Annotated in this window: 71 protein-coding genes (2 of these 71 cut by a window edge); 38 read left to right on the plus strand and 33 right to left on the minus strand. The window is 61.0% G+C overall.

What is annotated here, in order from left to right:
* The 3 genes from AC5SEM_RS13110 to AC5SEM_RS13120 all read right to left on the minus strand — a co-directional run.
* A protein-coding gene (locus tag AC5SEM_RS13110) for an AraC family transcriptional regulator (protein WP_495473240.1) crosses the window boundary here: on the minus strand, positions 1 to 813 show its 5' portion. Its footprint begins 144 nt before the window's first position; only the first 813 of its 957 coding nucleotides appear in the window; its start codon is at positions 811 to 813; the stop codon falls past the left edge of the window.
* 879 nt (positions 814 to 1,692) lie between these two features.
* Complete coding sequence (locus tag AC5SEM_RS13115) at positions 1,693 to 2,616, minus strand: bifunctional helix-turn-helix transcriptional regulator/GNAT family N-acetyltransferase (RefSeq protein ID WP_495473241.1); 924 nt, start codon at positions 2,614 to 2,616, stop codon at positions 1,693 to 1,695.
* A 67-nt stretch (positions 2,617 to 2,683) separates the two neighbouring features.
* Complete coding sequence (locus AC5SEM_RS13120; protein WP_495473242.1) at positions 2,684 to 2,959, minus strand: hypothetical protein; 276 nt, start codon at positions 2,957 to 2,959, stop codon at positions 2,684 to 2,686.
* A gap of 137 nt (positions 2,960 to 3,096) precedes the next feature.
* Here AC5SEM_RS13120 and AC5SEM_RS13125 point away from each other — a divergent pair, with 137 nt between their 5' ends.
* Together AC5SEM_RS13125 and AC5SEM_RS13130 are read left to right on the plus strand one after the other, a co-directional pair.
* Positions 3,097 to 3,933 carry an AraC family transcriptional regulator gene (locus AC5SEM_RS13125; RefSeq protein WP_495473243.1) on the plus strand — a complete coding sequence of 279 codons (837 nt, stop codon included), beginning with the start codon at positions 3,097 to 3,099 and terminating at the stop codon, positions 3,931 to 3,933.
* Between the two features lie 54 nt (positions 3,934 to 3,987).
* Entirely contained in the window at positions 3,988 to 4,584 is a 597-nt protein-coding gene (locus AC5SEM_RS13130) for a LysE family translocator (protein WP_495473244.1), read from the plus strand.
* 112 nt (positions 4,585 to 4,696) lie between these two features.
* Here AC5SEM_RS13130 and AC5SEM_RS13135 read toward each other — a convergent pair whose 3' ends face one another.
* Positions 4,697 to 5,467 carry an AraC family transcriptional regulator gene (locus tag AC5SEM_RS13135; protein WP_123593317.1) on the minus strand — a complete coding sequence of 257 codons (771 nt, stop codon included), beginning with the start codon at positions 5,465 to 5,467 and terminating at the stop codon, positions 4,697 to 4,699.
* 231 nt (positions 5,468 to 5,698) lie between these two features.
* Between AC5SEM_RS13135 and AC5SEM_RS13140 the strand changes: the two genes are divergently transcribed.
* From AC5SEM_RS13140 to AC5SEM_RS13160, 5 genes are all read left to right on the plus strand, one after another.
* Entirely contained in the window at positions 5,699 to 7,324 is a 1,626-nt protein-coding gene (locus AC5SEM_RS13140) for an APC family permease (RefSeq protein WP_495473245.1), read from the plus strand.
* Positions 7,325 to 7,346: 22 nt separating this feature from the next.
* Complete coding sequence (locus tag AC5SEM_RS13145; protein ID WP_495473246.1) at positions 7,347 to 8,273, plus strand: 4-hydroxyproline epimerase; 927 nt, start codon at positions 7,347 to 7,349, stop codon at positions 8,271 to 8,273.
* A gap of 55 nt (positions 8,274 to 8,328) precedes the next feature.
* Positions 8,329 to 9,276: a dihydrodipicolinate synthase family protein gene (locus tag AC5SEM_RS13150; RefSeq protein ID WP_495473247.1), complete on the plus strand. Its 948-nt coding sequence runs from the start codon at positions 8,329 to 8,331 to the stop codon at positions 9,274 to 9,276.
* A gap of 72 nt (positions 9,277 to 9,348) precedes the next feature.
* The gene (locus AC5SEM_RS13155; RefSeq protein WP_495473248.1) at positions 9,349 to 10,941 is read left to right on the plus strand and encodes an aldehyde dehydrogenase (NADP(+)); all 1,593 of its coding nucleotides are present in this window, start codon (positions 9,349 to 9,351) and stop codon (positions 10,939 to 10,941) included.
* Positions 10,931 to 12,196, plus strand: coding sequence for an NAD(P)/FAD-dependent oxidoreductase (locus AC5SEM_RS13160; RefSeq protein WP_495473249.1), 1,266 nt, complete (start codon positions 10,931 to 10,933; stop codon positions 12,194 to 12,196). Before AC5SEM_RS13155 ends, AC5SEM_RS13160 begins: the two co-directional genes overlap by 11 nt.
* Positions 12,197 to 12,313: 117 nt before the next feature.
* Here the strand turns inward: AC5SEM_RS13160 and AC5SEM_RS13165 are convergent, their stop codons facing one another.
* A complete protein-coding gene (locus AC5SEM_RS13165; RefSeq protein ID WP_077572477.1) occupies positions 12,314 to 13,252 on the minus strand; it encodes a LysR family transcriptional regulator in 939 nt (312 codons plus the stop codon).
* 120 nt (positions 13,253 to 13,372) lie between these two features.
* On the opposite strand from AC5SEM_RS13165, the gene AC5SEM_RS13170 reads away from it, so the two are divergent.
* The gene (locus tag AC5SEM_RS13170; protein WP_495473250.1) at positions 13,373 to 14,299 is read left to right on the plus strand and encodes an alpha/beta hydrolase; all 927 of its coding nucleotides are present in this window, start codon (positions 13,373 to 13,375) and stop codon (positions 14,297 to 14,299) included.
* Between the two features lie 110 nt (positions 14,300 to 14,409).
* Here the strand turns inward: AC5SEM_RS13170 and AC5SEM_RS13175 are convergent, their stop codons facing one another.
* Complete coding sequence (locus tag AC5SEM_RS13175) at positions 14,410 to 15,336, minus strand: Gfo/Idh/MocA family protein (RefSeq protein ID WP_495473251.1); 927 nt, start codon at positions 15,334 to 15,336, stop codon at positions 14,410 to 14,412.
* A gap of 188 nt (positions 15,337 to 15,524) precedes the next feature.
* Between AC5SEM_RS13175 and AC5SEM_RS13180 the strand changes: the two genes are divergently transcribed.
* From AC5SEM_RS13180 to AC5SEM_RS13205, 6 genes are all read left to right on the plus strand, one after another.
* Positions 15,525 to 16,574: an NAD(P)-dependent alcohol dehydrogenase gene (locus AC5SEM_RS13180; RefSeq protein ID WP_495473252.1), complete on the plus strand. Its 1,050-nt coding sequence runs from the start codon at positions 15,525 to 15,527 to the stop codon at positions 16,572 to 16,574.
* Positions 16,575 to 16,697: 123 nt separating this feature from the next.
* On the plus strand, positions 16,698 to 17,393 hold the full coding sequence (locus AC5SEM_RS13185) for a tRNA (adenine(22)-N(1))-methyltransferase (RefSeq protein ID WP_495473467.1): 696 nt from the start codon (positions 16,698 to 16,700) through the stop codon (positions 17,391 to 17,393).
* A gap of 182 nt (positions 17,394 to 17,575) precedes the next feature.
* Positions 17,576 to 17,791, plus strand: coding sequence for a tautomerase family protein (locus tag AC5SEM_RS13190; protein ID WP_016987787.1), 216 nt, complete (start codon positions 17,576 to 17,578; stop codon positions 17,789 to 17,791).
* Entirely contained in the window at positions 17,788 to 18,444 is a 657-nt protein-coding gene (locus AC5SEM_RS13195) for a DsbA family oxidoreductase (protein WP_077572473.1), read from the plus strand. Before AC5SEM_RS13190 ends, AC5SEM_RS13195 begins: the two co-directional genes overlap by 4 nt.
* A gap of 49 nt (positions 18,445 to 18,493) precedes the next feature.
* Positions 18,494 to 19,204: an SDR family NAD(P)-dependent oxidoreductase gene (locus AC5SEM_RS13200; protein ID WP_150652777.1), complete on the plus strand. Its 711-nt coding sequence runs from the start codon at positions 18,494 to 18,496 to the stop codon at positions 19,202 to 19,204.
* Between the two features lie 93 nt (positions 19,205 to 19,297).
* Positions 19,298 to 20,218, plus strand: a complete 921-nt coding sequence (locus AC5SEM_RS13205; protein WP_495473253.1) for a LysR family transcriptional regulator — start codon at positions 19,298 to 19,300, stop codon at positions 20,216 to 20,218.
* Positions 20,219 to 20,285: 67 nt separating this feature from the next.
* Here the strand turns inward: AC5SEM_RS13205 and ycaC (AC5SEM_RS13210) are convergent, their stop codons facing one another.
* Together ycaC (AC5SEM_RS13210) and AC5SEM_RS13215 are read right to left on the minus strand one after the other, a co-directional pair.
* Complete coding sequence (gene ycaC, locus AC5SEM_RS13210) at positions 20,286 to 20,918, minus strand: isochorismate family cysteine hydrolase YcaC (RefSeq protein ID WP_007915995.1); 633 nt, start codon at positions 20,916 to 20,918, stop codon at positions 20,286 to 20,288.
* A gap of 128 nt (positions 20,919 to 21,046) precedes the next feature.
* Positions 21,047 to 21,643 carry a TetR/AcrR family transcriptional regulator gene (locus AC5SEM_RS13215; protein WP_495473254.1) on the minus strand — a complete coding sequence of 199 codons (597 nt, stop codon included), beginning with the start codon at positions 21,641 to 21,643 and terminating at the stop codon, positions 21,047 to 21,049.
* A 141-nt stretch (positions 21,644 to 21,784) separates the two neighbouring features.
* On the opposite strand from AC5SEM_RS13215, the gene AC5SEM_RS13220 reads away from it, so the two are divergent.
* The 4 genes from AC5SEM_RS13220 to AC5SEM_RS13235 are packed head-to-tail and all read left to right on the plus strand — an operon-like array spanning position 21,785 to position 25,628.
* Positions 21,785 to 22,885, plus strand: coding sequence for an alkene reductase (locus tag AC5SEM_RS13220; RefSeq protein WP_495473255.1), 1,101 nt, complete (start codon positions 21,785 to 21,787; stop codon positions 22,883 to 22,885).
* 60 nt (positions 22,886 to 22,945) lie between these two features.
* Positions 22,946 to 23,728 carry an SDR family NAD(P)-dependent oxidoreductase gene (locus tag AC5SEM_RS13225; protein WP_495473256.1) on the plus strand — a complete coding sequence of 261 codons (783 nt, stop codon included), beginning with the start codon at positions 22,946 to 22,948 and terminating at the stop codon, positions 23,726 to 23,728.
* A gap of 5 nt (positions 23,729 to 23,733) precedes the next feature.
* Entirely contained in the window at positions 23,734 to 24,573 is an 840-nt protein-coding gene (locus AC5SEM_RS13230) for an alpha/beta fold hydrolase (protein ID WP_495473257.1), read from the plus strand.
* Between the two features lie 56 nt (positions 24,574 to 24,629).
* Positions 24,630 to 25,628, plus strand: a complete 999-nt coding sequence (locus tag AC5SEM_RS13235) for an NADP-dependent oxidoreductase (RefSeq protein ID WP_495473258.1) — start codon at positions 24,630 to 24,632, stop codon at positions 25,626 to 25,628.
* Positions 25,629 to 26,397: 769 nt separating this feature from the next.
* Here the strand turns inward: AC5SEM_RS13235 and AC5SEM_RS13240 are convergent.
* Positions 26,398 to 28,524, minus strand: coding sequence for a TonB-dependent siderophore receptor (locus tag AC5SEM_RS13240; RefSeq protein ID WP_495473259.1), 2,127 nt, complete (start codon positions 28,522 to 28,524; stop codon positions 26,398 to 26,400).
* Between the two features lie 267 nt (positions 28,525 to 28,791).
* Between AC5SEM_RS13240 and paoC the strand changes: the two genes are divergently transcribed.
* Complete coding sequence (gene paoC / locus AC5SEM_RS13245; protein WP_495473260.1) at positions 28,792 to 31,002, plus strand: aldehyde oxidoreductase molybdenum-binding subunit PaoC; 2,211 nt, start codon at positions 28,792 to 28,794, stop codon at positions 31,000 to 31,002.
* A 12-nt stretch (positions 31,003 to 31,014) separates the two neighbouring features.
* Here paoC and AC5SEM_RS13250 read toward each other — a convergent pair whose 3' ends face one another.
* Positions 31,015 to 31,833 carry a carboxymuconolactone decarboxylase family protein gene (locus AC5SEM_RS13250; protein WP_495473261.1) on the minus strand — a complete coding sequence of 273 codons (819 nt, stop codon included), beginning with the start codon at positions 31,831 to 31,833 and terminating at the stop codon, positions 31,015 to 31,017.
* 198 nt (positions 31,834 to 32,031) lie between these two features.
* On the opposite strand from AC5SEM_RS13250, the gene AC5SEM_RS13255 reads away from it, so the two are divergent.
* The gene (locus AC5SEM_RS13255; protein WP_495473262.1) at positions 32,032 to 32,979 is read left to right on the plus strand and encodes an NAD(P)-dependent alcohol dehydrogenase; all 948 of its coding nucleotides are present in this window, start codon (positions 32,032 to 32,034) and stop codon (positions 32,977 to 32,979) included.
* Positions 32,979 to 33,683 (plus strand): helix-turn-helix transcriptional regulator, encoded by a 705-nt coding sequence (locus AC5SEM_RS13260; RefSeq protein WP_102899148.1) that lies wholly within the window; start codon positions 32,979 to 32,981, stop codon positions 33,681 to 33,683. Before AC5SEM_RS13255 ends, AC5SEM_RS13260 begins: the two co-directional genes overlap by 1 nt.
* A gap of 33 nt (positions 33,684 to 33,716) precedes the next feature.
* Here AC5SEM_RS13260 and curR read toward each other — a convergent pair whose 3' ends face one another.
* Positions 33,717 to 34,301: a TetR family transcriptional repressor CurR gene (gene curR, locus AC5SEM_RS13265; protein WP_160057495.1), complete on the minus strand. Its 585-nt coding sequence runs from the start codon at positions 34,299 to 34,301 to the stop codon at positions 33,717 to 33,719.
* 212 nt (positions 34,302 to 34,513) lie between these two features.
* On the opposite strand from curR, the gene AC5SEM_RS13270 reads away from it, so the two are divergent.
* The 4 genes from AC5SEM_RS13270 (at position 34,514) to AC5SEM_RS13285 (ending at position 40,832) form a co-directional block, all read left to right on the plus strand.
* Positions 34,514 to 35,191 carry a type 1 glutamine amidotransferase domain-containing protein gene (locus AC5SEM_RS13270; RefSeq protein WP_495473263.1) on the plus strand — a complete coding sequence of 226 codons (678 nt, stop codon included), beginning with the start codon at positions 34,514 to 34,516 and terminating at the stop codon, positions 35,189 to 35,191.
* Positions 35,192 to 35,294: 103 nt separating this feature from the next.
* Positions 35,295 to 36,419, plus strand: a complete 1,125-nt coding sequence (locus tag AC5SEM_RS13275) for an alkene reductase (protein ID WP_495473264.1) — start codon at positions 35,295 to 35,297, stop codon at positions 36,417 to 36,419.
* A 283-nt stretch (positions 36,420 to 36,702) separates the two neighbouring features.
* Positions 36,703 to 38,241: a cryptochrome/photolyase family protein gene (locus tag AC5SEM_RS13280; protein ID WP_495473265.1), complete on the plus strand. Its 1,539-nt coding sequence runs from the start codon at positions 36,703 to 36,705 to the stop codon at positions 38,239 to 38,241.
* A 128-nt stretch (positions 38,242 to 38,369) separates the two neighbouring features.
* A complete protein-coding gene (locus AC5SEM_RS13285; RefSeq protein WP_495473266.1) occupies positions 38,370 to 40,832 on the plus strand; it encodes a PAS domain-containing protein in 2,463 nt (820 codons plus the stop codon).
* Here AC5SEM_RS13285 and AC5SEM_RS13290 read toward each other — a convergent pair.
* Positions 40,794 to 42,341: a sensor domain-containing diguanylate cyclase gene (locus AC5SEM_RS13290; RefSeq protein ID WP_495473267.1), complete on the minus strand. Its 1,548-nt coding sequence runs from the start codon at positions 42,339 to 42,341 to the stop codon at positions 40,794 to 40,796. The two genes, AC5SEM_RS13285 and AC5SEM_RS13290, sit on opposite strands and share 39 nt — an antisense overlap.
* Before the next feature lie 265 nt (positions 42,342 to 42,606).
* Between AC5SEM_RS13290 and AC5SEM_RS13295 the strand changes: the two genes are divergently transcribed.
* Both AC5SEM_RS13295 and AC5SEM_RS13300 read left to right on the plus strand, forming a co-directional pair.
* A complete protein-coding gene (locus tag AC5SEM_RS13295) occupies positions 42,607 to 43,863 on the plus strand; it encodes an MFS transporter (protein ID WP_495473268.1) in 1,257 nt (418 codons plus the stop codon).
* A 181-nt stretch (positions 43,864 to 44,044) separates the two neighbouring features.
* On the plus strand, positions 44,045 to 45,067 hold the full coding sequence (locus tag AC5SEM_RS13300) for an alpha/beta hydrolase (RefSeq protein WP_495473269.1): 1,023 nt from the start codon (positions 44,045 to 44,047) through the stop codon (positions 45,065 to 45,067).
* Positions 45,068 to 45,152: 85 nt separating this feature from the next.
* Here the strand turns inward: AC5SEM_RS13300 and ycaC (AC5SEM_RS13305) are convergent, their stop codons facing one another.
* Entirely contained in the window at positions 45,153 to 45,785 is a 633-nt protein-coding gene (ycaC, locus tag AC5SEM_RS13305; protein ID WP_007916011.1) for an isochorismate family cysteine hydrolase YcaC, read from the minus strand.
* A 211-nt stretch (positions 45,786 to 45,996) separates the two neighbouring features.
* Here ycaC (AC5SEM_RS13305) and AC5SEM_RS13310 point away from each other — a divergent pair, with 211 nt between their 5' ends.
* Together AC5SEM_RS13310 and AC5SEM_RS13315 are read left to right on the plus strand one after the other, a co-directional pair.
* Positions 45,997 to 47,583, plus strand: coding sequence for a sensor domain-containing diguanylate cyclase (locus tag AC5SEM_RS13310; protein ID WP_137216541.1), 1,587 nt, complete (start codon positions 45,997 to 45,999; stop codon positions 47,581 to 47,583).
* 135 nt (positions 47,584 to 47,718) lie between these two features.
* Positions 47,719 to 48,465, plus strand: a complete 747-nt coding sequence (locus AC5SEM_RS13315) for a response regulator transcription factor (protein ID WP_495473270.1) — start codon at positions 47,719 to 47,721, stop codon at positions 48,463 to 48,465.
* A 241-nt stretch (positions 48,466 to 48,706) separates the two neighbouring features.
* Here the strand turns inward: AC5SEM_RS13315 and AC5SEM_RS13320 are convergent, their stop codons facing one another.
* The 7 genes from AC5SEM_RS13320 to AC5SEM_RS13350 form a co-directional block, all read right to left on the minus strand.
* Positions 48,707 to 49,048 carry a DUF6124 family protein gene (locus tag AC5SEM_RS13320; protein ID WP_495473468.1) on the minus strand — a complete coding sequence of 114 codons (342 nt, stop codon included), beginning with the start codon at positions 49,046 to 49,048 and terminating at the stop codon, positions 48,707 to 48,709.
* Positions 49,048 to 49,413 (minus strand): DUF6124 family protein, encoded by a 366-nt coding sequence (locus tag AC5SEM_RS13325; protein WP_495473271.1) that lies wholly within the window; start codon positions 49,411 to 49,413, stop codon positions 49,048 to 49,050. Before AC5SEM_RS13325 ends, AC5SEM_RS13320 begins: the two co-directional genes overlap by 1 nt.
* Positions 49,414 to 50,047: 634 nt before the next feature.
* Complete coding sequence (locus AC5SEM_RS13330; RefSeq protein ID WP_495473272.1) at positions 50,048 to 52,006, minus strand: MacB family efflux pump subunit; 1,959 nt, start codon at positions 52,004 to 52,006, stop codon at positions 50,048 to 50,050.
* A 2-nt stretch (positions 52,007 to 52,008) separates the two neighbouring features.
* The gene (macA, locus tag AC5SEM_RS13335) at positions 52,009 to 53,157 is read right to left on the minus strand and encodes a macrolide transporter subunit MacA (RefSeq protein WP_495473273.1); all 1,149 of its coding nucleotides are present in this window, start codon (positions 53,155 to 53,157) and stop codon (positions 52,009 to 52,011) included.
* A gap of 66 nt (positions 53,158 to 53,223) precedes the next feature.
* Positions 53,224 to 71,052, minus strand: coding sequence for a non-ribosomal peptide synthase/polyketide synthase (locus AC5SEM_RS13340; protein ID WP_495473274.1), 17,829 nt, complete (start codon positions 71,050 to 71,052; stop codon positions 53,224 to 53,226).
* Positions 71,049 to 84,077 carry an amino acid adenylation domain-containing protein gene (locus AC5SEM_RS13345; protein ID WP_495473275.1) on the minus strand — a complete coding sequence of 4,343 codons (13,029 nt, stop codon included), beginning with the start codon at positions 84,075 to 84,077 and terminating at the stop codon, positions 71,049 to 71,051. The genes AC5SEM_RS13340 and AC5SEM_RS13345 overlap by 4 nt, the downstream gene beginning before the upstream one ends.
* Positions 84,078 to 84,334: 257 nt before the next feature.
* Positions 84,335 to 90,745, minus strand: a complete 6,411-nt coding sequence (locus AC5SEM_RS13350; RefSeq protein ID WP_495473276.1) for an amino acid adenylation domain-containing protein — start codon at positions 90,743 to 90,745, stop codon at positions 84,335 to 84,337.
* Between the two features lie 477 nt (positions 90,746 to 91,222).
* Between AC5SEM_RS13350 and AC5SEM_RS13355 the strand changes: the two genes are divergently transcribed.
* The 4 genes from AC5SEM_RS13355 (at position 91,223) to AC5SEM_RS13370 (ending at position 94,687) form a co-directional block, all read left to right on the plus strand.
* Positions 91,223 to 92,017, plus strand: a complete 795-nt coding sequence (locus AC5SEM_RS13355; RefSeq protein ID WP_077572420.1) for a helix-turn-helix transcriptional regulator — start codon at positions 91,223 to 91,225, stop codon at positions 92,015 to 92,017.
* Positions 92,018 to 92,050: 33 nt separating this feature from the next.
* Positions 92,051 to 93,445, plus strand: coding sequence for an efflux transporter outer membrane subunit (locus AC5SEM_RS13360; protein WP_495473277.1), 1,395 nt, complete (start codon positions 92,051 to 92,053; stop codon positions 93,443 to 93,445).
* A gap of 157 nt (positions 93,446 to 93,602) precedes the next feature.
* Positions 93,603 to 94,208, plus strand: coding sequence for an SCO family protein (locus AC5SEM_RS13365; protein WP_008079652.1), 606 nt, complete (start codon positions 93,603 to 93,605; stop codon positions 94,206 to 94,208).
* A complete protein-coding gene (locus tag AC5SEM_RS13370; protein ID WP_077572416.1) occupies positions 94,208 to 94,687 on the plus strand; it encodes a copper chaperone PCu(A)C in 480 nt (159 codons plus the stop codon). The genes AC5SEM_RS13365 and AC5SEM_RS13370 overlap by 1 nt, the downstream gene beginning before the upstream one ends.
* 73 nt (positions 94,688 to 94,760) lie before the next feature.
* On the opposite strand, the gene AC5SEM_RS13375 is transcribed toward AC5SEM_RS13370, so the two are convergent.
* A complete protein-coding gene (locus AC5SEM_RS13375) occupies positions 94,761 to 95,261 on the minus strand; it encodes a hypothetical protein (protein WP_495473278.1) in 501 nt (166 codons plus the stop codon).
* A gap of 126 nt (positions 95,262 to 95,387) precedes the next feature.
* Positions 95,388 to 96,404 (minus strand): ABC transporter substrate-binding protein, encoded by a 1,017-nt coding sequence (locus AC5SEM_RS13380; RefSeq protein ID WP_123594334.1) that lies wholly within the window; start codon positions 96,402 to 96,404, stop codon positions 95,388 to 95,390.
* Between the two features lie 419 nt (positions 96,405 to 96,823).
* Between AC5SEM_RS13380 and AC5SEM_RS13385 the strand changes: the two genes are divergently transcribed.
* On the plus strand, positions 96,824 to 99,034 hold the full coding sequence (locus AC5SEM_RS13385) for an LTA synthase family protein (protein WP_495473279.1): 2,211 nt from the start codon (positions 96,824 to 96,826) through the stop codon (positions 99,032 to 99,034).
* Positions 99,035 to 99,106: 72 nt separating this feature from the next.
* On the opposite strand, the gene AC5SEM_RS13390 is transcribed toward AC5SEM_RS13385, so the two are convergent.
* Positions 99,107 to 99,508, minus strand: coding sequence for a hypothetical protein (locus tag AC5SEM_RS13390; protein WP_495473280.1), 402 nt, complete (start codon positions 99,506 to 99,508; stop codon positions 99,107 to 99,109).
* A 275-nt stretch (positions 99,509 to 99,783) separates the two neighbouring features.
* On the opposite strand from AC5SEM_RS13390, the gene katG reads away from it, so the two are divergent.
* Positions 99,784 to 102,051 carry a catalase/peroxidase HPI gene (katG, locus tag AC5SEM_RS13395; protein ID WP_495473281.1) on the plus strand — a complete coding sequence of 756 codons (2,268 nt, stop codon included), beginning with the start codon at positions 99,784 to 99,786 and terminating at the stop codon, positions 102,049 to 102,051.
* Between the two features lie 282 nt (positions 102,052 to 102,333).
* Here katG and pepN read toward each other — a convergent pair whose 3' ends face one another.
* From pepN to AC5SEM_RS13425, 6 genes are read right to left on the minus strand one after another with little or no spacing between them, the layout of a single operon-like run.
* Positions 102,334 to 104,991, minus strand: coding sequence for an aminopeptidase N (gene pepN / locus AC5SEM_RS13400; protein ID WP_495473282.1), 2,658 nt, complete (start codon positions 104,989 to 104,991; stop codon positions 102,334 to 102,336).
* Between the two features lie 10 nt (positions 104,992 to 105,001).
* The gene (locus tag AC5SEM_RS13405; RefSeq protein ID WP_495473283.1) at positions 105,002 to 105,832 is read right to left on the minus strand and encodes a DUF2797 domain-containing protein; all 831 of its coding nucleotides are present in this window, start codon (positions 105,830 to 105,832) and stop codon (positions 105,002 to 105,004) included.
* Positions 105,829 to 106,089 carry a YeaC family protein gene (locus tag AC5SEM_RS13410; protein ID WP_007919229.1) on the minus strand — a complete coding sequence of 87 codons (261 nt, stop codon included), beginning with the start codon at positions 106,087 to 106,089 and terminating at the stop codon, positions 105,829 to 105,831. The genes AC5SEM_RS13405 and AC5SEM_RS13410 overlap by 4 nt, the downstream gene beginning before the upstream one ends.
* 33 nt (positions 106,090 to 106,122) lie before the next feature.
* Positions 106,123 to 106,992, minus strand: a complete 870-nt coding sequence (locus tag AC5SEM_RS13415; RefSeq protein ID WP_095047900.1) for a rhomboid family intramembrane serine protease — start codon at positions 106,990 to 106,992, stop codon at positions 106,123 to 106,125.
* Entirely contained in the window at positions 106,989 to 107,960 is a 972-nt protein-coding gene (locus AC5SEM_RS13420) for a metallophosphoesterase (protein ID WP_495473284.1), read from the minus strand. The genes AC5SEM_RS13415 and AC5SEM_RS13420 overlap by 4 nt, the downstream gene beginning before the upstream one ends.
* Positions 107,960 to 108,850 carry an NAD(+) kinase gene (locus AC5SEM_RS13425; RefSeq protein WP_003224174.1) on the minus strand — a complete coding sequence of 297 codons (891 nt, stop codon included), beginning with the start codon at positions 108,848 to 108,850 and terminating at the stop codon, positions 107,960 to 107,962. The genes AC5SEM_RS13420 and AC5SEM_RS13425 overlap by 1 nt, the downstream gene beginning before the upstream one ends.
* Positions 108,851 to 108,965: 115 nt before the next feature.
* Here AC5SEM_RS13425 and AC5SEM_RS13430 point away from each other — a divergent pair, with 115 nt between their 5' ends.
* Positions 108,966 to 109,916 (plus strand): DUF1853 family protein, encoded by a 951-nt coding sequence (locus tag AC5SEM_RS13430; RefSeq protein WP_495473285.1) that lies wholly within the window; start codon positions 108,966 to 108,968, stop codon positions 109,914 to 109,916.
* A 131-nt stretch (positions 109,917 to 110,047) separates the two neighbouring features.
* Here AC5SEM_RS13430 and AC5SEM_RS13435 read toward each other — a convergent pair whose 3' ends face one another.
* Both AC5SEM_RS13435 and AC5SEM_RS13440 read right to left on the minus strand, forming a co-directional pair.
* Complete coding sequence (locus AC5SEM_RS13435) at positions 110,048 to 111,331, minus strand: arsenic transporter (protein ID WP_016987132.1); 1,284 nt, start codon at positions 111,329 to 111,331, stop codon at positions 110,048 to 110,050.
* Positions 111,332 to 111,500: 169 nt separating this feature from the next.
* Positions 111,501 to 112,058, minus strand: a complete 558-nt coding sequence (locus tag AC5SEM_RS13440) for an NADPH-dependent FMN reductase (protein ID WP_077572393.1) — start codon at positions 112,056 to 112,058, stop codon at positions 111,501 to 111,503.
* Positions 112,059 to 112,242: 184 nt separating this feature from the next.
* On the opposite strand from AC5SEM_RS13440, the gene AC5SEM_RS13445 reads away from it, so the two are divergent.
* Positions 112,243 to 112,479, plus strand: coding sequence for a hypothetical protein (locus AC5SEM_RS13445; RefSeq protein WP_495473286.1), 237 nt, complete (start codon positions 112,243 to 112,245; stop codon positions 112,477 to 112,479).
* Positions 112,480 to 112,564: 85 nt separating this feature from the next.
* Positions 112,565 to 113,458: a LysR family transcriptional regulator gene (locus AC5SEM_RS13450; RefSeq protein ID WP_495473287.1), complete on the plus strand. Its 894-nt coding sequence runs from the start codon at positions 112,565 to 112,567 to the stop codon at positions 113,456 to 113,458.
* Here the strand turns inward: AC5SEM_RS13450 and AC5SEM_RS13455 are convergent.
* Both AC5SEM_RS13455 and AC5SEM_RS13460 read right to left on the minus strand, forming a co-directional pair.
* On the minus strand, positions 113,424 to 114,038 hold the full coding sequence (locus AC5SEM_RS13455) for a GNAT family N-acetyltransferase (RefSeq protein ID WP_077572390.1): 615 nt from the start codon (positions 114,036 to 114,038) through the stop codon (positions 113,424 to 113,426). The genes AC5SEM_RS13450 and AC5SEM_RS13455 overlap by 35 nt on opposite strands.
* Before the next feature lie 14 nt (positions 114,039 to 114,052).
* Positions 114,053 to 115,343, minus strand: partial view of an Orn/Lys/Arg family decarboxylase gene (locus AC5SEM_RS13460; RefSeq protein ID WP_371044064.1) — the 3' portion only. The gene runs 965 nt beyond the window's last position; the window shows 1,291 of its 2,256 coding nt (coding positions 966-2,256); its start codon lies beyond the right edge, outside the window; its stop codon occupies positions 114,053 to 114,055.

A 115,343-nucleotide genomic window follows, 5' to 3' on the forward strand; every position in this document is an offset into this window, starting at 1 on the left:
GGCGTGGATGCGCGCAAGCTTGCGTTGGCGGATGTATTGCATCGGCGTAACGCCCAGTTGGCGTTCAAACAAGGTGTACAGCGAGCGCGGGCTCATGCTCGCCTGTGCGGCCAGATGTTCGGCGGGCAAATCCAGTTTAAGGTTGCGTTCGATGTAATCGAGAATGCGCTCGAAGCTGACGCTCGGCGCATTCAGGCACTCACGGCTGACGTTGGTGCTCATCAGCGAGATCAGTTTGCTGCCGATGATCTGCGCGTAATGCTCCTGCACGCGTAGCAACGGATCGCTGGCCTCGGCTTCCTGACAGATCATCGCCAGCAGATTGGTGAAGCCTTCCAGCTCTTCCAGCCGATAGTGATTGCGCAGGAACCGGATACCGCTTGCCGGACGCTGCCAGCGCTGCTCGTCGCACACCGATTCGAGCACGCTGACCGGTACCTTGAGGATGAATTTCTCGCAGTCTTCCGAGTACGTCAGATCGACCGGGTCATCCGGGTTGATCAACAGCAACTCGCCAGGCACGAGATGCTGTTCGTGCTTGTGCCCGCGCCACAGGCAATTGCCTTGCAAGAGCACTTGCAGGTGGTAAACGGTCTCCAGCGCCACTGAGGTCACGCGCACGCTGCCGCCATAGCTGATGCGGGCCAGATCGAGATCGGCGAGTTTGCGATGGTTGAGGCTGGCTTGCGGGTGGGTGGTTCTGGACAGGCCGATGAAGTGCTGGCCGACGTGCTGATTGACGTAGTCGGAGACGGCATAAGGGTCAGCGTGACGGAACACGCTGCTGCGATCGCTCAGCAGATGGCTGTCCATGGGGCATTGCTCGTTGTTGTCGTTATTTTCGGATCACGGGGTTTCAGGCATCACGAGTCACAGTACGCCGGAGTGTCACGGTGGGCAATTGGACGAAGGTTTGGGTATTCGATAATCGAACACTTCCTGTGGATTACGGAGTGGTTTATCCATCGCCTACACTTGCCGAAGAAATGCCCTACACGCAAAAAAAACCGACACAGAAAAATCCTACTTATGACAGTTTTATAAAACAAAAAAAGCCCGTTTCAGTCGAAACTGAAACGGGCTTCTCCCACCTCAACGGCCGTTACTTCAGGTCGTCAAAGTGGTCTCGCAGGAACTCGTAAAAGCGAAATGCTTTAAACAATCTCCATACAAGGCTCAGCGTACGCAGCAAAAGCTTCATACGTTTTGGCCTCCAGGGCTGGGGGCCAAACCTCCGGCAAACTTACCGGATCATGCTTGCCTTCAGCCTGCACGTTAAAGCAGCTAGTGAGGCGGCCGGTTGAAACCCCTCCGAAACATCATTCCGGCACGGGTGCAAAACCGTGTCAAAGGGCATGAAACCGTTGAGTCACCAGCCTGGCCTCACCGTTGCTTGAACAAGTGAGCGCCCGCATCATAACCTTCATTCAAAGGCTTTCAGGAAAAGTAATTTTCTGTTTTGTTATGCATTATTTCTGCCAGCTTTTTCTGGAAATTAAATAGCGCAAACAACCAGTTCCATACGAACTTTAACCTTGCAAGGGGGCACAAAGACTCCTACCATGAGCGAACGTTAAAGCAGCTAGTGAAGCAACAAACCTCGGTCGCAAACCAAGGTTTACAAAAGAACCGCCCCGCAAAGGCGGTTTTTTTTCGTCTGTCCTTTCACTGCATCCGCCGATGAAAATCAGATCACAACACCCGTGCCCACGTCTGACTCAGCAGATCCTTGCCAAAGCTGTGAACCGCTTCTTCCTCCACCAGTTCAAACCCGGCCTGCTGATAAATCTTGCGTGCAGCCGTCAGGTTGCTGGTCGTCCACAGGGTCATTTTCTGGTAGCCAATCTGCCGGGCAAAGCGCAGGCACTCCTCGACCAGACGACTGCCAATGCCCAAGCCCCGCGCGCTGGCGTCGACGTAGAGCATGCGCAGTTTGGCGGTCGTTTCATCCTGGCGGACGATGAACACGGAGCCGATGACCTTGCCGTCCTTTTCCGCAATCCAGCAGCGCTCACAGGTGGGGTCGTAGTCGCGCAGGTACTTGGCGACCACCTCCGCCACCAACGCCTCGAACTCCGCGTTCCAACCGTATTCACGGGAATACAGAGCCGCTTGTTGCTGCATCACCGTGCCCATGTCGCCGGGCTGCGGATCGCGTAACACGTAGTTCGAATCCTTGTTGCCTTGCAGCAGTGTCTGGATCAACGTCATGGCGCCGATCAATTGTTTCTGCTGCGGTTCAGACAACCGCTCGAGCATGGCGACGATCTGTTCGCGGGAAGCCTTTTCCAGCGGGATCAGGATTTCACGGCCCAGGTCAGTAAGGTGTAATTGCGCAGCGCGAGCATCCGTGGGTGACGGCACTTTCTGGATCAGGCCGCGCTTCTCGAAACCGCTGATGATGCGGCTCATATAACCGGCGTCGAGGCCGAGCATCTGGCGCAGATCCGCGCTGGTCAGATCACCGCGCGAGGCCAATTCATACAAGATGCGCAGCTCGGTCAGCGAGTAGTCGCTTTGCAGCAAATGCTCCTGCAATACGCCGATCTGATGGGTGTAGAAGCGGTTGAAGCCGCGCACAACGTCGGCTTGCTCGAGGAGATGGCTGCTGGACATGGCAAACACTCAGATAATTGCTTACGGCAACTATATATTTGCCTAACGCAACCATGTCAACAGAAAGCTATTTGCATTTGGCCAAGACCACCTGACAGGTGTTCGGCGTGCCCCCGGAGCGCCCGGCATAACGGATGCAGTTGTTCAGCGACTTCTGCCGGGCCATGTTCAGACTGGAACCCCAGGCCAGACCGCCCTCACCGACCGACGGCAAGGCTTTGGCGTAGCAGGCATCGCCAACACCGGATGGTGGATAGTGTTTTCGGCTGGAGCAGCCTGCGCCAAGCGTCAGGCTAAGACCGATCAGGGTGAGCATGCCCCAGAACGAGCATCGGTTAATCATCGCATTCCACCTGCCGGCAAAGGGGTCGAGACCTACAGAGTCTAGCCCCCTCACCTGCACAAATCTTCTAAACGCCCTTCACCATTGCGCGGTATTTTATGGGGCCGCACCTTTCAATGGCGAACACTGGAGCCTTCGTGGATAAACGCAACTGGATCGAGCTGTCCCAGGATGTCGACACCGGGATTGAATCGATTCGCGCTCACTTTGAGGGCCATGCCTACGATCCGCACTGGCATGACAGCTTCCTCGTCGGCGTCACCGAGCAAGGTGTGCAGCAGTTCAATTGTCGCCGTGTGCGCCATCGCAGTACGCCGGGCAACGTGTTCTTGCTGGAGCCGGGAGAAATCCACGATGGCCAGGCGCCGACCGAGGACGGTTTCACTTATTCGATGCTCTACCTCGACCCACATTGGCTTGAGCGTGAAATGCACGCGCTGTTCGAAGATGCACCGTCCGACAGCCAGCCCGGTTTTGCCGACACGCTGAGCCAGGACCCGCGTCTGGCCACAGCGATCAGTCAAGCCTTCCATGCGTTGCATGACGGTGATCTGCGTATCGTCCGGCAAACCGCCATCGACGGATTGCTGAGCTCGCTCACGCGCCATCTCGACTGGCGCAAGCGCCTGGACTTCGATCCGCGCCTGCCGTTGGTGGCGCAACTGGCGCGGGATTATCTGCACGCGCATACCTATGAAGATATCGGTCTCGACGATCTGGCGCAGGTCTGCGGCGTGGACCGTTTTCGTCTCAGCCGCGCCTTCAAGTCGGCTTTTGGCCTGGCGCCGCACGCGTACCTGATCCAGTTGCGCCTGGCAAAGGCGCGGCAGTTACTGGCCCGGGGTGAAACGCCGGCGCAGGTCGCCAGCGTGCTCGGTTTTTCTGACCAGAGTCACATGGGGCGGTGGTTCCGCCGAGCCTATCAACTCACCCCCGCCGACTACCGCAAGCGCTGCTCAAACCTTCCAGACTGACCCACAACGACTGGCGATCATGGCTTCCTGTGTTTACTTCCAAGGAATCCGCCCATGGCGTCGTTATTGCCCTTCCTGCTGTTTGCTTTCGTTGCTTCGATCACGCCGGGGCCGACCAATATTCTGGTGCTGAGCCACAGTTCGCGCCAAGGCTTGCTCGCCACGCTGCCGATCATTTTTGGCGCCTGCGCGGCGGCGGCACTGATAGTGCTGGTGGTTGGCCTCGGTGCCGGCGAAACCTTGCTGCGCTACCCGCGTGTGCAGCAAGCCATGGCCTGGGTCGGTGTGCTCTGGTTGAGCTGGCTGGCGTGGCAGATCTTCCGCAGCACGCCGCCATCGCTGGACCCGACGGATACGCAGGAAGAAGGTTTCAGCGTGCTGGGCGCCGCCATGCTGCAACTGGTCAATCCCAAGGTGTGGATGATGGCCGTGGCGGTGGTCAGCGTGTTTGTCGGCGGTGGCGACAAGACCTTGCGACTGCTGGTGCTGTCGCTGGCGTTCTTGCTGGTGTCGTTGCCGTGCATGACGTTGTGGGCGTTACTGGGTGTGGGCAGCGCGCGGTTGATGGGATCGCCAAAGGCGTTCAAGCGGATGAATGCGGCACTGGCGCTGTTGTTACTGCTCTCGGCATGGCTGACTGTCCTGAAATAACTCCACTGTAGGAGCTGCCGAAGGCTGCGATCTGTTGATCTTGATCTTAAAAAACAGAATCAAAAGATCGCAGCCTTCGGCAGCTCCTACATAGCGCTTCAATACCATTTCATCAGGGTGAGGTGGCCTGTCGATACTCGCGCGGCGTAAACCCGGTCGAGGCCTTGAACTGCCGAGTGAAGGCGCTGTGATCGGTATAGCCGCATTGCAGCGCCACATCGGTAATCGGCAGGTCGGTGTGCAGCAAGCGGTGCGCGTGTTCGAGCCGCACTTTCTGGATCATCTGCCGTGGCGTCAGGTGGAACACGCGTTTGCAGTAGCGCTCCAGTTGCGCGACTGAAATACCGGCGATGCGCGTCAGTTCACCGAGGGTGACGCGGCGATTGAAATTCGCGCGGATGTGCTCATCGACTGCCGCCAGCCGCTCGAATGCCGGGTGGGTTTCACTGGCAGATTGCAGGTCCACCGAAATGCCCGCCAGACCAATGATCACCCCGTCACGGTTGTACAGCGGCTGCTTGTGCGTCAGGCACCAACCCGGTTCGCGACTGCCGTACAGATGCAGTTCGAGCTGGTCCTCCAGCACAAAGCCCTCCTCCAGCACCTTGCGGTCCTGCTCGGTATAGCCCGGCCCGAGTTGCGCCGGGAATACCTGCGCGCTGGTCTTGCCCAGTAACGGACGCAAATCTTTCAAGCCACAGCGCTGCACCAGCGTGCGATTCGCGAGCACGTAACGGGCCTGCACATCCTTGATGAAAATCGCCGCGTTAGGGATCACATCGAGCATCGGCAACAACAGCGCCGCACCGGCCAACAACTCCTCCAGTGTCTGCGGACGATGCCCATCGATGCCTTGAGACAGGATCGAAAACGCCTGTTGCATCAAAGATTCCTCTCGTAACGTGGATGGACGAAGCGCCCGCCATGCGGCCTTCGCGTGCAGATTGCAGCATCGTTCAAGACCTGTCGAGGGCCACGTTTCGCCAGTGCGATTGTGCTGATTTCGTCATCGAAGCCGCCGCAAAACATCAATCGCCACACCATCGATGAGTTCAAAGTCTGGCCGTCCCAGTGACACAACTGCCTATCCAATAACTCACAAGAAGGCGATGCCATGTCAGGCCAAGGCAAGTTCAAAAAACAGCTTTCACTGATCGACCTCACATTTATCGGGCTCGGTGCGATTTTCGGTTCAGGCTGGTTGTTCGCGGCCAGTCATGTGTCCGCCATTGCCGGGCCGGCGGGGATTTTTTCCTGGCTGCTGGGCGGTTTTGCCGTGTTGTTGCTGGGCATCGTCTATTGCGAGCTGGGCGCTGCATTGCCGCGAGCCGGCGGCGTGGTGCGTTATCCGGTTTACTCCCACGGGCCGCTGCTCGGCTACCTGATGGGCTTCATCACCCTGATTGCGTTTTCCAGTCTGGTGGCGATTGAGGTGGTTGCCTCGCGCCAATACGCGGCAGCGTGGTTTCCCGAGCTGACCAAGGCTGGCAGCGGCGATCCGACGATCCTCGGCTGGATGGTGCAGTTCGGCCTGCTCTGTGTGTTCTTCCTGCTCAACTACCGCAGCGTAAAGACCTTCGCCAAGGCCAACAATCTGGTCAGCGTGTTCAAGTTCATCGTGCCGTTGCTGGTGATCGGCGTGCTGTTCAGCTTCTTCAAACCGGCGAATTTCCAAGTACAAGGTTTCGCCCCGTTCGGCTTGTCCGGTATCGAAATGGCGGTGTCGGCGGGCGGTGTGATTTTCGCTTACCTGGGGCTGACGCCGATCATCTCGGTGGCCAGTGAAGTGAAGAATCCACAGCGCACCATTCCCATCGCACTGATCCTCTCGGTGCTGCTGTCGACGTTGATTTATGTGCTGCTGCAAATGGCCTTTCTCGGCAGCATCCCGACCGAAATGCTCGCCAATGGCTGGGCCGGGATCAGCAAGGAATTTTCCCTGCCGTACCGCGACATCGCACTGGCACTGGGTGTGGGCTGGCTGGCCTATCTGGTGGTCGCCGATGCGGTGATCTCGCCGAGTGGCTGCGGCAACATCTACATGAACGCCACCCCGCGAGTGATCTATGGCTGGGCGCAGACCGGGACCTTCTTCAAAGTCTTCACCCACATCGATGAAAAGTCCGGCATCCCGCGTCCGGCGCTGTGGCTGACCTTTGCCCTGTCGGTGTTCTGGACCCTGCCGTTCCCGTCCTGGGAAGCGCTGATCAACGTGGTCTCCGCCGCGCTGGTGCTGAGCTACGCCGTGGCACCTGTGTCAGTCGCCGCGCTGCGCCGCAATGCGCCGGACATGCCACGCCCGTTCCGGGTCAAATGCATGGGCGTGCTCGGGCCAGTGTCGTTCATCATCGCCGCGCTGATCGTCTACTGGTCGGGCTGGAACACCGTGTCGTGGCTGCTCGGCCTGCAAATCCTGATGTTCGTTGTGTATCTGCTGTGCGGTCGTTTTGTGCCGACCGCTCACCTCAATCTGGCCAGCCAAGTGCGTTCCTCGGCGTGGCTGATCGCCTTCTACGCGGTGACCATCGTGCTGTCGAAACTCGGCACCTTTGGTGGCCTGGGCATCCTCGCCCATCCGTTCGACACCATTGTCGTCGCTGCTTGCGCCACCGGCATTTATTACTGGGGCGCGGCGACTGGTGTGCCGGCGCATCTGCTGCGTCTGGAAGAGGACGATGAAGAAAGCGAAGCCCCCGCCCCCGCATCGACCGTGGCTGCGCGCCCTGCCGGCGCCTACTGAAATCACCTAAAGGAATCTATCCATGAAAGAACTACACGTCATTGATTCCCACACCGGCGGTGAACCCACGCGTCTGGTGATGACAGGCTTCCCCGATCTGCCCGGCAACAGCATGGTCGAGAAACGCGATGCGCTGCGCACTCAGCATGATCAATGGCGCCGCGCCTGCCTGCTGGAACCGCGCGGCAACGATGTGCTGGTCGGCGCGTTGTATTGCGCGCCGGTCTCGCCGGACGCCACGTGCGGGGTGATTTTCTTCAACAACGCCGGTTATCTGGGTATGTGCGGCCACGGCACCATCGGCCTGATCAACTCGTTGCAGTATCTGGGAAAAATCCAACCGGGCATCCACAAGATCGATACGCCTGTCGGCCCGGTCAGCGCCACGTTGCATGAGGACGGGACCGTCACCTTGGGCAACGTCCCCGCTTATCGCCACCGCAGACAGGTGCCGGTGGATGTTCCGGGTTACGGCCGCGTGTTGGGCGATATCGCCTATGGCGGCAACTGGTTCTTCCTCGTGTCCGAGCACGGTCAGACGCTGACGATGGACAACGTCGAACACCTCACCGCTTACACCTGGGCGATGCTCAAAGCCCTCGAAGACCAAGGCATTTACGGCGAAGACGGTGCCGTCATCGACCACATCGAACTGTTCGCCGATGACGATCAGGCCGACAGCCGCAACTTCGTCATGTGCCCCGGCAAAGCCTACGACCGCTCCCCGTGCGGCACCGGCACCAGCGCCAAACTCGCCTGTCTGGCCGCCGACGACAAGCTGCAACCCGGCGCAACCTGGGTGCAGGCGAGCATCACCGGCAGCCAGTTCGAAGGCCGCTTCGAATGGCAAGGCGAACGCATTCGTCCGTACATCACCGGACGCGCGTACATGACCGCCGACAGCACCTTGCTGATCGATGAAGCAGACCCGTTCGCGTGGGGCATCTGAGCCACCGCGCAGACTTTTCACCTTACTTTGAATGATGTGCCAAGGAGTTAAAACAATGAGCGACAACATCTTCACCGGTTGCATGCCGGCCCTGATGACCCCGTGCACCGCCCAGCGCAAACCGGACTTCGACGCGTTGGTGGCCAAGGGTCGCGAACTGATCGATATCGGCATGAGCGCCGTGGTTTATTGCGGTTCGATGGGCGACTGGCCGTTGCTCACCGAGGCTGAACGGCAGGAAGGCGTGGCGCGTCTGGTCGCTGCCGGGATTCCAACCATCGTCGGCACCGGCGCGGTGAATTCCCGTGAAGCGGTTTCCCATGCAGCCCACGCGGCGAAAGTCGGCGCGCAGGGTTTGATGGTGATTCCGCGCGTACTGTCCCGTGGTGCTTCGCCGGCCGCGCAAAAAGCCCACTTCGCCGCGATTCTGCAAGCCGCACCGAACCTTCCAGCAGTGATCTACAACAGCCCTTACTACGGCTTCGCCACCCGCGCCGACCTGTTCTTCGAACTGCGCCGCGAGCACCCGAACCTGATTGGCTTCAAGGAGTTTGGCGGTGGCGCCGACCTGCGTTACGCCGCCGAAAACATCACCTCCAAAGATGAAGACGTGACGCTGATGGTCGGCGTCGATACCCAAGTGGTGCACGGTTTCGTCAACTGCAACGCCACCGGCGCGATCACCGGTATCGGCAACGCCCTGCCCCGCGAGGTGCTGCAATTGGTCGCGCTGAGCAAGCAAGCGGCCAAGGGTGATGCCAAGGCCCGTCGTCAGGCGCGGGAGCTGGAATCGGCGCTGGCAGTGCTGTCGTCGTTCGATGAAGGCTGCGATCTGGTGCTGTATTACAAGCACCTGATGGTGCTCAACGGCGACAAGGAATACACCCTGCACTTCAACGAAACCGATGCGTTGAGCGATTCGCAGCGGCGTTATGCCGAGAAGCAGTACTCGCTGTTCCGTCACTGGTACGAGAACTGGTCGGCGGAACAGAACTTCGCCTGATCAACACCTCCTCACCTGCCGTTATGCGTTGCGCTAAGCGGCAGGCATTTCCCTTTTTCTCAGGAAGACACCATGACTCTGACGGGCCACATGCTGATCGGGCAGCACTCGGTTGCGGGCAATCGCGCCGCCATTCACGGGATCAATCCGGCCACCGATGAAGCGCTGCAACCGGCGTATGCCGGTGGATCGGCCGAGCATGTCGAACAGGCCTGTGCTCTGGCGTGGGCAGCGTTCGATGTTTATCGCGAGACCACCCTGAATGTCCGCGCCGAATTTATTGAAAGCATTGCCAAGGAAATCGAAGCCCTCGGCGATGAACTGATCGACCGGGCTCACGCGGAAACCGGCCTGCCGCGACCACGACTGCTAGGTGAACGCGGGCGTACTTGCCAGCAATTAAGAATGTTCGCCCGCACGGTTCGCGCCGGTGAATGGCTGGACGTACGCGTCGATAGCGCGCAGCCGCAGCGTCAACCGCTGCCGCGTGCGGATCTGCGTCAACGGCAGATTGCACTGGGGCCGGTCGCGGTATTCGGCGCGAGCAATTTTCCACTGGCGTTTTCCGTGGCCGGTGGTGACACCGCGTCAGCATTGGCCGCCGGTTGCCCGGTGATCGTCAAGGCGCACAGCGCGCATCCCGGCACCAGCGAACTGGTCGGTCGCGCAGTGGCGCGGGCAGTGAAAGCCTGTGGTTTGCCGGAAGGCGTGTTCTCGTTGCTGTACGGTTCCGGCCGCGAGGTGGGCATTGCGCTGGTCACTGATCCACGGATCAAAGCAGTGGGTTTCACCGGTTCGCGCAGCGGCGGTCTGGCATTGATTCAAGCGGCGCAAGCACGGCCCGAGCCGATTCCGGTATACGCGGAAATGAGTTCGATCAATCCGGTGCTGCTGTTTCCGGCGGCGCTGGAGAATCGCACGCAGGCGTTGGCTGAAGGGTTTGTGGCGTCGCTGATGCTGGGCGCGGGCCAGTTCTGCACCAATCCGGGCTTGGTGATTGCCTTGAAAGGACCGGCGCTGGACAGATTCATTGGCGCCACCACCAAAATTATTCAACGCAGTCCGGCGCAAACGATGCTGACACCGGGCATCTTCAGTGCTTACGAATCTGCCGTGAATGCGCTGGCCGAGAATGCCAGTGCGAACATCGCCGGTGTTGGTCAGACCGGCAACGGCCCGAACCAATGTCAGGCCCATGTATTCGTGACCGAAGCCGCCGACTTTCTCGCCGATCACCGCCTGCAAGCCGAAGCCTTCGGTGCAGCTGCGTTGATTGTGCAATGCGAAAGTGAAGCTGAAATCCGTCAGGTCAGCGAACATCTGGAAGGCCAGTTGACCGCCACGTTGCACCTTGATGACCAAGACCTGGAACAGGCACGCGCCCTGCTGCCAACACTGGAACGCAAGGCCGGTCGCTTGCTGATCAATGGCTGGCCCACCGGGGTCGAGGTGTGTGACGCAATGGTGCACGGCGGGCCGTTCCCGGCCACCTCCGACTCGCGCACGACATCCGTCGGTACAGCGGCGATCCTGCGTTTTCTGCGCCCGGTCTGCTATCAGGACTTCCCGGACAGCCTGTTGCCGACCGCACTGAAGCAGGCCAATCCGCTGCAATTGCGGCGTCTGCTCGATGGGCAAAGGGAAGCTCTGCACCATGGCGAATAACGTCTCCCACGACATCGCCGTGGTCGGCGCCGGCATCATCGGCGTCGCCTGCGCACTACGTCTGGCTCGCCAGGGATTGCGCGTAGCGGTCATCGATCAGCAGCAACCCGGCCACGGTGCTTCGTTCGGAAACGCCGGGCATCTGGCGACCGAGCAGGTGTTTCCGATTGCCGACGCGTCCATCCTCAAGCGCCTGCCGGCCATGCTGATGGACCCGATGGGGCCATTGCGACTGGACTGGAAGTACCTGCCGCGCGCCTTGCCGTGGTTCACCCGCCTGCTGCTGAACCTGCGCCCGGCGCCGTTTCAGAATACTGTGGCAGGCTTGCGCGCCCTGAATGAAAGCAGTCTGGAGGCCTGGCAGCGCTTGCTCGCCGACATCCAGCGGCCGGACCTGCTGAAGATCGATGGTTCGTTACTGGTGTTCGAACGTCCCGAATCGCGTCAGGCAATCCAGGCATTACAGGCTCGACTGCATCAGCAGCAGGTGCCGGTCGATTACTGGCAGGCCGGCGCCATCCGCGAAACCGCGCCGCAACTCAGCGAACAGATTCAGGGTGGGTTGTTCTTCCCCCGCACCGGGCACTTCATCGACCCGTATCGCGTGGTGTGTGAATTGGTCGAAGCGGCCAAGACCAGCGGCGTGAGCTTCGTACAGCAGCAGGTTCAGGGTGGCTATGTGCAAGAGCACGGGGTGACGCTGACCACCGGCAATGGCGGTCTGACTGCACGCCGCGTGCTGATCGCCTGTGGCGCACATTCGGCGAAACTCACCGCCGCCCTCACCGGCAAAAAAGTACCGCTGGACACCGAGCGCGGGTATCACCTGATGCTGCCTCAGGAACACGACCGACTGCCCTTCCCCGTCACCTCACTGGAACGCAAGTTCATCATGACGCCGATGTCCGAGGGGTTGCGGTTGGCGGGCACCGTCGAGTTCGCCGGTCTGGAAAAACCACCGAGCATGGAACGCGCGTGGCAGTTGCATCGGTTGAGTCAGGGCTTGTTTCGCAAGGATCTGAGCGCTGAAGCGGCGACGCCGTGGATGGGCTTTCGACCGTCGTTGCCGGATTCGTTGCCGGTGATTGATCGGGTCTGTGGAGGTAAGGTGTTGCTTGCTTTTGGCCATCAGCATCTGGGGCTGACGCAGGCGGCGGTGACAGCGGAGATGGTGGTGCGGATGGCTTTGCCGGCAACGACGCATCAGGTGACTGATCTGACGGCAGATGAACGCTTCAGACTCGATCGTTTCTGAACGGCGGGTGCCGATGCGATTGAGCGTCTGCCCTCAAGTGATCGGTTGTAACGCTTCTTTCAGCGCTCCTGGCGACATTGCAGCTAGCCGTTCCGCCGGGAGCATCAGCTCCCCTTTTCATACAGCGCCAATATCATCAACCAGACATTGTTCCCACGGCGGACAAGGTGACCACGCGTCTAAGAGCTTGTCGATGAACAGGCGGATCTTGGGCGAAAGGTGTCGTTTGCTGGGATAGATGATCCGGATGGGTTCTGCGGCCTCAGCGTATTCTTCGAGCAGTTGAACAAGCTTGCCGCTGCGTAGTTGGTGGCTCACTACGTACGACGGCAGTGTCGCAATACCCAAGCCCGCCATCGCGCACTCATGCAGCGCTTCCGCGCTGTCCATCTGTAGCCGCCCACCTTGAGTAAAGGCAACCGCTTGGCCGTCTACTCGAAAATTCCATGGAAGTAATCGTCCCCCGCTGACGAAATGCAGACATTCGTGCGTGGACAGTTCTTCGGGCGTTTGCGGCCGTGGATGCTCAGCCAGATAGTGGGGTGAAGCACAGGTGATCATCTGCTGGTACGCCACGGTGCGTGTCAGCAATCGAGAATCCTCTTTGGGCGGGCCAATTCGCATGGCCAGATCAAACCCCTCATCAATGAGGTCTACCAGTCGGTCGGAAAACGTAACGTCGACACTTAGCGAAGGCCAGTCCTTCAGACAGCATTCGATATGCGGGAGAACGTGAAGCCTACCCAGTGCGACCGGCAGACTCATACGCAATCGCCCACTGGGTGTCGAGCGACGAAACGCCAGTGCATCTTCGACATCGTCAAGATCTTGAAGGATGCCAACGCAGCGCTCGTAGAGAACCTGACCGTCGTCCGTCAGGCTCAGACTGCGGGTTGTGCGGTTGAGTAACCGCACTTGCAATCGAGCTTCCAGCCTGACAATCGATTTACCCACTGCCGAACGAGTGAGACCTAATTGCTTGGCAGCTGCGGTAAAGCTTCCGGCATTTACAGAACTCACAAAAGCCGCGATGTCGTTCAGGTTATGAATTTCCATACTTCCTCACTCGATCAACGTTCGGGCGCCCCGGCACTCGCTATGGGGAACCCTATTCCCCAATCAAGAGAATAGTATCTCAATTAGCTAATCCAACGCCCTCCTTCAATCGAGATCACTATGAATACGAAAGTAAAAGCAGCCGTTCAAACCTGGGCCAACAGCCTGAGCGATTTGGTACCTGTCCTCAAAGGCATTGATACCACCACGAAAATGAGCGATATCCGCGACGCCTACGCAGGAATGCTCGCGCAAAATCCAGCGCCCACCGGCGTCAGGTTCGAAGCAGTCGACATGGGCGGTGTTCCAGGGACCCTGGTGACACCCGATGAAGTCAAGACCGACGCAGTTGTGATGTACATCCATGGCGGGGCGTATATTGTCGGCCGTCCAGATGGCTACCACGGCATTGGTGGCAACTACGCGAAAATGCTGGGTGCTCGTGTATACATGCCTGACTACCGCCTGGCCCCGGAGCACAAATTCCCCGCATCCATCGACGACACACTGCGCGCCTACGAGTGGTTGCTTGAGCAGAAAATCCCGGCTGAAAAAATCGCGTTTTCCGGCGAGTCGGCTGGCGGCGCAATGGTTGTAAGCGTGATGGTGGCGGCCAAATCCAAAGGGCTTGCGTTACCTGCGGTGGGTTCTTCGATCTCGCCTTGGGCAAATCTCGAACACACCGGCGCCTCTATGAGCAACCGTGAGGGCCTGGATCCGCTGAATTCCAAGCCTGTTCTGGATATTCTTGCCAGAACATTCCTTGGCGAGACACTGGCCAACCATCCTCTGGCATCGCCGGTTTTCGCGGACGTCACTGGACTCCCACCCATTCTGATTCAGATTGGCGAGAACGAGCTGATGCTGAGTGACGCGATGCGGCTTGCCAGCCATCTGGCGGACAACCGTGTCCGAGTCAATCTCGAGGTATGGCCTGCCATGTTCCACGCCTGGCACTTCTACTCTGCCATGCTGCCAGAAGGTCAACAGGCAATGGAGAGCTCAGTACGTTTCATTGAGGCGGGTCTGGCCAAAGCCAGTCGCTGAATAGAAATTCAGACGGCGGGAGCTGTTCAGTTCCCGCCGTTCTGCCTTCAATAGAGCGTCGGCAAGGAAAACAAGTAAAGAGCGATTGACCGGTTACGTTGCCCGTCGCACTAATCGTAAAACGCTTCAACCGACACCCGACTGCCGACAAAGAAACTGTCCGCCACCAAGCGCAACGGCTGCACATCCAGGTCACTGGCCTTGTCGCCGATCAACTGTTGAAAATGTCTGTACACCGCAGCGTACTCACCCTCCTCCGACACGGCCTGACGCACGCCATCGATGCTCAACAACGCACCACCGTTATCCAGGCGCAACACGCCTTCAGCGCAACGCACCTCGATACTCCACAGCTCATCATGGCCATGGTCGAAGTCGAACTCCGCACGCACATCGAGTTGATGCGCATCAGCCATTTTGATCGAAGCGGCAATCGGCGATTGGCAGTTGTTCGGTACGCGCAGCTCAGCCGATTCGACAAACAGCGGCAGCTTCAACAGATGGGTGACGATCGACAAGGCATTGATGCCCGGATCAAATACGCCGAGACCGCCGGGTTGCCAGATCCAGGTCTGACCGGGGTGCCATTTGCGCACGTCTTCTTTCCAGTCGATCTGCACGCTTTGCAAAGTGCGCGAGGCGAGCCAGTCGCGAGCGGCTTCGATACCGGGCGCGTAGCGTGAATGCCAGGCAAACAATGCGCTGACGCCCTGCTCTGCGGCCTGATCGACCAAGGCCAGCGCTTCGCCCAACGTGGCGCACGGGGGCTTCTCAACCAGCACGTGTTTGCCGACGGCCAAGGCTTGCTGTACGAGTGCGAAACGCCCTTGCGGCGGGGTGCAGAAGGCAATCGCGTCCACCGACGGGCCGTTTTCCAGCAACTCACTCAACGATTGGAAGTTTTCCACGCCAGCACAAGGCTTGCCTTGGGTGGCGACGGAGACCAACTGGAAAGCCGGATTGGCGTTGATTGCCGGGACGTGTTGATCCTGGGCGATCTTGCCGTAGCCCACCAGACCGAGACGGATTGGTTGCATCAATGACTCCTGTTTTGATTTTGTTGTCGTCAGTGAATCGGGAGATTACCTGCAAACAGCGCAAGCGTCTGTCCGCGCAATGTCACAACAACGCACAGGATCAGGCAAGGATTGCACAGGAATGCACTAGTGCCCGCAGCGCGGGAAAAGAAACAATGCCTTACGACAAACCGATCGAGGATGTTCCCATGCTTGTACAAGCCTACGGCGCCCACGCGGGCGATAAACCCCTTGAACCGATGCAGATCAACCGCCGCGCGCCGGCCGCCCATGATGTGCAGATCGACATTGCGTTCTGTGGCATCTGCCATTCCGACCTGCATCAGGTACGGGCGGAGTGGGCCGGCACGCAATTCCCTTGCGTCCCGGGCCACGAAATCGTCGGCCGCGTTTCCGCCGTCGGTGCACATGTTTCGGACTACAAGGTCGGTGATCTGGTCGGCGTCGGTTGCATCGTCGACAGCTGCAAACATTGCGATGACTGCGAAAGCGGGCTGGAAAACTATTGCGACGGCATGATCGGCACTTACAACTTCCCGACCGCTGATGCACCGGGCTGGACGCTGGGCGGCTACTCGCAAAACATCGTCGTGCATGAACGCTACGTGCTGCGCATCCGTCATCCCGAGGCACAACTGGCCGCTGTCGCACCGCTGCTGTGCGCGGGCATCACCACCTACTCGCCGCTGCGTCACTGGAATGCGGGACCGGGCAAGAAAGTCGGCGTGGTCGGCATCGGTGGCCTCGGCCACATGGGCATCAAACTGGCTCACGCTCTGGGTGCGCACGTTGTCGCGTTCACTACCTCTGAATCGAAACGCGAAGCGGCCAAAGCGCTGGGCGCCGATGAAGTGGTGGTGTCGCGCAACGCGGAAGAAATGGCCGCCCACGCCAAGAGTTTCGACTTGATCCTCAACACCGTCGCGGCGCCGCACGATCTCGACGCATTTCTGGTGCTGCTCAAGCGTGACGGTGCGTTGACGCTGGTCGGTGCGCCGGCCACCTCGCATCCGTCGCCGAACGTGTTCAACCTGATCATGAAGCGCCGCACGATTGCCGGTTCGATGATCGGCGGCATTCCGGAAACTCAGGAGATGCTGGATTTCTGCGCCGAGCACGGCATCGTTTCCGACATCGAACTGATCCGCGCCGACCAGATCAACGATGCCTACGAACGCATGCTCAAGGGTGACGTGAAGTATCGTTTCGTGATCAACAACGCAACGTTGGCCGGCTAAGCCTCAGCGCCCATTGGCCGTTCAGCGCGGCCAATGGGCCATTGAATTCCGTCGCCGGGATTTGACAGGCCCGGCGTTGCTCGCCAGAGTCGCACCCCTTTGCCTGCCATCAAGGGGTTGCCGTTGAACGAACAGACATTGTCCATGCGCCTTGAGCGCGTGGCTGCCCACGTACCTGCCGGAGCACGGCTGGCCGATATCGGCTCGGACCACGGCTATCTGCCGGTGGCGCTGATGCGTCGTGGTTTGATCACTGCGGCCGTGGCTGGCGAAGTCGCGTTGACGCCGTTCCACGCGGCTGAACGCACTGTGCGCGAAAACGATTTGCAGCAGCACATCTGTGTGCGCAGGGCCGATGGTCTGGCAGCAATCAAACCTGACGACGGCATCACCGCCATCACGATCTGCGGCATGGGCGGTGAAACCATCCGCGACATCCTCGACAACGGCGAGGCTCACCTCAGCGGCCAGGAACGTCTGATCCTGCAACCCAACGGCGGCGAACAACCCTTGCGCCAGTGGCTGATGGAAAACGGCTACCGCATCCTCAGCGAAGAGCTGCTGCGGGAAAACCGCTTCCACTATGAAATCATCGTTGCCGAGCGCGCCGAACCGGTGACTTATACCGACCAGGAGCTGTACTTCGGCCCCTTGCAGATGCAGGCCCGCAGCCCCGAGTTTCTGCGCAAATGGCAGCACAAACTTCACCACAAGCAGAAGACGCTGAGCAAGCTCGCCCATGCGCAGCAAAGCCTGCCAGAGCAAAAGCTGCAAGACCTCAAACAACAGACACGCTGGATTACCGAACTGCTGGCCTGAGCGCCGGCGTTTTCGCACTGAGACAGCGCGTGCACAAGATGACTGCTCGCGCGCCCTCATTTGATACACGACATCACAAATGATGTACCTCAAGCCCCATTTATCAATTCTTCCCTGCCTCTTAAAGTCCTCTCCAACAGCCGCCCATCACTCCGACGGGCCAGCGACTGGAGATACCCCAAATGCCTTTTATCAGCGTACGTATCACCCGTGACGGCGTGACCCGGGAACAGAAAGCCCAGGTCATCAAGGAAATCACCGAAACGATGCAGCGGGTGCTGCACAAGGATCCGAAACTCACCCACATCGTGATCGAAGAAGTCGACACCGATAACTGGGGTTATGCCGGCATCACCACCACCGAATATCGCCAACAGTTGGCGGACTCGCAGTCATGAGCCGGGCAGTGAAAATCGATTTCGTCTCGGATGTCGTTTGCCCCTGGTGCGCGTTGGGCGCTACCGCTCTGGAGCAAGCGATCAAGAATCTGGCGGGCGAAGTCGATGTGGAACTGACCTACAAACCGTTCGAACTGAACCCTGACATGCCCGCCGAAGGTGAACACGCCATCGAGCACATGATGCGCAAATACGGGCGCAGTGCCGAGCAAGTGGCGGATCGCAACGCGATGATCATCGAGCGCGGCGAGCAGATCGGCTTTCACTTCGACCTGGAAAAACGCAGCCATTTCCACAACACCTTCGATGCCCATCGATTGCTGTTCTGGGCCGCCACACAAGGACGTCAGCGTGAGTTGAAGCAAGCCTTGCTCAAGGCCTACTTCACTGACGGCATGAACCCGAATGACCACGCCACGCTGGTGACACTGGCAGAAGCAGTCGGGCTCGATGGCCCGCGTGCGCAAGAGGTGCTGGCCAACGCAGAGTTCAGCCAGGCCGTGCGCGAACTTGAACGGTTTTATCAGCAGCGCGGCATCGATTCGGTTCCGGCCATGGTGATCGACGACAAACAGGTCATCCCCGGTTCCCAGTCCGTCGCTTATTACCAGCAAGCGTTACGTCAAGCTGCGCAGATTGCGGCTCACGCCTGACACCCGAACTTCGTTTTTTCAAACCATTCAGATTGCATGAGGAAACATCATGAGCACGTCCAACAAAGTTGTAGTGATTACCGGCGCTTCGCAAGGCATTGGCGCAGGTCTGGTCAAGGGTTTCCGTGAGCGCGGCTATCAGGTTGTCGCAACCTCGCGTTCGATCAAGCCATCCACTGACCCGGACATTCTCGCCGTCGCCGGTGACATCGCCGACCCGCAGACCGCCGAGCGCGTGATCCGCGAAGCCGTTGCTCGCTTCGGGCGCATCGACACGCTGGTCAATAACGCCGGGATATTCGTCGCCAAGCCTTTCACCGAGTACAGCCAGGCAGACTACGCACAAGTGGTAGCGACCAACATGAGCGGCTTCTTCCACATCTCGCAATTGGCGATTGCCGAAATGGAGAAAAACGCCAGCGGCCATATCGTCAGCGTCACCACCAGTCTGGTCGACCACGCAATTGATGGCGTGCCGTCGGTGCTCGCTTCGCTCACCAAGGGCGGCATCAACGCGGCGACCAAATCCTTGGCCATCGAGTACGCCAAGCGCGGCATTCGGGTCAACGCGGTGTCGCCGGGCATCATCAAAACGCCGATGCACGGCGAAGAGACGCACGCCGCCCTCGGCAGCCTGCACCCGGTCGGGCATATGGGTGAGATCGATGACATCGTGCAAGCGATCCTCTATCTGGACGGCGCTAACTTCGTGACCGGCGAAATCCTCCATGTCGACGGTGGTCAAAGCGCTGGCCATTGATACCTCCCCACAGCACTGCCGGTGTGTACCGGCGGTGCCGCTTCATGAGATAAGCCTGAGAATGAACCGTCAGTTGATCCTCGGTGTACTCACATGAAGCGCCACTTTGAAGACTTGCAGTTAGGCAGCATCGAGCTCTTTTGCCTCGCCGCTGAAGCCGGCAGTTTCACCGCCGCCGCGCAGCTCGCGGGTGTGACGCCGGCCGCGGTGAGCCGGTCGATTCTGCGTCTGGAACAGCGCTTGGGTTCGCGCCTGTTTGCCCGCACCACGCGCAGCATTCGTTTGACCGAGGCCGGTAGAAATTTTTTCGTCCAGTGCAGCCAGGCCCTGACCCAACTGGTCGAAGCGCAACAGGAAGTCATGGGCGCACAAACCTCACCGTCCGGTCAGTTGCGCATCAGCCTGCCCACCACTTACGGCCATCACCGCATCCTGCCGCTGCTGCCGAAATTTCGCGCGCTCTATCCCGATGTCACCGTCGACATCCACTTGGGCAACCGCAATATCGACTTCGTCGGCGAAGGCTACGATCTGGCGATCCGCGTGCGCGCGCAACCGGATTCGACCATGGTCGCGCGGCTGCTGGAGGATGCAAAACTGGTGGTAGTCGCCTCGCCCGATTATTTGAAAAAGGCTGGCACACCGCAGACGCTTGAGGATCTGGTGCAACACGAGTGCATTCAGTTCGAACTGCCGAGCAGCGGGCGGCGGATCTCTTGGCTGTTTCAGGAACACGGGCAGGATCGTGAAGTGTTTTCCGACGGCGGTTACTCGTGCTCCGACGATGTACTTGGCGGAGTCACCTTGGCCAAACATGGTGCCGGGGTCTTCCAGACTTACAAGTTCATCGTCGAAAAGGAGCTGGCCGACGGCAGCCTCGTCGAGGTTCTACAGCCGTACGCCGGGCGCTCGCGACCTTACACCTTGCTCTACCCGCACGGCCGGTATGTGCCGCAACGGGTGCGAGCGTTTGTCGAGTTTCTGTTGCAGTTTCGTGATGAGTGGGCCGGTTGACGCTGATTGAATCGGCGCGACACAAAAGCCTGCTTTTCAGGGCAGGCTTTTGTTTGCTCGCGCAGGCTTACTTCTGCTGAGCGGTCAGCGCCGAGTAGCTGTTCATCAGGTTGCGGTAGTTGGGAATCCGCTGCGACAGCAAATTACCCAGCCCTTCAATGTCGTTGCGCCAGTCGCGGTGCAGCTCACACGCCACCGAGAACCAGTTCATCATCTGCGCACCGGCCTGAGTCATGCGGCTCCACGCAGCCTGTTGCACGGTGGTGTTGAAGGTGCCGGACGCATCAGTCACCACAAACACCTCAAACCCCTCCGCCAGCGCCGACAAGGTCGGGAACGCTACGCAGACATCCGTCACTACACCGGCAATGATGATCTGCTTGCGGCCGGTAGCCTTGATCGCCTTCACAAAATCTTCGTTGTCCCAGGCGTTGATCTGACCTGGGCGAGCAATGTACGGCGCGTCCGGGAACATCTCTTTCAGTTCCGGTACCAGCGGGCCGTTCGGGCCTTGTTCGAAACTGGTGGTGAGGATGGTCGGCAGTTCGAAGAACTTCGCCAGATCAGCCAGGGCCAGCACGTTGTTCTTGAATTCGTTTGGCGAGAAGTCCTGCACCAGAGAAATCAGGCCGGTCTGGTGGTCGACCAGCAGCACGATGGCGTCGTCTTTGTTCAGGCGGTTGTAGGTTGGAGTGGTCATGGTCTGCTTCCCTTTTGAGTTTTTGAATTTGTTGTTGCGTTCAAGTTGGGTACAGATTACTGACGCACAGGGACGGGATAAATCGGCTGAAAAGCGTTTCACCGTCAACTCAAAAAGGACAATACCAATCAACCAGTCACTTCTGCACTGTCGGCAGATATCAGCAATGACGCGGTCATTTCAGCGTGACACACCGCAAGTATTTCATCGGCCAGCACTGAGTCATCCGGGCAGGCACGCGACAGAATAATCGCGCCCACCGCCCGCGCCAGCATGTCGATCATTTTCACTCTTCCCGCATCAGGCGCCGCGTCGGGCCCTGTCGGGTACTTGTCGCCAAGCGTCTGCAGCGTACGCTCGATGCCGTCGGCAAAAGCCGTTTTCACTTCGTCAGACTGACGCGCGGCGTCGCCGCACAAAGCGGCCATGGTGCAACCGCTACCTCGTCCATCCCGATGTTCTTTCGACACATAAGCGTCGATGAAGCCTTGAACATCGACCATTTCGGCACCGGCCAACGAGCGCGCAAGGCTGTTGGCCGAGGCTTCGGACATCAGGTCGGCCTTCGAGCCGAAGTGTTTGTAGAAACCGCCATGGGTAAATCCGGCCGCCGCCATCAGGTCCGCAACGCCGACACCGTCAAAACCTCGCTCACGAAACAGCACCGAAGCGGTCTCGACGATGTGCTCGCGGTTTGCCTGCGCCTGGGCTTTGGTCACTCTCACGTGCAATACCTCCGCTGAAAAATCATGCGCAGATGATACATAGATGTCAGCCATAATCAAAACCGTTGACAGTTTAGATTTCGATCATCATCCTAATTGCAGAAGTTATCGCTGCTCACTCACAGGCACGGATCACCCCCCATGACCGATCAAAATCTGTTCACGCCGTACACGCTTGGCTCCCTGACGCTGGCGAATCGAATCGTTCTCGCGCCGCTGACCCGCAATCGAGCGGGCGAAGGCTTCGTGCCCAGTGAATTCGCGGCCACCTATTACAGTCAGCGCGCCTCCGCTGGCCTGCTGATCTCCGAGGCCACGCAGATCTCCCGACAGGGCCAGGGCTATCAGGACACCCCGGGGATTTACACCCAGGCGCAGATCGATGGCTGGCGCAAGGTCACCGCTGCCGTGCACGAACAAGGCGCGAAGATCTTTCTGCAACTGTGGCATGTCGGCCGCGTTTCACACGTTGATCTTCAAGAAAACGGCGCCGCACCCGTAGCACCCTCGGCAATACGCCCGGCGACCAAAGTGTTCGTCAACAACCGCTTTGAAGACGTTTCCGCGCCGCGAGCACTGGACATCAGCGAACTTCCGGGGATCGTCAACGATTTCCGCCAGGCAGCGGTCAACGCGATCGCCGCTGGGTTCGATGGTGTGGAAATCCACGGTGCCAACGGCTATTTGCTCGATCAATTCATCAAGGATGGCGCCAACGTGCGCACCGATGCCTACGGCGGCTCGATTGAAAATCGTGCGCGCTTGTTGCTGGAAGTGACGGCCGCGGTCGTCGCCGAGATTGGCGCAGATCGCACCGGCATTCGCCTCTCGCCGGTGTCGCCGGCCAACGGGGTGTCGAGCAGCGACCCGCAAGGGCAATTCGATTACATCGTCGAGCAACTCGATGCGCTGGGCATCGTTTATCTGCATGTGGTCGAAGGCGCAACCGGCGGGCCGCGCGATGTCGCGCCGTTCGATTTCGGCGCTCTGCGCCAGCGATTCAAAAACACCTACATCGCCAACAACGGCTACGACCTCGACCTGGCGAACGCGCGGATTGCCGAGGACCACGCCGATCTGATCGCCTTCGGTCGCCCGTTCATTGGCAATCCCGATCTGGTCGAACGCCTAGCGGCCGGTGCGCCGTTGGCCGGATTCAACCCCGCCACCCTGTATGGCGGCGGCGCGGAAGGCTACATCGACTACCCGACCCTGGCGGAATGGAGCGCTTCTGCCCAGTAAGCCGAGCCCCAGCGCATTTACTGCCTCTCCTTAATCGTTTTTTTGAAAAGAGATGACCCTATGAACGCCCACCCTACTGTTCTTATCACTGGCGCCTCTACCGGCATCGGCGCGGTTTACGCCGAACGTTTCGCTCAACGCGGGCATGATCTGGTGCTGGTCGCCCGCGATCTTCAGCGCCTGGAAACACTCGCCGCGAAACTGCGCAGCGAACACAGCGTTGCCGTCGATGTGCTGCAGGCAGACCTGACCCAACTCAAAGACCTGACCACCGTCGAAACGCGCCTGCGCGACGATGCGCGCATTGGCATCCTCGTCAATAACGCGGGTGCCGCGCAGTCGGGCAACTTCATCGAGCAGAGCACCGACAAAGTGGCCAATCTGGTCGCCCTCAACACCACGGCACTGGTGCGGCTCGCCAGCGCCATCGCTCCCCGTCTGGCGAAGGCCGGTGACGGCGCGATTATCAACATCGGCTCGGTGGTCGGTCTGGCGCCGGAGTTCGGCATGTCGGTGTACGGCGCAACCAAGGCGTTTGTCCTGTTTCTGTCTCAGGGGTTGAGCCTGGAACTGTCGCCACTGGGCGTTTACGTGCAAGCCGTGCTGCCGGCCGCTACCCGCACGGAAATCTGGGATCGCGCGGGCATCGACATCAACACCTTGAGCGAGATCATGGAAGTCAGCGACCTGGTCGATGCGGCGCTGGTCGGTTTCGATCGCCGCGAACCGGTGACCATTCCGCCGCTGCATGAAGGTGAGCGCTGGGATACCTTGCAGACCGCGCGGCAGGGCCTGCTGGCACAGATCCGCCAGTCGGCAGTCGCGCAGCGCTATCTGGCGTGAAACCAATGGAACACATGCCGTTCATCAACGCCGCCAACCAATCGATTTTGGTTGGCGGCACGGCCTTCGCCTATCGAGACCTCGGCCCCAAATCGGCGGTGCCGCTGATCCTGCTCAATCATTGGGGCGCGGCACTTGACGACTTCGACCCGCGAATCGTCGATGGTCTGGCGCGGAACCGGCGCGTGCTCGCCATCGACTATCGCGGTGTCGGTGGCTCAGGCGGCACCGCGCCCCTGACCGTCGCGCAGATGGCCGACGACGTCATCAGCCTGATCGCTACGCTGGAATTCACCAGCGTCGATCTGCTGGGTTTTTCCCTCGGCGGATTCGTTGCTCAGGACATCGCACTCAAAAAACCTGCCTTGGTGCGACGCCTGATTCTGACCGGCACCGGACCGGCTGGCGGAGTCGGTATCGCCAAGGTCGGTGCGGTTTCCTGGCCACTGATGTTCAAGGGTTTGCTGACCCTGCGCGATCCCAAGTTCCATCTGTTTTTCACCACAACCGCCAACGGACGGCGGGCCGCGACAGATTTTCTGCAACGCCTGAAAGAACGCCGCAAAGTTCGCGACAAGCGCCCGACACCGAGCGCTTTTCTACGGCAGTTGAGAGCCATCAAGGCATGGGGAAAACAGACGCCGCAGAACCTCGGCGGCCTGCAAATCCCGACGCTGGTGGTCAACGGTGACAACGACATCATGGTGCCCACCGTCAACTCGATTGATCTGGCGAAGCGGATTCCCGACGCGCAACTGATCATTTATGAAGACGCCGGACACGGCGCGATTTTCCAGAACTACGCTGACTTTGTCAGCAAGGCACAGGCGTTTCTCGATAGCTGAACCAATCTGCTCAGGCAACCCTGCCCTCCCCCAGAACCGTGAGAGCCGTCCCCACCATGAAAGCTTATTTTATCGATCGCTATGGCAAGCAGAACGGGCGTATTGGCGATGTCTCCGAGCCTGTACCCGGCGCCCATGACGTGCTGATTGAAGTCCACGCGGCCAGCGTCAACGTGCTCGATTCAAAGATTCGCAGCGGCGAATTCAAACTGATTTTGCCGTACTCATTCCCCTTGGTGCTGGGCAACGATTGTGCCGGTGTGGTGATTGCGGTTGGCGCAGCGGTCAAGGGTTTCAGGCCCGGCGATGCGGTGTATGCGCGCGTGCCCGAACAACGAATCGGCACGTTCGCCGAGCGAATCGCCGTCGAGCAAAACGCCGTGGCGTTGAAGCCAGCCAACCTCAGCATGGAGCAAGCCGCCGGCATTCCCTTGGTTGCCCTGACAGCCTGGCAAGCGCTGGTCGACATCGCCCGTTTGCAAAAGGGTCAGAAGGTCTTGATTCACGCCGGTTCCGGCGGTGTCGGAACCATCGCCATTCAACTGGCCAAGCACCTCGGCGCTGTTGTCGCGACCACCACCAGCACCACGAATATCGAGTGGGTGAAGGCGCTGGGCGCAGACGTGGTGATTGATTACAAACAGCAGCACTTCGAACAGGAACTGCGCGACTACGACGTGGTGCTGAACAGCCTCGGCACCGACGTCCTGGAAAACTCGCTAAAGGTACTCAAGCCGGGTGGTCAGCTGATTTCCATATCAGGCCCGCCAACTGCCGAGTTCGCCAAAGCGCAGGGCCTGGCCTGGCCGCTGCGGCAAGTCATGCGCTTATTGAGCCTGAGCATTCGGCGCAAGGCGCGCAAGCAGGATGTCCGTTACAGCTTCCTGTTTATGCGGGCGAGCGGTGCGCAACTGCAGGGAATCACCACCCTGATTGAAGCCGGTGTAATAAGGCCCGTTCTGGATCGCACCTTCGCCTTCGAGTCAGCGGGCCAAGCCCTGACTTACGTCGAACAGGGCCGTGCGAAAGGCAAGGTAATCGTGCAGATCAAATAGTTGCCTGCCTGTAATCATCTGGCGAAAGACCCATGGATAACGTTGCCTGCGACACCGAAAAGCCCCCCGCCGACGAACCGCAAGACACGGAGAACAAACACTCACCTGAACCCGCGAGCCACGAAACGCCCGACCCTAAGCAGCACAAGGCAATACTTGGTGTTGCTCCGATCGTCTGGCGGCCCTTGATGCTTGAGCCCTAGGCGTTCAACGCGCATGAGTTTGCTGGAAAAACACCGGAAGGTAGTGTCACTGGCTAAGTGGCGGGTGCCGAAACAGCTGCCCTCACCCTAGCCCTCTCCCCCAGGAGAGGGAACCGATTGGGGGATATTGGCGATGGACGCCGACGTGCAATAGCGGCAGTGAATCCATGACAGCCAAGCGTTGCGGATCGACGCGATCCGTCAGGTCGATGCATAAGGTTCCCTCTCCCGCAGGGAAAGGAACCGATTGGGGGATATTGGCGATGAGCGCCGACGTGCAATAGCGCCTGTGAATCCATGACCGCCAAGCATTGCGGATGAACCCGTAATCGACGCGATGCATAGGCTCCCTCTCCCCCAGGGAGAGGGAACCGATTGGGGGATATTGGCGATGAGCGCCAACGTGCAATAAAGGCTGTGAATCCAATACCGCCGAGTACTGCGGATGGACCCGTCATCGACGCGATCTGTCAGGTCGCTGTATAACGCCAGACACCTCGGTCGGCCCCCTCTCCCTCAGGGAGAGGGCTGGGGTGAGGGGCCGCCGTTGCAGCGTCGAGCGCGGCTTACAAGGTGTAGGAAATCCCCACCTGCACCGTTCTCGGCGCGCCCGGATAGGCGTAGACATTACCAAACGCGCCCTCTTCATAATCCCGGTCAAACAGATTCTTCACGTCAAGATTGAGCCGCACCTTCTCGTTGACCTTGTAGAAGCCGAGCAAATCGACAACGGTGTAGCTGTCCATCGAGAACGCGGTATTGGCGGTTTGCCCGGCGCGTTCGTCGACGTACTTGAGTCCGGTGCCCAGGCCGAGACCTTTGAGCGTGCCGTCCTGAAACTCATAGACGTTGAGCAGGCTGAAGCTGTTTTGCGGAATGTTCATCAGCCGTGTGCCCGAGCGGATCACGTTGTCCTTGGTCACTTCGGCATCCACGTAGGCGTAGCCGCCGATGACGCGCCATTCAGGTGTCAGGTTGCCGGCGACGTTCAGGTCGAAACCACGGCTGCGCACTTCACCGGCCGCCACACTGAAGGTCGAGTCCACCGGGTCGGTGGTCAGCACGTTGCGTTTTTCGATCTGATAGATCGCAGCGTCAACGCTTAACTGATGATCCAGCGCCTCCCACTTGATGCCCATTTCATAAGACTTGCCTTTCTCCGGTGCAAAGCCTCCGCCCACGCGGCTCGCGCCGGTGTTGGGCTTGAAAGAGCGCGCGGTGTCGGCATAAACCGCCAGCGTCTCGGTCAGGTCGTAGGTCACGCCGAGGCGTGGAGTCACCGCGTTGTCGCTGGCCTGCCAGTTTTTGCCGCCCGGCACATAGGTTTCATAGTCGTGTTCGAATCGCTCGAAACGTGCCCCGGCCAGCACCTTCAGACGCTCGGTCAACGCCACCTGATCCTGGACGAATGCGGCGTAGGTCTTGAGGTTTTCCTTGTCGTGAGTCGGTGTGCGGGTCAATGCCGGACGCGGCTGGCCGTAGACCGGATCGAAGATGTCGATCGGGTAGGCGCCGACCGCGCCGCTGGAGCGTTGAATGATCGACTTGTAGTCGTAATCTTCGTATTCGATGCCGGTCAGCAAGGTGTGCTGCAAGCCACCGGTGCTGAAATGACCGGTGAGATTGAGTTGAGTGTCCTTGTCGGTCCATTCCAGTTTGCGGTAGTTGAAATTGCGGCCCAGGGTTCGACCGTCATCGGCAATCCCGTTAGCTTCAATGGCATTGCCCTCAAGCGAGCCGTCGAGCCACTGGAAACCACCGCCCAGCGTCCAGTCATCATTGAGCAGATGTTCGAAACGCAGTTGCGCCATGTTGTTGTCGTTGTGCAATTTGCCGGCGTCTTTCTCGCCGAAGAACGTGTCGCGCGAGGCGGTGCCGATCTGTTTGGCGTAACGCGTCACGCCGCGATCCAGTGGATGATTGTTGCGCATGAAATCACCCTCGAAGATCACTCGGGTGGTATCGCTGGCCTGCCAGGTCAGCACTGGCGTGATGCCGTAGCGCTCGGTCTCGACGTGATCGCGGAAGGTGTCGCCGCCCTCGCCCACCACGTTCAATCGATAGGCCAGACGACCCTCTTCGTCCAGAGGGCCGGAGGCGTCCAGCGTGCCGCGTTTCATGCCTTGATCATTCAACTGACTGCCCAGCGTGACCGTGCGCTCGGGCAACGGCTGCTTGGACACAACGTTGAAGGTGCCGCCGGGATCGCCACGGCCGTAGAGCATGGTTGCCGGTCCGCGCAGCACTTCCAGACGCTCGATGGTGTTGGCATCAGGCATGTTCGGGTAGCCGCGATTGATCGGGAAACCGTTGCGGTAGAACTCGCCGGTAGTAAAGCCGCGCACGGTGAATGTGGTCAGCCCCTGCCCGCCGAAATTGTTTGCGCGGCCGACGCCGCCGGCATAGTCCAGTGCATCTTGCAGACGCGTGGCGCCGAGGTCTTCGACTGCATCCTTGGTCACTACGCTGATCGATTGTGGGGTTTCATGGATCGAGGTGTCGGTACGGGTAGCACTGGCGGAACGTGTCGCGCGGTAACCCTGCACCGGGCCGTCGGCCCGTTCGTAATCCGCTGTACCGACCACGTCGGTTGCGTCCAGCTCTAGCGCTGAGGATGTTGAATCGGCCTGTTCGGCCCACGAGGAAGAAGACAACGCCTGCAGCACGCAAATGGAAAGCAGAGTACGACGCATGAAATGAAAACCTTGTGAATAGGCCAGAACGAAGGGTGAAACCGCCAGAGCAGCGGCGCGGATGGTATACCAGAGATCGTGTAATTGAAACTTATTCTTATTTGTCATGTTGGTCAGGATTCGTGAGCCGGACTCATGACTCCATCCTGGCAAGGCGCATTATCAGATGCGGTTCAATGGCCTAGGCTCGTAGGCGATATGGCCTGCAAACGCTGGCGCTGAGGCGCCCGGCGGTGGCCGACAGCCCGCCCGAAGAGGAACTCAGCGATGAAATTCGACACACCGGCCGGCACTAATCCGATCGATCAATTGAACGTCATCGGCAAGCCCGCCGACCGCATCGATGGCAAGTTGAAAACCACCGGGACCGCGCCCTACGCGTATGAACAACATGCCGCAGTGCCCAATCCGGCCTATGGGTATATCGTCGGCGCCGGGATCGGCAAGGGACGAATTGCCTCGATCGACTCGACGCAGGCGAGCAACAGTTCCGGGGTGATCGCGATCGTCACCTACGAGAATGCCGGGCCTTTGGCCAAGGGCGAGTTCTATGTCGCGCGCGCCTTGGCCGGCCCGCAGGTGGACCACTATCACCAGGCTGTCGCGATCGTCGTCGCGCAGACATTTGAAGAGGCCCGCAGCGCCGCCCACCTGCTGGAAATCACCTATGTGGCCGAACCCGGCGCGTTCGATCTGGCGGCCGCCAAGGATTCGGCCACACCGCCCCCACCCGCCGGTTTCGGCCCACCGCCGCAGACGCAGACCGGAGATTTCGAAGGCGCCTTCAACGCCGCACCGATCCAGATCGACCAGCACTACAGCACGCCGGATCAGGCGCACGCGATGATGGAACCCCACGCCACCATCGCCCAGTGGAACGGCAATTCGCTGACGTTGTGGACGTCGATACAGCAGATCAACTGGGGCGTGCGCGATCTGGCCAGGACACTCGGTATACGCAAAGAAGATATTCGTTTGATATCGCCCTACATCGGCGGCGGTTTCGGCGGCAAAGGTACGATCTTGTGTGACGCGGTGCTGGCGTCGCTGGCGGCACGCCACGCCGGGCGCCCGGTGAAAGTCGCGCTGCCACGTCCGCTGATGTTCAACAATTTGACCCATCGCCCCGCGACGCTTCAACGCATTCGCATCGGTGCCAGCCGCGAGGGTTTGATCACTGCCATCGGCCATGAGAGTTGGTCAGGCAACCTGCCCGGGGGCCGGGCCGAAGCCGCGACGGCCTCGACGCGTTTGCTCTACGCTGGCGCCAACCGCATGACCCGCTTGAATCTTGCCGTGCTGGACCTGGCCGAAGGCTCGGCCATGCGCGCGCCGGGGGAAGCACCGGGGATGATGGCGCTGGAAATTGCCATGGATGAACTGGCGGAAAAACTCAGCATCGACCCACTGCAGTTGCGCCTGCTCAACGACACCCAGGTCGACCCCGAACAGCCATCACGACCGTTCTCGACACGGCAACTCGTCGAGTGCTTAGAAACCGGCGCCGAGCACTTCGGCTGGCACCAGCGCAACGCAAGCGCCGGCCAACGCCTGGAGAATGGCTGGCTGATTGGCATCGGTCTGGCGTCTGCCATACGTGGCGCGCCAACCACCGCCTCGGCGGCCCGTGTGCGCCTTGACCGGCACGGCACAATCACCGTCGAAACCGACATGACTGATATCGGCACCGGCAGCTACACGATCATTGCGCAGACCGCCGCCGAGATGATGGGTGTGGAACTGGACCGGGTCGAAGTGCGCCTTGGCGACTCGCGCTTTCCGGAGTCGTCGGGATCGGGCGGGCAATGGGGTGCAGCGTCGTCTACCGCCGGGGTCTATGCCGCTTGCGTCAAGTTGCGCGAAGCAGTTGCCCGCGCCGTCGGACTTGATCCGCAAACGGCCGAATTTGCCCACGGCGAGGTGCACGATGGCACGCGGCATTTTCCTTTGGCTCACGCGGCGGCCGCAGGCGATCTCGTTGGCGAAGACCGCATGGAATTCGGCGATCTGGCCCAGCGCTTTGCCCAGCAGACCTTTGGCGCACATTTCGCCGAAGTCGCGGTCAACGCGGCGACCGGCGAGATTCGTCTGCGTCGCCAATTGGCGGTCTGCGCAGCAGGGCGGATTCTCAATCCGAAGACCGCGCGCAGCCAAATCATCGGCGGCATGACCATGGGCGCCGGGGCGGCACTGATGGAAGAACTGCAGGTCGACAAGCGCCGTGGTTTTTTCGTCAACCATGACCTCGCCGGTTACGAAGTGCCGGTGCACGCCGACATTCCCCATCAGCAGGTGATTTTCCTCGATGAGGTCGACCCCTACGCCACGCCGCTCAAGGCCAAAGGTGTCGGCGAGTTGGGCATCAGTGGCGCCGCAGCGGCCATTGCCAATGCGATTTACAACGCCACCGGCGTGCGCGTGCGCGATTATCCGATCACGCTGGACAAACTTATCGCGCACTTGCCGGAGCAGATTTGACGCCCTGTTCAGTCAGCCCGGCGCGCGCTGGCTGAACACTTCCTTGAACACCGGCACGGCGGAAAACGCATTCGGCCATCCGGCATAGAACGCCAGTTGGGTAATCATTTCCGCCGCTTCGGTCTGGCTCAAACCGTTGTCCATCGCCCGACCCAAGTGATAGCCGACCTGGCCGGTCTGCCCGTTGGCCACCAACGAACTGACCGTGATCAGGCTGCGATCGCGGGGCGCCAGACCTGGCCGCAACCACAGATCGCGGAACAGCGCTTTGGTGGTGAACTCGACCAGCCCCGGCGCCACTGATCCCACCGCCGCATTCACGCGCTCCACGCGGTCAGCTTCGCGAACCTGGTCCAGCGGCAGCAACGACGGCGCAACCGGTGCCAGTTGCTCAGCATCGAAGTTGCGCGCGGAGAACACCTCGCCGGCGATAGGCAGAGCCGCTGACGCATTGCCCCAACCGGAATAAAACGCCAGGTGATTGAGCGTTTCGGACAGCTCAAGCGGCGTGACACCGTTGTCCAGCGCAAGGTTGAATTGCGCGGCCATCTCGGCGGTTTGCCCGCGTGCAATCAACACCGCAACCGTCACCAGACTGCGGTCACGCGGTGACAATCCCGGGCGTTTCCATACTTCGCCGAACAACATGGCATCGGTGTTATGAGCCAGTGCCGGGGACACGGCAGCCGCGGCATCGGAGGTCATTGCAGGTGAACGTTTCATGGAGGTCGAACCTTTTTCAGTTGAAGCACAGGCTGTCAGCAACAGTGCGATGGCCGTTAACAGAAGTCGGCTGGAGTGGGTCACGCTACGAACCGGGAGTGCTGCCATCGTTAAGCTCCTGCTGACGGGATAATCAGCCGCTACGGTAAACCGACGAGGATCTTGCGACTATCTGCGCTCAGCTTCATGAAGTCATGAACACCGCTCATCAATCTGCCTCCTCCATAGAAAGCGAATGGTGCCAAAAACTGGCACTGCCCCGTTATAGAGTCGGTGTCATGTCCACTCTCGGAAGGCGAACCCAACATGTCAGCAGGCTATAAACGTATTCAGTACTCGTGCTACGGCGGTCCGGAAGTGATGCGCATCGAAGCATTCCAGTTGCCAGCACCCGGCAAGGATGAAGTGCTCGTGCAGGTCAGATTTGCAGCGATCAACCCCATTGACTGGAAGTTGCGTCAGGGCCGGATGAAGCTGATCACCGGCAGAACATTTCCGCGCGCGATGGGTATGGATTTCTCTGGCGTGGTTCTTGCGGTTGGGGCAAGCGTCAGCCGCTTCCAGGTCGGCGACGCGGTTTTCGGGCTATCCCGCTTCAAAGAAAGTGGCGCATTGGGCGAAGCCGTCGTGACCAGGGAGGACTTTCTGGCGAGCAAGCCGGATACTCTTTCCTTCGCCGATGCGGCGTGCCTCGGCACACCGGGCATTACCGCGTGGAACGGGCTGATCGACAAAGCCAGGCTGCAAGCCGGTCAGCAGGTTTTCATCAATGGTTGCGCGGGGGCAGTCGGCGAAGCGGCGGTGCAGATCGCCCTGATGTCAGGGGCCACGGTATCGGGCAGTTGCAGCGCGTCGGACGTTGCCTGGGCACAGGCGCTGGGGGTATCGACCGTCTACGACTACCGGTTAACGGACCTGACAAGACTGCCGGCGCGCTTCGATGTGGTGTATGACACGGCCGCGACGATGACGGTCTCGACCGGTATCGGATTGCTGCGTCCGGGCGGCTGTTTGCTTGATCTCAATCCGGGTCCGGGTAAATTCCTGCGCGGCCTGATTGATCGGCGACTGAAACTGGTCATCGGCACACCGCGACACGAAATCCTCGAAACACTGGCCAGTGCCGCCAGTGAGGCACGCTTGAAGATTCGGCTAGGAGAAGTGGTGCCGCTGGACGGCGCCATACAACTGATCCGCGAGCTCGAACAGGGCCGCAAACTCGGCGGCAAAGGTGTCGTCGCCATGGAGCGTTAATGGCCAGAAGTCATCGTCTGTTTGAGCTGATGCAAGCGCTGCGGCGTCATCGTCGTACGGTGTCCGGCAAGGCCTTGGCGGCTGAATTGGGCGTGTCGTTGCGCACCATTCGCCGCGACATCGTCACGCTGCAAGGCATGGGGGCCGAGATCGACGGCGAGCCGGGCCTTGGGTATGTGCTCAAGCCCGGTTTTGTCCTGCCGCCGCTATCGTTCAGCGCCGAGGAAATACAAGCCTTGGTCATCGGCGCGCAATGGGTCAGCCGGCAGACCGACAGCCAACTCGCGGGCGCCGTCAACAATGCCCTGGCGAAAATCAGTGCCGTGCTGCCCGCGCAGATGCGGCCGATCTTCGAAGACGAAACCTTTTACGTGGCCAAGCCGCACAAGCCCGGCACAACCATCGACCTCAGCGAGATTCGTCGGGCGCTGCGCGAGCAGAACAAGCTGCGCATCGCGCTAGCGCTCGAACATGCGGAGGCCGCCGAACACATCATCTGGCCGATCATGTTGGGCTTTATCGAAGGCAAGCGCTGCATCGCGGCGTGGTGCGAAGGCGACAGCCGGTTTCGCGTGATCGATATGGCTGACCTTGCGACGGTGCAGGTGCTCGTCGAACACTACGCGCCTGACCGCCGGCGCTTGATCAAACAATGGCGTGCCGAGGATGTGCGGCCCTGCAACAGTCAGGGCGAGGTGTGTTGAGCCATGTAACCTGGGCCACAACGGCCCCGCCGCTCACACCGCCAGCAGTTGTCGGGTCATCGCCATCGAGGTCTGCAGCGACTGCCCGGTACGCTGCAATTTGTTCAGCAAACTGGCGCCCAACCACAGCTGATACAAGGTTTCCGCCAGATGCCGGGCATCGCCCTGGGGCAGGCTGTTTTCGGCTTGACCCTGTTCTATACACAAGGAAATACGCGCCACCACTTGCTCGGCGCCATCGCGCAAGGTCAGGCGCATCGACTCCGACAGGTCGGCGACTTCGGCGCTGAGCTTCACCACCAGACATTCGTCGCCATGCCCTTCGAGGGTGCAGCGGTTCTGCCAGCCCTGCCAGTAATCCATCAACCGCTCATAGGCGCTCAGCCCCGGCAGCGTCAGGCGCCGCTCCATGTCGGCGAGGTAGCCGACGAAGTAATCCGCGAGCAGCGCCTGGCCGTACAACTCTTTGGATTTGAAGTAGTGATAGAACGAACCCTTGGGCACACCGGCGGTTTGCAGGATTTCGTTGAGGCCGACACTGGTGAAGCCCTTCTCGGCCATCATCCGGTGGCCGGTGTCGAGCAAATGTTGGCGGGTGTCGTCGTAGGTCGGTTTCATCGGGCGCACATTACCAGGCAATAGACCAGTCGTATATTTCGAGGAACGGAAGTTTGCCATACCTGTCGATGAAAAACCGCAGGATAAAAAATTACTAGACGACTGGTCTAATTGGAATCTATGCTGCGCCCCGACAAACGTTTTCTGACCGGTGTGGCCGATGGGCGAATCCTTCGCTCAATCGAAGACACCTGATCGACTCAAGGTGCTCTATGAAAATCCTGATGGTTTTGACTTCCCACGATCAACTCGGCAACACCGGCAAGAAAACCGGCTTCTGGCTGGAAGAGTTCGCCGCGCCCTACTACGCCTTCAAGGACGCCGGCGCCGACGTCACCCTGGTCTCGCCGGCTGGCGGCCAGCCGCCGCTGGACCCGAAAAGCGATGAGCCAGACGCGCAGACCGCCGAGACTGATCGCTTCCGCAAAGACTCCGCCGCGCAACAGGCGCTGGCCAATACCGGTCGCTTGGCCGACGTCAACGCCGATGATTTCGATGCGGTGTTTTACCCGGGCGGCCACGGCCCGCTGTGGGATCTGGCCGAAGACAAGCAGTCGATCGCGTTGATCGAAGCGTTTGACCGCGCCAACAAACCCCACGGTTTTGTCTGCCATGCGCCGGGGGTATTGCGTCACGCCCTCACCGCTGACGGCAAACCGCTGGTCCAGCATCGCCAGGTCACCGGTTTCACCAATGCCGAAGAAGAGGCCGTTGGCCTGACGGACGTGGTGCCGTTCCTGATCGAGGACGAGTTCCAGCGCCTCGGCGGTCATTACTCGAAAGTCGCTGACTGGCAGGTTCATGTGGTCGCCGATGGGCAACTGGTCACTGGCCAGAACCCTGCCAGCTCCGCCGCCGTCGCGAAAAAACTGCTGGAGATGCTGGGCTAAACCCTCGCTTCCAACCTTCCTAACGCCGGGTGCGTCTTGCCCGGCGTTATTTTTTCACCTAATCAATAGACGACTGGTCTAATAAGTCGCCAAAAGGTCACCCATGAACAACAGCCGTTTCTTTACCCCCGCCACTCTCGGCCATCACACCTTGAAAAACCGTATCGTCCTGCCGCCCCTCACCCGCCAGCGCAGCACTCAACCGGGCAACATCGCCAATGAACTGATGGCCGAGTATTACCAACAGCGCGCCGGCGCCGGTTTGCTGGTCACCGAAGGCACGCAGATCGAACCCCGAGGTCAGGGCTATGCGTGGACGCCAGGGATTCATACGCCTGAGCAAATCGCCGGTTGGCGCAAAGTTACCGAGGCGGTGCATGCCGTGGACGGGGTTATTTTCGCCCAGTTGTGGCACGTAGGTCGGGTCTCCCACACCGCGTTGCAACCCGACGGTGCTGCCCCAGTTTCCGCCTCCGCCGTGGCTACCGACCGGGTCAGCGTGTTTATCGAAACCGCGCCTGGCGCCGGTGAACTGGTGCCGCCATCGGCACCGCGCGCACTGAGCACGGAAGAAGTTCAGGAGTTGGTTCAGCTGTACATTCAGGCGGCGCGCAACGCCATGGACGCCGGCTTCGACGGCATCGAATTGCACTGCGCCAACGGTTATCTGGTGAACCAGTTCATCTCCGCCCACAGCAACTTGCGCGACGATCAGTACGGCGGTTCGCTGCACAACCGCCTGCGCTTTCTCAAGGAAGTGGTCGCCGGCGTCGCCGAGTGCATCGGCAAGGAAAAAGTCGGCGTGCGCTTCGCCCCACTGTTTACCACCACCGATGAAGCGCGCACTTATCTGGGCATGGTCGAGGAAGATCCACACACCACTTACATCGAAGCGATCAAAGTGCTGCAGGACGTGGGCATTGCCTATTTGTCCATTGCCGAAGCCGACTGGAACAACGCCCCGGCGATGCCACAAACGTTCCGCCAGGCCGTGCGCGAGACCTTCAGCGGCGCGATCATTTATGCCGGGCGCTACACCGCAGAATCCGGGGCGCAACTGCTCGATTCTGGCCTGGCAGACTTCGTCGCTTTTGGCCGTCCGTTCATGGCCAACCCCGATCTGCCGGCGCGCATTGCCAATGACTGGCCGTTGAATGCGTTGAACCCGGCGACGGTGTATGGCGGTAACGCCGAAGGCTATGTGGATTACCCCGTTTATCCCGGCTAAGCCTTTCCACGCGGCATCAAGCGCTCCCGCAACAGCGGGAACGTTCATCCGAGTCGGAGTGCAAACCCTTGTGGGAGCGAGCCTGCTCGCGAAAGCGGCATGTCAGTCAGCCAACATGTTGAATGTGACGAAGCCTTCGCGAGCAGGCTCGCTCCCACAGGGGGGGGATGTAAATATTCACCGCACAAAAACCTATACACAGACTACAATCTGTACAACTATCTGGACTTAACGCTTAAACGTCCACTCGGCAGCCTGCTGCTCACTACGCTGAATCCGTGAAATGAACAAAACCCATCGGCTGTGCCTCGTTCTGGGTGACCAGTTATCGTTTGATCTGGCTTCATTGGCAGGTCTGGATCGCGAACAGGATCGTTTGCTGCTGGTCGAGGTCATGGAGGAAGCCAGCCATGTTGCCCATCACCCGCAGAAGATTGCCCTGATCTTCAGCGCCATGCGTCACTTCGCTAAGGCGTTGGAAAACCAAGGCTTCCAAGTGCATTACGTGACCCTCGACGACCCGCACAACAGCGGCTCGGTGCCCGGCGAGTTAAAGCGCTGGCAGGCGCTGCTGCGAGCCAACGAATTGCACATGACCGAATGCGGCGACTGGCGTCTGGAGCAATCGCTGAAAGATTGTGGTTTACCGATCCACTGGCATGCCGATAACCGTTTCCTCTGCAGCCGCGACGAATTCCGCACGTGGGCCGCTGGCAAAAAGCAGTTGCGCATGGAGTTCTTCTACCGCGAGATGCGCCGCAAAAGTCGTCTGCTGCTCAACGGCGATGGCACGCCAGTCGGCGGCGCCTGGAACTTTGATGCTGACAATCGCAAAGCCCTTCCCAAATCCGTCAAGGCGCCCTACCCGGCGGGTTTTACCAACGATGCAATCACCCTCGAAGTGCTAGCACTGGTCAAGGATCGCTTCGCCAGTCACTACGGCAGCCTGGATGATTTCAACTATCCGGTGACGCATACCGATGCCCAGGCACTGTGGGACTGGTTTCTCGATTACGGCCTGGCCGGGTTCGGCGATTATCAGGACGCCATGGCCAGCGACGAACCGTTTCTGTTCCATGCCCGCATCAGCGCTGCACTGAACATTGGCTTGCTCGATCTGCGCCATCTCTGCGCCGATGTGGAGTCGGCCTATTGGTCCGGCAGCATCGCGCTGAATGCCGCCGAAGGCTTCATCCGCCAACTGATCGGCTGGCGCGAATATGTCCGAGGCGTTTACTGGCTGCACATGCCCGAGTACGCCGAGGGCAATGCCTTCGGTAACACGCGGCGCTTGCCAGAGTTCTACTGGACCGGCGACACGCAAATGAAATGCATGCGCCAGGCCATCGGCCAGAGTCTGAAACACGCCTACGCCCATCACATTCAGCGCCTGATGGTCACCGGCAATTTCGCCCTGCTCGCCGGCATCGCGCCGAGCCAGATCTGTGAATGGTATCTGGCCATTTACATGGACGCTTTCGATTGGGTCGAGCTGCCCAATACCCTCGGCATGGTCATGCACGCCGACGGCGGTTACCTGGGTTCCAAGCCTTATTGCGCCAGCGGCCAGTACATCAACCGGATGTCCGACTACTGTCGCGACTGTGCGTACTCGGTGCGTGAAACCACAGCCGACAACGCCTGCCCGTTCAATGCCTTGTACTGGCATTTCCTGATGCGCCACGGCGACCTTCTGCGCAGCAATCAGCGCATGGGCATGATGTACAAAAACCTTGATCGCATGCCGTTGGAAAAACAGCAGGCTTTGTGGCAACGCGGGCAGAGTCTGCTCGACAGACTGGATCGCGGCGAATCGCTATGAAAACGCGTGTGCCTTTGGCCCGTGTGCAACTTAAACATGGGGCCCTGGGTCAATGGCTGACAAAGCTTGTGAGGCCGATGGTTTGAAAGACGCCAATTGAACGCAAGCCAACCATCAACGCATGAAGGGTGAACATCCTGAAACAGCTTACTCGCGAGGAGCTTGAGTCCGAAGTCACGCGCCTGCGTCTGGCCGTCAAGGCGACCTGCGACGCCGTCTGGGACTGGGATCTGAAAACCAATCAGGTCATCTGGAACGACTCGCTGCAACAGGCGTATGGCTACGCGTCAGCAGCCATCGAGCCGACGTGTGATTGGCGGTTTGCGCAGATTCACACGCAGGATCGCGCGCGCGTGACAACCTCGATTCGCTCGGCGATTGACGGCTCCGGGACGACCTGGAGCGCCGAGTACCGCTTCCTCTGCCACGATGGTTCATACGCCGAAGTGCTTGATCGCGGACATCTGATCCGCAATGCCGATGGCCAGGCCGAACGCATGATCGGTGCGATGCTCGACCTGACCCGTTCGCGCAGTGCCGAAACGGCACTGCGCCAGAGTGAAGAGCGCTTCAGCACCATTCTGGAGACCATCGAGGCGGCGTTCGCCATCGTCAAAGTCAAATTCGACGCCGACGACCACCCCATCGACTATTACTTCGTCGAGGCCAACCCGGCGTTCGAGCGTCAGGCCGGGGTCAACCTGCGGGGCAAGTGGGTCACCGAGTTTGCGCCCAACCTGGAGAAATTCTGGTTCGAGACTTACGGCCATGTGGCCAAGACCGGCGAGCCGGCCAACTTCGAGAACTACGCCAATACCTTCGAACGCTGGTTCGATGTGCGCGCCGTCCGCGTCGGCGACCCGGCCGATCGGCAGATTGCGATCTTCTTCAGCGATGTCACCGAACGCCGCGACGCGCAAGAACGCTTGCGCATCAGCGAAGCGGTCGCTCGGGAAAACGTCGAACGTGTCCAGCTCGCCCTCGCCGCCGGCGCCATTATCGGTACCTGGCACTGGCACCTGCCCAGCGATCGTTTCAGCGTCGATGAAGCCTTCGCGCGGGTGTTCGACCTCGACCCGGCCTGGGGTCTTGACGGCCTGAGCCTGGAGCAAGTGGTGATGACCGTTCACCCGGACGACAGGGAAGGACTCACCACCGCGATCAACGAAGTCATTGCCCGTGGAGGTGCCTATTCCCACCAATACCGAGTTCGCGGCGCGGATGGCCAATACACCTGGATTGAAGCGAACGGCCGCGTCGAGTGCGCCGAAGACGGCACGCCTTTGCGCTTTCCCGGCGTGCTGATCGATGTCGAAGACCGGCGCAACGTCGAAGCCGAGCGCGACCGGGTCACCGCCGCATTGAAAGCCCTCAACGACACACTGGAACAACGGGTCTCGGCGCGCACCGCCGACCTGATGCAGGCCGAAGAAAAGTTGCGCCAATCGCAGAAGATGGAAGCGGTCGGGCAGCTCACCGGCGGTCTGGCCCATGACTTCAACAACCTGCTGGCAGGCATCTGCGCCTCCCTTGAGCTGATGGACAAACGCATCGCCCAGGGTCGCCTGAACGACATCGACAAATACATGCAGATCGCCCAGGACGCCGCCAAACGCGCCACCGCCCTGACCCATCGTCTGCTGGCCTTCTCTCGACGTCAGACCCTCGATCCACGGCCGACTGAAGTCAACGCACTGATTGCCGGCATGAGCGAACTGATCCAGCGCACCGTCGGCCCGAGCATTCGCCTGAAGACGGTCGCCGCCGCCGATCTGTGGCCAGCACTGGTCGATGCCAGTCAACTGGAAAACGCCCTGCTCAACCTGTGCATCAACGCTCGCGACGCGATGCCCGATGGCGGCAGCATCATCGTCGAGACCGCCAATCGAACCCTGGATGCTGAATCAGCGCGCGTACGGGAAATGCCCGAAGGCCAATACCTGTGCCTGTCGGTCGCCGACACCGGTACCGGCATGAGTGCGGAAGTGATCGCCAAGGCCTTCGACCCGTTTTTCACCACCAAACCGCTGGGCCAGGGCACCGGGCTCGGGCTGTCGATGATCTACGGTTTCACCAAGCAATCCGGCGGGCAGGTACGGGTGCAATCGACCGTGGGTCAAGGCACGACCATGTGCGTTTACCTGCCGCGCTACGTCGGCGAAACGCAGCGCAATCAGGATGACGCGCAAAGCTCAGCGACGCCTCATGCCAAGGCCGGCGAGACCATCCTGATTGTCGACGACGAACCCACCGTCCGCATGCTGCTCAAGGATGTGCTGAACGATCTCGGCTACAACCTGCTCGAAGCGGCCGACAGCGTTGAGGGACTGGAAGTATTGCGTTCCAGCGCGCACATCGACCTGCTCATTACCGATGTCGGTTTGCCCGGCGGCATGAACGGCCGGCAGATGGCCGATGCGGGCAGGCAAATCAGGCCGAAGCTGAAGACCTTGTTCATTACCGGGTACGCGGAAAACTCGGTGATCGGTAACGGTCAACTCGGCCCGGGCATGCAGGTGCTGACCAAACCGTTCGCCGTCGACACGTTGGTATCACGGGTCAGTGGCCTGCTGACCATCGACTTCGATTGAAGGTTGCGCAGCGAACCTCATGAATCTGTTGCGCCCTGCCGTTTTCGCTTGATACAGCGCTTGATCGGCGCACTCGATCAGAGCGCTCACCGGATCCAGGCGCGGACCGCGCGCAGCGGCAATGCCGATGCTCAGGCTCACGCGGGCCACGGGACTGTCAGGGTGGGCAATGTTGGCGTACTGCAAGCGCTCGATTATCAGCTGCGCCACCACCTCGGCACCGTCAATATCGGTGTCGGGCATGATCACCGCGAACTCTTCACCACCATAGCGCGCTACCAGATCCGACGGCCGCCGCACACACGCATCCAGCACGCTACCGACGGTTTGCAGACAGGCGTCGCCGGCAACGTGCCCGAGCGCATCATTGAACCGCTTGAAATAATCGATATCGATCATCAGCAACGCCAGCGACGAGTTGTTGCGCTGTGCCCGCCGCGCCTCTGTGGCCAGGGTCTGGTCAAAGCAGCGCCGATTCGCCAGACCGGTCAGCGCATCCTTCATGGCCAGCAGTTCCAGCTGTCGATTGGAACCGAGCAACTGCTGCTGAGCGATGCGCAGTTCGCCTTCAATCTGGGTCCGGCGACGGATGTCGAGGATCAAGAACCAGCCGATCAGGCCGGTAAGCCCCAACAGCCCCGCCACCACCACCGCCGACAGCAGCGCTTCCGTTCGCCACGCGGTGAGCGCTTCACGCTTGCCGATGGCGACCGTGGTGATCAGCGGCAACTTCTCGCTTTTGCGAAAGGCGTAGAGGCGTTCGACGCCATCCAGGCTGGAGGTATACGACGCGGTACCGACCGATTGATCGACCAGGTACTTGGCGTAGATCGGCGACTTGGAAAAGTTGCGGCCCATGTCCTGCTCGCGGAACGGATAGCGCACCAGCAACGTGCCGTCGGTGTACGACAAACCGATAGCACCTTCCTGCCCGACGTCGAGTTTGCCGAACAGGCGCAGGAAGTTTTCCACGCCCAAGGTCACGGCCACCACCCCGGCAAACTCGCCACGATCATCGTTGAAACGGCGGCTGACGGTGATCACCCACTCCTGATTGGAGCGGCTGCGGATGGGTGGCCCGATAAAGGGTTCGCGGCTCGGGTCGTCGCGATGATGAATGAAATAGGCCCGATCACTGCTGTTGGCCCCCGCCGGGATCGGCCGATTCGACGACATCAGCCAATGGCCCTGACGATCATAGATGGTGATCCCACTCATTTGTGGCATCAACGGCTGCTGGCGGTTGATCAGCGCACCCAAGCGCTGGATCTGCGCGGGGCCACTGCCTTCGGTTTCCAGGCGCTCGACCAGCCCGAGCAACAGCAGCGAACTTTGCCGGACAATGCCCTCGGAATAGGTCTCTAGTGCCTGGGTCAGGTTCAACCCGTGCACGTTGACTTCCTCCAGCGCGCGATCGCGCGAGGACAGCACTTTCCAGATGGTCAGCGACGCCAGAGAGCAGCCGATGACCAGCAGCAAGAGGATGACGAGGTGGGTATCACGCTTCACGAAAGTACCTAATGGAAAGTCCGGTTTCCGGTTCCGGCCGTTACTGATTCAAGGCAATAACAGCGGTCGTATGTCCTCGACCGGCGCAAGGATACAAGCAGCGCGTCGAACGTGCAGCAACCGTATGACGGAACGTCGTTTTCAGCCCCTTGACGTTGTTTCGCAACGACACGGCGACGGCCTGCAACTTATATTCGTGGCCGCAGGTCATTAGGCTTGCTGAGGTTGAATCCATCCGCAAACCTCGAACATTGAAGATACCGCCGTGGCCGCTGACCTCGATCGCCGCAATAACCTGTCACTGGACAGCCTGAACTTCTTCCTCGCCGACGTGCGCGACGGTCTCGGCCCCTACCTGGCCATTTACCTGTTGGCGGTGCATCACTGGGAACCGGCGAGCATTGGCCTGGTGATGACCATCGCCGGGGTCGCCGCGCTGATCACCCAGACACCCGCCGGCGCCTGGGTCGACAACAGCCGGCGCAAACGTGCGCTGATTGCGATCGCCGCGCTGCTGGTGACCGGCAGTTGTCTGCTGCTGCCGTTCGTGACGTCGTTCACGTGGGTGGCGTTGACGCAAACCCTGAGTGCAATGGCCGCTTCGATATTCGCCCCGGCCATCTGCGCGATTACCCTAGGCATGACCGGGCCACGGGCGTTCACCCGGCGAACCGGGCGCAATGAAACCTTCAATCATGCCGGCAACGCCTGCGCCGCCCTCCTCGCCGGCGTATTCGCCTATCTGTTCGGCCCGGTGGCGGTGTTCTATCTGATGGCGGCCATGGCCCTGGCCAGTGTCATCGCCATCGCCTGCGTATCGCCAGAAGCGATCGACCATGATCAGGCCCGCGGACTCGATCCCGCCGACACTGGCCATCACCAGCCTTCCGGTTTATCGGTGCTGCTGGGCAACCGGTCGCTGTTGCTGTTCGCCATTTGCTGTGCGCTGTTCCACCTCGCCAACGCAGCGATGTTGCCGTTGGTGAGCCAAAAACTGGCGCAAGCGAATTTGCAGATGGCCACCCCGCTGACCTCCGCCTGCATCGTCGCCGCGCAACTGGTGATGGTGCCGGCGGCATTACTGGTCGGGGCGAAAGCCGATGTGTGGGGACGCAAGCCGCTGCTGCTGGCCGGATTTCTGATCCTGCCATTGCGCGGTGTGCTCTATACGCTGTCGGACGATGCTTACTGGCTGGTCGCGGTGCAGCTGCTCGACGGCGTCGGCGCCGGTCTGTTCGGCGCCTTGTTTCCGATCATGGTCAAAGACCTCACCCAGGGCACCGGCCACTTCAATATCAGCCTTGGCGCGTTGACGACTGTGTTCGGGCTGGGCGCGGCACTGAGCAATGGCCTCGCCGGGTTCGTTGTTCAGGAAGCTGGTTACAGCGCGGCGTTTCTGACCCTGGCCGCTATTGCGGCGGTGGCGGTTGTGTTGCTTGGGATCGGTGTTCCGGAAACCCAGCGCAGTGGCCGGCAGGCTGAAAGCGGATTGGTCGAGGCCAGCACTGAATCCTCAGCGTAATCCATATCCCATCCCTGCCCTCTCATCGCCGCCAAATCGTGTTTGCGCGGCATTAAAAATCCAGGACTCAGTGGATCAGGCAAGCAATCCAGAGGAATGCACTTCGGCGCTGAGGCGCTGATCGAGAGAATGTTCGTGCACAGGCTCAGACGAATAAACCCTCAATCGCAAGGACATTCCAGTGAAAGGTTTTTGCTTGGCCTTCGGGCTGCTCTTCAGTACTTTTTCAGCCATGGGAGCCGATATGTCGAACGGCGCAGACAACTTCTACACCAGCGATAAAGTGACCGTGGAAAAGGTCACCTTCAAGAACCAGTACGGGATGAAGGTCGCAGGCAATCTGTTCAGCCTGAAGAACCTCGACCCACAGTCAAAAAATGCCGCGATCATCGTCGGCCACCCGATGGGCGCGGTGAAAGAGCAAAGCGCCAATCTCTACGCGACCAAAATGGCCGAACAAGGCTTCGTCACGCTGTCGTTCGACTTGTCCTTCTGGGGCGAGAGCGAGGGCCTGCCACGCCAGTCAGTTGCGCCGGACATTTATGCCGAAGACTTCAGCGCGGCGGTGGACTTTCTCGGTACTCGTCCACTGGTCGATCGCGAGCGTATCGGCGTCATCGGTATTTGCGGCAGCGGCAGCTTTGCCATCAGTGCCGCCAAGATCGACCCACGTTTGAAGGCGATTGCTACTGTCAGCATGTACGACATGGGCGCCGCCAACCGTAACGGCCTCAAACATTCGCTCACGCCAGCGCAACGCCAATCCATCGTTGAACAGGCGGCGCAGCAGCGTAACGCGCAGTTCTGGGGCGGCCCGATCCGCTACACCGGCGGCACACCGCTCAAACTCACCGGCAACGCGGTGGGTGACGAGTTCTACGACTTCTACCGCACACCGCGTGGTCAGGTCACGCCAGCCGGCGCTTCACCGCAGACCACGACCATGCCGACGTTGATCAGCAATGTGAAGTTCATGAACTTCTACCCGTTCAATGACATCGAGAGCATCTCCCCGCGTCCGCTGCTGTTCATTGCCGGTGCTCAGGCGCACTCCCGCGAATTCAGTGAAGACGCGTATCAGCGCGCGGCCGAACCCAAAGAGCTGCTGATCATTCCAGGGGCCGGCCATGTCGACTTGTACGACCGGGTCAATCTGATTCCCTTCGCCAAATTGACCGAGTTCTTCAGCCATAACCTGAAGTAACACCATCGCGGCGCTGCCAGCGCTTTAAAGCGCAGACACGACAAAAGCCTGCTTTCAAGGCAGGCTTTTGTTCGGTCGCGCAGGCTTACTTCTGCTGAGCAGTCAGCGCCGAGTAGCTGTTCATCAGGTTGCGGTAGTTCGGGATCCGCTGCGACAGCAAGTTACCCAAGCCTTCAATGTCGTTGCGCCAGTCGCGGTGCAGCTCACACGCCACCGAGAACCAGTTCATCATCTGCGCACCGGCCTGAGTCATGCGGCTCCACGCGGCTTGTTGCACGGTGGTGTTGAAGGTGCCGGAGGCGTCAGTCACCACAAAAACATCAAACCCTTCCGCCAGCGCCGACAAGGTCGGGAACGCTACGCAGACATCCGTCACTACACCGGCAATGATGATCTGCTTGCGCCCGGTAGCTTTGATCGCTTTCACAAAATCTTCGTTGTCCCAAGCGTTGATCTGACCTGGGCGAGCAATGTACGGCGCATCCGGGAACATCTCTTTCAATTCCGGTACCAGCGGGCCGTTCGGGCCTTGTTCGAAACTGGTGGTGAGGATGGTCGGCAATTCGAAGAACTTGGCCAGATCAGCCAGGGCCAGCACGTTGTTCTTGAATTCGTTTGGCGAGAAGTCCTGCACCAGGGAAATCAGGCCAGTCTGATGGTCGACCAGCAACACGATGGCGTCATCTTTGTTCAGGCGGTTGTAGGTTGGAGTGGTCATGGTGTGCGTCCCTTTTGAGTTTTTGAAGTTGTTGTTGCGTTCAAGTTGGGTACAGATTACTGACGCACAGGGACGGGATAAATCGGCTGAAAAGCGTTTCACCGTCAACTCAAAAAGGACAATTCAACGACGGCGCGCGCTCTGTTCCGAACTTTTTGGCGATCCTTGTCATACTGTTGTGATGCATTACGTATGAGAAAAGGAGAGGTTCATGCTCGGACGCCGCCCGCCAGAGCCGAACACCGAAGACCCTGGCAGAGCCGCCTCTGCCCGCAACGCCGTGCGCGCCGGCTCGACATTCCGCCTTACGGTCAGCTTTATGCTGGTGGTGGTATTGGCCTTTCTGACGGTCGAGAGCTGGCGCACCTGGCGCGACTATCGCGCTGCATTCGCCTCCGCGCGCGATTCGGTGACCAACCTAGCCCGCGCCACTGCACAGCATGCCGAAGACACCATTCGGCAAATGGATGTGCTGACCGCCGCCCTGAGTGAACGTATCGAAGGCGATGGCCTGCAGAACCTCGATGTGCCGCGCATTCACAAATTGCTGGTGCAGCAATCGAAAATCATGCCGCAGTTGCATGGCTTGTTCATCTACGGCGCGGATGGGCAGTGGCTCGTCACCGACAAGGAAGTCACGCCCGAGACCGCCAACAACGCCGATCGCGATTACTTTCAATACCACCGCAGCCATGATGATCGGCAGGTGCGCATCGGTGATGTGGTGGAAAGCCGATCGACCCATGACCTGATCATTCCCGTCTCCCGTCGTCTGAACAATCCCGACGGCTCGTTCGCCGGGGTGCTGCTGGGCACGGTCAAGGTCAGCTACTTTGTCGACTATTACGGCGACTTCAGAATCGATGACAAAGGCGCACTGGTGCTGGCCAGGCGCGACGGCACCATCCTCGTACGCCGGCCGTTCATCGCCTCGGTGATCGGCAAAAGCCTGGCCAACAGCGAGATCTTCAAGGTCTACCTGCCCAACGCCAACGCCGGCATTGCGCAAGTCCGCGCGGTGGTCGACGACACTGAGCGGTTGTATGGCTATCGCGCGCTCACCACCTATCCGCTGGTGGTCGAGGCCGGGCTTTCACGGGATTCGATCATCGAACCGTGGCAGCAGGATTTGCTGAAAAACGGCTTCGTGCTGGTGTTTCTGATTTTGGTGCTCAGCGGTTTCGGCCTGGTGGTGCTGCACCAGTTGCGCCAGCGCATGGCCATGGAGCGGGAAATTCGCTACGCGCACCAGACCATGCGTGACATGGCGCTGACTGACAGCCTCACCGGACTGGGCAACCGCCGACGTCTGGACAACGCGCTGGTGGACGAAATCCGTCTGGCGCGGCGACAAGGTTCGGCGCTGTCATTGATCATGCTCGATGTCGACCACTTCAAACGCTACAACGACCAGTATGGCCATGCGGCGGGCGATGATTGCCTGAGCGCTGTCGGGCAGGCGATCCAGCAAGCGGTCAAACGACCGAGCGACCTCGCGGTGCGCTACGGCGGCGAAGAGTTCACCGTGCTGCTGCCCAACACCGACAATGCCGGCGCCATTCAGGTTACCGAAGACATACTGCAGGCCATCCGTGCACTGAAACTGGAGCACGCCGGGCATCCATTGGGCTATGTCACCGCCAGCGCCGGGATTACCACTTGGCATCCAGTCGATGACACGGTAACCCCAGCGACCCTGTTGAAAGCAGCCGATACCTGCCTGTATCAAGCCAAGCAGCAAGGCCGCAACCGCTGGTGCTCACAGGGCAAGCAACCCGACATCGCGGTTATGAGCTAATAACACCTTCATTAAACCGTCGCTCAAACGTTGTACTAGGATAGGATCCAAGTCTGCGGTATTTCGTCGACCAAGGAGATCGTCGACAGTGCTGCAGACGTTTTTGAATTAACGCTTCTCAGGGATGACACGCATATGAACTCACACTTGTTCCCCCACATCGGCAAGGTCATTGCCAGCACAGGCAGCCGGCACTTTCCGCGCATGCTGCATGACCTGATCCTGACGCAACTGGCGGTAGACGCCACGCACATCCGGCAGATGCGTGTCGAACCGCTGGGCCGCGCGTCGAGCCGCAGCGAGCGTGAGCCGCTGAAAGAGCCGGCCCTGCTCGCCGAAACGGTGTTTTCCGAACACAGTGCGGCGGCCCACCATTTACAGAATCCGCCGGCCGCGACCAGCGCGGACGCCTCGCAACTGCACCTGACCCGGCGCAAGGACGGCTACCGCTACGTGATTTCGGTGTATCGCAACGACGAGTCGCAGCGCTTTTCCGCGCAGGAACGCAGCCTGTTGCAGGACATCTCCCCGGTGCTGCTGCCGATGGTGGAAAAACACATCAACGCCCTGCAACCGACCACTCCTGATCCGCAGACCACGTCCGAAGCAGCCGAAGGCAACGGCCTGGAAACCTTGCGCCTGCGCTTTGACGAGCGTCTGGAGCAACTGGGGCTGAGTCTGTCGAACCGCGAAACCGAAGTGTGTGTCGGCCTGCTCGCCGGCCGCACGGCGCCGGAATTGGCGGAACAATTGGCGTTGAAGGTCAACACCGTCGAGAGCTATCTGAAACGCGCGGCGATCAAGTTGGGGATCAGCGGGCGGCATTCGTTGATGCGCTGGATGTATTCGCCGCTAGAGGGATCGGCGTCGAGTGCGGCGTGATACGCAGGAATTAGCGAAGGCTTGGTTTTTTTGGTCGTGTCAGTGAGATTCCCCCCTCACCCCAGCCCTCTCCCCCCAAAGGGGCGAGGGGGAAAGGGAGCCGATCTCGGTTGAATTCGAAACTGAGTTCGACTTTTGAGCCGAACTTTGTGCTGTTCAAACCCTGAGTTCGACTCGGTATCTCACGTCGGTGCATCTCGAAAGAACACCTCGGTCAGTCCCCTCTCCCCCTGGGAGAGGGTTAGGGTGAGGGCACTCCCGCGACGTGCTCCAATGCCTGATTCACCGCCAATTCTCCCAACATCACCACTTGCGCAATACCCAGCAAGGTCTGGCGATGCGGCCCCTCCAGCATCCCGGCAAAATCACATAACATGACCGAGGCCGAGGCCAGCGATTCACAGGCGTTTGCCAGCAGGGATTCGGTATCGGTTTGCGGGTTGACCTGGAACATAGCGTTGGGCGTGTAGGGCGTGGCCATGATGTTGGCTGCAGTAACCGGCGGATCGGATGTCTTGGACATAAGCTCAAACTCCTTCTGCGCAGCGAGGGAGCAGGCTCCCTCGCGCGACAGTTTCGCAATTAGTTGGGCAAGCGCTGGTTGTCGAGGACGCGACTCACCACCAATTCACTCAACATGATCACCTGCTGCAGGATCAGCATCTTTTTGCGGTGAGGACTGTCGATCGAGTCGGCAAGGTCGCGGGCCATGTCACTGGCCGATGACAACGATTCGTAGGCTTCAACGAGCAGGGTTTCGTTGTCGATGGTGGGGTCGATCAGGTAGATCTTGCCGGTTTTGCGGGTGGGTTTTGAGGTTTTGAGCGCGGAAGGGTTTAAGTAGAAATTGATCGCCCGTTCTGTGGCCTCTTTGATGTTTTGAGGTTCGAGCGCGGCGTCGTAGGGGATCGGATCGGTATCTGGTGGGTTGGGTGTGGCTTTGAACATAGATAAAGTCTCGTATCGAAATTAACCGGAGCCATCACTTTCGCTACCAAACGAAGGTGGCGGCCATGCGCGGGTTGGTAGACCGGTCGATACGGAAACCCGGCGCTCATGAATGAGCCCCACGCATGTCCACCATATAAAACGCAGCCGCAAAAAGAGACTGCATAAGGTGGCGCCATACGGCGGTACCGAAGCGGGCTACCAAACCCGATCACTGATTTGCAGTGACAGGCAAACGATATATCCCGACCCATAGCCGCGTAAGCCGGCGGATTCTGGCGTACGCGTAGGTAACGACGCAAGGTGTTGTAGGCGGTATGACGTAACGGGTCGTGTAATTTAAACGGGCAATCGACGTTGTGTTTATTGATGGAAAAACCGGATGGTGGTGGTTTCAGGTTTTGCGGTGTGTCAGTGGGATTCCCCCCTCACCCCAGCCCTCTCCCCCCAAGGGGGGGCGAGGGGGAAAGGGAGCCGATCTTGGTTGGGTTCGAGCCTGGGTTTGGCTTGGGAGCCGATCTTTGTGCTTTTCAAAACCAGAGTTCGACGTGGTATTTCAGGTCGGCGTACCTCGAAAGAACACCGCGGTCAGTCCCCTCTCCCTCTGGGAGAGGGTTAGGGTGAGGGTCAGCTTTTAATCCCGCGCCAACGCCTCAATCGGATCCAGCCGCGAGGCATTCCGCGCCGGTACAAAGCCAAACACAATCCCGATCAACGTCGAACACACCACCGCTGTCAGCACCGACGCCAGCGAAAACACCATCTCCCATTCCTTGATGAACACCGAAAACAAATGCCCGATGGCATACGACAGGGAAATCCCGATCGCCCCGCCCAACAAACACACCATCACCGCCTCCACCAGAAACTGCTGACGAATGTCCGACTGCCGCGCGCCCACTGCCATGCGAATGCCAATCTCGCGGGTTCGCTCGGTCACCGACACCAGCATGATGTTCATCACGCCGATACCGCCCACCACCAAAGAAATCACCGCAATCAGCGACAGCAGCAGCGCCAGCGAGCGGCTGGTTTTCTGCACGGTCTGCAAGACGCTGTCGAGGTTGTTGGTGAAAAAGTCCTTGGTGCCGTGGCGTTGCAGCAGCAGTTGGGTGACGTGCTCTTCCACCACTTTGCTCGGCTGGCCGTCCTTCATGCGCACACTGATGCTGTCCAGATAACGCTGGCCCAACACCCGCCCGGCGGCGGTTTCGTAGGGCACCCAGACGTTGAGGGTTTTGCCCGAAGCGAAGAGGCTTTTATCCTGCGCGGCCACGCCGATCACTGTGCACGGCAGGTTGCCAATCAGGATCACCTGCCCCAACGGGTCGACATCCTGGCCAAACAGGCGCTGCCGGGTGTTGTGATCGATGACCACCACCTGCGCCTGGCGTCGCGCATCGCTTTCGCTGAACGGAATACCGGCGGCCATCTTGATCCCGCGCACCTTGAAGTACTGATCGCTGACGCCGTTGACCTGCGCATCCAGATCGATATTGCGATAGCGCAGCAACAGGCTGCGGCCAATCATCGGCGTGGCGCTGTCGACGTAGTACAGCTGATTCAGCGCGGTGACATCGGCCGGTGTCAGGGTTTCGATGGCGGCGGCACGTTTGTCGCCGTAACTGCTGCCGGGATAGACATCGATGGTGTTGCTGCCAATCGCGGCGATGTCTTTGAGCACGTAGTTCTTGGCGCCCTCGCCGACCGCCGAAATCGACACCACAGAAGTAATGCCGATGACAATGCCGAGCATGGTCAGCAAGGTGCGCATGCGATGGGATATCAACGCCACCCACGCCATGGCGAACGCCTCTTTGAATAGCCCGAGGCTAGCGACCAAACGCCGCGACGCATTGGCTTTCGGGGTCACTGGTTCATCGCTGAGCAGGTGCGTGGTGTCGCGCTCGTTGGCGCGGTCGCTGAGGATTTCGCCGTCGCTGACTTCAATGATGCGCTCGGCGTTGGCCGCGACTTTCGGGTCATGGGTGACCAGAATCACCGTATGCCCCGCCGCGTGCAACTCCAGGAGGATGCGCATCACCTCCTTGCCGCTGGCCGTGTCGAGGGCGCCCGTCGGCTCGTCGGCGAGAATCACCTCGCCGCCGTTCATCAGGGCCCGGGCGATACTCACCCGCTGCTGCTGACCACCGGAAAGCTGGCTCGGCCGATGTGTCAGGTGCCCTTCCAGGCCCAGTCGCGCCAACAGTTCACGGGCGCGGGCGTGGCGCTGAAGCTGCGGCGTGCCGGCGTAAATCGCCGGCATCTCGACGTTGTGCATCGCGCTCAAATGCGGCAGCAAGTGGTAACGCTGGAAGATGAAACCGAAGTAGTCACGGCGCAGTTCGGCCAGGGCCTGATTGTCCAGATCACGGGTTTCCTGGCCGTTGATCTTGTAGCTGCCGGCGGTAGCGTAATCGAGGCAACCGAGGATGTTCATCAGCGTCGATTTACCGGAACCCGAGGCGCCAATGATCGCGACCATTTCCCCGGCATTGATCGTCAGGTTAATGTTTTTCAGCGCGAGAAATTCGCGGTCGCCAGCGGTGAAACTGCGGGTGATACCGGTGAGCTGCAGCAGTGGCTCAGTCATGCTCACGCCCCCGCCACACTGGTCAGCGGATCACCGATGACCACGCGATCACCTTCAGCCAGACCGCTATTGATCTGCACTTTGACGTTGTTGTTGATCCCGGTCTGCACATTGCGCGACTGCGCGTGGCCCTTGGCGTCGAGCACGCGCACGGGGAAGCTGCCATCGGCATTGCGCGGGCCGAGCGCCGCCACCGGCACGGTCAGCACTGCCTTGGCGGTGTCGAGGATAATGCGCACCTGCGCGGTCATCGAAATGCGCAAACGATGGTCGGGATTCGGCACCTCGAACAAGGCGTTATAGAACACCGCGCTGCTTTGCTTCGGCGTGCCGGCGGGTGGCGTTTCGAGAAAGTTCTGCGGCGCCGGGTCGGTGCCGCGCAATTTCGCGTAGTAGCGTTTGTCCTCGCCAAGAATGGTGAAATACACCTCTTGCCCCGGCGCGATATGAATCACATCCGCTTCGGATACCTGCGCCTTGACCGTCATGGTGTCCAGATCCGCCAGTTTCAGCAGGACCGGCGCCAGTTGGCTGGCGATCACCGTCTGACCTTCCTGAGTGACCACGCCGACCACGTCGCCATCAATCGGCGCAACAATCCGCGTGTACGCCAGATTGACCTTGGCCGTGTCGATCTGGATGTGCGCGCTTTTGATCTGCGCATCCAGCGACATCAGATTGGCCTGTTGCACCTGATAATCCGACTCGGCGGTTTCGAAGTCCTGGCGCGAGATCGACGCGTCGTCCTGCAAGTTCTTGTAGCGCTCGTAAATCGCTTTGGTCTGCCTCAGTTGAGCCTGAGTGGCGCGTTTTTGCGCTTGCAGGTTTTCCTCATCGACCTGGGCCTGACGCAGGGTGTTCTGCAATACCAACGGGTCGATTTCCGCCAGCCACTGGCCCTTCTTCACCTTGTCGCCGACCTTGACCTTGAGCGACTTCAATTGCCCGGACACTTGCGCGCCGACGTCCACTTGCTTGATGCCTTCGAGCAACCCGGTGGCCAGCACTGCGTTTTCGATGTCACTGCGTTCAACCGGCGCGGTCAGGTATTGCGGCGCCTCGGCCGGGGCCTGCACCGCGTAGAACGCCAATCCCGCTACTGCCACCAACGCCAAACCCATACCGACTTTGCGCAACTTCGACTTTTCCATAAATAACCACAAGTCCGTTCAGGGGTGAGCCCGGCCAGCGGCCGGGCTCTGGTAGATAAACAACAATCAGGACAGCACTTGCCCGGCCGGCACTTTCAGACCGTCATGCCACCACGCCGCGAGACTGAAGACATTGGGCGCCTTGAGAATCGTGAAGTGGTTGCCCGGCCCGTACCACACCGCCAGATCCGCAACCTGGCGCTGCCAACCCTCGACCATCGCCGCTTGCTCGCGCTGATTGCCCCACGCATCCAGCGTCGGGTCATCGACCAGCGCCAGCCGCACCGGTCCGGTGTAGGCCAGTTGTGGTTGATAGACCGTGCGCAAGGCTGTGGCGAAGGTGCGGACCGGGCCGTGCATCGCATCGGGCGCGGCGCGCTCCGACAGCACACCGGCGTGCACCATCCCGGCATGCAGCAAGCGCATTTGCGTGGCGTCATCAGCGTCGGCAAATACCTGCGGATCGATCTCCAGCGACTTGCCGCTGGACAGTTGCAGGGTGTCGATCAAGCGTTCCAGCGCCGCTGTACCGGTGTACGGTTTGCCTGCCGTGCCGTTGCCGCCCGGCGCTTCGCTGTCGATCAACGTCAACGATGCCACCACGCGCCCGGTCGCTTGCAGCTGCGCCGCCATGGCATGCGCCACCCAACCGCCGAAGGAATGGCCGATCAAATGCACCGGGCCTTTTGGGTAAGCCTGCGCGATCGCCTGCAGATAAAACGCGGCAGCGGCCTCGACCTGACTGTGCGGCACACTGCTGCCGTCCAGCCCGCGCGGTTGCAGGCCGATGATCGGCCACTCCGGGCCGATCGCTTCGGTCAGATGAATGAACCCGGTGACGCTGTCACCTGCCCCCGGCACGCAGAAAATCGGTGCATGCCCCAGGTGCCCGCTCTGGATCGTCAGCAGCGGCTGATACACCGCCGTGGCGGGCGCGATTACCGCCTCAAGTGCCCGAGTGATGGCCTGTCCCAACGCCTGAATATGTGGGTTTTTCATCATGCTGCGGTGATCCCCGGGAATATCGATGCACTGCAACAGACGACTGTCGAAGCGCTCCTCCCAACCGCGTGTCGGGCTTGGCACAGACTGCCCGTCCATCAACGCCTGCGCGCGGAACAGATGAATCGTCTGGCTCGCCGGGCTGACCCGGTAATGCGCCAAGGCCAGGCGATGCGCCGCCTCGCGATCGAAGTAATGCCAGGCATCGGCCGCGCTGACCGTGGCCAGTTCCGGATCGGTCAGTTGCTGCACCTGGCAACGCTGGAACAGCGCGTGGAAATCCAACTGCTCCATTTCGGCTTCCAGAGCCTCGACCGACGCCAACGCGGCGGCGCCATCGGCACCGAGCATCAGCGCACGCCCCCGGCAATGCCCGAGCAACTGGCGCTTGTCGAGATCCTTGCCGCTCCACATCGCCTTGTCCTGGGCCAGTGAGTTGGGCGCGTAACTGTCGAGCATGCCGATGAAGTCCACCGGTTGATCCTGACCCAGCAATTGCTGGGCAACCTCATGGGCCAGCACCCCGCCGAACGACCAGCCCGCCAGACGATACGGCCCGTGTGGCTGCACCGAACGGATGATCCCCGCCATCCGCGTGGCCATGCATTCGATTGTGCGCAACTGTGGCTGACCCAGCGGCACGCCGGGCAGGCCATAAATCGCAAACTCGCCGCCAATGTGCTGCGCCAGCGTCGGGAAATACACGTCGCGGCCGCTGAATTCATGCACCAGGAACAGCGGCGTACCGGTATTCCCGGCTCGCACCACGACCAGCCCTTCCGGCAGTCCGGCCATTTCATCCTGAGCGAGCAACGCTGCCGCCGACTCGATGCTCGGGTGCTGGAACAATTCGGCCAGTGACACCTGCAATCCGCCGCGTTGCAGCAGATTGACCAGCCGCACCGCGAGCAACGAATGCCCGCCCAACTCGAAGAAGTTGTCGTGACGACCGACCTGCTCGACGTTGAGCACTTCGGCCCAGATCCGCGCCATCGCGGTTTCCACTTCGCCTTGCGGCGCCACATATGGACGGTTGATTACCGCGTCTGCGCCCGGCTCCGGCAAGGCCTTGCGATCGACCTTGTCGTTGGGGGTCAGCGGCAATGCGTCGAGTAGCACATAGGCGCCGGGCACCATGTATTCCGGCAAGCGTTCCAGCACATGGGCGCGCAAGACGTCCAGGCCTGGCGCCTGCAGCCCCGCGCGCAGGGTGTACCAAGCCACCAGACGTTCATCGCGCACCATCACCACCGCTTCGCGAATGGCCGGATGTTCGATCAGCCGCGCTTCGATTTCACCCGGCTCCAGACGCAAGCCGCGCAGCTTGATCTGGAAGTCGTTGCGCCCGAGGAATTCCAGATCACCGTCGTTGTTGTAGCGCGCCAGATCGCCGGTGCGGTACAGCCGATCACCGGCCACGAACGGGCTGTCGATGAAACGCTCAGCCTGCATCTCCGGCAATCGGTGATAACCGCGCGCCACACCCACGCCGCCAATGTGCAACTGGCCGCTGACACCCTGCGGCACCGGTTGATCGTAAGCATCGAGCACGTACAAGCGTGTGTTGCTCAGCGCCTGGCCGATCGGCACCGTGTTGTGTGGCACCGGCTGATCCGGTTCAAGCGTCCAGCCAGTGCTGTCGACCGTGGTTTCGGTCGGGCCGTAAACGTTGTGCAAACGCACCCACGGCAGGCGATCGCGCACCTGCCGCGCCAGCGCCGCGCTGAGTTCACCGCCACCGTTGAGCACATCGGTGAGGCTGGTGCACTGGCTGACATCGGCCTGCTCAATGAAGTCCTGCAGCAGCGCCGGCACGAACTTGACCACCGTCACTTGCTGCTCGCGAATCGCCTGCACCACATAAGCCGAATCGCGGTTGCCATCCGGCCGTGCCAGCACCAGACGCAGGCCGGAACACAGCGGCCAGAAGATCTCCCACACCGAACTGTCGAAGCTGAACGGGGCCTTTTGCAGCAACGCACCATGCTCGGTCGGCGCACTGATCTGCGAGCCCCAATGCACCATGTTGCAGGCGCTGCGATGCTCGATCATCACGCCTTTCGGCAGACCGGTGGAGCCGGAGGTGTAGATCATGTAAGCCAGGTTCGACGCGCCCAGGCCGGGCACCTGCGGATCGTGATCGGGCTGCTGTTGCCAATGACCTTGATCGAGGTCGATCAAGGTCGTTGCAGGCGCGGCGAACAGCGAACGCGTCGCCGCTTGCACCAGCACCGCAACCGGCGCGCTGTCCTTGAGCATGTAGGCCAGACGTTCCGCCGGATATCCCGGATCCAGCGGCACATAGGCCCCGCCCGCTTTGAGAATGCCGAGCAGACCGACCACCAGATCCAGCCCGCGCTCGACGCAGATCGCCACGCGTGAATCCGGCTGCACGCCCTGTTCGCGCAAGTGATGAGCCAGTTGGTTGGCCCGCGCATTGAGTTGGCGATAGGTGAGGCACCCGGCTTCGGACTGCACGGCGATGGCCTCGGGCTTAATCCGCACCTGCGCTTCAAACAAGCAGTGCAACGGCTGTTCCAGCGGGCAATCGACTTCGCTGGCGTTGAAGTCGTGCAACAGGCGCTGACGTTCGTCCTGCGCCAGCAACGGCACCTGCTCCAGCAGCGTTTGCTCATCGCTGACCAACGCCGCCAGCAAGCGCTGGAAGTAACCGACAAAACGCCGTACCGTCGACTCATCGAACAACGCCGTGGCGTAACGCAGCGAGCCGCGAACGCCGTCGGCGCTATCGCCGAGACTCAGCGACAGGTCGAACTTCACAAAGTGGCTTTCCCCCGCCACGCCTTCCAGCGTCAGGTCGCCCAGTTGCAGGCTCGGGCCGTCATTGTTGTCCCAGCTCAGCAGAGTCTGGAACAACGCACTGTGAGCCAGACTGCGCAGCGGTTTGCTGATGTCCACCACGTGCTCGAACGGCAGATCCTGATGCGCCTGCGCCGCCAGGGTTTGCGCCTTGACCCGCGCCAGCAACGCTTCGCCGCTGAGTGCGCCCGAGGTGTCGATGCGCAGGGCCAGGGTGTTGACGAACATGCCGATCAAACCTTCGATCTCGGCGCGGGTACGGTTGGCCACCGGCGAGCCGACGACCACGTCGGTCTGCCCGGACAAGCGACTGAGCAACATCGCCCAGGCGCTGAGGATCACCATGTACGGCGTCACCGCGCGACGTTGGCACAGCGCTTTCAGTCCGCGACTCAGCGGCGCGCCCAGCACTACGTCGACATGGCTGCCGGCGAAGTCCTGTTGCGCCGGACGCGGGCGATCGGTCGGCAGCGTCAGTAACGCCGGAGCACCGGCCAGGGTTTGCTGCCAGTAATCGCTCTGCCGTTGCAGCACCTCACCACTGAGCCAGCGGCGTTGCCATACCGCGTAATCGCTGTACTGCAGCGCCAGCGCGGGCAGCGGGTCTTGCTGGTCATGGCTGAAGGCTTGATACAGCGCCGCCAGCTCACGGGTCAGCACACCCATCGACCAGCCATCGGAGATGATGTGGTGCAGCGTCAGCAATAGCACATGGTGATCGTCGGCCAAACGCACCAGACGTCCGCGAATCAGCGCATCGCGAGCAAGATTGAACGGTGCACCGGCTTGCTCTTCGATCAGCCCACGCAAAGCATTATCGGCCTGCGGGTGCTGGCGCAAATCTTCAACCTGCAGCAACAGCGCGGCCGCGGCCGGCACGATCAGCACCTGCGCTTGATCGTCGATCTGGGTGAAGCGGCTGCGCAGGGTTTCGTGGCGCTCGACAATGCGCGCCAGTGCCCGTTGCAGCGCGTCTTCATCCAGCCGCCCGCGCAGACGCAAGCCCAGCGGAATGTTGTACGCCGTGTTGCCGCCGTCCATTTGCGCCAGGAACCACAGGCGCTGTTGCGCAAACGACAGCGGCAGCACTTGCTCACGCGCTGCCGGCACAATCTCCGGCAACGTGCTGCGCGCGGCCCGGCTCAACACCTGCGCCACGGCCGCCAACTCAGGATTGGCGAACAGCTCGGCCAGTGTCAGTTCCATATCCAGTTGTTGGCGAACCTGCGACAGCATGCGCATCGCCAGCAACGAATGACCGCCCAACTCGAAGAAATTATCGTGTCGTCCCACCTGCTCGACCTGCAACAACCCGGCCCAGATGCGCGCCAGGTTTTCCTCCAGCGCCGTGATCGGCGCCACATAGACCCGGCTGAGCATGGCGGCCGGGGTCGGTGCCGGCAACGCCTTGCGGTCGATCTTGCCGTTGTTGTTCAGCGGCAACGCTTCCAGTTGCACCCAGGCCGTCGGCAGCATGTACTCCGGCAAGCGCGTCGACAGTTGGGCGTGCAGCTCAACGCTGTCGAGTTGTCCCTCGTGCGCGGTGAAATAGGCGACCAGACGCGGGGTCTCCTGAGCGTCACGGCGCGCCAACACCACGGCCTCCTTGATCCCCGCGCAGTTGAGCAAACGGCTTTCGATCTCACCCAGCTCGATGCGGAAGCCACGGATTTTTACCTGATCGTCGTTGCGCCCGACGCAATCGAGTTGCCCCGGCGCCAGCCAGCGCGCGAGGTCGCCGGTACGATAGAGCAACGCGCCGGGTTTATCGCTGAATGGATCACGGATGAATTTCTCGGCGGTCAGATCGGCTCGGTTCAGATAACCCAGCGCCACGCCCTGGCCGCCGATATACAGCTCACCGGTCACGCCCATCGGCACGGGTTGCTGATGCGCATCGAGCACATAGACCTGGGTGTTGGAAATCGGTCCACCGATCGACACGCTCTCGGCATTTTCCGCCACCTCCCGCACTTCGAACGTCGTGGCGTAGGTGGTGGTTTCGGTCGGGCCATAGCAATGCACGATGCGCAGCTCCGGCGCCTCGGCCAGCAGCGTACGGAACGCCGCCGGATCACCGCGCTCGCCACCACAAAGCAGAATGCGCAGGCCTTTGAGCGCTTGCGGGATGAGTTGCACGTACTGGTTGAACAGCGCCGTGGTGACGAACAGGATCGTCGCGCCACTGGCGCTTAACTCACGACCGAAGGCCTGCGGATCCAGCAGGGTCTGATGATCGATGATCACCACGCGACCACCGTTGAGCAGCGGCCCCCAGATGTCCATGGTGCTGGCGTCGAATGCCGGGTTCGAGGCGAACACCACGCGATCCTGCGCATTGAAATCGGCATAACCGTTATTGAGCAGCAAGCGGCCGATGCCACGGTGCGGCACCATCACCCCCTTCGGCGTGCCAGTGGAGCCGGAGGTGTACATGATGTACGCCAGCGACTCGGAAGACTGCGCCAGGTTAGGGTTGTGTGTCGGTTGCCCGCTGAGGGTCAGCCTGTCCAGATCGATACGCGGCACGGCGTAATCGATGACTTCGCCGCTCAGGGTCAGCAGCGCGGCCGCGCGACAGTCCTCGACCATGAACGCCTGACGCTCGCTCGGCGCGTGGATGTCCAGTGGCACATAGGCCGCCGCGCACTTGGCAATCGCCAGTTGCGCCACCAGCAGTTCCAGCGAGCGTGGCAGCAGGATCGCCACGTGATCACCCGGTTGCACGCCTTGGCCGATCAGGTGATGAGCCAGACGATTGGCCTGCGCGTTCAGTTCGAAATAACTCAGCGATTGCGCGCCATGCACCGCCGCCACAGCCTTTGGATGCGCCGCCGCTTGTTGCTGGAAAATCCCGTGCACGGTCAGGGTCTGCGGGTAATCGCGCGCGGTGGCGTTGAACTCGACGAGCAAGCGCTGACGTTCCTCCGCCGCCAGTAACGGCACATGTTCGAGCACCGCGCGATCATCGCCGACCATCGCCTCCAACAGCCGCTGGAAATAGCCGACAAAGCGGCGGATGGTCGATTCGTCGAACAGCGCCGTGGCGTAGTTCAGCGAACCGCGAATCACACCGTTGACCTCGCCCAGGGTCAGCGTCAGGTCGAACTTGGCGACCTCGTCCGCGCCGGCCACCGCTTCCAGTGTCAGCTCGCCCAGCGCCAGTTGCGGCCCGCCGTGACTGTCCCAGCTCAGCGTGGTCTGGAACAGCGGGCTGTGCGCCAGGCTGCGCGACGGTCGGGTGATTTCCACCACTTGCTCGAACGGCAAGTCCTGATGCGCCTGCGCCTCCAGTGTCCGTGCCTTGACCCGTGCCAGCAGTGTTTCGACACTCGGCTCGCCCGAGGTATCGATGCGCAGCGCCAGGGTGTTGACGAACATGCCGATCAAGCCTTCGACTTCAGCGCGGGTGCGGTTGGCCACCGGCGAGCCGATCACCACATCGGCCTGCCCGGACAGACGACTCATCAGCAATGCCCAGGCACTCGTCAGGGTCATGAACAGGGTCACGCCATGCCGCTGGCTCAGGGCTTTGAGTGCGGCGCTCAGGTGTTGCTCCAGCACCACTTCGAGGTTGCTGCCAGCATAATCCTGATGCGCCGGACGCGGACGATCGGTGGGCAGCGTCAACAGCGCTGGAGCACCGTCGAGGGTTTGTTGCCAATAATCACTTTGCCGTTGCAGCACGTCACCGCTGAGCCAGCGTCGTTGCCACACCGCGTAATCGCCGTATTGCAGCGTCAGCGCTGGCAGCGGATCGGGCTGGCCCTGGCTGAATGCCTGATACAACGCCATCAATTCGCGGGTCAGCACGCCCATCGACCAACCGTCGGCGACGATGTGATGCACGGTCAACAGCAGCACATTGTGGTCCTCGGCCAAATGCAGCAACTGTCCGCGAATCAGCGGGTCGTTCTGCAGATCAAACGCCGTCGAGGCTTCCTGCGTCATCAACCTCTGCAAGGTGTCCTCGGCCTGTGGCTGTTGGCACAGATCTTCAACACGCAGCAGCAAGCCGCTGTCGACCGGCGCAATCGTCACCTGCGCAGTGTCATCGCGACTGATGAAGCGGCTGCGCAGGGTTTCGTGGCGGGCCACGATACGCGCCAGCGCCGCTTGCAACGCATCGATGTCGAGTCGACCGCGCAGGCGCAGGGCCATGGGGATGTTGTACGCCGAGTTGCCGCCCGCCATTTGCGCGAGGAACCACAGGCGTTGCTGGGCGAAGGACAAGGTGCCGTCACGCGTTACCGGCACAATCGACGGTTGGGTGCTGCGCTCGGCACCCGCCAGGCACTCAGCGACCGCCGCCAGTTCGGCATTGGCGAACAGATCCGCCAACGCCAGCTCCAGCCCCAACCGTTGCCGGACCTGCGCAACCATGCGCATCGCCAGCAACGAATGCCCGCCGAGTTCGAAGAAATGATCATGGCGCCCTACCCGTTCGACCTGCAGCACCTCGGCCCAGATCTGCGCCAGGGTGGTTTCGGTCTCGCCCTGCGGCGCGGCGTAGTCGCGGGTGAACAACGCGGCCAGATCCGGTTTCGGCAACGCCTTGCGGTCGACTTTGCCGTTGGCCGTCAGCGGTAAAGCGTTGAGCCGGACAAAAGCCGCCGGCAGCATGTATTCCGGCAGTTGCCCCAGCAGATGCGCACGCAGCTCGCCGACGTTCAGCGCTTCGCCTTGCGCGGTTTCGGTGAAATACGCCACCAGTCGCGGCTGGCCGGGCTGATCTTCACGGGCCAGCAGCACGGCGTCCTGAATCCCCGGCAACCGATTGAGGCAGGTCTCGATTTCGCCGAGTTCGATGCGCACGCCACGGATTTTCACCTGATCGTCATTGCGCCCCAGGTATTCCAGCGTGCCGTCCTCGCGCCAGCGCGCAAGGTCACCGGTGCGGTACATCCGCGCGTTTGGCAAAGGGCTGAACGGGTCGCGCAGAAAGCGCTCGGCGGTCATTTGCGGGCGGTTCAAATAGCCACGGGCGACGCCGGCACCGCCAACGTACAGCTCGCCCATCACCCCCAGTGGCACCGGACGCTGCTGTTCATCGAGCAGGTAAACACTGGCATTGCTCAGCGGTTTGCCGATGTGCAGCACTTGCCCTGCCTCGATCAACCCGGACGTGGCAACCACCGTGGCCTCGGTCGGGCCGTAGTTGTTGATCACCTTGAAGGACTGGTTGCGGTTGAACTGGCGCAGCCGGTCACCGCCGATCAACAGGGTTTTCAGGGTTGGATGCGCCGGCTCCTGGCTGAAGGCGTACTCGGCCACCGGGGTCGGCAGGAAGCTTACGTCCAGCGGCTGCGCACGCCACCAATCGAGTAGTGCATCGATGTCTTCGTTGCCGTCGTGGGCCGGCGCCAGATGCAGGGTCGCGCCAACGCACAACGCCGGCCAGACTTCCCAGGCCATGGCGTCGAAACCGAAGCCGGCCAGGCTTGAGGTGTGGCTGCCGGCGTGCAGATCGAACGCCGCACAATGCCAATCGACCAGATTGCTCAGGGTGCGGTGCTCAACCATCACGCCTTTGGGCAGCCCGGTGGAACCAGAGGTATAGATCACATACGCCAAGTGTTGCGGTGTCAGCGCGGGCACTGACGGAGTTTCGATTCTGGCGCTCGGCCACTGATGCAAATCGAGATCGATCAGCGGCACTTGCAGCTCGGGCAGACGTGCGCGCAGTGCGCTTTGGGTCAACACCGCAACCGGTGCACTGTCCTCCAGCAGATAGTTCAGACGCTCCGCTGGATGCGCCGGGTCCACCGGCACATAACCGGCGCCCGCCTTGAGAATCGCCACCAGCCCGACCAGCGTATCGAGCCCGCGACGGGCAACGATGGCCACACGATCATCAGGCCGCACACCCGCTTCGATCAGGTGATGCGCCAAGGCGTTGGCCTGATGGTCGAGTTCGGCGTAACTCAGGCTCGCGCCAGCAAAAATCGCCGCCGGCGCGTGCGGTCGCGCAGCCACTTGCTGCTCGAAACGCTGGCCGATCGTCAGCCCCTGAGGGAAATCGGCGTGGGTGGCATTAAAACCGATCAATAGCTGTTCGCGCTCAGCGGCCGGCAGGATCGACAAGCGCTCGAAGCCTTGATGCGGTGCCTGTTCCAGCGCTTGTACAAGGCTGTGCAAGGCACATTGCAGATAGTCGCAAGTACGCCGCGCGTCGATGCCGGCACCGGCCAATGCACTGAGACTGAAGCCTTCGCCGAGGTCGTCGACGCTAAGGGTCAGGCGATAATTGCTGTGTTCCTCGGCTTCCAGCAATTGCATGCCCTGCCAGGCCACTGCGGCCTCGGTAGAACTCGCTGGCGCCGCAGCCCCGTGACGATAATTGAACAAAGTGCTGAACAGCGGCGTGGTCGGCGCCATCGCGCTGCAATGCTGGATGCGCGCCAGTTGCGCGTGTTCGTGCTGGAGCAATTGGCTCAGCCGTTGATGGGTAGCCAGGGCCGCGCCTTTGACGCTGTGCGCGGTCAGATCGATGCGCAGCGGCAAGGTATTGATAAACACCCCGAGCGCACGCTCGGCACCCTCGCCGGCGTGCAAGCGCCCGAGCAATACCGTGCCGAACACCACGTCGTCGCGGCCCGACAACTGCCCGAGCACCTGCGCCCAGGCCAGGTGCATCAGGCTCGCGGCGCTGACGCCCAGACGCCGCGCCTGCTGGCGGATGTCGCGGCTCAGACCGAGGTCGAGGGTCAACCGCGCCTGCTCAGCCAGCCCTTCCTGTGCCTGGGCCTGGCCGTAAGGCAAGGTTGGCGCGTCGACATCGCCGAGCATGTTGCGGAAGAAGCTTTCATGCTGCTCATCGCTCATCCCGGTCAAGGTCTGCGCCACGTAATTGCGATACGGCACCGGCTCGGCGAGACGTTGTGGCTGGCCGCTGAGGAAGGCCTGCATTTCCTGTTGCAGCACTTCGAGCGCGACGTGGTCCATCACCAGATGGTGGAACAGCAGCAACGCGACAACCCGCTGATTGACCGCGTCCCACGCGTGAACCACGCGCATCAGCGGCGCCTGATTGACGGCCATGCGGTAATGACCGGCATCGAAGCGAGCGCGCAACTGCGCCAATGCGTCGCCGCTCGCGTCCTCCAGCGCAATACCTTCGCAGGCCAGCGACGCCTGGCGCCAAACCACTTGCACCGGGTCTTCGAGGCCTTCCCAGAACAGTGAGGTGCGCAGAATGTCGTGGCGTTGGATGACCTTCTGCAGAGCTTCAGTGAAGGTGTTCAGGCGCTGCTCATCGGCAAACGCAAACTGTGCCTGCAACACGTAGGGGTCACCCTGAGCGGCCGAAAGGTGATGGAACAGAATTCCGGTCTGCAACGGCGCCAGCGGATAAATGTCCTGCACATTGGTCACGCCGCCGGGGACGCTGGCAACGATACGGTCAAGGGTCGCTTGATCGAGCGTCAGCAGTGGCAGCAGTTCCGGGGTGATGCGCGTGCAGTCCGGCGTAATGCGGTTGGCCGGGACCTCGGCTTGCGGCTCGCCACCAACGGCCGCCGCCAGTGCGGCGAGTGTCGGCTGGTTGAACAGCACGCGGATGTCGGCGCTCAGACCGGCACGACGCATTTTCGCCAGCAGATTCACCGCCATCAGTGAGTGACCACCCAGCTCGAAGAAGTGGTCGTGGCGCCCTACCCGCTCGACATTGAGCAATTCGGCCCAGAGCGCGGCGAGGAGCGTTTCCACTTCGCCGACCGGCGCCTCGTATTCACGTGCAGCCAATGCCGCCAGATCCGGCGCCGGCAATGCCTTGCGGTCGAGTTTGCCGTTCGGGCTCAGTGGCAGCGCATCGAGGTGCAGAAACAGCGCAGGCACCATGTAGTCCGGTAGATGCTCCAGCAGATCATTGCGCAGCGCTTCGATGTCCAGCCGTTCCCCGGTGTAATACGCAACCAGCCGCTTGTCGCCGGGCACGTCTTCGCGGGCCAGCACCACCGCTTCCTGCACCCTCTCGATCTGGGTCAGGCGCGCCTGGATTTCGCCCAGTTCGATACGCAAGCCGCGAATTTTCACCTGATCGTCGTTGCGGCCCAGGTATTCGATATTGCCGTCGGCCAGATAGCGGGCGACGTCGCCGGTGCGGTACATACGGCCATTGGCCTGGAACGGATCATCGAGGAAGCGTTCCGCGCTCAGTTCAGATCGATTGAGGTAACCACGGGCCACCTGCACGCCGCCGATGTACAACTCACCGACCACACCTTGCGGCACCGGTTGTTGCTGGCCATCGAGGATGTACATGCGGGTGTTGGCGATCGGTTTGCCGATCGGCGTGTTGTCCGGGGTTTGCTCCAGCGGCCCGGCGCAATTCCACGCGGTCACGTCGACAGCGGCTTCGGTCGGGCCGTAAAGGTTGTGCAACGCAGTGCCCGGCAATTGCCGTTTGAAGCGCCGCACCAGACTGCCCGGCAACGCTTCGCCGCTGCACATCACCTGACGCAGTTCCGAGCAGCGCTGGGTGTCGCCATGGGCAAGGAACACGTCGAGCATCGACGGCACGAAGTGCAGCGTGGTAATCCGTTCTTGCTCGATGATTTCGCTGAGATACATCGGATCCTTATGGCCACCGGGCTGCGCCATGACCAGACGTGCGCCGGTCATCAACGGCCAGAAAAACTCCCACACCGACACATCAAAACTGAACGGCGTCTTCTGCAACACCGTGTCCGCCGCTGTCAGTGGATAGGCGTCCTGCATCCACAGCAAGCGGTTGACCACCGCAGTGTGTTCGTTGATCACGCCTTTTGGCTGGCCGGTCGAACCGGAGGTGTAGATCACGTACGCCATGTGTTGCGGGGTCAACTCGGCGGTGGGCAGAGGGTCGCTCGGCAGCGACTGCCAGTGCGCTTGATCGAGATCGATCAGCGGCACGGCGACGTCACCCAGCAGCCCGCGAGTGGAGCCTTGTACCAGCACCGCCAGCGGCGCGCTGTCGTCCAGCATGTAGGCCAGACGTTCCAGCGGATACGCCGGGTCCAGCGGCACATAACCACCGCCAGCCTTGAGGATCGCCAGCAGACCGACAACCATGTCCAGACCGCGCTCGACACAGATCGCCACCCGCGAATCCGCCTGCACACCCAAGCCACGCAGGTGGCGCGCCAGTTGGTTGGCCTTGGCGTCCAGCTCGGCATAGCTCAAGCGCTGTTCACCAGCGAGCACCGCCGGCGCCTGTGGCGTGCGCGCCACTTGCGCCTCGAACAGACCGTGGAGGGTCTGCTCTAGGTCGTAATCCACTGCCGTGGCATTGAACTCATTCAGCAGCCGCTGTTGTTCGTCCTCTGCCAGTAGCGGTGCGTGTTCCAGCACCGTTTGATCATTGGCGACCATCGCCTGCAACAGACGCTGGAAATAGCCGGCAAAACGCAGCACCGTCGCCTCGTCGAACAGCGCCGTGGCGTACTCCAGCGAACCACGAATCACACCGTTGGACTCGGCCAGGTTCAGCGACACATCAAACTTGGCGAAGTGGCTCGGCTCCGCCACGCCTTCCAGGGTCAAATCACCGAGGGCCAGCGCCGGGCCTTGCAGACCGTCCCAACTGAGCAACGTCTGGAACACCGGGCTGTGCGCCAGGCTGCGCAATGGTCGGGTGATTTCCACCACTTGCTCGAACGGCAGATCCTGATGCGCCTGCGCCGCCAGCGTCAGCGCCTTGACTCGGGCCAGCAGCGCTTCGACGCTGAGTTCGCCCGAGGTGTCGATGCGCAAGGCCAGGGTGTTGACGAACATGCCGATCAAACCTTCGATCTCGGCGCGGGTGCGGTTGGCCACGGGCGAGCCGATCACCACCTCAGACTGACCGGACAAACGACTGAGCAGCATGGCCCAGGCGCTCATCAGCGTCATGTACAGCGTCACGCCATGGCGCTGGCCCAGCGCCCTGAGGCCGGCACTCAAACGTTCATCGAGCACCACGTCGACGCTGCTGCCGGCGTAATCCTGCTGCGCCGGTCGTGCACGATCGGTCGGCAACAGCAACAGCGCCGGCGCGCCCGCCAGCGTCTGCTGCCAGTATTCGCTCTGGCGCTGCAACACCTCACCGCTAAGCCAGCGCCGCTGCCACACGGCGTAATCGGTGTATTGCAGCGTCAGCGGCGGCAGCGGATCCGGTTGCCCCTGGCTGAACGCCTGATACAGCGCCATCAGTTCGCGGGTCAAAACGCCCATCGACCAACCATCAGAAATGATGTGGTGCATCGTCAGCAACAGCACGTGATGATCGTTGGCCAGACGCACCAGCCGTCCGCGAATCAGCGCATCGTCCTGCAAATCGAACGGCCCTGAGGCTTCGCCCTGAATCAGCGCCTGCAAGGCTTGCTCGGGTTGCGGGTGTTGGCGCAAGTCTTCGACGCGCAGCAACAGGCCGCTGTCGACTGGAGCGATCAGCACCTGTGCCTGGTCATTGAACTGGGCGAAACGGCTGCGCAGGGTTTCATGGCGGGCAACGATCCGCGCCAGTGCTCGCTGGAGCGCAGCGTCGTCGAGGCGGCCACGCAAACGCAGGGCCACAGGAATGTTGTACGCGGTGTTGGCACCTTCCATTTGCGCCAGAAACCACAGACGTTGCTGGGCGAACGACAGCGGCAAGGCGCCGTCACGCGGCACTGGCACAATCTCTGGCTGCGTGCAGCGCCCCGCTTCGCTCAGTACCGCAGCGACCGCCGCCAGTTCGGCGTTGGCAAACAGCTCAGCCAGTGCCAGTTCGACGCCGAGCCGTTGGCGCACTTGCGAGACCATGCGCATCGCCAGCAGCGAATGACCGCCGAGTTCGAAAAAGTGATCCTGACGACCGACCCGTTCGACCTGCAGCACGTCGGCCCAGATCTGCGCCAGCGCGGTTTCCACCTCGCCTTCGGGCGCCGCGTATTCGCGGGTGAACAGCGCCGACAGCTCCGGCGCCGGCAAGGCTTTGCGGTCGACCTTGCCATTGGCGGTCAACGGCAACGCGGCGAGTTTGACGAACGCCACCGGCACCATGTACTCCGGCAAGCGGCTCAGCAGTTGCGCGCGCAACTCGCCGACCGGCAGCGCTTCGACCTGTGCTTGTTCAGTGAAATACGCCACCAGTCGTGGCTGGCCGGGCTGATCTTCGCGGGCCAGCAGCACAGCTTCCTGAATCCCCGGCAACTGGTTGAGGCAGGTTTCGATTTCCCCCAGCTCGATGCGCACGCCACGGATTTTCACCTGATCGTCATTGCGCCCCAGGTATTCGAGGGTGCCGTCCTCGCGCCAGCGCGCAAGGTCACCGGTGCGGTACATGCGCGCGTTCGGCAAGCGGCTGAACGGGTCACGCAGAAAACGCTCGGCGGTCATTTCCGCTCGATTGAGGTAACCACGAGCGACACCGGCACCGCCGACGTACAGCTCGCCCGCCACGCCCATCGGCACCGGGCGTTGCTGCTCATCAAGCAGGTACACCGTGGCGTTGCTCACCGGTTGACCGATGTGCAACGCGTCGCCGCTGTCGACCCGGCCTGATGTCGCGACCACCGTGGCCTCGGTCGGGCCATAGTTGTTGATCACGTCGAAATGCTGGTTGCGATTGAACTGGCGCAAGCGGTCACCGCCGATCAACAGCGTGCGCAGGGTCGGGTGTTCGAGGTTCTGGCTGAAGGCGTATTCGGCCACTGGCGTCGGCAGAAAGCTCACGTCCAGCGGCTGCGCCCGCCACCACTCAAGCAGCGCGTCGATGTCTTCATTGCCATTGTGGGTCGGCGCCAAGTGCAGCGTCGCACCTGCGCACAGCGCCGGCCAGACTTCCCAGGCCATCGCGTCGAAACCGAAACCGGCGAGGCTCGAGGTGTGGCGACCGGCGCACAGGTCGAAGGCCGTGCAGTGCCAATCGACCAGGTTGTTCAAGGTGTGATGCTCGACCATCACACCCTTGGGCAGGCCGGTGGAGCCGGAGGTGTAGATCACATACGCGAGATGTGAAGCGGTCAGGCCCGGCACGTGCGGGTCGAGCGTGCAGGTCAATGGCCAAGTGCAGCGGTCGAGGTCGATCACCGGCACATCCAGCGCCGGCAAGCGCTCACGCAGATCGGTTTGGGTGAGGACGACCACCGGCGCGCTGTCGCCGAGCAGATAGTTCAAGCGCTCGGCCGGGTGCGCCGGATCGACCGGCACGTAACCGGCGCCGGCCTTGAGAATCGCGACCAGCCCGATCAGCGTATCGAGCCCCCGGCGGGCGACGATGGCCACGCGGTCGTCGGGTTTTACCCCGCGTTCGATCAGGTGATGCGCCAGGGCATTGGCGTGGCGGTTCAACTCGGCGTAGGTCAACTGTGCGTCGGCAAACACTGCGGCCAGCGCTTCCGGCCGCTCGGCAACCTGCGCTTCAAAGCGTTGCTGTAGGGTTTGGGCCGGCGGGAAACTCATTTGCGTAGCGTTGAAGCCGACCAGCAGTTGCTCAAGCTCCGCTGCCGGCAGAACCGGCAGTTGATTGATCGGTGTTTGCGGCGCCTGCTCGAGTGCCCGCAGCAGATTTTCCAGCGCGCAGTGCATGTAGGCGCAGATCCGCTGCGGGTCGATTTGCGTGCTTGCCAGCAACGTCAGACTGAACGCGTCGCCGAGGTCATCGACGCTCAGGGTCAGCGGATAGTTGGTGCGTTCCTCGGAGTGCAGGGTGGCAATGCCCTCCCACGCCGCGAGCGTTTCAGCGCTGGCCGTGCTGACGTTGTGGCTGTGGCGGTAATTGAGCAGCGTGCTGAACAGCGGCGTCGGTGCGACCACGTTGCTGCAGCGCTGGGCCAAGGCCAGCGGCGCGTATTCATGGCGCATCAGCGAGGTCAGCCGCGCATGGGTCGCGTTGACGGCGGCACGCACGTCGGCGCTGTCGACATTTACCCGCAACGGCAAGGTGTTGATGAAGATCCCCAGCGCCCGGTCAATGGCTTCGGCGCCCTGCATGCGCCCCATCAGCACCGTGCCGAACACCACCTGCTGCTTGCCGGTCAACGCTGCCAGCACCTGCGCCCAACCGAGGTGAAACAGGCTCGCGGCACTCACCCCGAGCTGGCGTGCCTGGGCGCGCAAGCGCTGGCCCAGCAGCGCTTCGATCGGCTGGCTCAATTCAACAATCTCGCTGCCGTCACCCTGCACGTCCTGTAAACCGTACGGCAACGTCGGCTCGTCGATGTCGCTGAGCATGCCGCGGAAAAACGCCTCATGCTCGGCTTCGCTGACACCCAGACGCGCCTGCGCCACGTAATTGCGGAACGGCACCGGCCGCCCCAACAGCTCGCGCTGCCCGCTGAGGCAGGCGCGCATTTCATGCCGCACCACGTCGAGGGCCGAGTGGTCGAGGGCCATGTGATGGAACAGCAAGGTGGCGATCACTCGCTGTCCAGCTTCGTCCCAGGCATGGGCCAGACGCATGAGCGGCGCGCGGCTGACGTCGAGGCGAAAGTGTCGGGCGTCGAAACGCTCGTGCAGGTACGCCAGCACATCGCTGTCAGCGTCAGGCACCACGACTTCTTCCACGGGCAGATCGGCGCGGCGCCAGACCACTTGCACCGGTGCGTGCAGGCCTTGCCAGTGCACCGAAGTGCGCAGAATGTCATGGCGATCGATCACCGTTTGCAACGCTTGCGCGAACGCCTGAAAACGTTCGCGACTGGCGAAGGCGAATTGCGACTGCATGACATACGGATCGCCTTCACCAGCACTGACGTGGTGGTAAAGAATGCCTTCCTGCAAGGGTGCCAACGGGTAGATGTCCTGCACATTCGCCGCGCCGCCGGGCACTTGCGCCACGATGTGGTCGATGCTGGCCTGATCCAGCTCGACCAAGGTCAGCATCGACGGGGTGATCTGCGTGGCGTCGGCCGCGATGCCGTTGGCCGGCACTTCGACCTGACCAGCCTTGGTGGCCGAGTATTGCCCGGCCTTGATCAGTTCGATCAGCGCCGTTTTGTGTTCGCGCAACAGCGCCAGCAATGCCGGATCGCTCAAGGCCTGTTTGTTGCCGTTCACCCGCAGCTGATCATCGGTGACCGCCAGTTGGATGTCTTTAGCCTTCAATGTGGCCAACAGTTCGATCACGTTCACAGGACGATCTCCATTCTTTCGGTAATTGCGGCGTAGCCGGCCAGGGTCGGCTGTTCGAACAGCGACCTGACATCGGCTTCCATGCCTTCCTGACGCAACCGGCCGATCAGACTGACCGCCAGTAATGAGTGACCACCCAGTTCAAAGAAGTGGTCGTGGCGCCCTACCCGTTCGACGTTGAGCAGCTCGGCCCAGAGCCGTGCGAGGGTGATTTCGACGTCGCCGACCGGGGCTTCGTATTCGCGGGTTTTCAGTGATTGCTGATCCGGCGCCGGCAGCGCCTTGCGGTCGAGTTTGCCGTTGGGGCTCAGCGGCAAAGCGTCGAGATACACGAACACGGCGGGCACCATGTAGTCCGGCAAATGCTCGATCAAATGACTGCGCAGCAGGTCGATATCCAACCGTTCGCCGGTGTAATAGGCGACCAGACGTTTGTCGCCCGGCACGTCTTCGCGGGCCAGCACCGCCGCTTCTTGCACGCCGTGGACCTGGGTCAGGCGTGCCTGAATTTCGCCCAGTTCAATACGCAGACCGCGAATCTTCACCTGATCATCGTTACGCCCCAGGTATTCGATATTGCCGTCCGGCCGATACCGCGCGACGTCGCCGGTGCGGTACATGCGCCCCCCAGGCTGGAACGGATCGTTGAGGAAGCGCTCGGCACTCAGCTCAGGTCGGTTCAGATAACCGCGCGCCACCTGCACGCCAGCGATGTACAACTCGCCGACCACGCCTTGCGGCACCGGCTGCTGTTGCGCATTGAGGATGTACATTCGGGTGTTGGCGATCGGCTTGCCGATCGGCGTGTTGTCCGGGGTCTGCTCGATGGATCCGGCGCAATCCCACGCGGTCACGTCGACGGCCGCTTCCGTCGGGCCGTAGAGGTTATGCAACTCGCTGCCCGTTAACTGAAGTTTGAAACGTCGCACCAGACTGCCCGGCAACGCCTCACCGCTGCACATCACCTGCCGGAGGCTATCGCAGCGTGTGGTGTCGCTGTTGGCGAGGAACACATCGAGCATCGACGGCACAAAGTGCAGCGTGGTGATGTTTTCGGTTTCGATCACTTCGGTGAGGTATTGCGGATCCTTGTGTCCGTCGGGCCGCGCCATGACCAGTCGCGCACCGGTCATCAGCGGCCAGAAGAACTCCCACACCGACACGTCAAAACTGAATGGGGTTTTCTGCAACACCGAATCGGCAGCGCTCAGGCAATAGGCGTCCTGCATCCACAGCAAGCGGTTGACCACACCGGCATGTTCGTTGACCACGCCCTTTGGCTGACCGGTCGAGCCGGAGGTGTAGATCACGTAGGCGCTGTGTTGGGGTGTCAGCGCCGGGATTTGCGGATTGTCGGCAGACAGGGATTGCCAAGTGTTCTGATCGAGGTCGATTACCGGTGCCGAGAGCTCTCCCAACAGCGCGCGGGTCGCCCCGTGCACCAGCACCACGGCCGGCGCGCTGTCCTCGAGCATGTAGGCCAGGCGCTCCGGCGGATAAGCCGGATCGAGCGGCACATAAGCGGCGCCGGCCTTATTGATCGCCAGCAGGCCGATGACCATTTCCAGGCTGCGTTCGACACAGATCGCCACCCGCGAATCCACCTGCACGCCGAGGCTGATCAAATGCCCGGCCAAACGGTTGGCGCGTTCGTTCAACTGCGTGTAGCTCAATGCCTGATCGCCGGCGACGACGGCCACAGCCTGTGGCGTACGCTGCACTTGCGCTTCGAACAAGCCGTGCAGCGTCTGCTGCAAATCGTAATCGACGGCGGTGTCGTTGAGGCCGAACAGCAACGCCTGCCGCTCCTCGTCCGCCAACACCGTCAGGCGGTTCAACGGTTGCTGTGGTGTGTGCTCCAAGGCTTCAACCAGTGCGATCAGCGCGTTGTGCATGTACTGACCAACGCGTGCCGCACCAATGCGCGACGGCGTCATCACTGTCAGTTGGAAGCCGTTGCCGAGATCGTCGACGTTGAGGGTCAACGGGTAATTGGTGCGCTCCTCGCCGGCAAGGGATTCGATGCCCTGCCAGGATTCACGCTTGGCGTTCTGACGGGCCTCACTGTCGCTATGCCGGTAGTTGAGCATCGCGCTGAACAGTGGCGACGGCGCCGCGATACCGCTGCAACGCTGGGCCAGCGCCAGCGAAGCATGTTCGTGAGCCAGCAGCGCACTGAGCCGCGCATGGGTCGCCTTGACCCCGGCGCGCACGTCGGTTTCGTCAACATCCACGCGCAATGGCAAGGTGTTGATGAACATGCCCAGTCCGCGATCCGCACCTGCGCCGCCCTGCATGCGGCCAAGCAGCACCGTGCCGAACACCACGCGCTCCTGAGCGGACGTTGCCGCCAGAACCTGTGCCCAAGCGAGATGGAACAGGCTGGCGACGCTGACGCCGAGCAAGCGTGCCTGACTGCGCAGACGCTGCGCCACCACGGCGGGTAGCGCCTGGCAGACTTCCTCGATGTCATTACCGTCGCCATGCACATCCTGCAAGCCAAACGGTAGCGTCGGTTCGTCGATGTCACCGAGCATCTCGCGGAAGAACACTTCGTGCTCTTGCTCGCTGACGCCAAGACGGGTCTGCGCGACATAATTGCGGTACGGCACTGCGGGCACAGGCAATCGTTCATCGCCGCGCAAAATCGCCTGCATTTCTTCGCTGACCACCGCCAGCGCGGTGTGGTCCATGGCAATGTGATGGAACAACAGCATGGCGACGACACGCTGATTGTCCGGATCGAGGGCATACACCAGACGCAGCAGCGGTGCCTGATCCAGGTCCAGACGCCAGTGCCGCGCATCGAAGCGCGCCCGCAACTGATCGATGGCTTCGCCCTGCGCAGGCTCCAGCGCCACGGCTTGGACCGGTAGCTCCGCCTGCCGCCAGACCACTTGCACCGGCGCCGTCAGGCCTTGCCAGACTATCGAAGTGCGCAGGATGTCGTGGCGCGTCATGACTTGACGCAGCGCCGCAGCGAACCCTTGAAAACGTTCGATACTGTCGAATGCCAGACACGATTGCAGCAGGTACGGATCGCCTTTCACGGCGCTGAGGTGGTGATACAGAATCCCCTCCTGCAACGGCGCCAGCGGATAAATATCCTGCACGTTGGCAGCGCCACCCGGCACCGTAGCAACGATGCGCTCGAGGCTGGCCTGATCCAGTTGCACTAGTGGCAGCATGTCCGGGGTGATCTGTGTGCAATCGGCGGGAATCAGATTGTCCGGTACTGCAACCTCGCGCCCACTGCCCACCGCGGCCGCCAGCGCGGCCAATGTCGGTTGGCTGAACAGCACGCGCACATCGGTGCTCAGATCGACCTGACGCATGCGTTCAATCAGCGTCACCGCCAGCAATGAATGCCCGCCCAGTTCGAAGAAGTTGTCGTGGCGGCCGACCTGTTCAACGTTCAAGACGTCCGACCAGATCTGCGCCAGGGCGATTTCCACCGAGCCTTGCGGTGCGGCATATTCGCGGGTCAGCCACGCCATTTGATCCGGCTCCGGCAACGCCTTGCGATCAAGTTTGCCGTTGGCGGTCAGCGGCAGGGATTGCAGGCGCACGTAAGCGGCGGGCACCAGGGCCTGCGGCAACTGCGCTTGCAGATGACTGCGCAAATCCTCGATCTCGACGTTCAAACGTTCGGTAAACCACGCCAGCAACTGGCCGTCGCGCACCAGCACCACGCAATCCTGCACGGCCGCGTGAGCGCTCAACGCCGCTTCGATTTCACCCAACTCGATGCGCACACCACGCAGTTTGACCTGATCATCGTTGCGTCCCAGATACTCGATTGTGCCGTCAGCCAGCCAGCGTGCGAGGTCGCCGCTGCGGTACATGCGCGCCTGCGGTTCGTCGCTGAACGGGTCGTCGAGGAAGCGTTCGGCAGTCAGCTCGGGGCGATGCAGATAACCGCGCGCCACGCCGGCACCGCCAACATACAACTCGCCAGCGACGCCGATTGGTACCGGGCGCTGCTGGTCGTCGAGCAAATAAATCTTCGCGTTGGCCATCGGCTGACCGATATGCAGCACCTGCCCGGCCTCGACCGCGCCAGAAGTGGCAACCACCGTGGCTTCGGTCGGGCCGTAGTTATTGATCACTGCGAAGGTCTGCTCGCGGGGGAACTGGCGCAGTTTGTCGCCACCGATCAACAGCGTGCGCAAAGTCGGGTGCCCGAGGTCGCGACTGAACGCATATTCGGCGACCGGCGTCGGCAGGAAACTCACCTGCAATGGCTGCGCACGCCACCATTCCAGCAACTCATCGAGGTGCTCGTTGCTCACCGTTTGCGGCGGCAGGTGCAGGGTCGCGCCGACACACAGCGCCGGCCAGACCTCCCACGCCATGGCATCGAAACCGAAACCGGCGACGCTCGACGTGTGGCTGCCTGCACGCAGGTCAAAGGCCTCGCAGTGCCAGTGCACCAGGTTCTCCAGCGTCGCGTGTTCGACCATCACGCCTTTCGGCTGGCCGGTGGAGCCGGAGGTGTAGATCACATAGGCCAGATGCGCCGGGGTCAGCGTCGGCAAATGCGGATTGCGGTCGGACAACTGCTGCCAGGTGGGATTGTCCAGATCAATCAGCGGCACGCTTCCGAGCAAGTCAGCCGTCGCAGCCTGGGCCAGTACCGCCATCGGCGCGCTGTCCTGCAACAGATAGGCGATGCGTTCCGCCGGGTACGCCGGATCGACCGGTACATAACCGGCCCCAGCCTTGAGGATCGCCAGCAACGCGACGAGCATGTCCGGGCTGCGGCGCAGGCACACGGCGACGCGGTCATCGGGCTGCACGCCGAGCCCGAGCAAGTGATGGGCCAGGCGATTGGCGCGCTGATTGAGCTGCGCGTAGGTCAGGTGCTGCGTGCCCTGCACCACCGCCAGTGCCTCCGGCTGCTGTTCGGCCTGAGCCTCGACCATCCGCTGAATCGTCGCGCCACGCGGATAGGCTGCTGAGTGCTGGTTGAAGCCGACCAGCAAGTGTTCGTATTCCGCCACCGAGAGTACCGGCAAACGGTTGAGCGGACGTTGCGGCGCCTCTTCCAGTGCGGTCACCAGATGTTCCAGTGCGGTATGCATGTAACTGCAGATCCGCTGTGCACCAATCTCGGCGACTGCCAGCACGTCGAGGGCAAACCCCTCGCCCAGATCATCCACCGACAGGGTCAGCGGATAATTGCTGCGCTCCTCGCCGCCAAGCATGCGTACGCCCTGCCAGATACCCTGGCCGTCGCGCGGCTGTTGTGCGGCGGCGCTGTGCCGGTAGTTGAGCAAGGCGCTGAACAGCGGCGCGGAACCGGCCATGCCAGTGCATCGTTGAGCCAGCGCCAACGAGGCGTGTTCATGACCCAAAAGCGCTGTCAGCCGCGCATGAGTCGTTTTCACCCCGACGCGCACGCCTTCAGCGAGATCAACGCGCAGTGGCAGGGTATTGATGAATACCCCCAGCGTGCGGTCGGCGCCCTCGCCACCCTGCATCCGCCCCATCAACACCGTGCCGAAGACCACGTCGCGGCGGCCGGAGACTACGCCCAGCACCTGCGCCCAGGCCATGTGCATCAGGCTCGCCGGGCTGACGCCCAACTGTCGCGCCTGTTCACGCAGGCGCAGATTGAGCGCGGCATCGACCGGTTGCAGCGCTTCTTCGATGCCACGCCCGTCGCCTTGGACATCCTGCAGACCGAAGGGCAAGGTCGGCTCGTCGATATCGCCGAGCATCTCGCGGAAGAACGCTTCGTGCGCCTGCTCATCGGCGCCCAGGCGAGCCTGCGCCACGTAGTTGCGGTACGGCATCGGCGGCGTCAGCGTGTCGAGCTGATCGAACATCAATGCGTGCATTTCCCGACCGATCACGTCCATGGCGGTGTGGTCGAGAATCGAATGATGGAAGAGCACGATGGCGACGACTTGCTGGTGCAACGGATCTTCGGCGTAAACCATGCGGATCAACGGTGCCTGATTCAGGTCGAGGCGGAAATGCCGGGCATCGAAACGCGCGTGCAACTGCTCGAGGATGTCACCGTCCTGCGCATCCAGCAGCACTGGCTGGACGACCATCTGCGCCTGACGCCAGACCACTTGCTGCGGGCTCGGCAAACCTTCCCAGACCACGCTGGTGCGCAGAATGTCGTGACGGGCGATGACCTGCTGCAAATGCGTGGCGAAGGTTTGTAAACGCTCGAGGCTGTCGAAGGCCAGACGTGATTGCAGCAGGTACGGATCACCCTGCTCGGCGCTCAGATGGTGATAAAGAATGCCTTCCTGCAACGGTGCCAGCGGATAGATATCCTGCACATTCGCAGCACCGCCCGGCACCGTCGCAACAATACGATCAATGCTGACCTGATCCAGCGAGGTCAGGGTCAGCACGTCCGGGGTGATGTGCGTGCAATCGGCCGCAATCAGATTGGCCGGCACTGCGATTTCCCGGCCACTGCCCAAGGCCCGCGCCAGCGCGGCCAGACTCGGCTGGTTGAACAGCACCCGCACATCGGCGTTCAGACCGGCCTGACGCATGCGTTCGATCAGGCTCACCGCCAACAGCGAATGACCGCCGAGTTCGAAGAAGTTGTCGTGGCGGCCGATCTGTTCGATGTTGAGTACGTCGGCCCAGATCTGTGCCAGCGCCATTTCGACCGGGCCTTGTGGCGCTTCATATTCGCGGCTGAGCCAGGCGTCCTGATCCGGTTCGGGCAGGGCCTTGCGGTCGAGTTTGCCGTGAGCCGTGAGCGGCAGGCTGTGCAGGCGCACGTAAGCCGCCGGCACCAACGTGTCCGGCAGTCGCGCTTGCAGGTGGCGGTGCAAGTCGCCGGTTTCGACAGTCTCGATTTCGGTGAACCATGCAACCAGACGCCCATCACGCACCAGCACCACGCATTCGCGGACCGCGTGATGAGTGCCTAACGCAGCTTCGATTTCACCCAACTCAATACGCACACCGCGCAATTTCACCTGATCATCGTTACGCCCCAGGTATTCGATGTTGCCATCGTCCAGCCAGCGCGCGAGGTCACCGGTGCGGTACATGCGTGCGTGCGGCTCGTCACTGAACGGGTCGTCGAGGAACTGTGCAGCGGTCAGTTGCGGACGATTCAGATAACCGCGCGCAACCCCGGCGCCACCGACATACAACTCGCCTTGCACACCGGTCGGCACCGGCTGCTGCTGGCGATCCAGCAGATAGACCTTGGCATTGGCAATCGGCCGGCCAATGTGCAGAACCCGGCCGGGCTCGATGCGCCCGGACGTCGCCACCACCGTGGCTTCGGTCGGGCCGTAGTTATTGATTACATCGAACGTCTGATCACGCGGGAACTGGCGCAACTTGTCGCCACCGATCAGCAGCGTGCGCAAGGTCGGATGGCCCAGTTCACGGCTGAATGCGTATTCGGCGACCGGGGTCGGCAGAAAGCTCACCTGCAACGGCTGCGCGCGCCACCACTCGAGCAATTCATCCAAGTGTTCATTGCCAATCGTGGGCGGTGGCAGGTGCAAAGTCGCGCCGACGCACAGCGCTGGCCAGACTTCCCAGGCCATGGCATCGAAACCGCAACCGGCGACGCTGGCGGTGTGACTGCCGGCGTGCAGATCGAAGGCTTCGGCGTGCCAGTGCACAAGGTTTTCCAGAGTGCTGTGCTCGACCATCACGCCTTTTGGTTGCCCGGTAGAGCCCGAGGTGTAGATCACGTAGGCCAGATTCGCCGGGGTCAACTTCGGCAGTTGCGGATTGTGCTCAGGCAAGTGCCGCCAGTCGTTGGTGCCCAGATCGATCACGGGGACAGCGCCAAGCAGGTCGCGCGTCGAGGCCTGCGCCAGCACCGCGATCGGATCGCTGTCCTGCAACAGGTAGGCGATGCGTTCTGCCGGGTAATCAGGATCAATCGGCACATAACCGGCGCCGGCCTTGAGAATCGCCAGCATTGCAACAAGCATGTTCGGGCCGCGACGCAGGCACAGCGCAACACGATCGTCGACTTGCACGCCGAGGCCGATCAGGTGATGGGCGAGGCGATTGGCGCGCTGATTCAGTTCGCGGTAGCTGAACTGTTGCTCACCCTGCACCACCGCCAATGCTTCGGGATGCGCCAAGACTTGCGCTTCAAAGAGCCGCGGCACTGTCTGCGCGGGCGGGTATTCACGACCGCTGATGTTGAAGCCGACCAGCACACGCTGCCGCTCGCCCGGCGACACGATCGATAGCTGCTGCAACGGCGTCGTCGGCGTGTACTCCAGCGCCGTGACCAGACTGTGCAACGCAGTTTGCAAGAAGTCGCAGACCCGCGCGCCATCCACCTGCGGCACGGCTTGCACGCTCAAGCGGAAACCTTCGCCGAGGTCGTCGACGCTGACGACCAGCGGATAATTGCTGCGCTCGCGCGAGCTGAGAATCTGCACGCCATCCCACGTTACAGCGGCCGAATCCGGCGCACTGTGGCGGAAGTTGAGCAAGGTGCTGAACAGCGCCTGCGACCCGGCGACACCACTGCAACGCTGGGCCAACGCCAACAAAGCCTGCTCATGGCCGAGCAACTGTGCCAGACGTGCATGGGTGGCACGCACGCCGCTTTCTAGCGAATCTGCCCGGACACTGACGCGCAGCGGCAAGGTGTTGATAAACATGCCCAGCGCCCGATCAGCGCCCTCCCCACCCTGCATGCGCCCGAGCAAAACGGTGCCGAACACCACGTCCTGCTGGCCGGACACCTGAGCCAACACTTGAGCCCAAGCCTGGTGCACCAGACTGGCCACGCTGACACCCAGCCGCCGCGCCTGCTCGCGTAGACGTTGGCCGAGGTTGACGTCCAGCTCCGCATGACTGTCGAGGATATCGCTGCCGTCGCCGTGCACGTCCTGCAAACCGAAGGCCACGGTCGGCTCGTCAATGTCGGCGAGCATCTCGCGGAAGAACGCCTCATGGGCCTGATCATCGGCGCCGAGCCGCGCCTGTGCGACAAAGTTACGATACTGCACCGGCGGCGGCAGATCGACGCTATGGCCGAGCATGACGTCGTTCATTTCCGCCACCAGCACGTCCAGCGCCGTGTGATCGAGGACGATATGGTGCAGCAGGAGAATGCCGATCCAGCGGTTGTGCGGCTGATCTTCGGTGTAGACAAAGCGCACCAGCGGCGCGCGGTTAAGGTCCAGACGATAGTGGCGGGGATCGAAACGCGCCTGCATCTGCTCGAGTACATCGCCGTCGAGTTCATCGGCATCGACGCGTTCCAGCGCCAGTGTTGCATCGCGGCAGACCACTTGCACCGCCTCTTCAAGACCCTCCCAGAAGATGCCAGTGCGCAGAATGTCATGGCGCGCAATCACGCCGTTCAAGGCGCGGACGAAGGTTTTGATCTGCGCCAGACCGTCGAAGGCAAATTGCGCCTGCAACACATACGGATCGCCAGCGCTGGTGGCCAGATGGTGATAGAGAATCCCTGCCTGCAACGGCGCCAGCGCATAGATGTCCTGCACATTGGCGATGCCGCCCGGCACGCTGGCAACCACGCGGTCGATAGCGGCTTGGTCGAGATTGGCCAGCGGCAACATGGCTGGGGTAATGCGCGTGCAACCCGGTTCGATCAGGTTGTCTGGAACGACAATGCCGCGTTCGCTGCTCAAGGTCGCCGCCAGCGCTGCCACGCTCGGCTGACCGAACAACACGCGTACGTCACAGTGCAGATCCTGTTGGCGCATGCGTTCGATCAGCTTCACTGCCAACAGCGAATGACCACCGAGTTCGAAGAAATTGTCATGACGACCGACCTGTTCGACACCGAGTAACGTCTGCCAGAGTTCGGCAATCAGGTTTTCCACGGCACCAACCGGCGCTTCGAAACCACGGTGGGCGAAGGCCTCGCTGTCCGGTTGCGGCAAGGCTTTGCGGTCGAGCTTGCCGTTGGTGGTCAGCGGGAAGGCTTCCAGGCGAACGAACGCGCTCGGCACCATGTAGTCGGCCAACGTGGCCAGCAAATGATCACGCAACTGCGCCACGTCAGGCGCGGCACCGGCGTCGGCGTCGGCGTCGGCCAGCCAGTAGGCAACCAGCCGCTGGTCACCGGGGCTGTCCTCACGGGCGATCACCACGGCTTCGCGCACGCCTTCGCAGGTAGACAGACGCGCCTCAATCTCACCCAGCTCAATGCGGAAACCGCGAATTTTCACCTGATCGTCGTTGCGCCCCAGATATTCGAGGCTGCCATCAGCGGCCCAGCGCGCAAGGTCGCCGGTTTTATACAACCGCGCCTCGGCGTTTGCGCCAAACGGATCATTGATAAAACGCTCGGCCGTCAGCGCTTCGCGATTCAGATAGCCGCGCGCCACCCCGGCCCCGCCGACGTACAACTCGCCAATCACGCCGACCGGAACCGGTTCGCGCTGCGCATCGAGGACATACAGTTGCAGGTCGGGAATGCGCACGCCAATCGGGCTGACGCCGAGCAATTGCGCGTCGGCGGCCTGCAACGGCCGATAGGTCACGTGCACCGTGGTTTCGGTGATGCCATACATGTTCACCAACCGCGTTCCGGCATTGCCGACCCGCGCGTACCACGGCTTGAGCAGCCCAGGCTCCAGCGCTTCGCCGCCGAAAACCACTTCCCGCAAGGAATGCTGCAAGGTGCTGCGACCCTGGGCGGCGATCAGTTGGCGGAACGCGCTCGGCGTCTGGTTGAGCACGGTCACACCGGTTTCGCAGAGCAGTGCATAGCAGTCGTCCGGCGAACGGCTGACGGCTTGCGGGACCAGCAGCAATTGCCCGCCGAACGCCAGCGCGGCCCAGATTTCCCAGACCGAGAAGTCGAACGCGAAGGAATGGAACAGCACCCCGATGTCTTGCTGGTTGAACTGGAACCAGTCCTGGGTGGCAGAAAACAGCCGCGCCACGTTGCGGTGCTCGACCATCACGCCTTTGGGCAAACCGGTAGAACCGGAGGTGTAGATGACATAGGCCAGATGCGCCGGGATCAGCTCGGGAATGTGCGGATTGCTGTCGAGTTCGGCCTTGAGCTGAGCGCCGTCGAGGTCAATTTGCGGCACGTCGAGATCAGCCACGCGATCGCGCGTTGCTGCCTGCATCAGCAGCGCTGCCGGGGCGCTGTCCTGCAAGGTGAAGCTGATACGGTCCAGCGGATAGGCCGGATCGATTGGCACGTAGCCGGCGCCAGCCTTGAGCACGCCGAGCAGGCCAATGATCATCTGTGGGCCACGCTCGACGCAGATGGCCACGCGGTCGTCGGGGCGGATGCTGAGGGCCAGCAGATGATGGGCGACCTGATTGGCGCGGCGGTTGAGCTCGCCGTAGCTGAGCGTCTGCCCTTCGAAGATCAGCGCTGTGGCGTCCGGTCGGGCCTGTGCATGGGCTTCGAATTGCTGGTGGATCAGCGGGGTGTCGGGGAACTGCGTCAGCGGCAAATTACTGCCGTGCAGCAGGTGTTCGCGTTCGCTGGCCGGGAGGATTTGCAGCGCTTGCAGCGGTACATCGGCGCTGGTTTGCAGGGCCGCGAGCAGACTCTCCAGCGCCGCATTCAGGTAAGCAGCCATGCGCTCGGCACCCAGCACTTCATCCGCCAGCGCGGTGATGCGCAAGTCCACGCCGAGGTCATCGATGTTGATCGTCAGCGGGTAGTTGGTGCGCTCGCGCGCGCCGAGCACCTGCACACCGGGGGCAATGTCGACCACGTCAGCGACTTCTTCGACGCTGCTGTGCCGGTAGTTGAGGATCGCGCTGAACAACGGCGTCGGTACCGCGACGGCGCTGCAGCGTTGCGCCAACGCCAGCGAAGCTTGCTCATGCGCCAGCAACGCCGTCAGACGCTGATGGGTCGTGCGCACGCCGGCACGCACGTTTTGCGCGCCGACATCAACGCGCAGCGGCAAGGTGTTGATGAACATGCCCAACGCCTGCTCGCCACCCTCGCCCGCGTCCATCCGCCCCAGCAGCACGGTGCCAAACACCACCGCCGTGCGCCCGGACAATTGCCCCAGAACCCGTGCCAGCGCCAGGTGCGTCAGGCTCGCGACACTCACGCCCAACTGCCGCGCCTGCTCGCGCAACTGCCGGCTCAAGTGGCTGTCGAGCATCAACGCGGCTTCCTCGATGGTGTGGCCGTCGCCCTGTACATCCTGCAAACCACACGGCAGCGTCGGCTCGTCGATATCGGCGAGCATTTCGCGGAAAAACGCTTCCTGCGCCTGCTCACTGCCGGCACTGCGTGCCTTGGCCAAGTGATCACGATACGGCACCGCCGCTGGCACTTGCGCAGTCTGCCCGAGCAGACAGGCCTGAATTTCCCGGCGCAGCACATCCAGCGCCACGTGATCCATGATCATGTGATGAAACAGCAACAGCGCAACGACACGGCCCTGCGCAGGATCCTGCGCATAGACCATGCGCAGCAACGGTGCTTGTTGCATGTCGAGACGAAAGTGCTGCGGGTCGTGGCGTTCGAGCAGTTGCGTCAGCACATCGGCGCCGCTGTCGACACTGACTTCTTCACACAGCAGCGGCGCCTCGCGCCAGACCACTTGCACCGCCTCGTCGAGGTATTCCCAGACAAACGAGGTGCGCAGAATGTCGTGACGTTTGACCACCCAGCGCAGCGCCTCGGCGAAGGCGTTCAAGCGCTCCTGGCTGTCGAACACGAAGCGCGCCTGCGAGATATAGGGGTCGCCAGCAGCCGCCGAGAGGTGGTGATAGAGCATGCCCTCCTGCAACGCGGACAACGGATAAATGTCCTGCACGTTGGCGCCGCCGCCAGGCACCGTGGCGACGATGCGGTCAAGGGTGTCCTGATTCAGCGTCACCAGCGGCAGCATGTCCGGTGTAATGCGAAAGGCCGGGCTCAGCCAGTCACCGCCGTGTTCGGCGACTAGCTCCAGCAGTTGCGCCTTGTGCGCCGCGAGGCTGTCCCACAACGCGTCATCCAGCGCGTCGTCGCTGCCCAGAATGACCAGGTCTTCATCTTCCTGTTGAAGGCGGATCGCATGGGTGGAAATGGCAGCCATCAGTTCGCTGAAATGCATGAGGTAACCTGCTGTAAATACGGAAAAAAGGAGCGCGCAGCAGCGAGTCCGTGCACGCGGCGCGCAGCCTGGAAAAACTAAAACATCGGGGCGTGGGTGTCTGACATGGGAAGCGGGGACAAGCCGTGTGCTTGAGCACCGCAAGCCCCCTGTGGGAGCGAGCCTGCTCGCGAAAGCGGTGGGTCAGTCGACATCATCATTGACTGAACCAACGCCTTCGCGAGCAGGCTCGCTCCCACAGGTTTTGTGTCCGAGGATCAGAGACGGCGTTTGCGGTTGAGGTTGGGGATGGTGGTCTGGGCGATCTCGACCTGCTTGGCCTGCCGCGAGGTCTGTGCCGCCAGCGCTGCCAGCGTCGGCTGACTGAACAGCGTGCGCGCGTCGACATGCAGGCCGGCCAGACGCATGCGCGCGACCAGACTCACCGCCAGCAACGAATGCCCGCCCAGCTCGAAGAAGTTGTCGTGGCGCCCCACCTGCTCGACCTTGAGCACCTGCGCCCAGATCTGCGCCAAAGCACTTTCCACGTCACCTTCGGGTGCCTCGTAGGGACGGCTGAGCAGTGCCTCCGCCCCCGGCTCCGGTAATGCCTTGCGGTCAATTTTGTCATTGGGCGTCAGGGGCAGCGCCGCCAGCATCACGTAGGCACCGGGCACCATGAACTCCGGTAACTGCGCCAATACATGCGCTCGCAATGCTTCAAGCGTCGGCGCAGTCAGCTCGGCACGCAGGGTGTAATAAGCCACCAGCCGCTCATCGCGCACCAGCACCACCGCCTCACGGATCGCCGGATGTTCGAGCAGCCGCGCTTCAATCTCGCCCAGCTCAAGACGAACCCCGCGCAACTTGACCTGAAAGTCGTTGCGACCGAGGAATTCGAGGTTGCCGTCGGCGCCGTAGCGCACCAGATCACCGGTGCGATACAAGCGATCACCGGCCACGAACGGACTGTCGATAAAGCGTTCGGCCTGCAGTTGTGGCAAGCCCAGATAGCCGCGCGCCACGCCCACCCCGCCAATGTGCAGATGCCCGCTGACGCCTAACGGCACTGGCTGATCAAAGGCATCGAGAACATACAGCCGCGTATTGCTCAGCGCCTTGCCGATCGGCACCAGCGTCGGCGGCACCGGCTCGCCGGGCTCCAGCGTCCAACCGCTGCTGTCGACCGTGGTTTCGGTCGGCCCATAGACGTTGTGCAGACGCACCCACGGCAGGCGCTCGCGCACTTGCCGGGCCAGCGCGACGGTCAACTCGCCGCCACCGTTGAGCAAGTCGGTGAGGCTGGTGCACTGGCTGACATCGTCCTGCTCGATGAACTGCTGCAACAAGGCCGGCACGAACTTGACCACGGTAATGTTCTGTTCGCGGATCACTTGCGTGACATAAGCCGAATCGCGATTGCCATCGGCCCGCGCCAGCACCAGACGCATGCCCGAGCACAGCGGCCAGAAGATCTCCCACACCGAACTGTCGAAACTGTACGGGGCCTTTTGCAGCAACGCCCCGTGTTCAGTGGGCGGCGACAACTGCGAGCCCCAGTGCACCATGTTGCAGGCACTGCGGTGCTCGATCATCACGCCCTTCGGCGTACCGGTGGAGCCGGAGGTGTAGATCATGTAGGCCAGGTTCGTCGCGCCGAGACCCGGCACCTGCGGATTGTCGTGCGGCTGCTCCTGCCAGGCACCGAGGTCGAGATCGATCAGCGGCACGCCCGCTTCACCGAGCAGATCGCGCGTCGCGGCATGCACCAGCAGCGCGACCGGTGCGCTGTCCTGCAACATGTAGTTCAGGCGTTGCAGCGGATAATCCGGATCGAGCGGCACATAAGCACCGCCAGCCTTGAGAATGCCCAGCAGACCGATCACCAGCTCAGGCCCACGCTCGACGCAGATCGCCACCCGCGAATCCGGCTGTACGCCCAGACCACGCAGATGATGGGCCAAGCGGTTGGCCTGCTCGTTCAACTCGCGATAGGTCAGGCGTTGCTCAGCGATCTGCACGGCGATGGCATCCGGCTTGCGCTGCACCTGTTGTTCGAACAGCGCCTGCAGCGGCTGATCCATCGGGCAGTCGACTGCCGTATCGTTGAACTCGATCAGCAGCCGTTGCAGTTCTTCCTGCGGTAACAGCAGCAGGCTATTCAGCGGCCGCTGCGGCGTAGTCTCCAAAGCTTCGACCAAACCGTTCAGCGCCGACTGCACATAACTGCAAATGCGCTGCGCACCAATGCTCGACAGGGTTCGGGTGGTCAGACGCAAGCCCGTGCCGAGATCATCGACACTCAGGGTAAACGGGTAATTGGTGCGCTCCTCGCTGGCCAGGGTCTCGATGCCTTGCCAGGTCTGCCGGGAGGTTTTTTGCTCGACATCATCGCTGTGCCGATAGTTGAGCAAGGCACTGAACAGCGGCGCCGGCGCAGCAACGCCACTGCAACGCTGAGCCAGCGCCAAAGAAGCGTGCTCATGGGCAAGCAACGCGGTCAGGCGTGCATGGGTGGACTTCACCGCCGCGCGCGCGCCTTCGCCGACATCGACCCGCAGCGGCAAGGTATTGATGAACACCCCCAGCGCCCGGTCGGCCCCCGCACCGCCCTGCATGCGCCCCATCAACACCGTGCCGAACACTACGCTGTGCTGGCCGGATGTCGCCGCCAATACTTGCGCCCAAGCGAGGTGGATCAGGCTGGCGACGCTGACGCCGGCCAGACGCGCCTGCTGTTGCAGACGTTGATACAGATCGCTCGTCAGGGTTTGCGCGGCTTCTTCGATGTTGCTGCCATCACCCTGCACATTCTGCAAAGCGAACGGCAAGGTTGGCTCGTCGATGTCGGCGAGCATCTGGCGGAAAAACGCTTCATGCTCCTGTTCACTGACACCCAGTCGCGTCTGCGCCACATAATTGCGGTACGGCACCGGTGCCGCCAGCGGTTCAGCGCTCCCGGACAGGCAGGCGTGGATTTCTTCGCGCATCGCCTCCAGCGCGATGTGATCCATCGCCAAATGATGGAACAGCAAGATGCCGACCACCCGGTTATGCACGGGGTCACGGGCATACATCAGGCGCAGCAGCGGTGCCTGACTGACGTCGAGGCGATAGCGCCGCGCGTCGAAGCGCTCGTGCAACTGATCGATGATTGCGCCACCAGCAGGGTCAAGTTCGACTTCCTGCACCGGCAAAATGGTCTCGCGCCATACCACTTGCACCGGCGACGTCAGCCCTTCCCAGACCACCGCCGTACGCAGGATGTCGTGCCGTGCAATGACCTGACGCAACGCAGCGGCGAAGGCCTCGACCCGCTCGAGGCTGTCGAACGCCAGCAGGGATTGCAGCAGGTACGGATCGCCCTGCGCAGCGGTGATGTGGTGATAGAGAATGCCTTCCTGCAACGGCGCCAAGGGATAGATGTCCTGCACATTGGCGGCACCGCCGGGCACCGTCGCGACGATGCGTTCGATCATCGCCTGATCCAGTTGCACCAGTGGCAGCAGCTCTGGCGTGATGTGCGTGCAATCGGCGGCAATGCGATTGGCCGGCACCTCGACTTCGCGACCGCTGCCCTCCGCTGCAGCCAATGCGGCCAGTGTTGGTTGGCTGAACAGCACGCGAACATCGCTGCTCATGCCAATCTGGCGCATGCGTTCGATCAAGCCCACAGCCAACAACGAGTGCCCGCCCAGCTCGAAGAAATGGTCGTGACGCCCTACCCGTTCGACCTGCAAAACCTCGGCCCAGATCTGCGCCAAGGCGATTTCTACGTCACCTTGGGGCGCCTCGTATTGCCGCCGGATCAGCGCTTCCGGCCCCGGCGCCGGCAAGGCCTGGCGATCGAGCTTGCCGTTGGCCGTCAGCGGCAACGTTGCCAAGCGCACGTAAGCCGCCGGCAACAGGGCGGCCGGCAAACGCGATGTCAGGTGCGCGTGCAGTTGCAGGATGTCCAGCGCTTCACGCTCGGTAAACCACGCCAACAGTTGACCGTCACGCACCAGCACCACGGCTTCCTGCACCGCAGCATGGCTGGCGAGTGCCGCTTCGATTTCGCCCAGTTCGACACGCACACCACGGACCTTCACCTGATCGTCGTTACGACCGATGTACTCAAGCTTACCGTCGGCGCGCCAGCGTGCGAGGTCGCCGGTGCGGTACATGCGCGCATCCGGCTGTGCACTGAACGGATCGTTGAGGAAGCGTTCGGCCGTCAGATCCGGACGATTCAGGTAACCCCGGGCAACCCCGGCGCCGCCGACATACAGCTCGCCGATGATGCCGATCGGCACCGGGCGCTGCTGATCATCGAGCAAATACGCCGTGGCATTGCTCACGGGTTTGCCGATGTGCAACGCCAGCCCCGGTGTGATCAACCCCGACGTGGCGACCACCGTGGCTTCGGTCGGGCCATAGTTGTTGACCACCGCAAAAGACTGCGCACGGTTGAACTGGCGCAGACGATCGCCGCCGATCAGCAAGGTGCGCAAGGTCGGGTGATCGAGTTGTTTGCTGAAGGCATATTCGGCAATCGGCGTTGGCAGGAAGCTGACATCCAACGGCTGCGCCCGCCACCAGACGAGCAGCGCGTCGATGTCTTCGTTGCCTTCGCTCGCGGGTGACAAATGCAGCGTCGCCCCGGCACACAACGCCGGCCAGACCTCCCACGCCATCGCGTCAAAACCGAAGCCGGCCAGACTCGAGGTGTGCTGCCCGGGAGCGAGTCCGAATGCCGCGCAGTGCCAGTCGACCAGATTGCCCAACGTGCGGTGTTCGACCATCACGCCTTTGGGCAAGCCGGTTGAACCTGAGGTGTAAATCACATAAGCGAGGTTGTTCGTGGCCAACCCCGGCAGGTCAGGATCGGTCGTGTTGTCGAGCGACCATTCGCGCCGATCAAGCTCAATCACTGGCAGCACTGTGGCGGGCAAGCGATCACGCAAATCACTTTGCGTCAGCAGCGCCACCGGAGCGCTGTCGCTGAGCAGATAACTCAGGCGCTCGGGCGGATGCGCCGGGTCAATCGGCACATAAGCGGCGCCAGCCTTGAGAACCGCCAGCAGCCCGACCAATGTCTCCAGGCCCCTGCGCGCGACGATTGCCACCCGGTCATCCGGCCGCACACCGAGGCCCAGCAGATGATGGGCCAGCGCATTGGCTTGCTGGTTCAGTTCGGCATAGCTCAGGGTTCGTCCCTGATACGTCGCGACCACGGCGTCCGGTTGTTCGGCCACTCGGGATACGAATCGCTGATGAATCAGTGGGCCTTGCGGATAACTGACACGGGTGTCGTTCCACTCATCGAGCAGGGCCAGCTCTGCCGGGCTATTGAGGTTGAAATCGGCGATCGCGAGTTCCGGACATTCCAGACCCTGCTCCAGTATCAGCAACAAGCGCTCGGTCAACGACGCCATCTCGTCTGCCGTGAAATAGGCCGGCGAGTACACCAGATGCAGCCAGGCCTTGTCGTTGTAACGGTTGCTGCGCAGGTGAAGGGCCAGCGGTGTCGCCTCGTGCTGGTTGGAGACCTTGACCGAGTGTCCCGACGCCTCACCGTAACGGTAGTCATGGTCGTCCTGTTCGTAGGACACCGACAGCTCGAACAGTTGCGCACGGTCTTCACGCAACAGGCCCAGCGCGCGGTTCATCTCGCTCAGCGGGTAGCGTTGATGGCGAAAATCCTGTTTCAGGCTATCGCCGATCACCTTGATCAAGTCGCCAAATGACAGCGCCCGGCCAAAACCCATGCGCATCGCACTGACCTGGGTGAACAAGCCCAAGGTGCTTTTGAAGCGGGCACCGGAACGATTGAGAATCGGCAAGCCGACCACCCACTCATCACGTTGGGCGGTACGACTGAAATACACATGCAGCGCCGCCAGCAACACATGAAAGGCCGAGCCACCGAATCGTCGCGCGCAGTCTTTCATGCGCTCGTGCAGCACGGCAGGAAAAGCCTCGATGTGGATGCGACTTGGTGCTGCTTCAGCGTCAAGAAATTCGCGATGACGGGGGGTCAACAACGGTTCGGGCAAGCGGCGGTACTTGTCCAGCCAGTAGCGTTGATCGCGCTCGTAGCGAGGTGACTGATGGTAGCGCGCATCATCTTCGATAAAGCCGACATAGGACGGTGCCGCCCTGCGCGGATGCTCGCCACGGCACAACGCGCTGTAGATCTCCCCTACCGACTTGAACAGCAGCGCAAACGCCCAGCCATCGATGATCAAGTGATGAGCCTGGGCCGCCAACCAGTGGCGATGCCGATCGAGGCGAATCAGACTGAAGCGGAACAACGCTTGCCCGCTCAACACAAAGGCCTGCGCCATCTGCGCTTCGACCAGTGTCCGGGCAGCCGACTGTGGATCAGGTTGGCTGCTGACATCATGCAGCGGCATGGCCACCGGCAACGCTTGGGCAAACCCTTGCAACGGCAACCCGTCGTGACCAACGTCCGATCGCAGAATAATGCGCAAGGCATCATTGGCTTCAATCAGATATTCAAGTGCCGATTGCAGCAATGCCGGATCCAGCGGCCCGGTCAGTTCGACATATCCACCAATGTTATACAGCGGCGAATCTCCGCGGCTCAGTTGGTCCAGCCAGATATCCCGTTGAGCGGCGGTCAGCGCGAATGTTTCGACAGGCACGGACAGATCGTCCGCCACGTTGGCAGAAGTAGGCTGCATAAGATCCTTCTCATGTGATTTTGCCGGTATTCAAGCATCGGCCCCGACGCCGACATGACACCTGAAACCCGGACAATCACCACCCTGATATGCGCCATCGGCGTGGTTATCGCAGGCAACGTCTAAAAATTCGGAGAGGAAATACTGAAAAGCTTGTAGGAAAAAAACCACATACCAGCGCCGCCATTTGCCAGAGCGCTGCCTATCACATTTCACCATCGCCCGGTTTTCCGGGGCTTGAGCGTGACTGAACAGTCACGCTCGCTGTTACGCCGGTGTTCAACAGCGTCAGAACCCCGGCGCCAACAATCAGAAATAGTGGCACTTTGTGTCCCTGTTTTCCCCTACAGACGTAGGACAAATCCATAGGCTTAAATCCCGCTCCAGATCGTGTTCAAGGAGAAATGACGGCGTGGGTGGCTTTTGCATAATCGGCAGACGATTCAGTGATGGTTCTGAACCAGGGATGACAAGGATATGAATCTGACCGGCAGTATTCGCAATATGGAAAACCCGCATTTCTACTGGCAACTGGGTGAGCTGATTGCAAGCACCGGCGATGATCACTTCGCCACGAACATGTTCCAGTTGGTCGACACGCTGGTGCCGGTCAATCGGGTGGATCTCAGTGAGTGGACGCTGGATGAGCGTCAGGCCAGCGTGCTCGATATCAAACCGCTGGGCAGCGCCGGGCTGACGCAAACCTGTGCACCGGCCGAGCCGCTGGAAAGCCCCGACGATCATCCGCTGTTGCAGAAGATGATCGAGATGAACGACTCGCTGCTGATTCAACTGAAAGCCTCGCTGCAGCCTCGCCATCCGCAACACAGTGCTCACCAATGCAATCTGGTCTCGCGCACGTCCAACCGCCGCTGTGTCATCTCGTTTTACCGACCGCATACCCAACGGGTGTTTTCCCTGCCAGAACTGTCGTTTCTCAAGCGCCTGTCCGACACCTTGCTGCCACTGATCGAACGCCACGCGCAGATCAGCCGGCAACTCCTCGCCAGACAACCGCGCCAGCCCTTGGCCGAGCTGGACCAGGCGCCGCTGGCCCAGGTGTTCGACGAGCGCCTGGCGATCAGCGACATCGCTTTGTCGGTGCGTGAGAAAGAAGTCTGCCTGGGCCTGTTGACCGGCGGCACCGTGCCGCAAATGGCGGAAAAGCTGCGGGTCAAGAACAGTTCGATCGAGACGTACCTGAAACGCGCCACGGCCAAACTCGGGGTCAGTGGTCGCCATGGTCTGGCGAAATGGATGGCCGGCGCCTGAGCACAACGCTCTTTTAATGCATGAGGCAGTTCGATGTTGACGTTGCGACTTTCCCTGCTGTCCATCGCGGTGCTGATGGGCGGCTGTTCATTGATTCCCGAGTATCAGCGCCCCGCTTCCCCCACCGCCGCGCAGTATCCGACAGCAACGCAGGCTGCAACGGGCAGCGAGGACTGGCGCACACTGTTCACTGACCCGGCGCTGCAACAGTTGATCGAAAGCGCGCTGGTCAACAACCGCGACCTGCGCGTGGCGGCACTCAACGTCGAAGCGTTCCAGGCGCAATACCGCATTCAGCGCGCCGACCTGTTCCCGGCGGTGTCGGCTAATGCCAACGAGTTGCGCCAGCGCATGCCGCCGAGCGTGACCCAAGGCAAAGCGCTGATCAATTCGACGTACTCGGCCAACCTCGGTATCAGCGCCTATGAGCTGGATTTCTTCGGGCGCGTGCGCAGCCTCAGTGAGCAGGCGTTGCAAACCTGGCTCTCGACCGAAGAGGCGCGGCGCAGTGCCGAGCTGAGTCTGGTCGCCAACGTCGCCAACGCCTACCTGACCTGGCGTGCCGATCAGGAGCTGCTGGAACTGACCCGTGACACCCTCGCTGCCGATGAGCAGAGCCTGCACCTGACCACGCGCAACCGCGAGGCCGGCAAATCGTCAGCGCTGGAGCAGGCGCAAGCGAAGACCAGCGTCGACAGCTCACGGGCCAATCTGGCGCGTTATCAGCGGCAGGTCGCGCAGGACTTGAACAGCCTGACCTTGCTGGTCGGCGCACCCGTGCCCGACGCCCTGCCCGGCCGTCCGCTGGCCAGCGATCTGGTGCAACAACTGCCGGCCGGTTTGCCATCGGATCTGCTGCAACGGCGTCCGGACATTCTCCAGGCCGAATACAAACTCAAGGCCGCCAACGCCAATATCGGCGCAGCGCGGGCGGCGTTTTTCCCCAGTGTCAGCCTGACGGCAAATGCCGGCACCTCCAGTCGTGACCTGTCCGGATTGTTCGGCGGTGGCTCTGGCGCGTGGACCTTTCAGCCGCAGATCAGCCTGCCGATCTTCAATGCCGGCAGCCTGCGCGCCAGCCTGGATTATTCGAAACTACAGAAAGACGTGGCGGTGGCCGAATACGAAAAATCGATCCAGACCGCGTTTCAGGAAGTCGCCGACGGCCTCGCCGCGCGCAGCACGTATCAGCAGCAATTGCAGGCGCAGCGCGATCTGGTCGCGGCCACGCAGACTTACTACAACCTGGCGCAAAACCGCTATCAGAATGGCGTCGACAGCAGCCTGACGTTCCTTGATGCGCAGCGCTCGCTGTTCAGTTCGCAGCAAGGTCTGATCACCGATCGCCTCGCGCAACTGGTCGCCGAGGTCAATCTGTACACCGCGCTGGGCGGCGGCTGGAGCGTTGAGGATTCACGGCTGCAGTGAGTCCGTCGTCACTTTTTCTTACACCTTTTGTCGCTCGATCCTGTGCCGTGCGGCGATCCATGGCCGGCCTCTGCCCTCAGTTTGGTATCATGCGCCGCTTTTACGGTTAACCCCCCGCCAGTCCTGCCGACTGACGGGCTGCAAAAGGCGGTATTAGATGACGGCTTTGTTGACTCGCCGCAAGGTGCTTGCGGGAATGGGCGTGCTCGGGCTAGGCCTGCTCGCCGGCTGCGACACCCGTGGCCAACTGTCGTACAAGTACGGCAAGGATCTGAGTAACAAGATCATGGGGCGCACCTTCAAACTGAAGAACACCGATGGCGAAACCATGACGCTGTCGAGCTTTCGCGGCATGATGCCGATGGTGTTCTTCGGCTTCACCCAGTGCCCGGCAGTCTGCCCGACCACCCTCGCCCGCGCGGCGAAAATCAAGAAACTGATGGGCGCCGATGGCGACCGCTTGCAGGTGATCTTCATCAGCCTCGATCCCGAGCGCGACACCCCGGAAATCCTCGACGCCTACATGAAAGCCTTCGACCCGACGTTCGTTGCGCTGTACGGCACGCTTGAGGAAACCGCGGCCACGGCCAAGGAATTCGACGTGTTCTACGAGAAAGTCCCGGCCGGCGACACGTACACCATCTCGCACACCGCCACCAGTTACGTTTACGACTCCAATGGCGGCTTGCGCCTGGGTCTGTCCACCTCGCTTTCGGCAGAACAATGCACGGAAGATTTGCTTACTGTTATGGAGGTTTGCTGATGCAACCTGTTTTGAACCACATCAAACGTGCCGTACTCGCTCTGTCCCTGCTTGGCCTGGCCTCGCAGGTCTCGGCGCAGACCAAAGTCGACGATGCCTGGGTGCGCGCGACCGTGCCGACCCAGTCCGCCAGCGGCGCGTTCATGACCCTCACCGCCGACAGCGACAGCAAGTTGCTCAGCGTCGCGACGCCAGCAGCCAAAGACGTGCAGATCCACGAAATGACCATGAAGAACGACGTCATGAGCATGGGCCCGGTGAAGTTTGTCGAGCTGCCGGCCGGCAAAGCCGTCAAGCTGGATCCGAACGGCTACCACGTGATGCTGATGGGCCTGACCGGTCAGCTCAAGGAAGGCGAAAGCGTGCCGCTGACCCTGACCGTGGAAAACGCCAAAGGCGAGAAAGAGACCATCGAAGTCAAAGCGCCGGTTCGCGCGCTGACCAACATGGAAGGTCACGATCACAGCAAAATGCATTGATCTGACTGAGCGGCAATAAAAAAGGGGCGGCCCGATCGATGATCAGGCCGCCCCTTTTTTTGGGGGGTATGCACTAACGCTTGCGGGCCAACGCGTTGCGCACGCTTTCCCGCGACATTCCCGAGCCGGAACGGGTCACGGTTTCAACGACGGTTGCCTTGGCCAACTGTCCCTTGCGCTTTTCCACCTCACGCCACTGGTAACCGAGATATCCGCCTGCCACCACAATCCCCAGCCAACCGAACACCGAACTGACGAAGAACCACAACCCGAGAGTGATCCACACGGTTTTCGAGGTGAACAACTTCAAGCCGTCATCGGCACGCACCGGTTCAACCGGTTCAACCGCTGCCTGCGGCGTCACCGGTACTCTGTGCACCCCATCCAGATCAATGCGCCAAGCGAAGTCCGCCCCGGCCACCGGAACGTCTAGTTGATTGCCTTCAGCACGATGCACCCGAATGTCGCCATCGACGAGCGACATGGAGCTGAAACTGATCTGGGTTTCATAGCGAATCTCGCCGTTGACCTGGGTCACGACCGTTCGTTTTTGGTCGATGGGGGTGTCGCGCATGTCGATTCCTTGAGCGTTCCACGTCGGACGACGTGCGAAGGGATAATCCGTTGGAGTCGAATGCTACTGAGTGGCTATTACGCTGTCCAGAAACAACCCACGGCGTTCCCTTCCGACGACGCATTATCAACTCCCCGCGCCGCTATGCGCCTCTTCAAAGAAGTAATCCTTCCAGCTGTCGGCCTTGTTCTTCAGCACGCCCAGCTCCTGCAATTTCTCGGCATAGATAAAGGTGCGCTGCGGCACCACGGTGAAATCGATTTCCGGGTCTTTGACGATTTGCTCGACCAGGGCCAGCGGCAGTTTCGACTGTTCGACACGAATGTACGCCTGAGCCGCCGCCGGTTTGTCCGCCTTGATGATCTTCTCAGCCTCAGCCAACGCGTCGTAGAACGCTTTATAGGTTTTCGGGTTTTCGTCGTGGAATTTTTCCGTGGTGTAGAGCACGTTGAACGTCGCCTGGCCGCCGAGCACGTCGTAGGAACTCAACACTTTGTGCACGTTGGGGTTCTGCAGAGCCTGATACTGGAACGGTGGGCTGGAGAAGTGCGAGTTGATTTCCGAGCCGCCGGCGATCAGCGCGGCGGTCGCATCGGGGTGCGGCAGGCTGACTGAGATATCGTCAAATTTCTTGAATTGCGCGTCACCGAATTCCTTGGCGGTTTCGATCTGCAAGGTGCGTGACTGGAAGCCCACGCCGGCAGCCGGCACGGCAATCCGATCCTTGTCGGTGAAGTCCTTGAGCGTCTTGATGTTCGGGTTGTTGGTCAGCAAATAGTTGGGCATCGAGCCCAGTGCGGCGATGGCTTTGACGTTCTGTTTGCCCTTGGTGCGATCCCACACGGTGAGCATCGGCGGGACACCGGCAGACACCACGTCGAGCGATCCGGTGAGCAGCGCTTCGTTCATCGCCGTGGCGCCAGAGATGCTGTTCCAGTCGACCTTGATGTCGAGGCCCTGCGCCTTGCCGTGTTTTTCGATGAGGTTCTGGTCGCGCACTACATCGAGAATCAGGTAACCGATACCGAATTGCTGGGCGATGCTGATCTTGCCTTCGGCCTGAGCGCCGGTGCTGAACAACGCACTCGCGGCCAGAGAAGCGGCCAACAGAGTCAGTGCGGAACGTTTGAACGGTGTGGCCATGACAACCTCGCAGCATGGGGTGGTTTGCTGAAAGGCCTGACTTTATAGATATAAAAAACATAAATTAAATATCTTTATCGCATATCGATAGCACGGGTTGTTGAGCGAAAGGAGGCTGCGAGCTTTTGATTCCGGGTTCCGATAACAAGATCAAAAGATCGCAGCGTGCCGCAGCTCCTACACTGGAATTCGGTGGCGGCTCGAAGGGTTAAACAGCCTGAAACAATAAATCTACCAGCCTCAATATCGCCGATTGCCGTGTGACCCGAGGGCCGGTCAGGGCTGCAGACGCGCCATCACCTTCGAAAGCCCGCGCACCAACGCATCACCCGAGCGTTTAAAAGGGCGATCAGACAGCTCACCCTTGGTATCATCGCGCACACTTTTATGACGATTTAATGGCTGGAAGGTCTTTTTTTGTGAGCGCTCTTTTTAACCGGTTGCGGCAGCCGTATGCCCGCCTCTTTTCGTTGATCGTTCTCGTGCTGGTGGTGCCGGTGTGCCTGCGTGCGGCCCTCGGCTGGTCGGCTCCATTGGGCTATTTGTCGGATCTGGCCATTGGCAGCTTGTTGGTGGTGTTGCTGCATCGCCGGGCGTGGTGGCTGGCCCTGCCGGTGTTGCTGTTCTGGGGATTGCTGGCGGTGGCGACCGCTGAACTGGTCAGCGCCGTCGGCCGCTTGCCGACACCTTCCGACATTCATTACCTGATCGATCCGCAGTTCGTCGAGAACTCCACCGGTGGCGGGTTGGCCCACCCTGCGCTGGGCATCGCTTTGCTATTGGCCCTGCTGTTCTGGTTGCTGACCCAGTTCGCCGGCCGTGGCATGCCGCGTCCGCCCCTGCCCCGCGCGGTGTGGAGCGCACCGTTGGTGTTGTTCGCCGCGCACTGGGGCGCGCAGAACCTGTGGCCGAGCGAAGCGGATCCGTGGCGCCAGTACAACCTGCCGCACCAGTTGCTGGCCACCGAGGTCGCCGATCTGCAGATTCGGGGCGAGGAATGGCTGGACGGTGACGTCGAAGAACCCGCGCCAGCCATGGCCGGGCTCACTGACGTCGACCTCAACGGGCAGAAACTGCTGGCCGCGCCGGGGCAAGCGCGCAATGTGCTGATCATCGCCCTGGAAGGCATTCCCGGCGCGTATATCCGCGCCAACCGCGAGGCGATCGGCAGCCACTATCAGGAAGACCTGATGCCCAACCTCAGCCGCTGGGCCGAGCGCGGCATGAACACTCCGGATTACGTGCTGCACACGCACCAGACCATTCGCGGTCTGTACGCGATGCTCTGCGGCGATTACGACAAACTCAACAACGGCACGCCCAAAGGCGTGGAAATGCTCACCCTCAACGAGCGCAATCAGGCCTGCCTGCCGGCGCAACTGCGGGAACACGGCTTCAGCACGCACTATCTGCAAGGTGCCGGGCTGCGCTTCATGGCCAAAGACAAGATCATGCCGCACATCGGTTTCGATGCGACTCATGGTCTGGAATGGTTCAGCAACAGCAACTATCTGGAATTCCCGTGGGGCAAGGATGACAAGGCGTTTTTCGAAGGCGCGCTGGATTATGTCGGCCAACTGAAAAAGCAGAAAAAGCCTTGGATGCTGACATTGCTGACCGTCGGCACCCATCAGCCCTACTCCGCGCCCGAGGAATACCTGGAGCGCTACGAAACGCCGAAACAAGCCGCCGTCGGTTATCTCGACGATGCGCTGGAGCAGTTCCTCAGCGGCCTCGAACGCCAAGGCGTTCTGAAAGACACGCTGGTAGTGATCACCTCGGATGAATCCCACGGCATCGACGGCGTGCGCCTGGCCTCGTCGTGGGGTTTCAATCTGACCCTCACGCCGGAGCACGAACAGCTGCCGCGGCTGAACAAAGGCGTGTATGGCCACGTCGATCTGAGCACCTCGATCCTCGACTACTTCGACCTGCCGGTGCCTTCCGCCCTGAGCGGTCGTTCGCTGTTTCGCGACTATGACAGCGGCCGCGAAATCATGTCGTTCACCAACGGCAAACTGCGTTATCACAACGGTCAGGGGATCTTCTCCGAGTGCGACATGCCGCGCCGCTGCCGCTACTACGAAAGCGCCGGCTTCATCGCCGAAAGCGCCACGTACAAAGGCAACTACAGCGGCCACCCGGCCCGGCAGATCGCTGCTCGCGCCAACGCCCTCGACCTGTCGCTGCTGCGCACGCCGCTCAATCATCGCTATCAGTTCGGCAGCACCAACGTCATCCCGCTGCAAGCGCAGATCAACGATGACTGGGCCGACAATCTGATCGGCGCGCAGTACCTGGAAATGCCCAAAGGCTCGCACACCCGCGTGCGCCTGACCGTACGTTCAGTCGATCCGCAGCAGGCGGCGTACATTCAGCTCAAGGCCAAGGAGTTTGAACAGGACGTTCAGATCGGTCTGCCGCAAGAGATGGTGGCAACTGCCGAGCAGCCACTGGAAATGAACTTCAGCTTCGACAACCCGCAAGAACGCAAAGCGTTTTCTTTCCATTTGCTGGGGTATGGATTGGGTGCGGTTGAAGTGACGGATTTCAGTGTGATCACTGAATTGCCGGGGCAAGAGGATATTCTGAATGAAGTGCCACTGGATGATTCAGAACAGGCCAGTTGAGCAAAATTTTTCTGCCTAAAAAACCATATTAAAATGCAGGGCACCAAACAACGGGCCCCTGCACCTTCTAAACTAATTTTTCCTCATGTAAAATCCGCCAACCACCTTTACCCCTCCCTCAATTACAAGATCGATAACTCCATGCAGAGTATTACGATCATCTCTTAAAGTAAAAACTGCTACGCCGCCAAGAACATAATGAACACCAGCAAGAGTCAAACTCCAATATCCACTGTCGTTGGGCGCCTTCACCTCATGTGGTCCATTGCCCACTACAGAAAGAGGAAACTCCAAAAACAAATAGTTTTCGCTGTCACTAACCGCGAGAAGTTGATAACTACCAACAGACGAAAAATCTATGTCGCTAGTGATAATAGTTCGCCCATTACTCGCTTCGGCGTAAAAAAAACCCGCGGCACTTCCTTTATGTGCCAACAACGATTTCACACGTTCATTTAACAAGTCACTTTTCATATTATTCTCCTAAACTGTCGTCTTCAAAAATAAGCTATCGTTTACAACACAAGTAGATTAGGCAATCCTCGCCTTCCGCTACAACTGATAGAAATGACAGTTTTTTATATCAATAAGAAATAAAAACCTGTCATCCAAAACGATTTAATCCGTGAAAGACTTTGCCTATCAGCCCCCAATAGCCTGCCTATTAGCTGACTCTCCAAGTCGGGTCTAGCCTTACTAGTCCGAAGTCGGCACGAGCCGGCCGTAGCAGACCTGATAAGGACCCGAACATGGCAAACGAATCGAAATGCCCGTTCAACCACGCCGCCGGTGGTGGTACGACGAACCGTGACTGGTGGCCGAATCAACTCAACCTGAAAATTCTCAGCCAGCATTCGCCCAAGTCCGACCCGCTGGGCAAGGATTTCGACTACGCCAAAGCCTTCAAGAGCCTCGACTTTCAAGCCCTGAAACAAGACCTCAATGCGCTGATGACCGACTCCCAGGACTGGTGGCCGGCCGACTTCGGCCACTACGGCCCCCTCTTCATCCGCATGGCCTGGCACAGCGCCGGCACCTATCGCACCGCCGATGGCCGTGGTGGCGCTGGCTCCGGCCAGCAGCGTTTTGCGCCGCTGAACAGCTGGCCGGACAACGTCAGCCTCGACAAGGCCCGCCGCCTGCTGTGGCCGATCAAACAGAAATACGGACGCAATATTTCCTGGGCTGACCTGATCGTTCTCACCGGGAACGTTGCGCTGGAGTCCATGGGCTTCAAGACCTTCGGTTTCTCCGGTGGTCGTCCCGATGTTTGGGAACCGGATGAGGACGTGTACTGGGGGTCCGAGCATGAATGGCTGGGTGGCGACAGCCGCTATGGCAAAGACAAGTCCGCCATGCAGGAGCCCGGTGACGGCACGCTGGTGGCTGAGCCGGATCTGCACGGCAAAGAAGAAAGCCGGACTGATCAGGGCGAGCGCAATCTGGAAAACCCGCTGGCCGCCGTGCAGATGGGCCTGATCTACGTGAACCCCGAAGGTCCGGAAGGCAATCCGGACCCGGTCGCTTCAGCCCACGATATCCGCGAAACCTTTGGCCGCATGGCCATGAACGATGAAGAAACCGTGGCGTTGATCGCGGGCGGTCACGCCTTCGGTAAAACCCACGGCGCCGGCCCTGCCGATAACGTCGGGCCAGAACCGGAAGCGGCCGGCCTCGAAGAACAGGGCCTCGGCTGGCGCAACGCGTTCGGCACCGGCAAGGGTGGCGATACCATCACCAGCGGCCTGGAAGTGACCTGGACCACCACACCGACACAGTGGAGCAACAACTACCTGGAAAACCTGTTCGGTTTCGAGTGGGAGCTGAGCAAAAGCCCGGCCGGTGCCCACCAGTGGATTCCGAAAAACGGCGCCGGTGCCGGCACCGTTCCGCATGCCCATGATCCGAGCAAAAAGCTTTCGCCGACCATGCTCACCTCCGACCTGGCGTTGCGTTTCGACCCGGCTTACGAGCAGATCTCGCGGCGCTTCCTCGCCAATCCGGATCAACTGGCCGACGCCTTTGCCCGCGCCTGGTACAAACTGATCCACCGCGACATGGGTCCGTTGTCTCGTTACCTGGGCCCGGAACTGCCGAGCGAAGAATTGCTGTGGCAGGATCCGATTCCGGATGTCACTCATCCGCTGATCGACGACAGCGACGCGGCTGCGCTGAAAAGCAAAGTGCTTGCCTCGGGCCTGTCGGTGTCGCAACTGGTCTCCACCGCCTGGGCGGCACTCTCGACGTTCCGCGGTTCAGACAAGCGTGGCGGCGCCAACGGCGGTCGTCTGCGTCTGGCGCCGCAGAAGTTCTGGCAGGCCAACCAGCCTGAGCAACTGGCCAAAGTGCTGCAAACCCTTGAGGGCATTCAGGGCGAGTTCAATGGCGGCGCCGGCAAGAAAGTCTCGTTGGCAGACCTGATCGTGTTGGCAGGGAATGCCGGGATTGAGCAAGCAGCGAAAAACGCCGGGCACTCCGTCTCCGTGCCGTTCAATCCGGGGCGTACGGACGCCAGCCAAGAGCAAACCGATGTCGACTCGTTTGGCTTCCTTGAGCCGATTGCCGATGGCTTCCGCAACTACAGCAAAGGCAAATACACCGTTTCGGCCGAGGCGCTGCTGATCGACAAGGCACAACTGCTGACCCTCACCGCGCCGGAAATGACTGTGCTGCTGGGTGGTTTGCGGGTGTTGAACACCAACGTCGGGCAGACCCGGCATGGTGTGTTCACCTCGCAGACCGAGGCGCTGACCAATGACTTCTTCACCAACCTGCTGGACATGGGCGTGGAGTGGAAGCCGACTTCGAGGGATGCGGATGAGTTCGAAGGACGCGACCGTAAAACCGGCAGCGTGAAGTGGACGGCGACGCGGGTTGATCTGGTGTTTGGTTCCAATGCGCAATTAAGGGCGTTGGCTGAGGTGTATGCCAGTTCGGATGCCAAGGAGCAGTTTGTTAAGGACTTTGTGGCGGCGTGGACGAAGGTCACCAACCTGGACCGTTTTGACGTGAAGTAACTTTCAGTCAAAAAAACGCCGCATTGATTAATGCGGCGTTTTTTATGTATATGGCTTGGGCTTTGTGGTGAGGCTTACATCTTACCCCCTCACCCCAGCCCTCTCCCCCAAGGGGGCGAGGGGGAAAGGGAGCCGATCTTCGTGCTTTTCAAGTCCTGAGTTCGACTCCGGACTTTCACGTCGGTGTAACTCGAACATTCACCTCGGTCAGTCCCCTCTCCCACTGGGAGAGGGTTAGGGTGAGGGCCGATCCACAGCTGGAACACCGACTCCAACACACCATCAAGCCAGACTTTTGCTCACCACCTCATACACATCACTCGACAACTGCCCCGACGCCCGAATCCGCTCCAGCTCGCCCTTCATCAAGGCCTGACGCGCATCGTCATATTTGCGCCAGCGAGTCAGCGGCGCCAGTTGGCGCGAAGCGATCTGTGGGTTGAAGCCGTTCAGCTCGATCACCAGATCCGCGAGGAAGCGATAGCCGGAGCCGTCCGCCGCGTGGAAGTTGATCAGGTTCTGCCCGGCAAACGCGCCGACCAGCGCACGCACCTTGTTCGGGTTCTTGATGTTGAACGCCGGGTGCTGCATCAACGCTTTCACGCGTTCCAGACCGCCCGGCAAGGTGCTGCCGGCCTGCACGCTGAACCACTGATCCATGACCAGAGGATTGTCCTTGAAGTGCTCGGCGAAACTGGCCAGCGCCAAGGCTTTCTGCTCTTCGAACGGCGAGTTGACCAAAACCGCCAGCGCAGTCAGGCGTTCGGTCATGTTGTCGGCCGCTTCGAATTGCTCCAGCGCCGCCGCCAATACTTCCGGTTTGCCGCTGAGCATCAGGTACGACAGCGCAATGTTCTGCAGCGCGCGGCGGGCAAAGTGCTCGGCTTCGGCGACGTACGGGGTTTGCTTCGACAGATCACGATTGGCTTGATAACGCAGCCACAGGGCCTCGAACAAACCTTCCGCCAGTTGCTGACGAGCGAACTCACGGGCGATATGAATCGCATCGACGTCAGCCACTTCGCTGATTTCGGTGAGGTACGCCTCACCCGGCAACGACAGCATTTCGGCGACCATCGCCTGATCCAGCGATTCGTCCGACAGCACCGTGCGCAGTGCCGAGACCAGACGCGGATCAAGCTTCAGGCTCTCGCCCTTCTGCTGCTGGCCAATCAGCTCTTGCAGCACTTGCACCGACAGTTGTTGACCGGCATCCCAGCGGTTGAAGCCGTCGCTGTCGTGCTGCATCAGGAACATCAATTGATCGCGGTTGTACGGGAAGCTCAGTTTCACCGGTGCCGAGAAACCGCGCAGCAGCGATGGCAGCGGCTGTTCAGCGATGTCAACGAAAGTGAAGGTCTGCTCGGCTTCGGTCACCGAGATCACCCGAGTGGTGCCTTGCGCCGATGCTTCGCCGCTCAGACGCAGGGCAATTTCGTTGCCCTTGCTGTCGAGCAGGCCCAACTCGACCGGAATCACGAACGGCAGCTTTTCAACTTTATCCGGGGTTTCCGGGCAGCTCTGGCGGAAGGTCAGGCTGTAGGTTTTCGCGGCAGCGTCGTAAGACTCGCTCACCGCCAGACGCGGTGTGCCGGCCTGGCTGTACCAGCGCTTGAACTGGGTCAGATCGACGCCGTTGGCATCTTCCATCGCTTTGATGAAATCGTCGCAGGTGACTGCCTGACCATCGTGGCGCTCGAAGTACAGATCGCTGCCCTTTCGGAAGCCTTCGGCGCCGAGCAAGGTGTGGATCATGCCAACCACTTCCGAACCCTTCTCGTACACGGTCAGGGTGTAGAAGTTGGAAATTTCAATAAAGCTGTCCGGGCGCACGGCATGAGCCATCGGGCCGGCGTCTTCGGCGAACTGGTGGGTACGCAGGTACGCCACATCCTGAATGCGCTTGACCGTGGCCGAGTTCATGTCGGCCGAGAAGCCGGAATCACGGAACACGGTGAAGCCTTCCTTCAGCGACAGCTGGAACCAGTCGCGGCAGGTCACGCGGTTGCCCGACCAGTTGTGGAAGTATTCGTGGGCGACGATCGCTTCAACGCGCTGGTGCGCAGCGTCGGTCGCGGTTTCGGCACGGGCCAGTACGGCGCTGGAGTTGAAGATGTTGAGGCCTTTGTTCTCCATCGCGCCCATGTTGAAGTCATTCACGGCGACGATCATGAAGATATCCAGATCGTACTCGCGACCGTAAACCTCTTCGTCCCAGCGCATCGACTTCTTCAGGCTGTTCATCGCGTGCTGGCACTTGTCGATGTTTTCCGGCTCGACGTAAATGCGCAGCGCAACGTTGCGCTCGGTCATGGTGGTGAAGGTGTCTTCGACGCACCACAAGTCACCGGCCACCAGCGCAAACAGGTACGCCGGTTTCATGAAGGGGTCTTCCCAGGTTGCCCAGTGCCGGCCGTCTTCGCCCGGGCCCGAGGCAATCGGGTTACCGTTGGAGAGCAATACCGGATAGCTGTGCTGCTCGGCGACCACGGTGGTGGTGAACTTGCTCATCACGTCCGGGCGGTCGAGGTAATAGGTGATCTTGCGGAAGCCTTCGGCCTCGCACTGGGTGCAGAACATCGTGCCGGACTTGTACAGGCCTTCCAGTGCGGTATTGGTTTCCGGGTGGATCTTGACGCTGGTGTCGACCGTGAACGTTTCCGTGGTCGGCTGCAGGGTCAGATGATTCTCGGACAATTGATAGTCAGCAGCGCCAAGCTCTTTATCGGCCAGGGTCACCGAGAGCAATTCCAGCTGCTGGCCATCGAGTACCAGCGGCGGCAGGCCCGGGCCACGCGCCGGATTGCGGCGCATCACCAACTGCGCGTGCACCAGGCTGTGATCCTCGAACAACTCGAAGGTCAGGTGTGTTTCGTCGATCAGGTACTCGGGCGCCTGATAGTCCTTGAGGTAAATCATCTTCGGTTGTTCGGTGCGCATGCTGGCGTCCTTATTGATGCACGGCGAGCTGATAAGCCGTGTACTTGCGAATATTGATCACGCCGGTATCGAAGATCAGGTACTGGCCCTTGATCCCCAGCAGCGTGCCTTCGGCAATCGGGTTCTTGTCCAGGTTGAAGCTGACGATTTTGGCCGGGTATTGCTCGACCGGATAGCGGATTTCCAGCGGTTCGACATCGGCAATGGTCTGAATTGCCTGTAGGCCGAATCGCTCCTGCAAACCTTTCAGGCCTTCGGCGCAGCTTTCAAATAACTGGTCACGCACCTGCGCCAGATCCACCGCCACCGCATCGCCCTTGAGCAATGCACGCCAGTTGGTTTTGTCGGCCACTTGGCTGCGGAACAAATCTTCAACGAAGCCCGACTGCTGCCGCGTCGAAACGCGCATGATCGGCAAGGCCTGACACGCGCCCTGATCGATCCAGCGGGTCGGCAGTTGCGTTGCACGGGTGATGCCAACCTTGATGCCAGACGAGTTGGACAGGTAAACCACATGATCGGTCATGCAGAACTGCTCGCCCCACGCAGGATCGCGACAGGTGCCGGCGTCATAGTGGCAGCGCTCCGGGCTCATGATGCACAGGTCGCACTGCGCCAGTTTGGTCATGCACGGATAGCAGTAACCCTGACTGAAACTGGTTTTGGTCTTGCGCCCGCAATGGGTGCAGTGGATCGCCCCGAGGTATTCCAGACGCACCGTGGTGCCGATCAACGGGTTGACCGGCACCTCGACGTCATCCAGACGAAACGCGTATTGCACGTTCGGCCCGTCCAGGCGCGCCGACATTTTGCTGATTGCACCGCGGCCAATCTCGATCAATGGATAGCATCCGACTTGAACAGGATGTTCGGCACTTCGATCGACTTCGATGCACATTCCTGCGGGCCCATGTAACCGGTGCGCTGGTCTTCAGGCAGGTTCTGGATTTCCCAGGCGATCATCGCCTGCAGCGACAGCTCGCGCTGTTCGGCGGTGAGCTTGCCACCGTCCGACCACTTGCCGATTTCCACAGCCAGTTTCAGGCTCTCGTAAATGTCCGGGGTAATGTTGTTGATCATGTCGTTAAAAGAGGACATCAGGGTCTCCGTGCTCTTTATCTACAAAAAATTTCAGGCGGCCAGTTTACGGCGGTTATACAAACCGCCCAACAAACCGGTGAAGCATCCGATGAGTAACCCGCCGACATGGGCGGCGTTGGCGATTTCGCCGAAACCGATCATCGAGATCAGCCCGGACATGCACACCAGCAACCACACCAGCATCATCACCAGCACGCCGCGCGGCAGGCGATAGGCCGGGTTCGGCGCCAGCAGCTGGAAAATCCAGCAATGCCCGAGCAAACCGTAAAGTACGCCGGACAGACCGCCAAACAAGGTCGCGCCGCTCCAGACAAACTGTGCGTAGTTGGAAACGAGGCTGAACAGCAGCGTCAGGCCGATCAGGTTGATGCTGCCCTGACGCGACTCGATACGCCGGCCCAGCTCCCAGTACCACATGCCGTTCATGGCCAAGTGGAGGATGCCGAAGTGGATCAGCATCGGCGTGACCAGCCGCCACCACTGCCCCGCCGCCAGACTGTCGGCCAACGGCGTGAAATGGATGTACTCGCCAACTACCTGAAAATCGAGGAAGGTCAGCCAGCGCAGCGTTTGAAGGTTCTCACCGAGGTAGGTCAGCCCGCCAACAATCAGGCACAGCAACAGGATGAACCCGGTGGCCTTGGCGTATTTCAGTTGCTCGGCGAAGCTCGGCCGCTTGAAGGTTGGCGCGACGGGGATGTCCATTTGCTGATCGGGATCACCCGCCGGAAAGCGTTCGTACAAGGAGCGCACGTCTTCGCTGATTTCCGCCGGTGCCCACAACACTTGCTCGCCCGCCTCCTCGCTGACGCGATGCGGCACCTGCATGCGTTGCAGCAGTTTGACGAAACCGCTCAAGTCCACCGCCAACGGCAGACGCAATACCGCTACCGCACTCATTGCAGCACCTCCGGCCGCTCGACATCGACCCAGACAAATTTATGCGAATCCAGACGGGTTTCCTGATCCAGACGATAGGCGACCAGTTTGCCGTAGAGCACCGCGCTGTAATCCAGACACGCGAGGTTCGGGCGGATCGGCGCCGGTTTGCCGCTGCGCCAGTAGTGGCCGACGAACAGCAACGGCTCATCGACGCCGTAGCGCAGCAGGTTGTTTTTTTCGCTGGAGGTCAGCGGCTTCTGCGCCACCGGGTCTGGCAGTGCATCCGGCTGGAAAACGATATCGCCGTAAGTCTTCGGGTCGTCCTCCCAGAACTTGGTGCGGAAGAACGAACGCACCAGACCGTCGCCGCTGGTCATGGTCAGACCATCCGGCAGGCGCATATCGGTGCCGCGCAACAGGCGGTCGAACACGGTGCAAGCAAAACTGTCCGGCACCGCCGAGGCCTGCAGGAAGTGTTCATCGATGCAACCGTTGGGGAACAGCGCGCGCAACGGTTCGATCAGTCCGGCATCCCAGCAAGCGTGGACAACACGGAAACGCCCGGCGTCGACAAACAACGGCAGCTCATAGAACCAGCGCTGGAAATCGTGCCAGTCGCCGGGATGGTCTTCGAACTGGGTCAGGGTTTCGTGCAGCAGACGTGCGTGGCGCGGCGTGTGTTCGCGGACGAACTGCTTGCCGCTGCCCGGTAGCGCCGGGGTGCTCCAGCCCAGTGCGTTGAACTCGTGGTTGCCCATGATGCACAAGGCCTGACCGGCCTCGACCATGTCGTGGACGATGTGCAGCGCCTCGCGAATGCGCGGGCCACGGTCGATGATGTCGCCGACGAACACGGCCATGCGCGATGGATGCCGCCAGACCCCGCCCTGCTTGTGATAACCGAGACGGTCGAGCAAGTGTTCGAGGGTCAGGGCGCATCCGTGCACGTCACCAATCAGGTCATAACTGCGCGCGGGATCGAGCATCAGTCGCCTCCACCGCCCAGCTTGCTGCCCCAGCCGAGCTTGGTGCGGCAGACTTCGTAATAGTTGTGGTCGAGCGGGTGAATCAGGCGCAGCTTCTGCGCTTTTTTGCTGACGGTGATGGTGTCGCCCGGTGCGCAGGTGAAATGGTTCTGCCCGTCACAGGAGACTTGCGGGTAAATCTGCATGTTTTTCGACACGACGATTTTCAGCTCACTGTTGCCATCGACCACAATTGGCCGGCTCGACAACATATGGGGGTACATCGGCACGATCACAATGGCATCGAGCTTGGGATGCATGATCGGCCCGCCGGCAGACAACGCGTACGCGGTGGAGCCGGTCGGTGTGGCGACGATCAGGCCGTCGGCCTTCTGGCTGCAGACGAACTGGCCGTCGATGTACAGCTCGAACTCGATCATCCGCGTCGATTTGCCCGGGTGCAGCACCACGTCGTTGAGCGCATCGCCCTGACCGATGGCCTCGGCATGCCGGCGCACTTCGGCTTGCAGCAGGAAGCGGTTTTCCACCAGATAGTGGCCGTCGAGCACCTTGGCGACTTCGACTTCCAGCTCGTCCGGGCGAATATCGGTGAGGAAACCGAGGCTGCCACGGTTGATGCCGAGCACCGGAATATTGTGTTTGGCCAGCGCTCGCGCGGCGCCGAGCAGGCTGCCGTCACCGCCGACGACGATGACCATGTCGCAGACTTCGCCGAGCATCTTGCGCGACGAGGTTTGCAGGCCGTGGCCCGGCAGGACTTCGGCGATGGTGTCTTCGAGGATCACATGCAGGTGACGATCGAGCAGAAACCGTTTCAGTCGGCGGACGGTATCCAGCACCTGGGAACTGCCCAGGCGACCGATGATGCCGATATTACGAAATTGCTCCATGGGACCTCTGCGGACAATCGAAAACGCGAAAAACCCGATTATGGGCGAAAGCGCCGGTTAGACAAAATCCTTTCAGCCTCAAGGGTGCGCTCGTGTTTACGGCTATGCTCGCAAGATGATCCTATTTCCCGACTTGCTTCAGTTACCTCACCAATTACGCCATCCGGAAGTGCGCGATCTGGCGTGGGTGATCCTCGCCCCGCCGATGCTTGCTACTACGCCGTGGCCGCAGCGCCATCCGCTGGCGGGCAGCGATTGGGTGCACGATCCAGAGCGTCTGGAACACTGGTTGCGCCAGCTCGACCGCGACAGTTATGGCTTGCTGCATTGGTTGTCGCAGGCGCGCACACGGCGGCTGGGACTGTATTACGAGCGGCTTTGGCAGTTTGCCGTGGAACAGGCGCCGGGCATTGAGCTGATCGCCGCCAACCTGCCGATCCGCCGCGAGGGCCATACGCTCGGCGAGCTGGACATGCTGTTGCGTGACCGCGACGGTGTGCATCACCTGGAACTGGCGATCAAGCTCTACCTCGGCCCGCAGAATGGCGACGGTCGTGATGCGGCGCAGTGGCTGGGGCCGGGTTGCCATGATCGGCTCGATCGCAAACTGGCGCATCTGGCCGAACATCAGTTGCCGATCTCGGCTCGTCCGGAAAGTCGCGAAGTGCTGGCGGCGCTGGATATCGAAGTGTTCAGCGCGCAGCTGTGGCTCGGTGGTTATTTGCTGTACCCATGGCCCGGGCAGGCTGAATCACCGAACGGTGCGCATCCGCAGCATTTACGCGGGAGCTGGTTGCATCAGAAGGATTGGCCGGCGTTTGTCGCGCAACGTCCGGCCGGACGCTGGCAACCCCTGCCCCGCCATGCCTGGCTGGCACCGGCGCACTACCCGGCTGATCAGACCTGGACTTTGGAGCATTTGCGGATGTGGCTGGAGGATCTGGAACCGCTGGCACCGGCACAGCTGATGGTGCGCCTGATCGAGAATGCGCAAGGGGAATGGGAAGAGGCTGAGCGGTTGTTTCTGGTATCCGATCTTTGGCCGAATGTCCCCGGCCAGGCCTGAAAATTTCAGTGCCTGACCCGGCCTCTTCGCGAGCAGGCTCGCTCCCACATTTGGACCGCATTTCAAATATTGGGAGAGGCAACACATTCCCCTGTGGGAGCGAGCCTGCTCGCGAATAGCGCCGACTCGGTCTAAAGCGAAAGCCGCAAAGCCAAAGCCGCCAACGTCACCAACAACACCGGCACCGTCAACACAATCCCGACCCGGAAGTAATACCCCCAGCCAATGTGAATGCCCTTGCGCTCCAGCACATGCAGCCACAACAACGTGGCCAGACTGCCAATCGGCGTGATCTTAGGCCCCAGATCACTGCCAATCACGTTGGCGTAAATCATCGCCTCCTTGACCACCCCGCTGGCCTGACTGGCATCGATCGACAACAAACCAATCAACACCGTCGGCAAGTTGTTCATGATCGACGACAGCAAAGCCGTCAGCACCCCGGTGCCCATGGCCGCGCCCCAAACACCATGACCGGCGAAGACATCCAGCCAACCGGCCAGATACCCGGTCAGCCCGGCATTACGCAGGCCATACACCACCAAGTACATGCCCAACGAGAAAATCACGATCTGCCAAGGCGCTTCTTTCATCACCTTGCGCGTGGAGATCTTGTGGCCACGGGCAGCGATGCCCAGCAACAACGCGGCGCACACGGCGGAAATCGCACTGATCGGAATGCCCAGCGGCTCCAGCGCAAAGCAACCGATCAGCAGGATCACCAACACCGCCCAACCGGCATAGAACGTGGCTTTGTCATGGATCGCGGTTTCGGGATGTTCGAGTTGCTCAGGGTCGTACGCCGCCGGAATGTCGCGGCGGAAAAACCACAGCAACATGCCCAGCGTCGCCGCGACGCTGACGAAGTTCACCGGCACCATCACCGCTGCATAGCGGTTGAAGCCGATGTGAAAGAAGTCTGCCGAGACGATGTTGACCAGATTCGACACCACCAGCGGCAGGCTCGCGGTATCTGCGATAAACCCTGCGCCCATGACGAAGGCCAGCGTCGCCGCCGGGGAAAAGCGCAGCGCCAGCAGCATCGAAATCACGATCGGGGTGAGAATCAGCGCCGCTCCGTCATTGGCAAACAACGCCGACACCAGCGCGCCGAGCAGCACCATGAAGGCAAACAGCTTGCGCCCACTGCCGCGTCCCCAGCGCGCCACATGTAGCGCCGCCCAGTTGAAGAACCCGGCTTCGTCGAGCAACAGACTGATGATGATCAGCGCGACGAAGGTGCCGGTGGCATTCCAGATGATCTGCCACACTAGCGGGATATCGCTCAGGTGGACGACGCCGAAGATCAGCGCGAGCACCGCGCCAAGCGTGGCACTCCAGCCGACGCCGAGGCCTTTGGGTTGCCAGATGACAAGGGTAATGGTCAGCAGGAAAATCAGTGACGCAGCGAGCATCCGCAACAGCCTTCAATAATTGGGTAAAAAGAACACGACTAATGCCGAGCCGAACAGATAAACCTGTGGGAGCGAGCCTGCTCGCGAAGGCGCAGTGTCAGTCGCCAAAAATGCAACGACTGACGACGCCTTCGCGAGCAGGCTCGCTCCCACAGGGGATTCGGTGAAGTTACTTCTTGTGTTGTTCTACAAATTGTCCGTAGGCATTGATAAAACTCTGCAGAAAAGGTTTCACCGTTTCACTCAACTTGCCCGCCTCATCAAACGCCGAACCCGCCCCGCCCAGATACGCTTCCGGCTGCTGCATGCACGGCACATTGAGAAACACGAACGACTGGCGCAGATGCTGATTCGCGCCGAAACCACCAATGGCACCGGGCGATACACTGATCACTGCCCCCGGTTTGCCACTCCAGACAGCCTTGCCATAAGGCCGCGAACCGACGTCGATGGCGTTCTTCAACGGCGCGGGCACCGAACGGTTGTACTCGGGCGTAACAAACAGCACCGCGTCGGATGACGCCACTTTTTGCCTGAAAGTGCTGTAGGCTGCCGGCGGTGAATCACCGTCGATGTCTTCGTTATAAAGTGGCAGATCGCCAATTTCGACAATCTCGAGCTTGAGGTTGGCCGGGGCCAGCTCTGCCAGTGCCAGGGCGACCTTGCGGTTGATCGATGCTTTGCGCAGGCTACCGACCACTACAGCGACGTTGTAGACATTGCTCATGGAAGACTCTCGATGGTCCGTGGGAGGAGCCAGTAGTTATAGATGATCCGGTGACGATTCCACCAGCACCCGATGGGAAAATCCCGCGAGCTGATTATTTTTTTCCTGTAGGAAAACTTACAGGCCTTGATGGCGGTCTACCAAGCCGCAAATCAAGCGTTTTATCTCCAGAGGTTCTAAGCAGATGGCAGCAGTACTCGTCGGTCAGTTCCATGCAAGAGATGCGGAAGGCCGCGTTTATTCCGTGCATGAGTTCCAGGAATCCAACCCGTCGGCAGACGGTTCCACTGGCATGGAGCCTGTCACCACCTACAAACTGGCCATTGGCGATCGCATCAACAAGATCGACGACACTCAATTCGAGCTGGTTCAATCGGGCGTCATGCTGACTCGCGAACCTGAGCCAACCGTCGCTTCATAACTGGCCGTTATGAGCAGAAGTCATATGCGCAGACTTGGGGTAGGATTCAGCCACTGACCCCACCTGCTGAACATGGACTTCACGCATGCGTTTACGTCATATCGAAGTGATTCAGGCGCTCTTGCAGACCGGTCACCTGGGCACCGCCGCCGAATGGCTGCAGTTGTCGGTGGCCGAGGTCGAAGAGCGTTTGCGCGAAGCCGAGAGTCAGTTGGGGTTCATGCTGTTCGCCAGCGTGCGCGGGCGCCTGCAATCGACGCCCGAAGCAAGGGCGTTGCAGGTGGAAATCGCTCACGTTTATGAAGCGTTGGAACCCGTGCAACGGCTGGCCAGCAGCCTCAAGCAATACCTCGCCCCGCCCTTGCGCATCATCGGCACCCCGCCGCTGGCGCAACAATTATTGCCCCAAAGCCTTGCTGCCCTGCGCCGACGCCTGCCGGATGCACCGTGCAGCCTGCTCAGTGCGCCGACCCGCGATATCGTTCGCAGCCTGTTGTTGCGCGAAAGTGATCTCGGCTTGAGCCTGCACGATCCCGAACACCCCGACATTGATTGCCGGCCACTGGCCCAGGGCAAGCTGCAATTGCTCGCGCCCCACGGCTGGCTGCAACCGAAACAGAAATACATTTCCCTACAGGATCTGGCCGGTCAGGCCATGGTCGGCCTCGAAGGCCAGGACCCACTGAGCCCGGCGCTGGAAAACAAACTCCATGCGCTGCACCCGGCACCGAGCATCCAGACCCGGGTGCAAACCCATCAGATGATGCGCAGCATGGTCGAGGCCGGCGAAGGCCTGGCCATCGTCGACCCGTTCACTGCACTGGGCGCGCGCGCCGCCGGGCTGGATGTTTGCCCGCTGTCACCGGCCGTGCCGATCAGCCTCTACGCTCTGACCTTCAAGCACGCTGCGCCGGCATCGGCGATTCAGACGCTACTGGCGATCGTCACGGAACAAGCCGAGGCGATGCTGGCGAGCTGAGCGGGTTTTCCAGCGGGTTATCGAACAATCGATACCAGAACAACGCCACTTCGGCGGTGTTCGGATCAATGCCGCGATAGCGCAACTGGTCCACGCCACCAATCACGTAGCCGCAGCGCTCATACAACCGACAGGCGCCGAGGTTGTTGTTCTGGGTTTCGAGCATGATCCCCGGCAGTTTTTTCTTGCGACTCCAGAACTGCGCGACATCGAGCAACGCCTTGGCCACACCATGCCGACGCGCGGGCGCGTGCACCGCCAACTCATCGATGTGCGCAAAACCGTTCCAGTTGGTACTGATCACCAGATGGCCAACCGGCTCATCGTCGAGATAGGCCATGAAAATCGCGCTGTCCGGCGCGTTGTGAAAGGCGCTGAACTCCTCCGGATCGATGCCGTAGCACTTGCGATAAGGCACGATCGGCGTCACCCGCCACTGCTCAACGGGCTGGCCAATCACGGCGGCACCATAGGCGGCGACTTCGAAACTGAAGTCGCTGCCCCAGATATACGGCGCAAAGCCTTCATCGGCGACACGCACCGACAGCCCTGGGTATTTCGGATTCATGACCGGTTGCATACTGGGAAATGTCCTCATTCCTTGACGCAATCGACGGTGTACTGCCGTCCATTGCCTTCATCTTCGTGCTGCAATCCATGCACATCCGCGACAAAACCGGGGAAGCTGCTATCGAACGTGCGAGCAAATTTCAGGTAATCAATGATCGAGCGGGTCGATTCGGTAAAGCGTTCGCCGGGCATGATCAGCGGAATGCCCGGCGGGTACGGCACCAACATCACCGCTGCAATGCGCCCTTCCAGCTCATCGATCGGCACCGCCTCGACTTCGCCGCGCACCAGATGATCGTAGGCGTGGGCCGGTTTCATGGCAATTTCCGGTAGCACGGTGTACATGCGTTTCAGGTGTTTGGCCGTGGCATTGCTGCGATAGCAGGCGTGCAATTGATCGCACAAATCACGCAGGCCCATGCCGCGATAACGCGCGGTGTCTTGCTGGGCCACGCACGGCAGGCAGGTGTCGAGGCGCACGTTGGCATCGTAGCTGCGCTTGAATTCCAGCAGTTCGGTGAGCAGCGTGCTCCATTTGCCTTTGGTAATGCCCATCGAGAACAGCACCAGGAACGAATACAGACCGGTCTTCTCCACCACCAGGCCGCGCTCCCAGAGAAACTTGCTGACCACCGCCGCCGGGATGCCCTTCTCGCTCAGCGCGCCACCGGCATTGAGCCCCGGCATTACCAGCGTGACCTTGATCGGATCGAGCAAGACGTAATCGTCACTGACTTCACCAAAACCATGCCAGTCGGCATTCGGTTGCAGCAACCAGTCCTCCGTCTGTACGCGGTCAATGCCCTCGACACCCGGCGGCTGCCAGATCGAAAACCACCAGTCATCAGCGGCGATGTGCTGGCGCAGATTGGCCAGCGCGCGGCGGAAGCTCAGCGCTTCATCAAAGGTTTCCTGTAAGAGCGAACGCCCGGCCGGGCCTTCCATCATGGCCGAGGCAACGTCCAGCGAGGCGATGATGCTGTACTGCGGCGAGGTCGAGATGTGCATCATGAACGCTTCATTGAAACGATCGCGATCGAGTTGCCGCGCGCCGCCGTCCTGCACATGAATCATCGACGCCTGACTGAACGCCGCGAGCAGCTTGTGCGTGGAATGCGTGGTGAATACCAGCGGACTGTCTTCGCTGCGTGAAGTGGCCATGCCGTAGCGCCCGGCGAAAAATTCGTGAAACGCCGCATAGGCGTACCAGGCCTCATCGAAATGCAGCACTTCGACACTGTTGCCGAGGCTTTGCTTGATCAGCTCGGCGTTGTAGCAGAGGCCGTCGTAGGTCGAATTGGTGACCACGGCGAGT

The sequence above is a fragment of the Pseudomonas sp. CH61 genome, from assembly GCF_059429415.1.

Coding starts and splice junctions, on each gene's coding strand:
- AC5SEM_RS13455 (WP_077572390.1), bottom strand. CDS start 114,038: ATGCAACCGGTCATGAATCCGAAATACCCAGGGCTGTCGGTGCGTGTC.
- pepN (WP_495473282.1), bottom strand. CDS start 104,991: ATGCGCACCGAACAACCGAAGATGATTTACCTCAAGGACTATCAGGCG.
- AC5SEM_RS13180 (WP_495473252.1), top strand. CDS start 15,525: ATGCTTGTACAAGCCTACGGCGCCCACGCGGGCGATAAACCCCTTGAA.
- AC5SEM_RS13315 (WP_495473270.1), top strand. CDS start 47,719: ATGAACTCACACTTGTTCCCCCACATCGGCAAGGTCATTGCCAGCACA.
- AC5SEM_RS13310 (WP_137216541.1), top strand. CDS start 45,997: ATGCTCGGACGCCGCCCGCCAGAGCCGAACACCGAAGACCCTGGCAGA.
- ycaC (WP_007916011.1), bottom strand. CDS start 45,785: ATGACCACTCCAACCTACAACCGCCTGAACAAAGATGACGCCATCGTG.
- AC5SEM_RS13155 (WP_495473248.1), top strand. CDS start 9,349: ATGACTCTGACGGGCCACATGCTGATCGGGCAGCACTCGGTTGCGGGC.
- AC5SEM_RS13350 (WP_495473276.1), bottom strand. CDS start 90,745: ATGCAGCCTACTTCTGCCAACGTGGCGGACGATCTGTCCGTGCCTGTC.
- AC5SEM_RS13445 (WP_495473286.1), top strand. CDS start 112,243: ATGGCAGCAGTACTCGTCGGTCAGTTCCATGCAAGAGATGCGGAAGGC.
- AC5SEM_RS13280 (WP_495473265.1), top strand. CDS start 36,703: ATGAACAAAACCCATCGGCTGTGCCTCGTTCTGGGTGACCAGTTATCG.
- AC5SEM_RS13450 (WP_495473287.1), top strand. CDS start 112,565: ATGCGTTTACGTCATATCGAAGTGATTCAGGCGCTCTTGCAGACCGGT.
- AC5SEM_RS13140 (WP_495473245.1), top strand. CDS start 5,699: ATGTCAGGCCAAGGCAAGTTCAAAAAACAGCTTTCACTGATCGACCTC.
- AC5SEM_RS13370 (WP_077572416.1), top strand. CDS start 94,208: ATGCAACCTGTTTTGAACCACATCAAACGTGCCGTACTCGCTCTGTCC.
- AC5SEM_RS13220 (WP_495473255.1), top strand. CDS start 21,785: ATGACCGATCAAAATCTGTTCACGCCGTACACGCTTGGCTCCCTGACG.
- AC5SEM_RS13135 (WP_123593317.1), bottom strand. CDS start 5,467: ATGCAACAGGCGTTTTCGATCCTGTCTCAAGGCATCGATGGGCATCGT.
- macA (WP_495473273.1), bottom strand. CDS start 53,157: ATGGAAAAGTCGAAGTTGCGCAAAGTCGGTATGGGTTTGGCGTTGGTG.
- AC5SEM_RS13165 (WP_077572477.1), bottom strand. CDS start 13,252: ATGGAAATTCATAACCTGAACGACATCGCGGCTTTTGTGAGTTCTGTA.
- AC5SEM_RS13325 (WP_495473271.1), bottom strand. CDS start 49,413: ATGTTCAAAGCCACACCCAACCCACCAGATACCGATCCGATCCCCTAC.
- AC5SEM_RS13375 (WP_495473278.1), bottom strand. CDS start 95,261: ATGCGCGACACCCCCATCGACCAAAAACGAACGGTCGTGACCCAGGTC.
- AC5SEM_RS13235 (WP_495473258.1), top strand. CDS start 24,630: ATGAAAGCTTATTTTATCGATCGCTATGGCAAGCAGAACGGGCGTATT.
- AC5SEM_RS13200 (WP_150652777.1), top strand. CDS start 18,494: ATGAGCACGTCCAACAAAGTTGTAGTGATTACCGGCGCTTCGCAAGGC.
- AC5SEM_RS13270 (WP_495473263.1), top strand. CDS start 34,514: ATGAAAATCCTGATGGTTTTGACTTCCCACGATCAACTCGGCAACACC.
- AC5SEM_RS13160 (WP_495473249.1), top strand. CDS start 10,931: ATGGCGAATAACGTCTCCCACGACATCGCCGTGGTCGGCGCCGGCATC.
- AC5SEM_RS13255 (WP_495473262.1), top strand. CDS start 32,032: ATGTCAGCAGGCTATAAACGTATTCAGTACTCGTGCTACGGCGGTCCG.
- AC5SEM_RS13145 (WP_495473246.1), top strand. CDS start 7,347: ATGAAAGAACTACACGTCATTGATTCCCACACCGGCGGTGAACCCACG.
- AC5SEM_RS13130 (WP_495473244.1), top strand. CDS start 3,988: ATGGCGTCGTTATTGCCCTTCCTGCTGTTTGCTTTCGTTGCTTCGATC.
- AC5SEM_RS13205 (WP_495473253.1), top strand. CDS start 19,298: ATGAAGCGCCACTTTGAAGACTTGCAGTTAGGCAGCATCGAGCTCTTT.
- AC5SEM_RS13170 (WP_495473250.1), top strand. CDS start 13,373: ATGAATACGAAAGTAAAAGCAGCCGTTCAAACCTGGGCCAACAGCCTG.
- AC5SEM_RS13250 (WP_495473261.1), bottom strand. CDS start 31,833: ATGGCAGCACTCCCGGTTCGTAGCGTGACCCACTCCAGCCGACTTCTG.
- curR (WP_160057495.1), bottom strand. CDS start 34,301: ATGAAACCGACCTACGACGACACCCGCCAACATTTGCTCGACACCGGC.
- AC5SEM_RS13430 (WP_495473285.1), top strand. CDS start 108,966: ATGATCCTATTTCCCGACTTGCTTCAGTTACCTCACCAATTACGCCAT.
- AC5SEM_RS13345 (WP_495473275.1), bottom strand. CDS start 84,077: ATGCATTTCAGCGAACTGATGGCTGCCATTTCCACCCATGCGATCCGC.
- AC5SEM_RS13120 (WP_495473242.1), bottom strand. CDS start 2,959: ATGATTAACCGATGCTCGTTCTGGGGCATGCTCACCCTGATCGGTCTT.
- katG (WP_495473281.1), top strand. CDS start 99,784: ATGGCAAACGAATCGAAATGCCCGTTCAACCACGCCGCCGGTGGTGGT.
- AC5SEM_RS13365 (WP_008079652.1), top strand. CDS start 93,603: ATGACGGCTTTGTTGACTCGCCGCAAGGTGCTTGCGGGAATGGGCGTG.
- AC5SEM_RS13355 (WP_077572420.1), top strand. CDS start 91,223: ATGAATCTGACCGGCAGTATTCGCAATATGGAAAACCCGCATTTCTAC.
- AC5SEM_RS13360 (WP_495473277.1), top strand. CDS start 92,051: ATGTTGACGTTGCGACTTTCCCTGCTGTCCATCGCGGTGCTGATGGGC.
- AC5SEM_RS13195 (WP_077572473.1), top strand. CDS start 17,788: ATGAGCCGGGCAGTGAAAATCGATTTCGTCTCGGATGTCGTTTGCCCC.
- AC5SEM_RS13240 (WP_495473259.1), bottom strand. CDS start 28,524: ATGCGTCGTACTCTGCTTTCCATTTGCGTGCTGCAGGCGTTGTCTTCT.
- AC5SEM_RS13415 (WP_095047900.1), bottom strand. CDS start 106,992: ATGAGTGCGGTAGCGGTATTGCGTCTGCCGTTGGCGGTGGACTTGAGC.
- AC5SEM_RS13420 (WP_495473284.1), bottom strand. CDS start 107,960: ATGCTCGATCCCGCGCGCAGTTATGACCTGATTGGTGACGTGCACGGA.
- AC5SEM_RS13115 (WP_495473241.1), bottom strand. CDS start 2,616: ATGTCCAGCAGCCATCTCCTCGAGCAAGCCGACGTTGTGCGCGGCTTC.
- AC5SEM_RS13440 (WP_077572393.1), bottom strand. CDS start 112,058: ATGAGCAATGTCTACAACGTCGCTGTAGTGGTCGGTAGCCTGCGCAAA.
- paoC (WP_495473260.1), top strand. CDS start 28,792: ATGAAATTCGACACACCGGCCGGCACTAATCCGATCGATCAATTGAAC.
- ycaC (WP_007915995.1), bottom strand. CDS start 20,918: ATGACCACTCCAACCTACAACCGCCTGAACAAAGACGACGCCATCGTG.
- AC5SEM_RS13225 (WP_495473256.1), top strand. CDS start 22,946: ATGAACGCCCACCCTACTGTTCTTATCACTGGCGCCTCTACCGGCATC.
- AC5SEM_RS13410 (WP_007919229.1), bottom strand. CDS start 106,089: ATGTCCTCTTTTAACGACATGATCAACAACATTACCCCGGACATTTAC.
- AC5SEM_RS13150 (WP_495473247.1), top strand. CDS start 8,329: ATGAGCGACAACATCTTCACCGGTTGCATGCCGGCCCTGATGACCCCG.
- AC5SEM_RS13175 (WP_495473251.1), bottom strand. CDS start 15,336: ATGCAACCAATCCGTCTCGGTCTGGTGGGCTACGGCAAGATCGCCCAG.
- AC5SEM_RS13330 (WP_495473272.1), bottom strand. CDS start 52,006: ATGACTGAGCCACTGCTGCAGCTCACCGGTATCACCCGCAGTTTCACC.
- AC5SEM_RS13390 (WP_495473280.1), bottom strand. CDS start 99,508: ATGAAAAGTGACTTGTTAAATGAACGTGTGAAATCGTTGTTGGCACAT.
- AC5SEM_RS13230 (WP_495473257.1), top strand. CDS start 23,734: ATGGAACACATGCCGTTCATCAACGCCGCCAACCAATCGATTTTGGTT.
- AC5SEM_RS13190 (WP_016987787.1), top strand. CDS start 17,576: ATGCCTTTTATCAGCGTACGTATCACCCGTGACGGCGTGACCCGGGAA.
- AC5SEM_RS13435 (WP_016987132.1), bottom strand. CDS start 111,331: ATGCTCGCTGCGTCACTGATTTTCCTGCTGACCATTACCCTTGTCATC.
- AC5SEM_RS13425 (WP_003224174.1), bottom strand. CDS start 108,850: ATGGAGCAATTTCGTAATATCGGCATCATCGGTCGCCTGGGCAGTTCC.
- AC5SEM_RS13275 (WP_495473264.1), top strand. CDS start 35,295: ATGAACAACAGCCGTTTCTTTACCCCCGCCACTCTCGGCCATCACACC.
- AC5SEM_RS13260 (WP_102899148.1), top strand. CDS start 32,979: ATGGCCAGAAGTCATCGTCTGTTTGAGCTGATGCAAGCGCTGCGGCGT.
- AC5SEM_RS13380 (WP_123594334.1), bottom strand. CDS start 96,404: ATGGCCACACCGTTCAAACGTTCCGCACTGACTCTGTTGGCCGCTTCT.